An 88,187-nucleotide genomic window follows, 5' to 3' on the forward strand; every position below is an offset into this window, starting at 1 on the left:
ATGCAGGTGATTGGTGCTTTGATGCGGAAGTTGGTGCATTTGGCTTTTGGTATTTTAAAGTCCCAAAAGCCCTTCGATCCTAATTATTTACTTGCTACCCCTTGACAGCTCAAGACAGTATCTACAGCTTGTTGACGGTCAGATCTATCTAACTTAAGGGCAAGTTAACATCAATTCTGCATCCTGCTTCGGGTGATGTTTCTAGGTGAAACTCTCCGTTGAGAGAAGCAATTCGCTCTCGCATCCCTTGCAATCCAAACCCGCCAGCACGACTTTCCAACTGGAACCCCCGCCCGTTATCCTCAATACTTAAAAGCACTCGATCGCATTTTGTTTGCAATTTCAGGCGCACCTCCGTAGCTTCGGCGTATTTGCAAATATTGGTCAATGCTTCTTGCACGACCCGATACAGCGTTTTGGCAACTTGAGGCGGTAACACAACTTCCACAGCAATGCTGCTGGTAACAGTGACACCCGTACTCTGGCGAAAGTCTTCGATCAGGGAGACAATCCCCTGTTCCAAGGGTTCTTCTGCCTCTGCGTCAGCCCTCAGCGCATTTACCGATTGTCGAACTTCTTTCATCGCCACCTTACCGAGTCGCTGGGCTTGTTCTAAAAACGGTTGTGCATCTTTGGGATCGTGCTGCCAAAGTTTCACGGCGGTTTGCAGTTGAATGTTGAGCGAAGTCAAGGCGTGACCCAGCGAATCGTGAATCTCTCTAGCAATCCGATTGCGTTCCTGAACCGCTGCTAAATCTTCTATTTGCAGGGCATATTCCCGTAGCTGCGCGTGGGCTTGCGATAGTTGTTCCTGGGTTCTGCGTTCTGCTAGTAAGGTACTGACCAACTGCGACACGAAAAATAGCCCCAATCCAAACATCAACAATTCTGCCGTTTGGTGCATCCAAATTTGCTGTTGCTCGACATTAGGCAACATCAGGGGTGTTACCCTCTGAAGATACTGAACTTGATGAAACATATACATTACCAGCGACAGACCTGCCACTATCCAGCGACCGGGAGATTCAAATAAAAAACAACTGCGAATCAACACGATCAAATACAGCGTCGGTAGGATATGGAGATATCCCAAGGTAGTTCCGTAGAAAATCAGACTCATTTCGATCGCCGTATAGAGATAGCGAAACGAAGTTTTGCCCGAGGGTAAGATCCATCCCATCAAGCCTAGGGATACCAGGATTAGAATGTGCTGTACGGGAATGCTTTGACGCTGCCACGCTTCGATCGCGGCCATCATCCCACAACTGCCTAACATGAGCCATTCGGTGTACAGCAGAAAGCGAAATGGTTGAGGTTGGGTTTTTAGTAGAGGTGCGATCGCATTCATGGCAGGGGCCTCCTGTATTTGTGTCTCTCGGTATTCCCAAAAAATACTGCAAGTCAGACTGAATGTCGATAAAACTCGGCAATTTTCTAACTTTCGCTGATGCTACCCCTGGGAACTATGACTAAAGTTATAGCCGATCGGGATAGGTATCGCGAACATCGCTCTTGGCAGTAATGGGCGATCGAGACTTTTGGCAGATGAGCGGGCGATCGAGAGTATCCATTTCGTTGATGTCAAAAGGCTCTCAGATCGAGACGTTTTTCAGATGTGTTTAACCGAGTTGATTTCCTAAGATTGTGACATAGCAAACCAAAGCAAACAGTTTTGATTTGCCTCAATACTTCACTTAATATCTAGGAGCAACGAACATGGCTTTAATTAATGGAACCCCCGGCAACGACAATTTGAACGGTACTGCTGCGAGCGATACCCTGCGGGGCTTGGACGGAAACGATAATCTATTTGGCGGTTTTTTTGGGGACGATCTTCTGGATGGTGGAAACGGAAATGATACAGCGACCTATCTGGGATTTAGTAATAATATTAATGCTTCTTTAGAGACGAACAAAGCAACTTTTTTTGGAGGTAGCGGGACTTTCATCGGTATTGAAAACTTAATTGGCGGTAACAATCAAGATGTCTTAACTGGCAACGCTTTTAACAATCAGATCGATGGTAGCTTTGGCAATGACGACATCTCCGGTCGGGCAGGGGACGATCGCCTAATTGGTGGAGACGGATTCGATACTTTAAGGGGAGAATCAGGAAACGATAACCTGCGAGGTGGCAACGATACTGATCTGCTAGAAGGTGGCGATGGGTTCGATTTCCTAGCTGGCGACAAGGGTAACGATACGATGATCGGTGGTAACGGCGATGATAACTTTCAATGGGTGGATGGTGACGGCAGCGATTTGATTCAAGGCGACAGCGGAAGCGATAACTTGTTATTCAACGGTTCGATCGCGCAAGGGGATAACATTGAACTCGCCCAATCGGGATCGAACGTTGTATTGCGACGCACCAATCTCGTCCCCGTAACCTTAACAACCACAGGCATAGAAAGTTTTAATGCAATTAACGGTGGCGGTGGCGATGACGTTTTGAGTGTCAGCAATCTAGGCGTGGCAAGCGGCGTCCAATTTATCCAATTCACGGGGGGAGAAGGCAACGATCGCCTGAATACGAATAATGTATCGGCAAACATCGATGCTAGTGGTGGTAACGGCAATGATTTTCTCTTCAGCAGTAACGGGAACGACACGCTATTGGGCAATGGAGGAAGTGACGTTCTTTCCGGGGGTAATGGGAACGATCGAATTCAAGGTGCCGCAATAGGAGGAGGCCAAGGTGAAATTGATGTGCTAATTGGCGGTGCAGGAGTAGATACTTTTGTGCTGGGACAGCTCGGGCAAACCAGTTATGATGATGGTAACGGCGTGTTAGACAAATTTGAGGACTTGTTCAATGGCAACGCTGGCATTGATGGCCTGAGCGATTTTGCCCGCATCATTGACTTCAAAGTTGGTGAGGATCTCATTCAACTGGGTGGATCGCGCAGTAGCTATGAGCTCAGATCCGTCCCCAATTCCCTGCAAGGAGGGAGTGCAGCTCAAGATATGGGAATTTTCAAGAAAACTGGATTTGCACAGCCCCTTGAGTTGATTGCGATCGTTCAGGATGCACCTTCTGGTCTGAATATCAACGATACAACGCAATTCAGAGTCAGCTAGTTTTCAGGTGCGCGCCTTTCAGCTTAACTTGTTTTCCTGCTGTCAGCTTAAGGCGCTTTCTCACATTCCGGCAGGGGTTTAAACCCCTGCCTCATATAGCAGTCCTAAATCATTTGCATGATTTTGTAGGGGGTTCTTAAAGATCCAGGTTAGCCCGATAGATAGGGGGTAGGCACGGGGCACTACCCCTACAAATCTGCATGAATCATTTAGGATTGCTATAGCTTAAGTCGGTTGAAACCGACTGCAATTATTAGACAACACCGCAAAAATATTTTTGCGGTGTTGTTTGCATAAATTCTTGTTCGCTGTCCCCCGTTCCCTGTTCCCTATTCCCGACTTTGGCAAGAAGTCTAATTATTTTTGCAATTCAAGTCTATTAGACTTATTGCCGAAATCAATCCTTACAAATAGATAATTTATGAATTTTTGACATACTCCCCTGCCTGAAGGCGAGGGGATTCTAAGCTCAAACAGCAATTGCAGGCATAGCCTGTCTAACATCGCCTAACTTAACGGTTGATGCCCCAACCGCACAAATATTTATTGCAGCGTTCTCGTCTCTATCATTTACATTCTGACAGGACGGACAACGCCATTGTCTTGTGTTCAAATCTAACTCTTTCAGAACGTGTCTACAGTGCGAACAAGTCTTGCTAGATGGATACCAACGGTCGATAAAAACTACTTGTTTTCCTTTCTTTTTGGCAACCCATTCGATAATTTGGAGGAAATTACCAAACGCAAGGTCTGAGATTTTACGCCCCCAAAGCCGTTGCATTCCCTTTAGATTCAGAGTCTCAAAGCACAACACGTCAAACTTATCAGTCAGTTCCTGAGCCAATTTCCAGAACCAATCAGAGCGACGATTCACTACGTCCTCGTGTTTGCGAACTAAATGGAGTCTTGCTCTTTCTCGATTGGCTGAACCTTTCCGCTTTTTGGAATGCTGACGATTTGCTTTCTTGATAGCGCCGAGGGACTGTTTGAGAAATTGCGGTGATTCAATCTTGGAACCATCTGAGCAAGTGAGGAACGTCTTTAAGCCGAAATCAAAACCAGCGATTCTACTCGTCTCGATTTTGATTTTAGACTCTTCAACGCTGTCAACGACTACAACCATGAACAATTCTCCTAACGGAGTACGTTTAATGGTTAACGTCTTGACTTTCCCCTCTATCTCTCTGGAGTTCCAATACTGATAAACGCGATTCCCAATTTTAATTCGATTGCCACCTAAAAATTTATAGCCAGCTTGCTTGAGGGTGAATGATTTGTATTTACGGACTTTCTTGAATCCAGGGGGTCTAACACCTTTCTTGTGATACTTAAAAAACAGTTGGTAGGCTTTCTCAATGCGTTGACAGATATCCTGCACAGCCTGAGAACCCACTTGTTGCCAGAAAGGTTTACGCGATCTTTGTTTGGCAATATGACTTTGAAGTTTGCTGCAATTCAAGTGCTTGCCCCACATCCGGTAGTACCGCTTGTGGAGTGCGATGCAATGGTTGTAGATCACCCCGGCAGCATTGATGCTTCGCTTGAGATGTCTGTTCCGCTTGCTTTGATATAGCTTGAACTTCAATGTTTTCATGTTAACCATGATATCATAACGGATAGCAATTGGGTAGCCAAATGATCAAACAAAGATTAAGTATTCGGGTTGCGGTGAGTCGGCTAGAGAAGTTACGGAGAATCGCCAAACAAAAAGAAAAAACAATGACCCAGCTTGTCGAGGATTGGATTGATGCACTTAGAGAAGAAAAGCCGTCCTAAAAAGACGGGGCTTTAAACCCAGTTCTTTGGTAAGGTGCAGATTGTGCACCCTACAAAGTGGCTACTAACTAGCAAGATTTACTTTTGTGACTTCACCTGCGACAACCTTAACTGTTTGTTGAATTTGACTTCCATCAACTTTCAACTGATAAGAACCGGGTGAAAGCTCGATCGCCCCAAACCATCCTTTACCATCCGCCCGCAGTTGCCGCACCTTGCCACCAGCATTAACTGCCTGCAATGTCAAGCCCGCACCGTCGCAGCTTCCTTGGCATCGCTGCAAATTTCCGGCGATCGCACCCAAAGTCGGCCGCGACTTCCAAGGCATATCAGGAATCCCCGCCGGAGTGGCCCACACAGGCTGAGTTTGAACAGTTTTACCCGTTGCACCATCAACGTATTGACTAGGCTGCGACAGCGCATTATAAAACCAATCATTACTCTGCGACAGGAATTTCCAAGGCTGACGGGGCAAATCACCACTACCGCCCGATCGCAATTCAACGTTACTGTAAATATTGGTGCTAGCGTAGGAATAAAGCACCGTACCAGCAACGCGATTTCCTTTCGCAGAAGGCGCTTCGGCGCGGCGAATCTGCCCTAGAGTGTCTTCGATGTAGTTGAGATAGTTGCCGGGGCCGATCGCAATTTGGCGGTTATACTGATGGTCTTTAGCGTACTCGATCCAGTGATCGTAACCGAGTTTCTGCTGTGGCTTGTACTCGCGCTGGTACGTCATCGGCATCGCCATATCGATAATTCCTTCTTCCAGCCAAGCCCGCCAATCCTGCAAAACTTCTCTGTAGGGTTGCGTTTTATACCAAGCTTCGTCGTTTTTCGGGCCGTCACCCCAGGCGATCGTCGCCGCCGTAATTTTAACGCGCGGTTTAATCGCCATCGCTTCTACATAAAGCTTCCGCACTAAATTTGTCACCTGATCGCGCCGCCACTGCATCCACAGAGGATCGGTGGCTGCCGGTTTGCCCGATCGACCGTTTTGTTGGTTGAAACGGGCGATCGAAGTAGGATTGTAGCCCCAATTCGGCCCGCCGTAGCGCACGTAATCCAACTGTACGCCGTCCACATCGTAGCGCTTCAACAAGTCCAAATAGACCGAAACAGTATAATCTAGGGCGTCTGGATTGCCTGGATCGAGAAAACCTTTGGCTTCGCCACTCGAAATCAGCATCGCCCAATTGTCCTTTCCTGAGGCATTGGGCCCATGTTCTTGCCAAACATGATTGGCGGGAAGTTTGCCACCGGAAACTACTGGTAGCGTCACCATCCAAGCGTGTACTTCTATACCTGCGGCGTGGGCTTTGTCAATCAAATCCTGGAGGGGATCGAAACCTGCTGGAACATTCGGATCGGTGGTGCGGGGTTCGATCGCACTGGTGTAAAAAGCATCACCGCGGCGGCGGACTTGGGCGACGATCGCGTTGGCATTAGCTTTCTGTGCGTCTGCAATCAACTTGGTTACTTCTTGAGGCGTTTTGAAACCGGGGTTGAATGCGTCCACCCAGAAGGCGCGAAATTCCGAGGTTTGGGTTTGTGGGGGTGGATTTGCGATCGCCCGATTCGGCAACCATTGTGATAACCAGCCTGGAGTTAGGAGGAAACTGATTGTTAAGCCGATCGCGAACAGGCTTGACAAAAAGAGTGTTTTAGTTTTTCGCATGAGGAATGTGTGAGGGAGCGTTTAACTGTCGTTTACGGACTTTTGGTTTGAGCGTCCGCTTGACATTTTCGCACAATGGTATATTATTCGGGCAAATAAGTAAAATCGGTATTGCAAAATACGCGCGATAGAATAAAAGGCGATCGCACCTGTTACTCTCTTCTCCGTAGAAGATTATCTACTTCTTCCTGATTCTTCGTCTTTCTTCCTTCGTGTCCTTCGCATCTTCGCGGTTCAATAACACTCCAATTTTGGCTAAAATTAACTAAAAGTGCGATCGGCAACATTACCTAATTTTCTGGATACTTTCTTGAACTGTGAAGGATACGGAGAATTTCTACGCTTTCTTCTTTTACTCGATAGATGATGAGATAAGATGTATTGGAAATAACAAGTTCTCTAGTAGCTTCTACGCGACCAACTCTGCCCATAAAAGGAAACTCTGCGAGTTGACTTACAGCACTCTGAATCCTTAAAATTAATTGCCTTGCTGCCTCTGGATCGTCTTTGACAATATATGCGTGAGCTTGTTCTAGATTTCGCAAAGCTTGTCGCAGCCACTTAATTTTCATTTGTCAACTTGGCAAAAATTGCTTGGACTTCATCATCGCTGGCAAAATCTCCAGCTTCGGCCTCGGCAACGCCTTTGTTAATTTCATCAAGCAGCCATTGATAGATTTCAAGATAAGAAGCGATCGCTTCATTCAAAACATAGGTTAAATCGCGATCCGTGACATTGGCGATCGCCCTCAGCGCCTCTTTTTTATCGCTGTCAAGTAGAAATGTAAAATTTTCTTGACTCATGGCTCTCCTTTGCTGTTAGTGGAAAAGAGTAAACTGCTACCATGATAGCATATTGTTTCTACTAATTTTAGCAAAAATAAACTGAACAGGCGAAACTTTGCTACAATAAGTAAAAAAGAACCAGCTAGCGCATTGATATGACTGCGATCGAACAGCCACTAATTAAAACAATTTATGATTTATTTGACCTGGTGCGTACCAGGCCAAAAATGTATTTAGGCAATAATGGCATAACCCTGACTGCACTGATGGCGCTTGTGACTGGCTATAAATTTGCTTGTTTTTATAATGGAGTTGAACTTGACGAAGGAACACCTCCGTATTCGCACTTTGTTCACTGGATAACGTATCGACTTTTTGGCAAGCCAAGCAGCCTGCCTTGGGAGTTCATGGAAGACCAGCTCGGTCAATCTGTCGCTTTTTCAACTTTCTTAGAGATGCTTGACGAATTCCGCAGCCTCCAGCCGTGTCTTCTTGCCAGCATACAACCAAGTAGCAAACATCAACTAACTGGTAAAGTCTTAATTCATCAAGGAAATCCCGAAGATAGTTTGCACAGATATGTGCCGTCAACGATCGCAATCATTGGTTATCCAAATGTCTCAGTTTGCTTTATTAGTTATGAATATTCCAGCGATCCACCTTATGAAATAATGTATGATTCATTAAAAGAAGCGCTGAAATTTATCAAGAGAGATATAAATATTCAAATAAGTGAATGGAACTTTACTGAAATGGGTAACGATCGCCTTGCAACATAATTAATGCTGGTAGTTTTTAGTGAGGTTACTAAATAATAGTTAAAGTATCAGTTGGTTAATACAGGTTTGATTGTTGTGAATCCTTACCATACATAACGTGCGGTGAATAATCCCAAAAACTTCTTAATATCAAAGATTGTGACTGAGTTTGCTTCTTGCTTTACTCCTGCTGGCAAGCTGATTTATGTCGGAGATACAGATGAAAAGTTTGCTCATTTCAACGAAGCATCGCTCGCGGTACTAGGCGTTACAATTGATGCTCACGGTAAGATCCCAGATGTAATTATTCACTTCACTGAAAAGAATTGGTTGGTGTTGATTGAAGCAGTTACTTCACACGGGCCGATTAATCCAAAACGCAAAACTGAGCTTGAGAATCTTTTTATAAGTTCGACAGTACCTTTGGTGATGGTGACAGCTTTCCTCAGCCGCAAAGCAATGGCGGAATATTTATCTGATATTTCCTGGGAAACTGATGTCTGGGTAGCAGAAGAGCCTACTCACCTGATTCATTTTAACGGACAACATCTGTTGCAGGATTATTCAAAAGAAGAAAATATTTGTGAGCCAGAATGATGCTAAAATACGCTGTTTGTATGGCTGCGGCTGGCATCAGCACAATATATACTGTAATGCCAGCGGTTGAATTGACCGGAAATTGTCGATCGCACTCAGTAAACCAAATCAGTAGTTAGGCAAAATATGTCTGCAATGGAAAAAAAACCGATCGATGGATTGTGGGTATCAGTATTGTACTTCGCCCAGGGTCTCCCGTACACCGTCGTTAATATAATGTCGGTGATTTTTTTAAAAGGGATGGGAACCAGCAACGAACTAATCGGATTGACAAGTCTGTTATCTTTTCCTTGGGTATTAAAAGGTTTGTGGGGCCCGGTTGTTGATTTGTATTCAACTAAACGCAAATGGATTTTAACAACGGAAATTATTTGTGCTTTTCTGTTTGCTTTCCTAGCTTTTGGTGTGTTGACGCCTTTGGCTGTTATTATATCGCTGGTTGTCTTTACAGCGATCGCCTTTGTTTCAGCTACTCACGACATCGCCATTGACGGATTTTATTTAAACACTCTCAATAAAGACAAACAAGCACTATTTGTCGGTGTTCGCAACACGGCTTATAGAGGTGCCGTGATTGTCGGTAGCGGTGTCTTGGTTTTCTTGGCAGGTAAACTAGCAGAACAGCATTTAATCCCGGTAAATACAGGCGATACTAAAACATATCAAGAGATTCCGCTGTCACTTTTCGGTTCGTCTTATAACGTGTCTCCGGTTAACTACGGATGGGCGACAGCCTTTGGCATTTGCGCGCTGATTTTTGTGCTGATTTATCTGTTTCAGCGGTGGTATCTTCCCTATCCGAGAAATTATGCTGCGGAAACAGGCGCACCCCAACAAACAACCAGCTTTGTCGAGGCATTTAGAACCTATTTCCAGCAAGATAAAATTGGTTGGATTGTGGCTTATGTCTTGATTTTTCGATTGGGAGATGCCCTGACTTTTAAAATGGCTCCTCCATTTTTAATGGATAAAGTTGAGAAGGGAGGATTAGCGGTTTCTACGTCGGACATGGGCTTGTTATCCGGTACTTTAGGAGTAATGTTTCTGTTGGTCGGAGGGTTGCTCGGCGGCTATTTGATTGCGAAACAAGGACTTAAAAAATGGATGTGGCCGACGGCGATTATGCAGAATTCAACTAACGTGTTGTATTGGATGTTGGCAATCCATCAACCGGGGATTGAATGGGCCTATGCTGTAAATTCGATCGAGCAATTTACTTACGGGCTTGGTGTGGCTGCCTATACAGTGTTCTTAATGCGGACTGTCCGCCCTGAATACGAAGCATCTCACTATGCAATTACCACGGCTTTTATGGCGGCAGGAGTGTTGATTCCTGGTGTTTTTAGTGGCTACTTACAGACTGCATTGGGCTATCAAAATTATTTCTTGTTTAGTTCACTCGCTGTGATTCCCGGTATGCTGACGATTTTCTTTTTGCCGCTAGAAGATGAGAAAAAATTAGCATCTATGCCCCGGCCCGGACTGGACGATCCAGATTAATTAAATTGTATCTGTAATTAGGTACGTAGTTGCGCTTCAGCGCTCTTGGTGAATATAAGCCAAGAGCGCTAAAATATAGGACACACAAATGTTGCGGCCCTACCCCAGATAGCAATCCTAAAATAAGGTACGTAGTTGCGCTTCAGCGCTGTTGGTGAATATAAGCTAAGAGTGCTAAAATATAGGACACAAAAATGTTGTATTCCTACCCCATATAGCAATCCAAAAATTAGGTACGTAGTTGGGCAAAGTGCGCTCTTCATAATATAAGCGTATAGCGCCCAAGCGCAACTACATACCTTTAGGATTGCTATAGCCACCAACTAAATCGAAATAAAATCCCTGGCTGTTAGCGGACTGCTTAGTATGCCGAAGAAACTGGCAAGAACTTCTCCACTGCTGGCAATTTCGATGGTTGTTGAAATATCGGCTTGAGTAATTCTCAGTTGGTTGAAGCTCAAACCTCTGGTCAAACCAATTGAATCTTGACCCTGTTGAAAGTCTAGAAGTGTATCTGTACCCGCGCCTGCTCCTAACACAAATACGTCGCGTCCGGCGCCACTAATTAACAGATCCGCACCTACTCCGCCAACGAGGGTATCGTCCCCGTCTCCCCCGCTCAAATTGTCATCTCCTTTGCCCCCGAATAGTTGGTCATTGCCGAGGCCACCGCTGATAATATCGTTACCTTTATTGCCGGTGAGAGTATCGTTTCCCCCATTACCAGTTATAATATCGTCCCCAGCCAAACCTGAGGCTGTATTGTTGGCATCGTCGCCTACTAAATTATTATTTTGGGAGAGGTCGAGAGCAGTTCTCATTGCAAGAGTGTTTCCGATAAAAGAGGTTCCCGGACTGGTTCTCAATTGCTCTAAACTGCTGCGAGAAGCTAGGGCTTTTGCTAATGGTGGCAGTGCAAAGTTTAAGCCTGCTAAGAGTTCTAAATAATCTGAATCTGTGAAAGTAAAATCCGGGCGGTTTAACTGGTCTACAGATATCTCTGTCTTTGTCAAACCGGGAGGAGGAGAGCTTAATAAACCACTTTGGGTGTGCTTGTCTAAGACAAGTAGGGGGTTAATAATCGGGTTGGTAAATGTTTCAAGAACTACTTTTCCGGGGAGAAAAGCGTCTCCTCCCAAACTAACAAAATCGCCACTAACTATATAGTGAGTTACATTTTTGCCTGCACCTGCTTTCTGCTTAAATGTATTGACTATACTTTGAGCAATTCCGGGAGAATTAAAGGTAACAATATCTCCGATCGCAGATGTGAATTCTGTGGCGGCTAGTTGCGTTATGGCGCCGCCCAAGCTGTGCCCGAGAAGGTCTGGTGCCAAGCGGCGGGGGTTTTTTGTTGTGTCTTGACCGATTTGTGTCAGCCAAGTTCCTAAGGCTTGTTTGTTGGCTTCAAATTGGTTGAAGCCGATGCTTCGCTTGTCTGCGTTGGCAAGATCGTCTATGAGGGAGTCGGTGCCGCGAAATACTAGAACTGGCGGTTTGTCTGGGGTGGTGGAGATTAAGCCGATCGCGTGAAATCCAGTTAGGGGATCGTCAAAAGTGCGATCGATTCGGTAGCCGGCAGCCGTCAAACCAGCTTGAACTACAGTTTGTAACTGGGGGTTATTGTCTATGTAAACAAGCTGCTTGGCTATAGTTTCGTAAGCGGCGGGGGAGGATGGCATATTTTTGTTATTTCCTGTGGTTTGATTGGGATTGGCTTTTTAAGCTAATCAACTCATTTTACAATAAATTAGGTTGATAAACAATATTTATTTCTCCTATTGCGCGTTTCTAAATCACCCATTGGTCGGTTTGTGGCAGCGGATTTCGCAATAGCAAAAAACACACCAAAAAAGATTTCGGCGCAAGAACTTGCAGTTGTTGCGCTACCCAAACTACTATTTTTTATCGGGTGCATCTCATTTTTGAAGAGGGCGAAGCATGACCGCATATAAGTTATTAGTTATAATCTCCGATTGACTGCGGTCATGCTTCGCCCCTACACACATATTTGCCTTGCGCCAGATGCACCATTTTTATCCATTAAATCTGCACGAAATCCGGTCGCGTGAGGTCGTTAGCGGACAGGCCTCTGACGGTAGCAATAATTTCCCCAGTAATCGGGATAGTAATTACAGCTCCGTCAGCACTTGGGGTAACAATAATTTGAGGGTAAGTTAGACCCCGTGATAGGCCAATTAAATCTTCACCCTTTTTAAAATCGACAATCACATCTGCTCCGCCACCGGATTCTAATACAAAGCGATCGCGCCCTGCGCCGCCAATTAAAAAATCGTTGCCAAATTCGCCGGAAATGAGGTCGTTTCCGTCGCCACCATCCAAAAAATCGTTGTTTCTGCCACCGTACAAGAAGTCGTCGCCACTGTCGCCACTGAGGCTGTCATTATCTCGATTGCCTCTGAGAGTGTCGTTACCGGCGTTGCCGATAATTGTATCCTCTCCAGGGCCACCGCTAGCAGTATTGTTGCGAGCGTCGCCTAATAAATAATTTGCTTGCAGGGGAGCTAAACCGAATTGCATTTGTCTGATTAAGTCCACAAACGAAAATTCTGAGGCTGTTCTCAAACTCTCTGCACCGGCTCGGTTTCTGATTGCCACTGACACATTTGCTAGGGGAAAATTTAGTGCAGCAATAAACTCGTTAAAATCTGAGTCGTTGTTACTATAAGTAAATTCGGGACTGTTTAAGTTTTCAAGGGAAAATTGCCTCTGGAAAAAATCTGCGGGTGGAGCAGTTAACAAATTTTCTCTGCGATGTTTGGCTAAAACACTTAAGGGATTAATACTAGGATCTGTGAAAGTTTGGAGAAATACTTTTCCCTGGATAAATGCTTCGCCAAACAAACTGACAATATCTCCGCTGACAATGTAGTGACTGACATTTTTGTTGCCTGCCCTACTGAGATTTCTCCGAAAATTGTTGGCGATACTCGCTGAGACTCCGGGAGAGTTGAAAGTCAAGATATCGCCGCTCAGAGATGTGTATTCGCTGGCTACAATTTGAGCGATCGCTCCGCCCCAACTGTGGCCGACGACATCGGGCAATAATTTGCTGGGGTTTTTGGCAGTATCTTGACCGATTTCTGCGAGCCAGTTTTTGATACTATCTTTGTTTTTTTCAAATTCGGGTAAGCCTATGTCGCGGGAGGCAGAAAACATAGCGTCGCCGTCGATGAAGTCGGTACCTCGAAATACGAGGACTGGCGGTTTGGTGGGGTCAGAGGAACCGAAGCCGATCGCGTAAAATCCGGTTTCTTTGTCGTCCAATATGCGATCGATATAGTAGCCGTTAGTGTCCAGGAAGCGCGAAACTTGATTTTGCGCGTTCGGCTTTTGATTCAAAAAAACAATTGACTTAGCCAGAGCTTCATAAACAGCAGGCGAGGCACTCATAATATTTTATTTGGTGTTTGTTGGTATTTGCGATCGCTCTGGTTTTGAGCTAATTTTCCACTATCAGCCATTATAACTGACAAGATTTGTATGGTACACTTGATAATATCTACTCAAAAATCATTTTTTGCGGTTATGACTATCATTCGTCAATACATTGCTCCATTGATCGCAATATTAGTATTTTTCGTGGCTCTGGTAGCAGTCAGCGCTCGCATCTTTTTGCCGGCTGACATGGCTGCCCCAGCACCGATTGAGGAACCGATCCCGCAAAAGCAAGCGGTATCCGTGAATCCTATTTTCTTGGGGCTCAATTATTCCTCTCTCCCTGTCGAAATTCGCTGATGTCTGCTCAGTTGATACCGGGCTACGGGCTGCGATCGGGTTCTGGACTCGATCGCGCAAAACTGCTAAAGTTCCTGCACCATACTTACCGAGAGCTTTACCCCGATCGCGAATTGGGACATTTGGCTCAAACTGTCGAGCAGTATTTTTCTAAACAGACGCCGCTTTGGTGGGTAGAGTGCCTGAAAAACAGCCCGTTCGAGGGAGAAAGTTTTTCCGGGATCCCCTCGCAGTCGGCAAATCCCACATCAGTTGTCGGATGTTTGTGGTTGGGAAATGCGATCGACCAAACCACTGGAGAACGCCACGGTCACATTTTTCTGCTCTACATAGCACCGGAGCACCGCCGTCAGGGACTCGGTGCAGCTTTAGTTATTCAGGCAGAAAATTGGGCGCGTTCAAGAGGCGATCGGCAAATTGGTTTGCAAGTTTTTCTGAGCAATCAGCCTGCGATGAATCTCTATCAAAAATTAGGTTATGAGAGTCATTCTGTATGGATGATCAAAGATCTTTGAAAAACCAGAGGTATTTGTTTGCAGTCAGAACTAGAGTTCGGATTCATCTAAATGATGAGGACTCTTCCTCCAGCAGGGCGAACAATAGGAGGACTTGAGAGTTGAATCGGAATGCTTTTATTGCCGGAAATGCTAATTTATATTTACCGCTGAATCAGTTGCGCCCGTAGCATCCTCTCTGCGGTAAAGTTTTTTTATGAACAATAACGACTACACCAACGCCCTCGATCTTGATACGGAACTGGAAAGCCCTTTGGATCATTTTGATGAATCCGAACCCCCGCTACCAGATCCAGAGGAAATGCTGCCTTTGCTGGAATCGCCGGAACCTCAGCACCGGATGATGGCGGCGCGGGCTTTTTGCGAACTCCAGGACGATCGCGCGATTTCGCATTTAATTAATTTGTTAAGAGACGGTTGTCCCTTGGTGCGGGTGAGTGCGGCCTATGCTTTGGGGCGAAATCCAAGTCCCGATGCTGTGGAACCGCTGATCGAGCAACTCAACCGCGATTGGAACGGTTACGTTCGCAAAGGGGTAGTTTGGGCCTTGGGAAATTGCAGAGATCACCGCGCTTTATCGCCCTTAATTGATGCTCTGAGAACTGATATTTCGGCGGTACGTTTGTGGGCGGCGAGTTCTCTGGGTCAAATGGCAAAAGTTGGTTACTATGTGGTGATTGCCGGGATTCCACCGTTGATTCAAGCATTGCGAAGAGACTCTGTATCTGCCGTTCGCAGTAATTCCGCTTGGGCGATCGGGCAACTGGCGCGCGAGTTGCCGAATAATGTAGTGTACGCTGGGGCGATCGACGCTTTAATTGAATCTTTAGAAGAAGATGAAGACATGGGCGTGCGCGACGATGCTAAATCTTCGCTGTTGCGAGTCGGAGACCCGCGCGGTTTGCAGATTATTGAAGACTTAGAAATGGAAGGAATATTATAATGAATATTCCACAATTAAACACCATTTACCAATTACAATTTACCCGTTACCAATTATGAACTTCATCAATCCCAAAACAGATTTTGGCTTCAAAAAAATCTTTGCATCGCCCCAGCACAAAGAAGTTTTGATTAGCTTCCTGAATGCCATGCTCTACAACGCAGAGCCGACAATTCAAGACTTAGAAATCATCGACCCCTACGCCGCACCAGCAATTACTGGTTTAAAAGACACTTACCTGGATGTCAAAGCAAAAATTACAGGAAACACAACTGTAATTATCGAAATGCAGGTAATTAATGTAGAAGCTTTTACCAAGCGCGTCATCTATAATGCAGCCAAAACCTACGCAACTCAACTTAAACCAAGAGAAGGCTACTCAAAATTAAATCCCTTAATTGCCTTAACAATTACCGATTTTGTTTTGTTTGAAAACACCGACAAATTTCTCACCCATTTTGTCTTTAAAGAAGTCGAAGAAAACATCGAATATTACAGAGAAATAGAGTTATTTTTTCTGGAGCTACCTAAATTCAATAAAAGATTAGAAGAAGTTGAAGGCTTGATTCAAAGTTGGACTTATTTTATCAAAAATGCTCCCGAACTTGAGGAAATACCGGAAAAATTTGCATCAGTACCCGAAATGCAAACAGCTTTTAATATCGCCAACAGGTCAAGTTTAAACCTTGAGGAATTACAAGCATTAGAAAAACGGGAAATGTTTTTTGAAGACCAACGCGGTGCTGTTATCAAAGGGATGCAAGAAGGTCGCCAAGAAGGTAAGATTGAAGGGCAAATAGAATTAATTATGCGTCTACTCGCGCGACGTACTGGTGAGATTTCGCCGGAAATTCAAACTCGCATCCAGAAGCTATCGGCTGAAAAATTAGAGAGTTTAGGAGAAATATTGTTAGATTTTACCAGTCAACAAGATTTGATTGCTTGGCTGGAATCAGTGTCAGCATAAGTTTGGTTCTGCCACAGGATTTACCAATTACAATTTACCCGTTACCAATTATGAACTTCATCAATCCCAAAACAGATTTTGGCTTCAAAAAAATCTTTGCATCGCCCCAGCACAAAGAAGTTTTGATTAGCTTCCTGAATGCCATGCTCTACAACGCAGAGCCGACAATTCAAGACTTAGAAATCATCGACCCCTACGCCGCACCAGCAATTACTGGTTTAAAAGACACTTACCTGGATGTCAAAGCAAAAATTACAGGAAACACAACTGTAATTATCGAAATGCAGGTAATTAATGTAGAAGCTTTTACCAAGCGCGTCATCTATAATGCAGCCAAAACCTACGCAACTCAACTTAAACCAAGAGAAGGCTACTCAAAATTAAATCCCTTAATTGCCTTAACAATTACCGATTTTGTTTTGTTTGAAAACACCGACAAATTTCTCACCCATTTTGTCTTTAAAGAAGTCGAAGAAAACATCGAATATTACAGAGAAATAGAGTTATTTTTTCTGGAGCTACCTAAATTCAATAAAAGATTAGAAGAAGTTGAAGGCTTGATTCAAAGTTGGACTTATTTTATCAAAAATGCTCCCGAACTTGAGGAAATACCGGAAAAATTTGCATCAGTACCCGAAATGCAAACAGCTTTTAATATCGCCAACAGGTCAAGTTTAAACCTTGAGGAATTACAAGCATTAGAAAAACGGGAAATGTTTTTTGAAGACCAACGCGGTGCTGTTATCAAAGGGATGCAAGAAGGTCGCCAAGAAGGTAAGATTGAAGGGCAAATAGAATTAATTATGCGTCTACTCGCGCGACGTACTGGTGAGATTTCGCCGGAAATTCAAACTCGCATCCAGAAGCTATCGGCTGAAAAATTAGAGAGTTTAGGAGAAATATTGTTAGATTTTACCAGTCAACAAGATTTGATTGCTTGGCTGGAATCAGTGTCAGCATAAGTTTGGTTCTGCCACAGGATTTACCAATTACAATTTACCCGTTACCAATTATGAACTTCATCAATCCCAAAACAGATTTTGGCTTCAAAAAAATCTTTGCATCGCCCCAGCACAAAGAAGTTTTGATTAGCTTCCTGAATGCCATGCTCTACAACGCAGAGCCGACAATTCAAGACTTAGAAATCATCGACCCCTACGCCGCACCAGCAATTACTGGTTTAAAAGACACTTACCTGGATGTCAAAGCAAAAATTACAGGAAACACAACTGTAATTATCGAAATGCAGGTAATTAATGTAGAAGCTTTTACCAAGCGCGTCATCTATAATGCAGCCAAAACCTACGCAACTCAACTTAAACCAAGAGAAGGCTACTCAAAATTAAATCCCTTAATTGCCTTAACAATTACCGATTTTGTTTTGTTTGAAAACACCGACAAATTTCTCACCCATTTTGTCTTTAAAGAAGTCGAAGAAAACATCGAATATTACAGAGAAATAGAGTTATTTTTTCTGGAGCTACCTAAATTCAATAAAAGATTAGAAGAAGTTGAAGGCTTGATTCAAAGTTGGACTTATTTTATCAAAAATGCTCCCGAACTTGAGGAAATACCGGAAAAATTTGCATCAGTACCCGAAATGCAAACAGCTTTTAATATCGCCAACAGGTCAAGTTTAAACCTTGAGGAATTACAAGCATTAGAAAAACGGGAAATGTTTTTTGAAGACCAACGCGGTGCTGTTATCAAAGGGATGCAAGAAGGTCGCCAAGAAGGCCGCCAAGAAGGCCGTCAAGAAGGTCTAATTGAGGGAGAAATAGCATTAATTATGCGTCAAATCGCGCGGCGTACTGGTGAAATACCAGCAACAATCCAAACTCGCATCCAGCAGTTATCTTCCCAACAATTAGATGATTTAGGAGAAATTTTGCTAGATTTTACCAGTCAACAGGATTTGATAACTTGGTTGGAATCGATGTCAGCATAAAAGTATGACCCACCCTACAAGTCTAGAGCAGGGTGGGGCTCCATCTATAATCTACAAGTTTGTTGAATATCTGGTAGCGATGCACCCTACCAATTATCACCACATAGCTAATCTAACAAGTCTGGTTCTCGGCGCACAATCATGTCATAAAGTGGTTGAAAGCTAAACCATCCCATGCGGTGAGAGCCTACTTGCTGCTGTGTCAAACGAGCACATTCTGGCTTGATGAGAATGGGTTTTCCGGCTGCTTCGGCCATTAACTGCGCCTGACAAGAACGTTCCATTGCAATAAACCACCAAGCTGCTTCATCTACTGTTTCACCTACTGTTAACAGTCCGTGATTTTGTAAAATAATTGCTTTTTTATCTCCTAAAGTTTTGGCGATGCGTTTAGCTTCTTCGATTTCCAAAACAACTCCGGTGTAATCGTCAAATAAAGCGTGATCCTCATAAAAAGAACAAGCATCTTGCGTTAGCGGGTCGAGTAACTGGCCCAAACTCGACCAACTTTTGCCGTAGGGAGAATGGGCGTGGGCTGCTGCGATAACGTCGGGCCGGGCTGCGTGAACTTGCGAATGAATGGCAAATGCTGCTTCGTTTACGGATTTATTTCCTTCAACAACTTCGCCTTTGTGGTTGACTAAAATTAGGTCGCTGACTCCAATTAAACTAAAGTGCATTCCAAAGGAATTGACCCAGAAATGATCGAGGTGTTCGGGGTCGCGGACGGTGATGTGTCCGGCAATTCCTTCGCTAAATCCGAAACGACCAAATAATCTGAGTGCGGCGGCTAAACGCTGTTTGCGGTGGCGGCGTTCTTCTTCAATTGAGTTGAATGTCGGCGGTTGAAAAGTGACTTTTGGAACTTTTACTGCAATCATATGTTTGGGAATTGGGAATTGGGCATTGGGCATTGGGCATTGGGCATTGGTTGTTATTTGTTATTTGAGCCGCGTTTCCTCAGACTTTTGACTGACATCGGTTACATCCGCCGAGCGAATCCGTTGCCGAACTTGTTCGCTCAGGCGCAAACCTGCTATATTTTTGCAGTCGAAAGTGGCGTTATTGCCGGGGCGCCGTTCGATTAATTCGATAATTTGTCCGGCGGGGTTTTGCAGAAACCACTGGGTTAATGAGCCAGCATCTAAAGGACGATCGGATAGCGGTTTAAAGTTTTTATTTTGCCATATTGTAGCAGCATTCTGTACGTTTTCAACTCGGAGCGCGACGTGGTGAACTGCTTTTAATCCCCTTGTTTGCTGGAAGCGATGCGTTTGGTCGCCTGCTGCGTGGGGCGCATCTAACACTACTAAGCCACCGGCTGGCATTAATAATGTCATTAAATGCAGCCATAAATCGGAGGGAATGTTAATGTTGTCCGAACAAAAGTTGATTGGGAATAAGTCGGGGCCTTCAACTGTTTTGGCGCCGAAGGGGCGAAAAGATTCGGCGTAGTTTTCGAGTTGAGTGCGACTGGGAAATGTGATGACAAAGTGGTCGATCGCAACTTGTTCGTCGTACAGGTGTGTTTCAAACGTCCAGGTTGTTAAAAATTCGGGAGTGATAAATTTGGGGTTGAATTCCAGTAAGCCGTTGTTTTCGAGGAAAGGTGAGTCAAGGTGGCGATCGAACTTTAGGGTTTGTAGATTCAAGTTTTTCATGTCTCTCACCCGATGTTAAGTACGCAAAACTGCGAATTTTGTCTGCATTCTGAAGTTGACTCACAGTTGGTGCGCCTTAATTCAAAAATAACACAAAATTTAATACTGGCAAGCCGATCGCAAGTCCGAAACCTCGATCGACCAATCTCAAAGCCTAAAATAGTATCATTTGCCGATCGCCATTCCGGCCAACCACGCCGTAGTCCACGCACTTTGGAAGTTGAAACCGCCCGTCACGCCGTCGATATCCAAGATTTCGCCAGCAAAGAAAAGTCCGGGACAGCGGCGACTTTCCATTGTCTTGAAATCCACTTCCTTGAGGTTGACACCGCCGCAGGTGACGAATTCTTCCTTAAATGCGCCTTTTCCTGCGATTTGATATTCGCCTTGGACGAGTTCGAGGAGGAGTTTATCGATCGCCTTATTGGATAAGTCAGCCCAGCGTTTTTGTTCGTCAATGCCGATCGAACTTGTCAAACGTTCCCAGAGGCGGCGCGGCATCGGAAAGGGACAGCTAGAGACGATTAATCGGTGCGACAACTGCGATTTTACCCCTAGCAGTTGTTGTCGCAAAACCTCCGCATTGTACTGGGGAAGCCAATTAATCAGCACAGATGTTCGATAATGGCGATCGTGCAAAAATCTCGCACCCCAAGCCGAAAGTTTGAGTACAGCAGGCCCGCTGACACCCCAGTGAGTGATTAACAAAGGCCCGCTTTGTTCTAATTTTGCTCCCGGCAATTTCACCTTAGCATTCGGAACCGAAACCCCGGCTAAATCTTTGATTCTGCCATCAGCAATATTAAAAGTAAATAGAGAAGGGACTGGCACTTCTACAGTATTACCTAACTCTTTTGCCCATTTGAAACCCGACGGATTGCTGCCTGTAGCTAGCAAAATGCGATCGCACTTCAACTCTTCCCCCGATTTCAACTCTATTTCAAACCCAGTTTCATCCGTAGGGGCGGTGCCCCCGTGCCCGCCCGAACCGTTTTCGCCCTCTGCTGCGGTATTCCCGGTTAATTTCTTTACTGAAACGACTGCATCGCCCGTGCGAATTCTCACGCCTGCATCCTCAGCAGCGCGGATCAAACAGTTAACAATTGTCTCCGAATCGTCTGTAATCGGAAACATTCGCCCGTCTGCTTCTGTTTTCAATTTAACGCCGTGACTGGCGAACCAATCAACAGTATCGCGGGGTTGAAATCTAGTAAAAGCACCGCGCAGAGCTTTTCCACCTCTGGGGTAATTCTGCACTAAAACACCGGGGTCAAAACAAGCATGAGTAACATTGCAGCGTCCGCCGCCTGAAATGCGAACTTTTGCTAGAAGTTGGCGGCCTGCTTCTAATAAAGTGACGCGGGCTTGCGGGTAGGTTTTGGCACAGGTAATTGCACTAAAAAAACCCGCTGCACCCCCGCCTATGATTGTAATTTTTAGCATTCGATCGGACAAATTTTTTCTCGCTTATTCTTCTGGTTCAAAATCGGATTTTGCAGCCCCGCAAGTGGGACAAACCCAATCGTCGGGGATATCTTCAAAGGCTGTACCGGGCGGTATGTCTCCGTCGGGGTCGCCTACTTCTGGATCGTAGACGTAATTGCAAACTGTACAAACGTATTTTTGCATTTGCTTTCTCAATTTTAGATTGTCAGCCTGTTGATTGTACTTGACAGGGCAAGTTTGTGCAATACCAGAAAAATTAAGTTTTTCACAAGTTACTATTCACAATTATAAAATAGACCTCTTGCAAAATAATTTTATGCTATGGCAATCCTAAATCAGTTGCATAATTTTTGTAGGGCAATCCTCTCGTGAAGATCCCGATCGATCGGAGGGCAGGTGCGGGGCACGGCCCTTAGATATCTGCATGAATCATTGAGGAATGGTATATAATGAAAGGCTTTACTTGATTGAATTAAAACTCCTAACTTAGGCTTTTAAAGTCTGGTAAGTTAAGTAAATAGCTAACTGGCATCACGATATAGCCTTTCTCAAAAAGATGAGGTATAACTGATAGCTCGATAACCGCTTAGACGTATAGGGCCTTCTTCCCAACAACGTCCGCGAATCTTTCTGAGAATTGCTATATTTATCTCAGGTAAATTATAATCTCTAACATAATTGGTGTCATGTCAATACAATAATATCTAAACGCTAAGCTTGAGAAAAAGTAAATTTGACTTTTGTTATACTTGAACTGCGCCAAAAGAAAGGCGCAGTTACATAAACTCTACCCGATCGCATTTAACAAGGTCAATCAATGCCACTAGCACCTTTATTTCCTGTCGTTCATCCCATTCTCAAAACAGCTTTTCCCAGATGTCTGTGGACGGGAGATATCAACAGCCGAGAAATTGCCCTAACATTTGATGACGGGCCGCACCGGCTGCACACACCTCAATTGCTAAAAGTTTTAGATAAATACGACATCAAAGCAAGTTTTTTCTGGCTGGGTTTTTGCGTGGACAGGCATCCAGAAACGGCTAAAGAAGTGTACGATCGCGGACACTGGATCGGCCTCCACGGCTACCAGCACGTATCGTTTGCCAAACTCAAAACTCACGAACTCAAACACAGTTTAGCAGACACGCAAAAAGCAATTAGCAAAGCTTGCGATTTAGACCCAAAATTAATCCGCGACGTGCGGCCGCCAAACGGCATTTTTACGCCGCGAACATTAGAGTTATTGCAACAGTGGGAATATCGCCCGGTAATGTGGAGTGTTGTCCCGGAAGATTGGGTGCGGCCGGGGGTGATGAAAGTTACGAGTCGCGTCGTTCAGCAAACAGAAAATGGTTCAATAATTGTACTGCACGACGGTTATTGCGGCGGCGAAGATGTGGCGACTTCTGCTGATAAAATTATTCCATTGCTGTTGTATAAAGGTTACAATTTTGTAACAATCGATCGCCTTTGGCAACAAATTTCTGCCTGATGGCGTCAGTACGATCGCTCCTGGGAACCAAAAAACCGGGTTTTTAAACCGAGATTCAGGGTTTTTAGCCCGCGATTGCGCGATCGCAAAACCCGGTTTTGACGCACCCCTCTGCAAGTCCTAATTCTCATAAATTCATGAAAAAAATACTGTTTGTAGCATCTTTGGGTTTGGCGGTGTGCGGATGGGCGATCGAGCTTTCTCCTGCTTCCAGCCAAACAGAAACTAGAATTGTCGTACAGCAGCCAGCCGGTGACGTATCCGTGCCTGCTGTCAACTCAAAACCCTTTCAAACCGAACTGCTAAGCCCGGGAGTAGAACCCCGACAGCAACTGCGTTTAAAACCAAATTTAGGTATCAAAAGAACGACTACCATGACTGTGAAAACAGAGATGGGAGTATCCGTGGGAGAGAAGTCTATCAATCCGACTAAAGTTCCGACTATGGTCTTAACTATAGAGACACAAGCCACTAAAATTGATGGCAATGGAGATATTCATTACGAGTTTTCCTACGCTAACGCAGATATTGGTGGCGATACTTCAGGTTTGCCAACTGCCGCCGTGGATAGTATGCGATCCGCAGTCAAGAAGTTAGTTGGACTGAAAGGTAATTTCATCATGGATAGTCGGGGTTCTAATAAAGGAGGTAGCTTTACTTTACCGAAAGATGCTGATAATAGCGTCAAACAAATAGTTGAAAATATGTCTAAATCCTTACAGCAGCTTGCCTCGCCGCTACCGGCAGAAGCAGTTGGCAAAGGTGCAAAATGGCGTATTTCTTTTCCATCTAATACTGGTGGCATGAATGTAAATCAAACTGCTATCTATGAATTGATGGACTTGCAAGATGGAGTTGCCACTCTCAAAACTAGCGTAGAACAACAAGCAAATCCCCAAAATTTGACTTTACCCCAATTACCTGCTGGCTCTACTATGGCGGTAAAATCTTTTATGTCTCAGGGTCAAGGAGAAGTTATAATGCGACTGGATCAATTAATGCCTGTTCGTTCCGTCGTTTCTATCAATTCTAATGCTGAAATGACTTTTAAAATTGCAGGTAATCCAGAAGAATCAACCATGAAAACAAAATTGTCGATCGAGATGAATTTGGATTCTAAATAAACAGTTGACAGTTGACAGTTGACAGTTGACAGTTGACAGTTGACAGTTGACAATTGCCCACCTAACACCTAACACCTAACACCTGATATTATGTAAAGCTTCCGAAAGCTTCGATCGCCAATTTGCCACTAGAGGAGTCTGTTCTATGGTTCGATCGCACAAACGTCAAGCTGTCATCGCTTTAGTAGTAGCCCTGGGCACAATCATCGTAAATTTAGTGTTTCCCGGCTTAAATGTAGCGCCAGCATTGGCAGAAGCCAAGTTTAAAGATGTCAAAGACCATTGGGCTCAAGCCTGCATAGAAGAATTAGCCGAGAAAAAAATCATCAGCGGCTATTACGAAGACGGCACTTTTCGCCCGAACCGCCCAGTCAGCCGGGCTGAATTTGCTGCGATGCTGCGGAGGGCTTTTCCTGATGCCAAAACCGTCCGGAATCCGATCGACTTTGCAGATATTCCCACGAATTACTGGGGTTATAAAGCAATTCGAGAAGTTTATCAAACAGGTTTTATGTCCGGTTCCAGCGGCAGTATTTTTAACGCGACTTTGAACATTCCCCGCTGGCAGGTTTTGGTAGCCTTAAGCAGCGGCTTGAAATATACGCCTGCTGGTTCAGCGCCTGAGATTTTGAATGCGACTTTTGAAGATGCGCGAGACATTCCCGAATTGGCGAGAAATGCGATCGCCGCCGCCGCCGAAAAACAACTTGTGGTCAATTATCCCGCCGTCAAACAGCTAGAACCGACACGCAATGCTACTCGCGCCGAAGTAGCAACTTTTCTGTGTCAGGCGATCGCCAAACCCGGCAAAACAGCCTTAGTTCCATCGCAATACATCGCCCAAGTTCCGCCGAATATCGGCCCGCCGAGAACCACGGAAATCTCGGAGTCTGGGAAAATTAGGGCAGAAGTGTCTTTTGTGAAAGAAGCAGAAAATGCTAAAAATATCCGCATCAAAATCATCCGTAACGGTCAAAATTTATTAGAAGAACCAGTGCTGATTCCCACTCGTTCTCTAGCAGACAATCCCGACAAAAAAGCCAGCGATGAAGTATCCGAAGGGCGTTTGTTATCCGTGCGAATCCGTGATTTGGACGGCGACAAGGAACCGGAAGTGCTGGCAGATTTAGTCTCACTTAACAGCGGCGTCCGTTGCTGCAATTATTCGTTTATTTACCGCTACGACTCAGCCGCGAAGAAATACACTCACATCAAGCATTTTTGGGGCAATGTGAGTTACGAAATTGTCGATTTTGGCAAAAATGATCTCCCGGAGTTCAAGAGTCTGGACGGGCGATTTGCCGAGGCTTTTACCAATTATGCGGACTCTCGCTTACCGCTGCAAATTTGGCATTATCGATCGGGTAAAATGGAAGATGTTACGAAGCAGTATCCCGTGGAAGTATACACCAATGGTGCTGAGCTGTGGCTGGAATCTCGGAAGCGCTTAAGCGAAGATGCAGAGGTAAAAGGCGTGTTGGCGGCCTTCATGGCGAGCAAGTATGTGGCGGGTCAGGAGGCGGAAGGCTGGCGGTTATTGGAGGGAGTTTATCAAGGGCGCGATCGCACTCAATTCTTTGGGAAGTTGCGCGAGTTTTTGGTGAACACTGGTTATGCGAGTAAGTAGGTTTGGATTTTTTTAACCGCAGATGAACGCGGACAAGCGCGGATAAGATGTAGGGTGCGCTAGGCGCACCTTAACTGGTTAATTATCTCAATCATGGATGCAAATGACACTCTCATGGTGGCTAATTTTTAGGTACGTAGTTGCGCTTCAGCGCTCTTATATATATAATACAAGAGCGCTGAAGCGCAACTACGTACCTTATATTTAATATGACAGTTGCATCTAGGACTTTATTTATTTTGCTTACCATTCAAAGTCTCTCTGCACATATTCTGCTAATTCTTGATTGTGCTGCTGAAAATATTCGCGCAGTCGCTGACAGACAACATCATTCGCCGGCTGATAATTACCACCGTTATATTGTTTGTAGTCGCGGAGTTGATAATCTGGTAAATCTAAAAAATTAAAGACTTGGCTGAGTGTCGCAGCCGGATTCGCATAAAATTCTTCACTCTGCAAAATCAAAAACTGCTCTTTGGGAAAAAGATTCATCCACTGTTTGAGGCTGCAAGCATAAAGACTCTTATAAATATAATGACAATCTTTCCAATAACTTTTATCTGCTAAACTTGTTTCGCTAGCGCCAGCAAGTAATTGCAATTCGGAATCGATCGCCTTTTCAAACGTTCTGCATTCCGTGCCGCGCCTCACCAGCATTTGATAGTGCGACAAAGCGCGATCGACTGGATTTCGCAAAATCACAATCAGCTTAACTTTTGGCAAACATCCGTGCAATCTTGACGCAGCTAGCGGGTGAGTCAGATAAGTCGGAGTTGCTTCTCCTGTCAAAAAATGATGCGCGTCTATTGGTGGCGGAAAATGTGCTTGATACCAAGCTAATCCTTTGTTGAAATGTTCCGAGAAGAAACAGATTTCTTTATTGGCAGCGGGTAAAATCTGAGGGTGCGAAGTGATATATTTGTAGAGAGAAGTTGTGCCGCACCTCGGAGAACCGATGATGATGAAATCGGGTTCGCGCGATCGCCTTAAATTCCATTCAACTTGGGACAGTTCCGGGCGAGATGCTACAGTTTGCAAGCGGACTGCGGTTTGAAAAAGTGCGATCGACTCCTGGATTTTTCCCTGCTTGCTCAGCGCCACAGCCAAATTAATGTAGGCTAAGGAAAAATTTGGTAAAATCTCGATAACTTCGCGGTAAAGAGCCACCAAACCGTCAATCAGAGGAGAATCTTTGGGGAGGGGCGCGTACATTAACGGGAAGTAAGCGGCGGTAAAGTTTGGTTGCAGGAGAATAGCTTTTTGGTGACAGGCGACTGCTGCGGCAATTTGGCCGTTTTGTTGCAGGGCTTTTCCTAAATCGTGGTAAGCTGAGGGCGAATTGGGATTTTGGACGATCGCATTTTCGTAAAGCGCGATCGACTGTTGCAATTTTTCGCGATCGTCGTTTAAGCTGTTCTGCATTTAAATTGTATTTTAAGAAACAATCAAATTATTGTGGGGCGATGCTCCGACGCTGCCCAAAATAGGCAATTTATCCCATTATTTTGCGTGTCTTTAGAAAAGATATTTGAAAGTATTATCCTCTCGCCCGGGCTTCGCTAATATCAAATCCCGTAGCATCGGAATTATTCATCTCTCTCTTCTCTCTCTGCGCCCTCTGCGTTCTCTGCGGTTAAATCATTCCGATACAATTGGAAACGATATAATACCAATTTAATGTGAAGTTGCATATATCCCGATCCCCCTAAATCCCCCTTAAGAAGGGGGACTTTGATCGGAATCTTGTCCCCCCCTTATTAAGGGGGGTTAGGGGGGATCGGATTTCGGAATTCTACGGGGCCTCATAAAAAATTGGTATAACCGCAAAACTCATACAGGAATCCTGTAATAACCGCGCATCATCACCTTAACATCCAAATGCTTCATATCTGCCGTAGAAGCATCGTGAATCATATTTTCAGTCGGTGCAATATAAGCCTCACCCGGTGCAATTCTCAGCTTCACCACCGGATATTCTGGGTAGCGCTGAATAAACTGATAAGTTAACTGTCGCGTCCAAGGTTTCCCAAGATCAGCATCAGAACATCCCAGCATTTGAAAAATGTCCATCTCCGTCAAATTCACAAACAAAAAATAACGGCTATCCCGCCCTAAATTCACACAAATCCGATTAGTAGCCTCCTGCTTTTTATCCAGGGGCAGATTGTCCCAACTATCAGTATGCAAACCGTTGCGACAACCGCGTTTGTTATCAATTGTCGCCGTACTCAATCCCGGCTGTCGGCCTCCCATACCGCTGATAACTGGTGGCGAATCCGACAGACAAAAAGGCTTAAAATAGTCAATTAGTCGATCGAGTATCTGTCCGCATTTTTCCTGAGACTTAAACTCAGCCACCTGTAGGGGAGTGGTTAGCGAAGCGATAGCAGTATCAGCCAACAAAGCCAAAACATCCGCAGGTAAACGCACAATTCCCACACCCGCATAGTGGGGTGGCGGTTCGTCTGTCCAAAGCAGGGCCGACTCTGCGGGCGTCGGTTCCCTCCAAGGTTCTCTGGGCATAAAAGCACCTTCACAATACTGAAGGCGATCGGGCGAAGTGTCAACAGCTAGCTGCGTACCCGAACTCAGCCACACTCGGGGAATTGTGCACTCTTTTGTAGTTTCTAACTCCCGATTTTGACAGCGATAAATTACTATACTTTGACGGAGATTGCACATTATTTAATATTGCTCAATCGCACTTATTAAAAACCCGTTCGTAGTAAGGACTTTAGTCCTATCTTCCCAGTTTCCCGTTCGTAGTAAGGACTTTAGTCCTATCTTCCCAGTTTCCCGTTCGTAGTAAGGACTTTAGTCCTATCTTCCCAGTTTCCCGTTCGTAGTAAGGACTTTAGTCCTATCTTCCCAGTTTCCCGTTCGTAGTAAGGACTTTAGTCCTATCTTCCAAGTTTCCCGTTCGTAGTAAGGACTTTAGTCCTATCTTCCAAGTTTCCCGTTCGTAGTAAGGACTTTAGTCCTATCTTCCAAGTTTCCCGTTCGTAGTAAGGACTTTAGTCCTATCTTCCAAGTTTCCCGTTCGTAGTAAGGACTTTAGTCCTATCTTCTAAGTTTGTAAAGCAAGGACTGAAGTCCTGACTACGAACTTTTGAGGACTGAAGTCCTGACTACGAACTTTTGAGGACTGAAGTCCTGACTACGAACTTTTGAGGACTAAAGTCCTGACTACGAACTTTTGAAGACTGAAGTCCTGACTACGAACTTTTGAGGACTAAAGTCCTGACTACGAACTTTTGAGGACTAAAGTCCTGACTACGAACTTTTGAGGACTAAAGTCCTGACTGCGAACTTGGAAGGACCAAAGTCCTTACTACAAACTTTTTATACTTTGACAATCTTGCTTAGTGAGTGCAATGCGTGCAGTGAGTGCAGTGAGAACACATCGCCCCAACCTCAAACCCTTCAGCATTCTGGAACTGCCACAGAGTTTGTGTTAAAGTTGTGCGATCGACATTCTGGCGAGGAACGGAAGAAAGAGTCAAGACACGGGCTTCGTCGTCTGTGCTTTCCACCAAAATTTCGCCCTCAGCAACCTTAATAGCATCTCGGTGCAAGATGCTGATCCCGAACATTCCAGTCATTCCCAATTCTGACAGTTTACCCGCAATTTCATGGAGAAATTCCGAGTTATTGACAACTGCTGCTGAGCGTTCAACTGCTGCCGACACAGCTTCAGTAACGCGGACAAATTCTAAGGGAAACCAAACCAATTCGCCAGATGCTTGATTTTGTTCCACCTTCCACATATAAGGAATAGCATCGCCGTAGTCTGCGGTTGGCTTGACATAAGCATTGTTGCCATCAAACTCTTCAACCAACCTCTCGTTATCCGAGAGGTCAAAGTGTTTGTGAAGCAAGCAGATACCAACCTGTTTTTGCAAGCCATGACTGCGGATGATAGCACCGAGTTCGGTCATGTTGTCTTGGGCTTGTTCCAGCAGGTCTCTTGCCGTGAAAAAATGATCTAAACTATCGAAAACATCTGGCTTGTAAGATGTCAGCATACAGGTTTAGGTTCCTTCTAAATATTCACTAAGTAGACGATATTTAACTTTTGCTCAAATGTCAACTAATTGCTCGCTATTCGCAGATTAATCTTTCTTATGCGTGAATATACCGGGATTTTATGAAAAATACCAAAACCTGTTGCTGTTGTAGGCTCTAAGCTAAAATAAATATAAAATATCAGACCTAAAATCCCTTAAAATGGTATATTCACCTGCTCCTTGGCACCTGCAAGGTTATGCTGTTCAGACTTTGCAATTGGTAGATGTAGCACGAGTGCGCCCCTTGGTTCCCCCTGAGTTAGAAATTGTCTGTTTATTGCCAGGAAAAACGCTAGGTGGCATTTATATATCCTCCTACGGGCTGGGTTCCGTGATGGAGTACAATGAGTTAATTGTAGTTAGCGCGATCGCCAGTTATGCAGGAAAATGGGGCGCTTGGATTTCGCACATCTACGTAGACAACCCTAACTCAGTAGCTGGCGGGCGCGAAATTTGGGGACTTCCTAAAGAATTAGCTCAATTTAATTGGGAAGGCAGCGATTCGGTAAAAGCATCACCGCTAGGCTACCGCGTCACAGTTAGCCAAGGAAATCTGCAACTGTGCAGTCTCAATTACAGCCAACAAAGTTTTGTATTTACCCTACCTTTTAGCGGAAATGTTTTTAGCGCCGATCGCACAAATTTGCTAATGTTTAAAGGAGATTTTCAGTCTCGCACCGGCTTGATTAAAGGCGAAATAGAAATACCTGAAAATAGTCATTTTGCCAGTTTGAAGTTAGGTCAGCCATTGCTCGCAGTTGGCTGCGAAGAGATGCGTTTAATTGCAAGTGCGCCCGAAGTTGTGGGAAACATAGCTGCTGAATTCAGTTATTAGCTGGAATCGGTAGGTGGGCAATATAAATATATAGCGGCTATCAGAAAGATTCGCGGACGTTGTTGGGCTTGGGCCCTCTGGGTTTATGTGGCTGTAGAAGCTTTCAGTAATAACTCATCTTTTTTAGAAAGGCTATATCTCAATACAGTTTACTTAAGAAAAATCTGACTTGCCCAAAATGGCTATATTGCCAGAAAATCGTCAGATGAAATTCATCAAAAGCATTAAGTAAACCGTATTGAAATACAATCCACTCCATCAAGAGAAGAGTTTTGAACCGTATTGGGGCGCTTTTGGCGCAGAGGGAAGAGTATTGCGAGGGTTTTGGAAAAAAACCTTTTATCCCTCCCCTCTCTGTGTTCTCTGTGTTCTCTGCGGTAAAATATTCTTAATATCTACTTCACCTCTTTATAATCCAAAAATCGTCAGATGAAATTCATCAAAAGCGTTAAGTAAACCGTATTGGGCTATATCTTTAAAAAAGTCCTTTAATCAAATCTTGGAACTGGCAGGAAAGCCCATTCCTAGCTATTTTTTTCCAAGGTCTAATGCCACGTTACTTTACTCAAATTAAAGGGAGCATCTCTGTTTTCCAAAAAACATTTTTTTATTACAGTGCTGTCGCGATCTTGGGACAGCTCGCACTATAAATGCCAAACTGAGATGCTCCCGCTCTTGTCTATCTCAAAGAGCGCTAAAGCGCAACAACGTACCTAATACAAAACTGAGATGCACTCAAATTAAATGCCAGCGCCCGGAGCCGCTTCGGCACCCATTTCTAAAACTGTACCGCGCAGAAAATCAATTTGCTTTTGAAAGTCCATGCCTTGAATCTTTCCTAATAAAGCTTTTCCAGCTTCGGGAAGTTGATAGTCAGGAGGGACGGGAATAATAGTTTCTTCATCCATTCCCACCTTCTACAGTAAGGTTCGTAGTGAGGACTTCAGTCTTTCTTGATTTTTGTGGACTAAAGTACTCACTACCAACTTTCTACAGTAAGGTTCGTAGTGAGGACTTCAGTCCTTCTTAATTTTTGCGGACTAAAGTCCTCACTACGAACCTTTTTTTACCGTTGGAACCGAGATGATAGGATTCCCAAGAAAATAGGCTGACAAACAGCCAGCCTAGAATCAGGAGAAGCTTAATTGAAACTTGTGGAAATTCTAGCTAAACAAACCCGAAATACCGCCGACTGCTATTGCTCCAGCCAAAGCCGAAACCACCACAGAAGTTAGAGCCGTACCGAACAACCACCAAGCAGCAGTTGCGGCGGCTTCCCGCGCATCTTCTGCATGCTGCTTGGTCTTGTTTTTGATCTCTTTAATCCGTTTTTTGGCTTCACCTTGCAGGCGTTCGGCGCGCAATATAACGCTGTCCCGGGCTCCTTCCATTTGGTCAACAATTCGGTGAGCGTCTGTCTCGGAAATATCAGAACGAGAACTCAGCAGCGCTACTAAAGTACCGCGATCGAATTCACCCAAACGCTGTTTAATCGCGTCAAATCCGGCCTGCGGATCGTCAAATACTTTGCGGAAGTCCCGCTTGATTCCTTCGTAATTGAGCTCTGGCCGATCGAGCGAATTGAGGTAATCCCGGATTTTTGAGAAAATACCGTCAATTGTTGACTGGAACTTGTCTTGTACCATTTGAATTTGTTCGACAAACTCGTTGCGTACAGATTCAATACGATCGGCAATTTGGTTAGCTTCCTCTTCCGAAATGTCTTCCCGCTGGGACAGGAATGCTACCAGCGTACCGCGATCGAAGTGCTTCAGCCGATCGCCCAAACTTTGCATCCCCGCTCCCGGTTCGTTAAACAGCAACTGCAAATCGCGCTTGATACCATCAGGATTGAGTTCTTCCTTGTCCGTATTCCGCAGGTAATTTTCCAAACTTCCTTGGAAATCCTTGACAGTTTTTTGAGCGCGAGATGCCAAGCGGCGGGGCGATTTCACGATGCTGCGAATTGAATCTTGCACGCGATCGATCGTCCGATTTATCTGTTCTTCGCTCAAATCTTCTCGCTGCGAAAGCAACTTGACCAAGGTTTCGCGATCGACCTGAGAAAGTCTTTCCCGCAGCGCCAAGGCACCTTCTTTCGGATTTTCAAACAATTTGGTCAAATCCCGATTGATGCCTTCAGGATCGAGTTCTTCCAGGTTCGTATTCCGCAGGTACTCGCCAATTTTGGCCGTAACTTCCTCGTACTGCTGCTTAGCTTTGTCTGCAACAATTTGCGGTGCGTGGATAATGTTGTCGCGCACGGATTCGATTTTGTCGATCGCCCCATTTACCTGTTCCTCGCTGAGATCTTGGCGCTGCGACAGCAATTGCACCAGAGTATCGCGATCGAATTGAGACAAGCGTTCTCTCAGCGCTTTCAAGCCAGCTTGCGGGTCGCTTAACAGCGTTTGAAACTCGCGCTCGATCGCTTCAGGATTGAGTTCTTCCTTATTAGTATTGCGGAGATACTCTTCTACCTTTTGGCGCACTTCTTGCGCTTTCGATTTCGCTTGCTCTTGCAATTCTTGAGCTTTGGAAATTACGCGATCGCGCGAACTTTCCAGACGCCCGATTAACTGATCCGCTTCCTCAGGGCTGAAATCTTCCCGCTGGCCGAGTAACTGCACCAAGGTATCGCGATCGAAGTGTGACAGGCGATCGCGCAAAGCCTCAAAACCAGCATCGCGATCTTCCAACAGCGCTTGGAAGTCCTTCTCGATACCTTCAGGATTCAATTCTTCCTTACCAGTCGATCGCAAATAATTCTCAATCCGGCTGTGCAAATCCTGAGACTGTTCCTCACCAGCAGCACCTTGCACAATTTCCAGAACTTCTTGGCGCACGCTTTCAAGCTGTTCAGAAATTTCCGCAGCCTGTTCCTGACTGAAGCCCTCGCGGCGGCCCAGAATGCCTGCAAAATACTCAGGATTTAACATCTCTAACTGGCGCAAAACAGCTCCCGGAGAAGCTTCGGCATCGTAAATAACATCCCTAAATTCCTGCTTGATAGTTTCTCGGTTGAGATGCCAAGGTTGAGCATTCAGCAAGTAATTTTCCACATCAGCCTTAGCCGTATTGAAAGGCAGCGCAGGCACTTTGTCGCCCACCTTAGAAGCCAAAAATTTAGCTTGTTCCTTGCCTTTTTCAGTCAATTGCTGTAACTGACCAGAGATTTTTTCCACATCCAAATCCGACAAATCCGTCCGCGACAAAACAGTGCCGACAAGAGCTTCTACACCCATCTGCATCGCGCGCTTCATGCCGCTGCTGGATTCCGATTTGTTTTCCCGAGTTTCCAGAATTTGAGATAGCTTGGCATTCAGTTCATCAGACTTCAGCAAATCTGGAGCCGCAAATTTCAGAAAATCAATCAATTCTAAATTCGGGTCTTTCTTATCTTGCTGCTTGCCGAAAGTTTGCTTCCAAACACCTTCGAGTTGGTCGGCCACTTGATTGACTTCATCCTTAGAAAAATCGCTGCGGCTGCTAATTAAATCCACAAAAGTCTGGCGGTTAATATTCTTCAGAACATCGCTTCCCGCCAGAGATTTGATATCAGTATCGCCCAGCAACTTTTCAAATTGACCGCGAATTTCCTTAACATCCAGCTTCGGTAACTGCAAAGAACCGACATAATCTTGGATGGTTTCGCGAATGCTATCAGGGTCTACAGCCGAGCCCAACTCGCGGCGGACAGCAGCCACAGACGCCTCTACAGTGTTGACCATTTGGTCGCTAGCCATCTTGCCGCCGATCGCGGAACCAGCAGTACCCATGACACCTTGAATGCCGGAAAAAGCAGTTTTAATCAAGGAACCAATCATCGAACCGACGGCGCTAGAACCGAGCCATACCAGCGTTAAAAAGTACGCCGACCAAATGACCACACCAATAATTGCCGCTCCGTCTACCGAGGCAATTGAAGTTAGTTTGACCGCCAGAAAACAAGCTAAAAATAAAGCTAGGTTAACTGTAACTAAAATCCAACCGCCGACCAAGCCTTCGATCTTGCGAACTTTAGTACCCAAAGTTTCGGACTCATCATCGTCATCGTCGGGTAAAGCCTCGTCCCAGTTGGAGATTTTAGCAGCGATCGAGAAATTTGTTAACAGGAATTGGAAGCCAAAAGCCATGATGACTCCGGCGATTAATGCCACAAAAAACTGAGGACTCAGAAACATCAGCCCTCCGAGATCGGGGTGGTCAAACGGGACATCTATTTCTACTGGCATTTGAGCAATATTGAATTTGGGACTGTACAGCGACATTAATAACTCGCTTTCAAACATAAATTACCTCCTAAAGTTTGATGCCGAATTAGGCATATTGAAATCTGCCCCTAACTTTTAACTAGGGGATTTGGGACTTTTTAGATGGTGGTTTGTTTTGTCAGGCTTTATCTTACAGAAGCCTTGATTCGTGCAATCTGGATGAGTAGTAAATCAGTTATCTAGCTATGTCATCCTTACTGCTGATTATGGCCTTTGAAGCTGAAGAATAAATCCCTCTAAAGTCAGAAATGGGTTTTTTTGTGAGTAATACCAGCAGAGTTCGCCCAAAAAAGGCAAGTTTGAAGTGGGGGCGATGGCTACAAATTATCAATAGCAGTCAAGTACGATAGAGTGCAGGCTACATATAGTAGAGTGCGCTATTGAGTTAGGATTCCGTTTGATTTTCCGGGAGAAAACGAGCTAGTAATTTCGGGCGATCGAGCTGCATACTCAGTCGCGCGCTCTCGATGGGTTCTAGTTGAATCAAAGGCTCAATTATTTGGGCTAATTCTTCATCAATTTCGCCAAATCTTACTTGTAATATACTCTCAAGAATCTCGCGTTTACTTTGCTGAATACCTTGCTGAATACCTTGCTGAATAACTTGCTGAATAACTTGCTGAATACCTTGCTCGATACCTTGCTGAATACCTTGCTCGATACCTCGCTGAGTTGCTTCTTCAAGCCGTTGTAAATACAGCGGTGACAGTTCCATAATTAACTCCGGATTTTCTAGACAATAAATAATAAAGTGATATTTAGCGCACCCTACAGATTGTAAAGTGCGCTGCTGAGTCAGGATTCCGGTTGATTTTTTTCTTCAAAATGAGCTAGCAATTCAGAGCGATCGAGCTGCCTAATTAGTCGCGTGCGATCGAGGGGTTCTAGCTGAATCAAAGGCTCGATTATTTGGGCTAATGCTTCATCAATTTCGCCAAATTTAACTTGTAGCATACTCTCAACTATCAGGCGTTGACTGCGCTGGATACCTTGCTGAATACCTTGCTGGATACCGCGCTGCATACCTTGCTGCATACCGCGCTGAGTTGCATCTTCCAATCGTTGCAAGTAGAGGGGTGACAGTTCCATAATTAACTCCCGATCTTCTCGATCCGTGTCTTGGCGAACTTCTAAAATCGTTCGCAAGTTGTACAACAATTCTAACGCGTTCAACCGAAACAAATTATCAGACGGTAATTCTCTCAATTCGGCAACCGCTTGCTTCTGCACGTTTCCCTTCCCCAAAACTCTCAGCCACAGCGTTTCGGGAGTGCGGGGGAGTTGGTGAATAACAATGATTGCTGCTTTCAGAGACACATTCAAAAAATAAACTCCACTTACCCAATTTTCAGGTTCAGAAGTCGCCCCAAATCCAGCTAACATCGCATCGGAAACAGTCGGCGACAGTATCCAGAGTTGGGGCAAATCAGCCTCTGCAATCCGGGTATTATCTCTAGTGGCGACTCGTTCATATTCAGCATGGACATCAAAGAGTTTACCCAGACAACTGCGAATTTCTCCGGTTTGCACAGGACTGCGGAATGGTTCAATTACAGCGGGTTTTGCTGCAATTTGACCCAGAATGCCGAGGGCTGTTGGTTCTACATCTGGTTCCGCTTTCGGGGCCAATAAAACGTCAATCTGCCTCACTTCTCCAGCAATGTCATGGCTGGTTGCGACATTACCGAGAGGGGTTAATAGTTCTTTGAGATATTGTTTTGCGAATTGATCGTGAATGAATCTGGTCATGAGAATCGTCAGCTATAAACAGTTTAAAAATTTCACTATCAAGGGTGCATCTCACTTTTGAAGAGGGCGAAGCATGACCGGATATAAGTTATTAGTTATAATCCCATATTGATTGCGGTCATGCTTCGCCCCTACAAACATATTTGCCTTGCGCCAGATGCACCCACTCTCAACTGTCAACTGTCTACTGTCAACTGTCAACTGTCAACTGTTTGCAACATTTACCCTCACAATTGCGCCTGCTGCGAATACAGCCGTACTCCTCAAAACGTTCGCTGTGTTTGCGAACAGTAGGATAGGCTACCAGATGTAAAGGAATTCCGATTAGTTTGTAAACCAATCGACCAGCAGCATGAAGAATATCCCAAGTTTCGCTTAAGTTAGGTTCTCGCACAAATTCTCCAATTTCATCTTGTAATGCAATCCACTGAGATTGCAGAGTAGGATGGTGACAATTATCAAATGCTGTCATACCTTTTTGATAACTTTTCCAAAGTTTATTCATAGATTTCATCAAATCAGGCTGAGTTCTGATAATATCAGAAGTTAATCTGAGATGACAATTATCCGGTATTTTAAGGAAATCAGCCAATGCGACTCTCTCAAATGCTTTTCGTCACCCTGCGGGAAGACCCCGCAGAAGCAGAAATCCCCAGCCACAAACTATTACTCCGTGCTGGATACATCCGACGCATCGGTAGCGGTATTTACGCTTATCTCCCTTTGATGTGGCGAGTTCTCAAAAAAGTATCCCAAATTGTGCGCGAAGAAATGGACGCTACCGGCGCTCAAGAATGTCTCCTCCCGCAACTGCAACCTGCCGATTTGTGGCGGGAATCCGGCCGCTGGGATACCTACACTCAAGCTGAAGGTATCATGTTTGCTCTGACTGACAGGCAGCAGCGAGAAGTTGGACTTGGCCCAACTCACGAAGAGGTAATTACTACAATTGCTAAGGATATGATTCGTTCTTATCGGCAATTACCCGTACATCTCTATCAAATTCAAACTAAGTTTCGTGATGAAATTCGCCCGCGTTTTGGGTTGATGCGCGGTCGCGAATTTATTATGAAAGATGGCTATTCTTTTCACACGAGCGAAGAAAGTTTGAAGAAAACTTATCAGGATATGGCTCAAGCTTATAGCAATATGCTGCGCCGATCTGGCTTGGAATTTCGAGCGGTAGATGCTGATTCTGGTGCGATTGGTGGCTCTGGTTCTCAAGAGTTTATGGTGCTGGCAGAAGCGGGAGAGGATGAAGTTCTCTATACTGAAGATGGTCAGTATGCTGCTAATGTGGAGAAGGCTGTGTCGATGCCTGCTGATGCCCAAGCTTCGCCTTTTGCAAGTTACGAAAAGCGGGAAACGCCGGGAACTGAAACAATTGCTAAACTTTGCAAGTTTTTGAAGTGTTCTCCGACGCAAGTTGTCAAAAATGTGCTTTATCAGGCTGTTTATGATAATGGTATGACTGTCTTGGTGTTGGTAAGCATTCGCGGCGACCAAGATGTGAATCAGGTAAAGTTGCTGAATGAATTGACAAAGTTGGCGGGAAATTATCAAGCTAAAACAATCCTATTTTTGACGGTTCCTGATGCGGAAGCTCAAAGAAAATGGGCGGCTAAATCTTTGCCTCTGGGTTATATCGCTCCGGATATTGCTGATGATTATATCGCTGGGAACCCCCCCCAACCCCCCCTTGGTAAGGGGGGGCAACAAGACTCAAATCCCCCCCTTGGTAAGGGGGGGCAACAAGACTCAAATCCCCCCCTTGGTAAGGGGGGGCAAGGGGGGGTATCTCCTAAGTTTTTGCGTTTGGTCGATCGCACTGCTGTCGATTTAACAAACTTTGTCACTGGTTCTAACGAGTCAGGATACCACGTGGTCGGCGCCAATTGGGGTAAAGAATTTACGCTACCAGCAATGGTTGTGGGCGTTAGAAGTGCCAAAAAGGGCGATCGGGCGGTGCACAATCCCGAACAAACTTTGCAAACCGCCAGAGGCATCGAAGTCGGCCACATCTTCCAATTAGGCACCAAATACTCGCAAGCCATGGGGGCCACCTACACCAGCGAACAAGGCGAAGAAATGCCGTTTATCATGGGCTGCTACGGCGTCGGCGTGTCGCGGCTGGCTCAATCTGCGGTAGAACAATCCTACGACAAAGACGGAATAATCTGGCCAGTGGCGATCGCGCCGTATCACGCCATCATTAGCATCCCCAATATTTCCGACGCCCAACAAGTAGAAGTCGCCGAAAAACTCTACAATGAACTCAACCAATCCGGAATTGAAACCTTACTAGATGACCGCGACGAACGAGCAGGAGTTAAATTCAAAGATGCAGATTTAATCGGCATTCCCTATCGCATTGTTCCGGGTCGTTCGGTGAAATTAGGGAAAGTTGAAGTTGTGGAAAGAGCAACTCACAAAGCCCATGAAATTCTGATTGAGGAAGTCAATTCTACTTTAAAACAGTGGATTGATGCTGCCATCAAATAAGTTTTTGTAACGGTAATACCAATTTAATGGGTCGTTGCATATATCTCGATCCCCTAAATTCCCCTGGTGGGAGGGGGGACTTTGACCGGAATCTTGTCCCCCCCTTAATTAAGGGGGGTTAGGGGGGATCGGATTCGGGAGTAGCCTCACAAAAAATTGGTATAAGGTGCTTGCTGCACCTACATTGAGGCTAGCAAGGTGCTTGTGGCGCACCCTACATAAACTTATATAAAACTTAAAACTCGACATGAATCTGAACCTAAATCAGTTTCTTCGATTCCCTCAATCCCGAATAGGGCGCTACTTAACCCAAGTAACTCTCGTGGCGATCGCTTACGCCGTGGGGGCGAGGCTAGCATTTGCAATTCAAGGTGTCAATCCCTTTGCTTCCTCGGTGTGGCCGCCCGCAGGAATTGCACAAGCCGGACTTTTATTGTTTGGCCCAAAAGCCTGGCCTGCGATTGTTTTGGGTATATTTTTCCTCAATTTAGTTAACCCAAGCGAACAGATATTTGCAATTTGGGTGGGAGGCAACGTAGGAGCAGTTTTGCAAGCTGTTTTTGCAGCCACTGTGCTGCGCTGGCTGGGGTTTCGTCCGTCTCTAGAACGTTTGAAAGATGTAGTTAATTTAATTTTATTGGGCGGTTTAGTTTCTACTCAGATTAGTTGCACTATTGGCGCGTTTTCCATATATTTAGCTGGTCAAGTAGATTGGGCAGAATACTGGTCGCTCCGGTGGAATTGGTGGCTGGGAGATGCAATGGGAGTTTTAATTTTAACTCCTTTGATTTTAATATTTTTGCGTCCTAAGGCAACCGCCGATCGCTTAAAAAGACAAACCGAACTCCCTAAAAATTATTTAATTTGGCGGGGAGTATGGTTAATATTATTAATTGGGGTAAGCTGGCTTGTCTTTGAGTCAAAAAATGAAGCTTCTATTTCTCGCTATCCCCTGGAATATTTGCCGTTTCCTTTGATAATTTGGGCGTCGCTCCAATTCGGTCAGCGGGCCGCTGTCTTAGGATCGTTTATTGTGTCAAGTATCGCAATTTTTGGCAGTTCTCACGGAGCTGGGCCATTTATAGCTAAAGCCGAAAATATCAGTCAGGCTATCTTATTTTTACAAGCTTTTATGGCGGTAGTTACGATTACTTCGTTGTTATTAGCCGCGACGGTAGCCGAACGCGCGGAGGCAGAAAAATCTCTGCGAGTAAGCGAAATTAAATATCGAGAATTGGTGGAAAATGCTAACAGTATTATTGTCAAACTAGCTCCCGACGGCACGATTACTTTTTTTAATGAGTTTGCAGAAATATTCTTTGGCTACAATCAGGAAGAAATCCTGGGGAAAAGTGCTGTGGGAACAATCATTCCCATGAGCGACATCGAAGGGAATAACTTAGAGTTGGTTTACAATCAGATTTTACAAAATCCCGATCGCTTTACTAGCTATGAAAATGAAAATATCCGGCGCAGTGGCGATCGCGTTTGGGTGTCTTGGGCAAATAAGCCGCTGGTTGATGCAGCAGGAGAACTTTTGGGCATTCTCTGCATCGGGACAGATATCACCGATCGCCGAAAAGCTGAAATAGAGCTCCAAAAACTGAACGAAAAGCTGGAAATCCGAGTTGCAGAACGGACAAATGCCCTGAAACAAAGCGAACTTCAGCTACAGAAACAGAAATCGGCATTAATTGATTTAGCCAAAAATAAAGCGCTGAATCAAGGCGACTTAACCAAAGCGCTTCAAGAAATCACTGAAACTGCTAGCCGTACTCTGGAAGTTGCGCGATCGAGTATCTGGTTGTACGATCGCCCTAAATCGAAGATGGAGTGCCTGGATTTGTTCGATCGCGCTCTCAACCAGCACTCAGACGGTTTAGAATTATCAGCAGCAGACTATCCTGTCTATTTTCAAGCACTCCGAGAAGAGCGCGCAATTGCTGCCTTTGACGCGCAAAAAGATTTTAGAACTCGAGAATTTGTAGAATCTTACCTAATTCCGTTCGGCATCACTTCCATGCTAGATACGCCGATTCAAATAGGCCCAGAAACAGCAGGAGTTCTCTGTTTGGAACACGTAGGAATGCCCCGTTATTGGACTATCGAAGAACAAAGTTTCGCTGTTTCTCTAACAGATTCTGTAACTTTTGCAATGGAAGCGCGAGAACGCCAGCGCGCTGAAGCAGCACTGCGGCAAGCTGAGGCAAAATACCGCAGCATATTTGAAAATGCGATCGTTGGCATCTTTCAAACTACTCCAGATGGAGAATATCTTAGCGTCAACCCAGCTTTAATTCGCATTTATGGTTACAGTTCCTGTGAGGAAATGCTGGAAAAGTTAACTGATATCAACCGCCAGCTATATGTAGACCCAGAACGCCGCGCCGAAATCATCGAATTAATGCGAAAAAACGGCAAAGTATCGGATTTTGAATCTCAGGTTTACCGTCAAGGCGGCAGTATAATTTGGATTGCCGAAAATGCTTATACTGTCTCTGATAGACATGGCAATTTACTTTATTACGAAGGTACTGTTCAAGATATCACAACTCGCAAAGAAGCTGAGGCAGCTTTGCGTTTAGAACAAGAAAAATCTGATCGTCTCCTGCTGAACATTTTACCGAAACCGATCGCCGAAAGACTCAAACAAGACCAAAGCATCATCGCCGATACTTTTGCAGAAGTTACAGTATTGTTTGCAGATATAGTCGGTTTTACGCAAATTAGCTCCCAAATTTCTCCGCCGGAATTAGTTTCCTTGCTTAACGACATTTTTTCGACATTCGATCGCCTAGCCCAAAAGCACGGATTGGAAAAAATTAAAACCATTGGTGACGCTTATATGGTAGTAGGAGGGCTGCCGATGCCCCGCAGCGATCACGCAGAGGCGATCGCCCAAATGGCCCTGGATATGCAGCAGGCGATTATTGACTTCAGCAATACCAACAATCAAGATTTCAGCATCAGAATCGGCATCAACAGCGGCCCGGTTGTCGCCGGAGTCATCGGCATCAAAAAATTTATCTACGATTTGTGGGGAGACACAGTTAACACCGCTTCCCGTATGGAATCTCACGGCTTACCCGGTCAAATTCAAGTTACATCTGCAACTTACGAGCGATTGCAGGACAAGTATTTATTAGAAAGTCGCGGCACCATTGAAGTCAAAGGCAAAGGCGAGATGAACACTTATTTTATCACAGGAATCAAGTTATAAAATAAGGAAGATGAAACAGGCAAAAAGGAAGAATCAATAGTAGTTGTAGGGTGTGTCGCTAGTGAAAAAAAACTCAATTTGAATCAACTTTTTGAGTAGCAACGCACCTGTGCTTAGCTCGTACAAACAAAGCCAACAATTCTATTTAAATAATTAAAAATCTTCTAATAGTTTTGACGGTTGGTATAGTTAGTTGAAAATATAAAAGTCACTATGAACCAAAACAAAAATCAATTTATGCGATTTATTCAATCTATAAATTGGCAATATTTAGGAAAAATAGCTGTCATTGCCTTTGCTTACGCTTTAGGAGCTAAAATAGCATCTTCAATCCCCGGCGTGAATAAATTAGCTACCTGCGTCTGGCCGCCCGCAGGAATTGCCCAAGCAGCAGTTTTATTATTTGGTCGGCGCCTTTGGCCGGGAATAGCTTTAGGCGTATTTTTTTACGAGACTCTCAACCTCAAAATATCCTTAATAAATGCAACAATTAGTGCTTTTTGCGGTTGTTTGCAAGCTTTATGTGCATTTACTTTGCTGCAACAGTTCAAGTTTCGCCCCTCACTGGCTCGACTAATTGATGTAGTCAATTTAATCTTTTGCGGTGCTGTAGTTGCCACTCAAATCAACTGCACTCTCGGCACGCTGCGGCTGTGTTTGACTGGTCTTATTGACTGGAGAGAATATTGGGAAATTCGGTGGAATTGGTATCTTGGAGACACATTAGGAGTTTTGATTTTTACTCCGATGCTGCTAATTTTTTACCAAAAAATAGCGACACGCAATCAACAAATAATTAAGATTAAAACACTTGTAAATATAATTTTGTGCGCCATATGTTGGCTACTATTAATAATAGTAAGTTGGCTAGTATATACATCAAAAACTAATAGCAATCTATCCGGCTATCCCCTAGAATACTTGCCATTTCCGTTGGTGATTTGGGCAACCATTCAATTCGGTCAGCGCGGGGCTGTTTTAGCATATTTTATTGTATCCAGTATTGCCATTTGGGGAGGTTCTCAGGGAGGTGGCCCGTTTATTGCCAAAGCCATAAATATTAATCAAGCAATCTTATTTTTGCAGGCTTTCATGAGCGTAATTGTAATTACTTCGCTGCTGTTAGCTGCCACAGTAGCAGAACGCGCATCAGCAGAGGATTTGCTGCGGCAAAGCGAAGTTAAGTATCGGGAATTGGTCGAAAATGCTAACAGCATTATTTTAAAACTAGATACAGAAGGTAATATTACTTTTTTTAACGAGTTTGCACAGAATTTTTTTGGTTACAGAGAACAAGAAATACTGGGAAAACACGCAGTTGGCACAATTATACCCCAGACAGATACAGCGGGAAACGACCTGGCGGTGTTATTGAGCAATATTTTAAATAACCCGGAACAGTATACAACAAATGAAAATGAAAGTATGCGGCGCAGTGGATCTCGCGTTTGCGTATCCTGGGCAAATAAACCGCTGTTTGATGCGGCCGGAAAGTTCGTGGGGCTGCTGGCAATCGGTACGGATATCACAGACCGCAGGCGGGCTGAAATTGCGCTTTGCAAGCTGAATGAAGAGTTAGAATCTAGAGTTGAAGAACGAACTAATGCTCTCAATGAAACTTTAAATGCACTGCGAGTTCAACAGGCACAGTCAGAACGGTTGTTGTTGAATATTTTGCCGGAAGAAATAGCAAATCGGTTGAAGCGGGGAGATAGCACGATCGCAGATACTTTTGCTGATGTTACTGTATTATTTGCCGACATCGTAGGTTTTACTCAATTGAGTGCGCGAGTTTCTCCAACAGAATTAGTTGCGTTGCTGAATGATATTTTTTCGACTTTTGACAACTTAGCAGAAAGGCACGGTTTGGAAAAAATTAAGACGATTGGCGATGCTTACATGGTAGTGGGAGGGCTGCCAATTACTCGCCCCGATCACGCAGAGGCGATCGCAGAAATGGCCCTGGATATGCAGCAGGCAATTATTGAATTCAGCAATACCCACAATCAAGATTTTAGTATCAGAATCGGGATCAATACCGGCCCGGTTGTCGCTGGAGTCATCGGTATTAAAAAATTTATTTACGATTTGTGGGGAGACACAGTTAACACCGCTTCCCGCATGGAGTCTCACGGTTCGCCTGGGTGCATTCAGGTCACATCTACAACTTATCATAAATTGCGAGAAAAGTATTTTTTTGAAAATCGCGGTGAGATCGAAGTTAAAGGTAAAGGGATGATGACTACTTATTTACTGCAATGCAGAAAATTGGTTTAATCAAGGTTTGATCGTTCGGACTTCAGTCCTTTCTTTTCAAGTTTGTAGTGAGGAGTTCAGTCAGGTTTTATCGTTCGGACTTCAGTCCTTTATTTTCACATTTGTAGTGAGGAGTTCAGTGCTTTATTTTGCAATTCAGGAAGAAGGACTCGCATTCCTCACTACGAACGGGTTTGATCGTTCGGACTTCAGTCCTTTCTTTTCTGACTTAGGAAGAAGGACTCGCATTCCTCACTACGAACGTTTGTTTGTAAAAGTAAAGGCGATCGCACTTTTAATATACGCGATCGCCCTATTCTCAACTAACAAGGTTATTTAAAGCTTGTAAAGATTAATTCCAGCTTCCTTAGCCATAATTTCTAAACCCTTGTGCTCCAAGGTTTTAATCGCCTTCGTAGAAAGGTGTAACTTGACCCAACGCTTCTCCTGCGGCCACCAAATCCGCTTCCACTGCAAATTTGCGCCTTGTAACTTGTGAGTGCGGTGGTGCGAGTGAGAAACCGCAAAACCGTTGTTCGCCTTCTTGCCCGTTAGCTGACATTTCCGTGACATATTGCCCTCCAGACTACTTTTTTTGATGCAGCCTTTTATTATAGAGCAACTGCGGACTACCCCCCTAGCCCCCCTTGTTAAGGGGGGGACAAGAAAACCTCCAATCGCTCTCTCAGCAAGGGAAATCAACTTTTGCTTCCGCAGTTGGCTTGCGCTTGGGCTAAGGTATGTTGTTGGGCTTTAGCCCTCTTTCCTAATCTTATAAAGAGGGCTGAAGCCCAACAACGTACCTAGTTTGTTTGACGACTATAAAACCACTCCTCCCTTAGCAAGGGAGGGGGGTTCTTACATTGCACGTTCAGTCAATTTTGTCAAGACATGGTTCGATCGCTCGACAAACTCCTGCATCCCTTCAGCATCGAAACCCTTCTGGGCCATCAAAGCCAAGTCATAAACGTGGTGACAAATCATGCTGGCCAACTGCGCCGAGGGAGACTCGCCGCCGCCTTGAATAATCGCACCCTGACTCAAATTAGCCAGATTTTGAATCAGCGGGTGAGACGTATTCACCAGCAAAACGTGTTCATCGGGGAATTGCGCTGCTTGCTGCTGCAAAAGCGCCGTCATATCGCGCATCCGGCGCAAAGCTTCTGGTAACAGGACGATCGCAGGTGGCGCCGCCTCAGCAGAGTCAGACTTCAAAGCTTCAGTGCGGATGTTCACTTTCGGCTTGTTGAGAGCATTTTGGAACAGTTCTTTAACTTGTTCGCTGCGAGTTTTATTAGTCGCCGGATCGACAATTTCGGCTTCTTTTTCTTTGTCAATTAGCGTGTCGTCGATGTCGGAATCCACCCGCGAGAATTTAACATCTGAGTATTCGCGTTCCAAGAAACTGATAAAGTGCGTGTCAATGAAAGAATCCATAAACAGCACTTCTAAACCTTGGCTTTTGTGCAGGGCGACATAAGTTGCTTGCGACGCAGGTTCAGTGCAGTAAAAGACGCGGTTTTCGTGAGTTTTTTGATTGCGTTCCAAATACTCTTTCAGAGTCGTGTAAGGTTGCGTCGAAGTAGTACCGTCCGATTTTGGAGTGACATCTTGCCACAAATCTCCGTCCTCAGTTTGCACCTGCACTTCTGGCGTTGCAATTTCTGGCTTTTCTGCTGTTGGTTCGTAGGTGCTGCGGTAGATTAAGATATCTTCGACTTGTTTTTTAAATTTGTCATCGTTGAGTGAACCAAACTTGACAAAAGTGCCGATATCTTGCCAGCAGCGGATGTATTCATCGCGGTCATCTCGGTAAAGTTCTTTTAGGCGATCGCCCACTTTCTTCGCAATATAATCAGCGATTCTTCTGACTGTGCGATTGCTTTGCAAAGAACTGCGAGAAACGTTCAGCGGAATATCGGTACTGTCAATGACTCCCCGCAGCGGCATCAAGAATTTTGGAATGATTTCTTCGCAGTGATCGCTGACAAAAACTTGGTTGCAAAATAGCTTGATATTACCTTGGGTAACATCGACATCCGGTCGCAATTTGGGAAAGAAAAGAATGCCGTTGACAATGAAAGGATAATCTGTATTCAGGTGTACCCAAAGTAGCGGCTCGTCTTGAAACGGATAAAGATAGCGGTACAGTTCTAAGTAATCTTCTTTCTGCAAATTGCTGGCTGCTTCCCGCCAAATTGCCTTATGCTTGTTGAGTTCCTCTCCCTCAAATTTGATCGGAACTGGCATGAAATCGCAGTAAGTTTTGATGAGCTGCTTAATGCGAGTGGCTTCTACATATTCTAGTTCTTCGTCTTGCAGAGTGAGAGTAATCGTAGTGCCGCGTTCGGTGCGGGCGGATTCTGATAGTTCAAAAGCGGGTGAACCATCGCAATACCAATGTACTGCTTGCGCGCCTTCTTGGTAAGAAAGGGTGTCTATGTCTACTTTCTGAGCGACCATGAAAGAAGAGTAGAAACCGAGTCCAAAGTGGCCGATAATTGCGTCGTCGCCACTGCCTTGATATTTTTGAATAAATTCTTCGGCGCTGGAGAAGGCGACTTGATTGATGTATTTTTTTACTTCGTCGGCTGTCATCCCGATGCCGTTGTCGGTAATTGAGAGTGTTTTGTTTTCTTTGTCGATCGCAATATTGATTTGTGGTTCGCCAATGTCGCCGCTGTATTCGCCGGAACGGGAAACCATTTTGAGTTTGGCTATGGCATCGACGGCGTTGGAAATTAGTTCCCGCAAGAAGACTTCATGGTCGGTGTATAGCGATTTCTTGATAATCGGGAAAATATTCTCGGTATGGATTGAGATTGTTCCCTGTTCTAAAACTGTCATAATTCTTGGGTGATAATTGTGAGAAATTAACTGTCAACTAAGAGGGCGGGCACGGGGGCACCGCCCCTACAACTGTCAACTGACTATTTAATGATTTTGGGCGATCGCGCTACCTTTTGCCAAAGGGATTACCACAAAAAGATATTCGGTTTCCCCCACATCATAGCTCACAGGGGCAACCGCAGCAGGAATGTAGCGCCTGCGCCCAATTCACTGCGCGCGGTGAGGCTACCGCGGTGCGCGCGGGCTATGGTTTGTGCTATCGCCAATCCGAGTCCCGAACCGCCTGTATGGCGCGATCGAGATTTGTTGACTCGGTAAAAGCGATCGAATATCCGCCCTAAATCTGCCGCCGCTATCCCAATCCCGGTATCTTGCACCTGAATTATCGCCTCGATGTGGCTGCAATCTAAGATTACTGTGACTTTTCCGCCAGCCGGAGTGTATTGAATGGCGTTGACAATTAAGTTAGCAACGAGACGGTAAAGTCGATCGGCATCTCCGACAACATTCAATGGCTGCTGTACGCGGATTTCCGATGTTAGCGCTACCTCGGAGGATCTCGCCAAAGCTGCCAATTCCTCGACCAAATCGCCCACCAAGTCGTTTAAACAACAAAGCTGAGGGATCTCGGATTTTGGTTGAGAGTCCATCCGCGCCAACAGCAACAAATCAGTCACTAAGTCAGTCAATCGTCGGTTTTGGCGATCGACAGTCTGCAAAATTTCCCGTGCTTCTTTCTCATCCAATTGTGGCATCAACAGCGCCGATTCTACTGTGGCTTGAGATGCCGCTAAAGGCGTTCGCAATTCGTGGGCAGCATCCGCCGTAAACTGTTGGATTTGTCGGTAAGAAGCATAAATCGGTTTCATTGCCAATCCTGCCAGCCACCAACTAGAAAAAGCCACCAAAATTAACGCTGTCGGCAATCCTAACTTTAAAATTAATTTAACTGTACTGAGATAACTGTTGAAGTCTTGCAAGCTCCGTCCTACTTGAAAGTATCCCCAATCTTCCAGGGTGTTTGTGTGCAGGGATACAGAAATTTGATGATAAATATTCCCTTTGCTGTCAGCGATTGTTTGCCAGTGTTGCGAGTTAAATCTCGGCGGCAATGTTTCGGGATAAGCGCCTGCTGTAGCAATCAATTTCCCAGAAGAGTCAAATAAACGAATATAGTAATAGCTTTGGTTGATGGCGCTTAAAATATGGCGATCGGCTAACTGTTCTCTAGCGCCGTTAACTCCAATTACGCGGAGGTTTGGCAAAAGTTCATTGACGATTGGTTCCAGGCGTCCGGGCTGCTGTAGCTTGATTTCGAGGCTATCGTGGAGTGTCCCCGCTACCGATTCTAATTCGCGATCGATCGCGATCCAGTGCGCGTGGGCGATCGCCTTATATACACCAAATCCCAGCAAGCTTAAAATCAAACCCATGACTGCGGCATAGGAAATCGCTAATTGCGATCGAGTGCGGTTAAATAGTTTATTTTGATTCACGTTTCATCATTTGCTGGTAATTGGTAATTGGTAATTGGTAATTGATTGGGGATGATATTTTTTATTTACCGCAGAGGACGCAGAGGACGCAGAGAAGGAGAAAAGAGAGAATTAGTAGAAGGGAGGACAATAAATATTATTTTCTTAGTCCGCGGAGGCGGACATCGTTTGTGTAGGCGCGGTTTCAACCGCCGTCTTATCTTTAATTTCTCATTCGGTATCCGACGCCGTGGACAGTTTCAATTAAGTTCGCACAGCCAACTACTTCGAGTTTGCGCCGCAGCAAGCGCACTTGAGCCGCTACCACATTGCTAAAAGTATCTGCGCTGGCTTCCCATATCTGATTCCGAATTTGGTCAGTGGTGACAATTTGGTTCGGATGTTTCATGAAATATTCTAACAATTGAAATTCTTTGTTAGTCAGCGAAATTGTCTGGTTTCTGCCGTTTTGATGGAGATGAAAAGCTGTGCGATTCCCGCAATCTAAGGCGAGATTTCCGATTTGTAGCTGTTGGGGCTGTATTTGGGGCGATCGCCTTTGCAGAGCCCGCAACCTTGCTAACAGTTCCGCCATCCCGAAGGGCTTGACTAAATAATCGTCAGCCCCCGCATCCAATCCCGCCACTTTATCTTCCATCCTGTCTTTGGCTGTCAGCATCAAAACTGGCAAAAAACTATGTTTGGCGCGCAATCTTCGCAGCAATTCTATTCCCGACAATCCCGGAAGCAACCAGTCAAAGATGGCTACGGTGTATTCCGTCCACTGACTGTCTAGATATTCCCAAGCTTCATTCCCATCCTGGGCCCAGTCAACTATGTATTTTTCTTGCTTCAAAGTGCGATCGATCGCCTTTCCTAAATCTGGTTCATCTTCAACTAGCAATATTCTCATAATTTTGCAACCGCTGATATTGGCAGATTAACGCTAATGGTGCAACCGCTATCATAATTTGGTAATTGGTGATTTACAGAAACCCAACTAAGATAATCCTTGCGATACAAAACCCGCCCAATAATAAGGACTGTTAAAGGGCAAATCCTCCTTAGCGCATCCTTCTAACCGCCGTTGCTGCGCTTCTATTTTCCGCGCCGCTTCAAGTAACTTTTGAGACTCATTTTCATTCACCACGCCCCGATGTTTTTCCATTATCGCTGCGTGCAATTCTTCCAGATGCTTCTCTAACGCGCTTTGATATCGCGCCGCAAACTCTTTCCCCGTTAAATTACGCAAGTTTTGCTGTGCTTTTTGCAACGCCAAACTGCGGGACAAACCAGCTTCGCGCCCCTGGTAGTAGAACAGAGATAGCATCGCACTTGCCAAATCTTCTACTGACCATAGCGTACTGACGACACTCCTGGCACCGGCACAGAGAAACCCCACAGAAAGCGTCAGTATTTCATCGGTAACATCGGTAACAGAGAAATGAGTTTCGCAGTTGCAGGTGAAGGCATCCGACAAATCCGGCATTCGCCAACCGGGGGACAGCAATTGTCCCAGTTTCAAGTTACCATCCGCCAGTTGCAGTGCCGATTCTAGGGGTTCGTTGAGGTTCGAGGCGGCGTGGTGGCTGGTGTGGAGGATTTGCACTTGCCGCAACAGGTGTTTTACGCTGTCGATCGTGGCATCCTTGCCTTGCAGCCGCCGCGTGGAGGGAATTTGGTAGGTTTTTGCCAGGGTTTCGCACTCATAACGGGTAAACGGCAAGTCTTCGGTGGCATCTTCCACGATACCCATTATCAGTTGTGCGTGCAGTGGCGGGCGATCGTGGCAATAGCTGAGAATTTGGCAACTGGGGACAACTCGGAGGCGGAATTTGTCGCCGAGATATTGGGTTGGGGGGGAAGTTGGTTGGGTTTTGGGTTGAGGTTTTGGAATTGAGATGCCGCGTGTGGAGTCGCAATTCGTGGAAAGAACCCCCCCTAACCCCCCCTTGGTAAGGGGGGGGACTGGAGGGATTTTGATTGCTTCTGCATTGGGCAAAAGGGATTCGCAAGCATCGCTTGCCTCTTGCCCCGAAAGATCCCCCCCTAACCCCCCCTTAGTAAGGGGGGGGACTGGAGGGATTTTGATTGCTTCTGCATTGGGCAAAAGGGACTCGCAAGCATCGCTTGCCTCTTGCCCCCCCCTTTTTAAGGGGGGCTGGGGGGGATCGCTGGCCTCTGCACAGGGCAAAAGGGACTCGCAAGCATCGCTTGCCTCTTGCCCCCCCCTTTTTAAGGGGGGCTGGGGGGGATCGCTGGCCTCTGCACAGGGCAAAAGGGACTCGCAAGCATCGCTTGCCTCTTGCCCCCCCCTTTTTAAGGGGGGCTGGGGGGGATCGCTGGCCTCTGCACAGGGCAAAAGGGACTCGCAAGCATCGCTTGCCTCTTGCCCCCCCCTTTTTAAGGGGGGCTGGGGGGGATCGCTGGCCTCTGCACAGGGCAAAAGGGACTCGCAAGCATCGCTTGCCTCTTGCCCCCCCCTTTTTAAGGGGGGCTGGGGGGGATCGCCCACAGGCAATGCCGCAAACGGAATTTGATGCAACATCAAATGCGGCACGATAATCAATTCTTCAATCCCATTCAGATACTTAGCAATCAATTCATTCACTTGCAACCGCCCAGAAAGTTCTGCCAAAACACTCCCCATTTTGTCTTTCCATTCCCAGTTTCCTGTATTTCTGAATTCCACATAGGGAATCAACCAGTTTTTCCACAACCAACTTTGCAACACTTCCAATCCTTGTCCTTCGCAGGTGAAGAGTTGGGGCGATCGATCTTTCAACAAGATAAAAATATGGGTGTCATTTTCAGTCGTATAAAAACTCAACAGGGCAGTCTTATTATTATCAATTAACCGCTGAATCTGGGATAAATTTAACGGATCGACTTGGAGTTGTCCCGCCAAAACCGGATCGCGGCGGCGGAGTTCTTGCCAGGTTTGCTGTTTTTCGGTTTCTAATTGTTCGATGGCTTCCTCGTCTGCTTGCAAACTTTCTGGCGTGGCGATGCGCCTCGTGCCTGCTAGTTGTGTTTCTGCGGTTTGATAGGCAAGGGTAAGCAGGTTAATTTGCTGTTGCAGATCGTCGTATTTCTGCCAAGCTTGTTTGAGTTCGAGGTCAATTTCTCCCTGTTCAAAATAGCGGTTACTCGCCATGATATCGCCCAGAGTTTTAGAACGAGAACGTTCGGAATATTCAAGGGCTTTATCTAGTTGACCGTTGTTGATACAGGCTTGCACCATTCTGTAATAAACTCCGATCGCTTCTTTGAGGATTTCGTGGCGGCGTTTGTCGGTAGTTGCCCAGTTGCGGCTTCGTTCAACGGATGCAATGGCTTTTTCGTAACTTTCGATGGCAAGTTGCCAATTTTCGATATCAAAGGCTAGGTTGCCTAAATTGCTACTTGTTCTGAGGCAATCAATGGGAAATGCTTCTGGAGTATAGATTTGCAAAGCAAGAGTGTAAGAGGCGATCGCTAATTCAATATTTTCAGCTTTATCTCCTTTGATTCTGTCACTATACGCAGCCCCAAGATTATTTTGCGTCATTGCCCAATCTTGGGGGAAGGCTTCTGGGGTTCTAACTTGCAAAGCGTGGGTGTAAGCTGCGATCGCTAACTCAATATTGTCAGCTTTATCTCCTTTGATTCTGTCATTGTAGGCAAGCCCAAGATTATTTTGCGTCATTGCCCAATTTTGGGGAAAAGCTTCTGGAGTGTAGATTTGCAAAGCTTGGGTGTAGGCTGCGATCGCAAACTCAATATTGTCAGCTTTATCCCCTTTGATTCTCTTACAATAAGCATTTCCAAGATTATTTTGCGTCATTGCCCAATATTGGGGGAAAGCTTGTGGGGTGAGAACTTGTAAGGCAAGGGTGTAAGCTGCGATCGCAAACTCAATATTGTCAGCTTTATCCCCTTTGATTCTGTGCAAGTACGCATTCCCAAGATTATTTTGCGTCCCTGCCCAATCTTGGGGGAAGGCTTGTGGGGTATAAACTTGCAAGGCTTTGGTGTATGCTTCGATCGCTAACTCAATATTGTCAGCTTTATCCCCTTTGATTCTGTGCAAGTACGCAGCCCCAAGATTATTTTGCGTCGTTGCCCAATGTTGTGGAAAGGCTTGTGGGGTATAAACTTGCAAGGCGTTGGTGTATGCTTCGATCGCTAACTCAATATTGTCAGCTTTATCCCCTTTTATTCTCTTACAATAAGCATTCCCAAGATTATTTTGCGTTTGCGCCAAATCGTAAGGTAAAGCTTGTGTGGTTCTAACTTGCAAAGCTTTGGTGAAAGCTGCGATCGCTAACTCAATATTGTCAGCTTTATCCCCTTTTATTCTGTCCGAGTACGCAGCCCCAAGATTATTTTGCGTCATTGCCCAATCTTGAGGGAAGGCTTGTGGGGTGTAAACTTGCAAAGCTTTGGTGCAAGCTGCGATCGCTAATTCAATATTGTCAGCTTTATCCCCTTTGATTTTATTACTATACGCAGCCCCAAGATTATTTTGCGTCGTTGCCCAATGTTGTGGAAAGGCTTGTGGGGTGTAAACTTGCAAAGCTTGGGTGTAAGCTGCGATCGCTAACTCAATATTGTCAGCTTTATCCCCTTTTATTCTGTCCCAATACGCAGTCCCAAGATTATTTTGTGTCATTGCCCAACCTTGGGGGAAAGCTTGTGGGGTGTAAACTTGCAAAGCTTTGGTGTAAGCTGCGATCGCTAACTCAATATTGTCAGCTTTATCCCCTTTGATTCTGTTATTGTATGCACTCCCAAGATTATTTTGCGTCGTTGCCCAATGTTGTGGAAAGGCTTGTGGGGTGTAAACTTGCAAAGCTTTGGTGTAAGCTGCGATCGCTAACTCAATATTGTCAGCTTTATCCCCTTTTATTTTGTCCCAGTACGCAGTCCCAAGATTATTTTGTGTCATTGCCCAACCTTGGGGGAAAGCTTGTGGGGTGTAAACTTGCAAAGCTTTGGTGTAAGCTGCGATCGCTAACTCAATATTGTCAGCTTTATCCCCTTTGATTCTGTTATTGTATGCACTCCCAAGATTATTTTGCGTCGTTGCCCACTTTTCGGTATTTTCATCGCAGTTTTGCAAGACAACTGCATGGCCAGCAATGGCAATTTCCTGATTATCGGCGATGTTTCCCAGGGGGAATTCTTGAATACGAAGGCTGATATTTTCAATTAAGACGACAATCAATTCTGCATTTTCTGGGTCTTGGGAAATCAAGCCAGTCGCTACTTCCTGCAAGATTTGGGGAAAATGCATATCCAGTTTATTGAGATGCCGTTGCAATAACCGATCGACTGCTTGGGGATTCTCGTCTATTTCCCCTTCTACTTTTAACAACTCTACCAAGAAGATGAAATATTCTGCTCGCGTCGCTAAACTTGATAAAATCTCCAGCACTTTTGGTAATTGACTGGCAAAATTTAACAACCAATTAATTAATCGCATTTTGCTCTCCCTTCTCTAACAAATCAGCCTCTACCAATACCATCGATTTCAACAACCCGCGATCGACTAAATCTGAATTCGCCTCTAATAATTCCACTTCTTGTCCGTTGGGACACTTGAGGAGAGAGTAAATTAGCTGGAGATAAGCTTGTATGCGTTGTTCGTCCACGTTAGATTTCCTTTGATAATTATAATATCTACAAAAATTTTCGAGACATTCCTGATGAAACATTGATTCCCTGGCGGATTTCGTATCTAACCAACCACCTCAAAATCCTGATAAAAAACCTGCCAATTCTCCTTACCTTCCAAATAACTCCACAACTGAGAAAGCCGCGTCTCATCCCAAGTCGGTGCGTGGTTATCATCCCGCAAATCCAACCAATCAAAATCTAAATCTTCATCCAACACAATCCCGACAAATTCCTCTTTACCCGGAGTATCAAAATTAATCCATCCGTTACTCTCTTGCAAACTCGATCCATCTTGAGGTATCCACATCGGCTTACCATCAAGCTGACACTTCGGTGCAAAAGCGATCGAAGGCGTCAAAACATATTTGGTTGTCCATCCTTGATTCAGCAGCAGTAAATTCCGACTAGAATGCTGCAATTCAATTCGCATAGAATAAGCAGCCTTAACTTGAAGCTGTCGTTTCTGACGCGGCGGCGGGATGACAATTCCAAGATGGTTTTCTGGAGGCAGAAAATCAATCCACTCACAATGCTTGTCGGCTTTCTCCACCAAACTTTGCCAAATCCACTTCATCCGCAACCAGCCATAAACTATTTTCCAAGGAGATTCTTTCGGTTTACCTCTCCCCGGTGTCAGCTTGGCAATATCAACGCCATCTGCTGCCATTTGTGGTGCAAATTTATCCTTGATTTTCTTAATCACATCGCCCAAAATTGGATTAATCGAATTTTCCGAGAAACCGCCGTTGAGTTGTTTTTTAATTAATCCAGCGATATCGGTATTTTCGAGTTGGTGATTGTCGGGATGAAACCGCAGCCGAAAGCATAATTTTTGCACATCAGATGCAGTTTCAGTAAAAATATCCGCAGCGATATCTTCAAGAAAAACTATAAATGACTTTTCCGCGTTCATAAAATACCTCCGAGTGGGTTCAATAATTTTTTACCAAAACCGGATTGCTGAAAGAAACCCGGTTTATCAGCCAAGATTTTGTTGTTATTTAAAGCATAGCATTCGTTTTTTAGATTGACGTGGATAAACCGCAGTTGTTATTTAATGCTATTTAAGGTTATTTGCCGTTTAATTATCAATATTTAGATTTATAACCAAATTCGAGTTTTTTACCCCTCTATTAATCAGTCGGCGCAGGCCGACTTTGTTCGTGTAGTAGCGGTTTCAACCGCCGAGTCATCTGGATTATTTGCAGGTATTTAATCAATAAAAATATCCCATTTTCAGCTATTTTTATGCCTGTTAAAACAGTAAATATAAACAAATTAGAAGGCAAAGAAATGCTAAATACTACCCCGCGCGCCAAATTCTTAATCATAATTGCTAAAATTATCCTGCAAGTCGGTCAAATTTGTATCGATCCTTACCTGGGCTGTGCCTTCAGTATTGCGTTAATCCTTGTAGAATCGCTGATGGAGAAACAAGCAACAGCAGATGCAGGCAGCGAGAATACTGAAGAAATCCAGTAATACCAAATCCGGGTTAGATACTCTTGTTATGACATCTTGCACCAATGTCAATATGAGGGTTATTTGGGAGTTGTTCGTGGGGTGGAGGCGGGTTTATTTAACCTGTTTGCTACGTTTTTAACCATTGGCGAACCCGCCCATACAGAATTATTGAAAGGCGTAAAAGCTATTCGTTGAAATCGCTTTGGGGTGAAAATCGAATGTACTCTCACATTGCGATTTTTACCCCAACAGCTCAAACAAAGTGTCCTTTGCAAACTGAGAAAATAAAGGGCTTTCCAAACCTGAATTTGGTGGTATAATGCCTATTTTTACTCTGCTTTTTACTGAGTGAAAGTAAAACGACCGTCCACTTTTTCTCCCTTAATATCCGCATTCACCTTCACAGGATACTGACCTGGATCTTTGCCGGGAAATACAACAGCATAATGTTTGCCTTCAGGATCGTATTTGAGAGCTAGGGTTTGTTGCTTTCCACTCGGCAACTGCACTTGTGCTGACACTTTTGCATCAGGAACTGGTTCCTTTTTATCGCCTTTTTGCAGGTACAAATCTAAGTGAGTTCCAGTAGCTTCTTTGACAGGCACAAACTCTAAATGGTAAGCTCCAGCATTGACAACTTGACCGCCTTTAGCTCCTTTTGCAGCAGCAGCAGGATCGGCGGCGGGAGCGGAAGACGCAGGTTGTGAAGCAGCAGGAGGGGGTGTGGGAGTGATTTTTGTATCGTTTGCTTCGTCGCCTTTACCGCAAGCTCCCAAAAATAGCAATCCGACACTGCCGAGAATAATTAAACTTGATTTGATCGTTTTCATGTGCTTGACTCTTTGCGGACAATTATTCGTAAATTATGGCATTTTAAAACAGGGCGTCAAGGAAAATTATCAAAAATTATTCAGCAACAGCCATAATCGTTGCTAAAAAGTAGTTAAATGAGTTCTTTTATCTTCAGCAACAGGCTGAGGTTCTTGAGGGCGTAAGAATTTCCCAAATTGAGCATACAAGGCTGGCAAAACTAACAGAGTTAACGCCGTAGAAGTAAACAATCCTCCTAAAACTACGATCGACAAAGGTTGTAATATTTCTTTTCCCGGCCCGCCTTCTAAGACTAACGGCGCTAAACCTAAAGCTGAAGTTGAAGCAGTCATCAAAATAGCGTTAAGCCGTTCCATAGACCCTTTAATAATAGCTTCTTGAAAAGCCATTCCTTCAGCAAATTTAGTATTGTAGTTGTCTACTAACAACAAGCCGTTGCGGGTAGCTACGCCGAATAATGTGACAAAGCCAACCAGGGAAGCTACGGAAATTATACCGCCAGTCAAAGCTACAGCAATTACTCCTCCCACTAATCCGATCGGCAAATTGATCATAATCATCGCAGTTGAAGCGATCGACTTAACTGACAAGTACATCAAGACGGTAATGACCAAAAAGGCGATCGCGCTAAACACCATAATATTCTGCGAAGCCCTTTGTTCCGCCTCAAATTGACCGCCGTACTGGATAAAATAACCAAACGGTAACTGCACCTCCCGTTTGACTTTAGCTTGAATTTCATTCACGAGCGATCGCAAATCCCTACCTTTCGCATTAGCCGCCGCCACAATCAACCGAGAAACATTCTCGCGGTTAATCGTATTTGGGCCCGTACCGTATGTCACAGTCGCCACTTGCGCCAGGGGAATTTTATTACCGCTGGGGGTATCAACCAACAAATTTTGAATAGTTTCGAGGTTGTTTCTGGCTGACGGCTGCAACCACACAACCAAATCAAAAGTTTGCTGTGCTTCCAAAACTTGAGAAACAATTTTGCCATTTAAAGCTATTTCGATGATTTCCGAAAGTTCTCCAATTTTCAAACCATATCTACCCGCAGCTTGACGGTTAAACTTAATTTGAATTTGCTGCACCGGCACCTGGGGTTCGAGTTGTAAATCCACAATTCCCTTAACTGTTTTCATTTGCGCTTCAACTTGAGCACCGAGGCTGCGAAGTTGATTCAAATCCGGGCCAAATATTTTTACAGCAATCTGACTTCTGACACCAGACAAAACCTCATCCATCCGGTGAGAAATAAAGCCTCCGATATTTGGTGCAACTCCCGGCAATTTCGCAAATTCCTGCCGCAAAAATTCCAAAGTTTTTGACCTATTTTTCATCCCTTCCTCGCTCAAACCGATGTCAATGTGAGCCAAATTTACTCCCGCAGCATCGGCATCACCCGGAGCTCTGCCCGATCGCACTTGCACGTATTCAAACCGGGTATCATTTTTAAGTGCATCTTCCATCGCAAAAGCCGCACTATCCGTCGCCTCCAAAGACACGCCCGGATAAAGCAGAATCGTATTCACCAAAGTTTGCTCCTGAAACTCCGGCAAAAACACCCGTCCAAAGGAAGGCAAAATAACTAATGCAGCCACCATGCTAGCAGCAGCAAAAGCTAAAACAATTCCCGAATAGCGCATTGACAGCCGGATACAATAATGATAAATATGCTTGCAAAATCTCGGCAACCAAGGTTCCTGGGAAGTCATGCGTTTATTTGGCAATAAAATAGCACAAAGCGCCGGAGAAACAAACAGCGATTCCAGACTAGAAATCACCACAACCACCAAATAAGTAATTCCCATCGGCGTAAAAATTCGACCTTCTACACCTGGCAAAGTAAAAATTGGCGAAAACACAACGATGCCAATGATAGTGGCTCCAATTAACGAATCGCGCACCTCTTGACTGCCGTCAAAAATCACATCCATCACCGGGCGTGGATGCCCAGAAGCCTTATTTTCTCGTAAATTGCGGTAGGTATTTTCAGCATAAACAATCGCATCGTCGATCGCAGTGCCGATCGCCACCGACAACCCCCCCAAAGTCATCGTATTCAATCCCAGCCCCAGCCAATACATCGCCAGCAGCCCGAACAGCCAAGTTAGGAAGAAATCGAGCAAAACTACCGTCAGAGTGCGCCAATTCATCAAAAACGGGATTAGAATCACGGTGACAATAATGCTACCTTCAATTAAAGCCGATCGCACATTCTCCACCGAAGAATTGATATACTCTTCCTGCCGGAAAGTCACAGTCACCTTAATATCCTTAGGTAAAGCTTGCTGTACCTCAGCCATTGCCGCCTCAACCGCCTTCGTTACCGTCGGAGTATCAGCAACCGGCTGTCGGTTTACCATCACAATCACAGCTTTCTTGCCGTTAAAACTGCCGTTTCCCCGCTTGATTGCTGCACCAATTTTGACATCCGCAACATCACCAATTCTGACGGGTATTCCTTCGCGAGAGGCGATCGCAGATTGCTGCAAATCTGCCACAGACTCAATCCGCCCTACACCCCGAATTAACGTTTCTTTGTCTGGCGTAATTAAATAGCCTCCCGGTGCGTTAACATTGGCAGCTTTCGTCGCTTCTGCAACTTGCTGCAAGGAGATATTAAAAGCTTTTAATTTAGCAGGTTCTACTAATACTTGATACTGCCTTTGTTCGCCACCGTAAGCCACCACTTGAGCAACACCAGTCACTGCTAAAAGGCGATTTGTGACTTGCCAATCAATCAAACGGCGGACTTCCATCAAAGGAGTAGTTTCTGATGTAAAAGCATAGGTAATTACCAAACCAACCGGAGAAGTAGTCGGAGAAATTTGTGGTGTTTCTACTCCAGCCGGGAGTTTGCTTTGAGCTTGTTGCAACCTTTCCGTTATTAATTGGCGGGCTTGGTATATGTTAGTTCCCCAATCAAAGATTACCTTAATCGCAGAAAGACCGACAGCCGAAGACGATCGCACTGCTGTTACTCCCGGAGTTCCATTAATCGCACTTTCGATCGGGAGTGTTACTAAAGACTCGATTTCTTCCGGTGCGAGGCCCGGTGCTTCCGTCTGAATTTCGACTTGCGGCGGCGCAAAAGGTGGGAAGACATCAAGGGACATTTTGGGGATAATATATAATGTCCAAAGACTAATAATAATGGTGGCGAGAACGACTAGCCAACGGCGGTTGATTACCCATCTCAGAATAGTGCTGAACATTTAATAATTTGGTAATTGGGCATTGGGCATTGGGCATTGGGCATTGGGCATTGGGCATAGGGCATTGGGCATAGGGCATTGGGCATAGGGCATTGGGCAAACAGGGCATTGGGCATTGGGCAAACAGGGCATTGGGCATAGGAAAAATGCTATCCGTGTATCCGTGACTTCTGTGTCGTGCTGTTGGTAATTAACTTTATTTTAAGCTCTTAATTTCTGACTCTTGATTGTTAACGTGATGGTTGTCATTCTGTAACGGCAATTCATCTGTTAGCACCAGTTCAGAGGTTGAAAAGCTATTGTTGGCGGCATGATGTTGAGCTGCTGCTAAGGTTGGGAATTTGCGATCGCGCCGATGGCCCCAGAAAGCGCCGGCTGTGAAAGTCAAGGATGCGATCGCAATTCCTCCCCCAATTCCCGCCCACCATAAAGACACAGGCAAATTATTAAAGTTAACCTCTGTTACCTTAGGACTTACCTCTTTCTTTTCCTCACTGGTTGATGGCTTGCTACCGCCTCGCAGAGATTGGGCGTAAAGTTGAGGCGCGCGCTGGGTTACAATCAAATCTCCATCGAATAAACCGCTCTTAATTTCTACTAAATCCCCGGCAGTTTGACCGACTTCAATGTCAACAGCTTGATACGCATCACCATTCTGGACGTAAACGGTTTTTTTACCGCTAACATCTACTACTGCTGTACTCGGAATTGCTAAAACATTAGTAACATTTTTGCTGGTTAAAATTTCCAACTCCGCAAACAGTCCCGGCTTTAACTCGCCGTTACTATTATCTAATTCTGCTTTGACTGGTACAACCCGCGTTTCTCCTTGCACGGATGAGCCAATTAAGGTGATTTTTCCCTTGAAAATACGATCGCCCAAATTAGCAACTTTCACCCTGACTTCCTGGCCCTGTTTTACCTGATTCAGGTCTTTTTCGTAAATGTTGGCGGTAGCAAAAACCCGGCTGTCATTTAAGACACTCATCAACGGTTTTTCAGCGCTTACAGACTCTCCTTGGGTGATGGCGCGATCGGCGATCGTACCAGAAATCGGAGCAATTACGGTGACAAGTCCCTGCTCGTTCGCAACAGTCCCTAATTGTTGCAGCCGCGCTTGATAAGCCGCACCGGCTAAGCGAATGCGTGACTGAGCGACTTGCACGGCAGTTTTGGCGCGTTTGACCTGATTCTCGGCTTCCAACACTTCCCGGCGGCTCTGAGCCTTGGTTAGTTGAGCTTTTGCATCTGCCACCTTGCCTTGAGAATCGCGCAATTCCCGCACGGGGAGGTCTACTTCAGCTTGTTTAATTTCGGTTTCGGCTTTGATAACTTCGGGACGGCTTTTTGCCTTCGCAACATTGGCTTTGGCTTCGGCGAAGTGGGATTGCGACTCTAGCATTGTACGCCGCGCGATCGCCCCTGATGCAACTAACTCGCGATCGCGATCGAACTTTTCTTTAGCCACAGTCAATTCAGTTTCCGCCCGCGCTATCTCTGCTTGCGCTATCTCCATCTGACGTTGATAATTTTCCTTAGCAACTTTGACAACAGAGCGCTGATTGACTAATTCTTGCTCTCGTTGGTACTGTTGAGTTGTTGCTGCTACTTGAGTTTGGGCTTGTATTATTTCTGCTTCAGAGATTTGAATTTGGCGATCGTAATTTTCTCGTGCTAGTTTCAAATCGCCTTGTGCTTGCTGCAAATCTGCCTCAGCTTCCGCTCGTTTCGAGAGAGATTCAACGCGCAACTGTCCTAATTCTGAACTCGACAAAACCGCAATCGGTTGACCTTTTGATACTTTGTCTCCAGGCTTAACTAACAACTCTACCACTTTGCCAGCCACCGAAGCCGTCACTTCTACCTTTTGGTTGGGCAAAATTTCAATTTCTCCTGTAGTTTTGATACCGATATCTAATCGCTGGCTGGTGGCCGGGGAGACTTTAATTCCCAACCGTTTTGCTGTTTTGGCATCGACAGAAATAGCAGCAGGAGTTTGATTTGTTTCGCCGCTTTGGTGAAATTCATTGCCGTGTCCCGCGTGGGCAAAAACGGTAGTGGGATAACTCAGTAAAATTAGGCTAATAAAAGTTACCGAACAACTGGTAATAATTGCCTGAGATTGAGAATATTTGTGAAATATCATCGTTGGCATTTTCCAGGAAATGAGGTTGAGTGCCACAGGCTTAGCGGTAGGTATTTTGCCAAAAGAAGTAAGTCAACCGAATTAACCGGAGCTACTTATTAGCATTTTTCAAGAAACGACTGCTAAGCAATGACCAAGAGCTAAAATTTATCTCCTCAACCTAGTCTTTCACTGCCAAATGAAATTAGGATGAAATTTCGACTCAGCAGCCAAAATGCCCTCCGGCTTCTAAAATACGAAGATAAGTTTTGCCTAATCCCAAGGAATTGCGATGTAGATTTTTTGCTTGTTGTGCAACTTTTTTCGCTTCAATTTCCTTTGTTAAAATGCTCATGAGTTCGTCCTTGGCTGCGTTTGATTTATAAGTTGTGTTTGATTCCAAGCTGTTCAACATCATTGAATGAATACCCTGTATATGGCTTTTTAGTGACTCTTATACTTTAGATCTAGTGCTTTTAAATTGTCTACAGTATTTTCACGTAAAAATCAAATGATGTGAATTCAGACAACTGCTGACATCTGTCTTCCAACTAAATTACTGTTATGGGAAGGTTGTTGCCAGTCTTGTATTGGCTAGATTTCTGGCTTTTGTGAAGCAAGCATTTCTTAGACAATTGACACACTGTGATTCCTATCACTTGTTTTGTGGCTTTATGTCACATATTGCTTTGTAGAACTCATACCATTTAGATAAAAAATTGCTACACAATCAATCATGTTGTGTTTGTTGATAAAACCATTGCGATCGGGTGCGGATCCAGGGCTATTTCATTCTTTGTAGGGGCAATCCCACGCCAGGTTGCCCCAATTCCTGAAATGCTTGCAAATCATCGATAAGGAGGGTAGGCACGGGGGCACTACCCCTACAAAACCCTGGTTTCCCTGAGAATGAAATAGCCCTGGGTGCGGATCTGTTGAATTGTCGATATGTACCTAGGGCGCCGGTTCAGTAAAAGAAATTGACACTAGCGACATAGTATGTATGTTGATGTAGACCTTAACCGGGCGTTGCATGAGGGCAAAAAAATGGTTGGCGATCGCGATTTATTGTCGCCCTCATGCAACGCCCCCTAGGTGATACATATTTCGTTCTTTTTGTCAAGACATTCTACTGTACCCACGCTCTAGGGATTGTTGGTGGCGACACACCCTACTACCAATTACCAATTACCAATTACCAATTACCAATTACCAAACATATAGCCTTTATTAAAAAGATGAGCTACAACTGACAGCTTACATAACCCTTAAATTCTTAGGGCTAAAGCCCAACAACGTACCTCATCTTTTAGACGAAGGCTATAATTTTTTTATTTCCGGCTGTTTCGACTTTTTAAAAGCACCTTCAGCCATCACTAAAATTTGTTCGTGCTGGGGAACGATCGCACTATTTGAAGATACAAGGGGCGGGTTAAGCAAGCCAACTTCCAGACAACAGATAATTCCCGTACAAAACCCGCCCTCTTAAATTAGCCTCCCCAAACTTTCTTCAAAACCTCTTGAGGAGAAATGTCAGCCATTTTACCAGTAGGAGATTTAATTCCCAAAAAGCGATCGCTCTTTGGAAGCAATTTTGCAGGTTCAGTCGGGCCGAACAAAGCTATTGTATAAGTTTGAACCGCCACAGCTAAGTGCATCGGCGCACTGTCAGTACACATCATCAAATTAGCAGCAGCAATGGTGGCCGCCAACTTGCCGACATCATCCGGCGAGATAACTTTTACACTCGGACAAAGTTCGACTAACTTTTTCACGAAGGCTCCATCTTCGGGGCCTTTCACCACCACAACGGGTAAATTTGGCTGCCGCTGCTGGCAGTCTTTGATGATTTGCTGCCAGTTGTCTATAGGGTAAATTTTGTCAATACCTTTAGACAAAGCTAGCTGACTCGAACCGCCGTGAATTAGAATGTAACCGCTTTCTTTGATTCCCAACCGCTGCTGTTCGGCTTCCGCCCACTGAATATCTTGTTTTGGTACACTAATTGCGATCGGCCCACAAGGATTGTTAATGTTGAATCCTTGGAGCAAATCGTGGTACATTGAAGCCGCGTACTGGTCTGTTTTCAGAGGTACCGAATCGGTAAGAAATCGAGCGCCGTTGGTTCCAGAATACCCAACTCTCTGGGGAATGCCTGTCAGCCACAGCAGAAGTCCTACAGTCCAACGTTGGCCGAGGGAAACAACTGCTTCGTATTCGCGATCGCGAATTACGCCCAGCAAATTTCCCAAATCAGCCATCGCATTGCGATCTTTGAAATTGTACGTCAAGACTTCTTTGACAGACTTGCAGACTCGGTAAGCGCCCTTCGCCCTCGGTTCCACGATCACATCAATCTGAGCCTCTGGATAAGACTGTTTGAGGTCATCAAGGGTAGGGAAAAATAAAATTTGGTCGCCAATCCCGCCTGGGACAAGTGCTAGTATTCGCATCATAAACGCTCGGGCTATTATCTATCGAGGTAGCTCTCAGCGATCGGCTTTCAGCTATCAGCTTATAGTATTTTAAGACATTAAAAGCTACTGGCTGACAGCAAAACAACTGACTGAAAATTACAGGACGCTCTTAATATATACCTTGTTGGGTGAAGAAGGGTTAGTGAATGCACTTATTAATTCCTGCGGCGGGTTCGGGGCGACGGATGGGCAGTCAGCGGAACAAACTGCTGCTGACTTTGCTGGAAAAACCTTTGCTGAGTTGGACTTTGGCCGCCGCTGAAGCTTCGCAGCAGATTAGCTGGATTGGCATTATAGGCCAGCCTGAAGATTTTCCTGATTTTAAGGCAATTCTGGGCGATTTAGCTTTGGTGAAGCCCGTGGAACTGATTCAAGGAGGGGCTACCAGGCAAGAGTCAGTTTACAACGGTTTGCAGGCTTTGCCCCCAAATGCCGATCGCGTGTTGATTCACGACGGTGCCCGGTGTTTAGCAACTCCTGAATTGTTCGATCGATCTTCAGCAGCTCTCTTAAGCTGTCCGGGCTTGATTGTCGCCGTCCCGGTCAAGGATACGATTAAGGTGGTGGACGAGTCTAGAATCGTGCGAGACACACCGGACAGAAGCCATTTGTGGGCTGCCCAGACTCCCCAAGGATTTGAAGTGAAATTGTTAAAGCAGTGTCACCAACAAGGGCGGGAGAAAGGTTGGGAAGTTACAGACGATGCAGCTTTGTTTGAAAAATGCGGTTTACCAGTGCAAATTGTGGAGGGCGAAGAGACAAATTTAAAAGTTACAACGCCCGTTGATTTGAGTGTCGCTGAATTCATTTTGCGCCAGAGATACGGGAAATAGTTGACAGTTGATAGTTGACAGTTGACAGTTGATAGGTAGGGGCGGTGGATGGTGCGGGCCCGCCCTCTTAGTTGATAATTGACGATTGACCTGGGACAGCACTTGACATCGAAAAAGAGGATTGGAGCAATCAATAGTCTTCTTTTAATCTGTGCCTAAAAGAGTTCAGGATTTCAACCAATTCTTTCTAGTAATTTATCAACGATATAGCGCTTATCAAAAAGATGAGGTATTACTGAAAGCTTCTACAACCACATAAACTAAGAGGGCTAAAGCCCAACAACGTACCTAATTAATAGTGGAGGACGAAAACAATGCAATATCAGGGTAAATGGCGCATCACCGAAATGGACGAGTGGGATAGTGACTACCTGGACATGGAAGTTGAAGCGTATATCGAGATTGATTCCAAAGGTTCAGGAGAATTTCAATTTGGTTTAGTATTCGGTCAAATTGACGGCGAAGTCGTGAAAAATCGAGGCGATGAGCGATTAGAGTTTACTTGGGAAGGGAATGATGAATCTGATACTACATTTGGTAGTGGTTGGCTGAAATTAAATGACAAAGACTCGATAGAAGGTCGAATCAAAATTCACCTAGGTGACAGTTCTGGTCTTGTTGCTGAACGCATGGAGTAGTGAATATACGATCGCACTCAGTACGAAATTACATCTATTACTGAGGGTAGTTCGATCAAATATTATCGCTTGGTGCGTCGCTCTTCTATTTCGTTTTTTTTAGGGATGGTTGATAGCGACGCACCCTACAAATGTTAGTCAGGGTGGTTCGATCGTATCAAATCCAATAGTATTGGAATTATTAATCTCTCTATTCTCTTTCTCTGTGTCCTCTGCGCTCTCTGCGGTTAAATTATTTCGATTCAACCGAAAACGAACTCAAATATTATCGCTTGGTGCGTCGCTCTTCTATTTTGAATCTTTTTCAGGGATGGTTGATAGCGACGCACCCTACAAATATTTTTACTATCAACTATCAACTGTTGAACACCCTTGGGTTCATAACTACTCAGGAAGGATTGAGTGGAAAATCAGTATCATGTTCAATCTCTGTCGCACTTTTGACTAAATCCAAAAACGCAAACACCGCCGGAATCAACAGCGCATCCCTCAAAACAGCCACCCCAATTACCCTTTCAAAAGCCGCTGGTAAACCGCAAATTTTCACCTCAGCAGGAATCGGTTCCGCCGCCAAACGTGGCATAATTGCAGCACCCAAACCGCGCATCACCATACCGACAATAGTTGAATCTTCGCTGAGTTCGTAAGCAATATTTAAGGGAAACCCCGAAGTTGCTAAATATTTGCGTAGGGGTATAGAACAAGCTGTTTCCGGCGGCTGCAAAATCAGCGGATGATTTGCTAATTCTTCCCAGGTAATCTTTCCACTTGATAATTTAGCAGTTGGTGGCAACAACACAACGTATTTATCCCGCAAAATTTCCCTTGTTTCAAATTCATCTGAGATGGGAAGAGAGACAAAGCCGATGTCTGCTTTGCCCGATCGCAAAGCTTCCTCCACAGCCTGGGTATAATACACTTCGGCAATGCTGACAGCAATCTTGGGAAAGCGATCGCGAAATTGAGCAATAATACCCGGTAGAATGTGAGTTGCGACGCTGCGAAACGTCACTATCCGCACCTGGCCTCCCTGCAAACCTTTTTCTAAATCGGCTTCTTTGACCATCATTTCTAACGATCGCACAATTTGACGCCCGTGAAGCACCACTCTTTCCCCCACCGGTGTCAGTTGAGCACCGTGTCGCCCCCGATGGAACAATTGCACACCCAATTCTGTTTCTAAAGAGGCGATGGCGTGGCTGACTGCGGATTGTGAAAGTTCCATTTGTAAAGCCGCTTCACTAAAGTTTCCACAGTCTGCTACTGCTATCAAAGCCTGAATCTGCGAGAGTTTCATCCGCCGCGTTTTGATTTCATTCATAGCGTTTCCTCGAAGGAAGAGTTGACAGTTGACAGTTGACAGTTGACAGTTGACAGTTTATATAGCGGTTATCAGAAATATGAGGTACGTTGTTGGGCTTTAGCCCTCTGTTATATAAGCTTTCAGTCATACCTCATATTTTTGACAAAGGCTATAGCTGACAGTTGACAGACGGAAGACGGAAGACGGAAGACAGAAAATGAAAAAGTAGAAATGAAAAAGTAGAAACGAAAAAAAGCAATCGCAAGTGTTCGAGTAATTAACAACGTCCTAACTGTCGGGTGCGGTTGGTATATTTATCTATCGATTTTATTCATACAACCTATGCAAGTAATGATTTGATTGTTGTTTCGCCCAGAGCTAGGGTGGATTTATGAAGTAAAGATCTAGTTTTACACGAGTTGCAGAGCTATCAAAAGTGCTGTAATTGCGAGTGAGTTAGCAAGTTATTGCTTCCTTTTAGCTGCATTTTTTGATTCGGCAATTTTTGTTTAATTAAAAAGTTGAAGGTGTTTGTTATGTCTACTTACGAAAAACGGCGGTATCCCGAAAACACAAGCGTTATTTCGATTAACGAGCCAGCTAAATATGCCAAAAAGCCAAAAAGGCGATCGATCTTTTGGGCTATCAATCAACTTTGGCAAGGTTTGCTCGCCGCCGCTGCTGGCGAAAACGAGGTCAGAATTTGGCAAACGTGCGATCGCAATGGTAACACTTGCTGGCACGGTTGCGATCGCGCGACTGGTCGCTCTAAGAGCGCGGCGACGGATGACGAAATACGCGCTTGGATCGATCGGCGTTATTGCCAATAGTAGATTATTGCTTGTGTGGGGGAGTTTCGATCGATTGTTTGCGAGCAGCCAAGATTTTGATAAACCAGCCCGCCAGAAAATTCGGGGAAATTGTTGATTTTGGATAATTAATTCCAAAGGAGATGCTATGCTTCAAAGATATTCCCAATGTGCAGCGCCAGATCGCATAATCCTCATGAAAAACGAGGTGTATAGGTTGCCTCAAAATCATCGAGAAGTTCAAGTCTTGTCAGGAATTGCTTGGATTACAGTTGACAAACACGACATCATCTTGCACGGCCCAGAAAAAATATCGCTTCCACCGAGCAAAAACTTTGCTGTCATCTCCCCTCTCAGGAATATGCCGCTGATTCTAGCAGTCTGGTAAGACATAAGCCAAGCCAAGCCAAGCCATTTTCGATTTTGGATTGAAGAACAGGAATTGACTGCTTGTGCATGAGTTTGCAACTTGCTTAAAGTTGCATTCTTTGTTGAAACTGGTATCAGAGGCTAGCGACTGAGAAAAAAACTTGGCAGAAACACCCCAAAGAGGTCTATCTTATTTATAAATGGGCTTTTGGAGGACTCGATCGGTGTATTGCCACTCTTACCGCTTCAGCTATCTCGCAGCTATAAGTATTGTGGTATCGCCCGCACTCAGCTTGCTGGAAATTTCAGACGCTCGGGCATTTGCCCCTATTATAAATGCCAGGCCAGCTCGATCGGGCGATTCCCTACGGGATAGCTTCGCCCCGCGTGCCCAAGCAACAGATCCCAAAACGGAAGCAGACAAACTCTTTGAAACAGGAGTCAAACAGCACCGCGAGGGTTTGTTTCGAGAAGCAATCCAGACTTTTGAGCAAGTTTTGGCAATTCGCAAGCAACTAGGCGACAAACCGGGAATCGGAGAAACCCTCAACAATATCGGGGAAGTTTACACCGAAATGGGTTCGCAGTCCAAAGCTTTGGAAGTTTTGCGACAAGCTTTAGCCATTCACCGAGAAATCGGCGAAGGGCCCCGCATTGCCCACACTCTCAATCTCATCGGTTTCGTCAACCGACTTGCGGACAATTTTGACGCAGCGATGAAACTGCACCAAGAAGCTTTGGAACTTGCCAAAACTGCCAACGACCAAATTCAAATAGCAGAATCTTTTCACAACATCGCGGCAGTGTACGCAGAGCAGGTAAATTACGCAAAGGCGATCGAATTTTACCAGCAAGCGCGGACGATTCGCACCACAGAGGGCGATCGGCGCGATTTAGGCCGTACCCTCAATAACATGGGCGGCGTCTATTACAACATCGGCGACTTTAACAGAGCGATGGAATTTTACCATCAAGCCTTAGCAATTCGCCGGGAAATCGGAGACAGGGCTGGCGTCGCCCGCCTCCTCAACAACATGGCACTTACCTGTCGCAAACAAGGCAAAGATACTCAAGCGTTGATCTATTTTCAGCAAGCAATACCAATGTTTGAAGCTATCGGTGACAAGACAAGTATGGGACGCTTGTTTAACAATATGGGCGCGATTTATGAAAGTCTCCGTCAATATCCTAAAGCTCTCAACTCCTACGAGCGAGCTTTGAAAATTGCCCGCGAGGGCGGCGATAAAGCTGGAGAAACTACGGCGATGGAAGGCATTAAAAGATTGTCGTCCGGGCAGTCTTTGCCACAATAATCGCAGGATTTAATTATCATATTTCTTGGTACGTAGTTGCGCTTAAGCGCTCTTTCTTGGATTATTAAACAGCGCTTGCATCGCAACAACATACCTTTCTTGGTACGTAGTTGCGCTTAAGCGCTCTTTCTTGGATTATTCAAGAGCGCTTGCATCGCAACAACATACCTTTCTTGGTACGTAGTTGCGCTTAAGCGCTCTTTGTTGGATTATTAAACAGCGCTTGCATCGCAACAACATACCTTTTCAATCCTTAAGAATCTCCCGGTAACAAACCGGGAGACTTGCAAATTATAACCTAACCAACTAGCCCGATCGCCCTTTTAGTCAAAGCATCAGCCGTCAACCCATTAAACGCCATCAACTCACCAGCGCTAGCAGTCGTTTCCCCCCGCTTCCAAGCGAAAGTATCGCGCGGGCAATTGCTGCGAAGCATCACCGGCTCCAACATCCCAGAAGCACCGCCTGTCACGCCAATCAAGGCATCTCCACCAAACATTTCGGCAAATTTCTCATCGCTCAAAAAGCCACCGTCAGCTTCCGAACAAGTATTCCAAGCAACATCGCTGGAACGGTACAAACGGCGGGGATTCACAACAGAAACAATCCGCACTCCCAAGCCTTCTTTTTCCAATGATGCCGCCGCTTCAAACACCGGCGTTAAAGTCATATCGCCAACAACAGCAAACACAACTTGCTTATTTCCAGTTGTTTCGTGCAACACAATTCCACCATCTTCTAAACCTTGGCGAGTCTGTGCAAAAGTAGTACGAATTGGCAGCGGCGACTTGCTCGCAGTAATCACAACTCCCTTATTTCTGGCACTCAAAGCCCAATCGTAACAAGCTTGAATGCTGTTAGCATCCGGCGGAAACAAAGGAAACACATTTCCGTTACGCATCATCGCCGCAAAATAAGCCTCAATTTCCGGGCGTTGGTGCGTCCAACCGTTGCGGCCTTGCTCTAAAGCACCCGCTGTAAATAAGGTGACAGTTGCCGGAGTTGCACGGCGCAATTCTGCCATTGCTTGCGTTACTGTTTGCCAAATTGGTAAACCGTTGATGGCAAAAGATTCGTAGGAACACCACAAACTCCGCGCTCCGAATAGCGATAAACCTACTGCCAAACCGGCGCAAGCATCTTCGCTCAAAGGCTCGTAAACTTGACCGTTGGGCGATTGATTGTACAAATCATCCGTCGTCGGGTGAATGATTTTGAGAGCTTGGTTGATGTTGGCAATTGCTGATGCTTCGTTGCCGTCTGCGTTGGTGACAAGAAAAGTGCGATCGCGCTCGCCGACAGTTCCCACCAAACGTCCCATTGCAGTTGTCGAAATCTTCGCTTCTCCACCAACCGCAAATTCTTCTAAAGGCAATTCTCCCAAATCTGCTAGCGGCAATGTAAACTCAGTAACAACGGTTTTCGCAGCAGGCCCGCCACCAGCACGTTCGCAATTTGTCCGCACCAACTGCCACGCCTCAGCAGTCAAAGCCCGCTGTTTTAAGGCGCTGACAATGTGCGGAGCATCCAGCGTATCTTTCGGATAAAGGTTGTGAGATTTTGCACCCAATGCGTGTACGCCTGCACCTTTTAACTGTTTGATAATAAACACAGTTAATTTGCCGCCGAGAGCAGATTTGGCTGCTTTGTCAACTCCTTGTAAAACAGCTTTGGTAAATGCCATCCGCTGTTCGAGGGAAAAAGCCGTGCTGTCAACATAAGCTTCCGGTTGATTTTTGTCGTCAAATTCCTTAGCGTCAACTAAGATGACTTCTTTAAAACCGTTTCCTTGCCAATAAGCAACCATTTCAGCATTGGTTTTAGTCGAAACCATACTGTGATGTTCTTGGGAATATCCGTTCCAAACTAACACTGGCAAAAAGTTAGTAGCTTTCGGATAAGCTGTGTGGAAATGCGCCATGCTGCTCATCGGATAGGGTTCGCCCATCCCACCGTCGCCCATGGTGAAAGGAAACAGTTTGTCGGGGTGCAAAAGTGCGCCCGCCATTGCGAAATGCTGTCCTTGTCCGAGGGGGCCTGCTGGTGCTAAAAGGCCGGGAATGAAGCCGGAAAGATGTCCTAATAAACCGTCTTTTTCGCGGAATTTATCGCGCGCTTCCTGCACTTTGACAATTCCCATGTCTTCTAAAGATCGATCGAGAAACATGGCACTGTAAAATCCTGGCGCGTGGTGCCCGACTTCGGTAACAATGTTTTTGTGTCCGAGCATCACCAACGCAGCGTAGGCCTCAGCTTGGCTGGCAAAACCCCCCGGATGTCCCGATGCCTTGCTGGCTGTGATTTGCAGCGTCAGGTAGCGCAGGGCGTCTGCTCCGAGCATCGTTTGAAATACGGCGACGGGATCGGCTGGATCGGCGATCGAATTGCTTCCTTGGGCGATCGCAGGTGTTTTCCCGTAAGTCTCAAAACCCGGCACATTCTCCGAAAAATACTGGATTCCTTCGCAAAAACTGGGAATTGCTGACGTTGCCTTCGGCGTAGTTGCAGTCATGCTTATTTATACCTAAAAAATTTGACTTGAATTAAGTAACAGTAATTTTATAGCTTTTGTGTTGCAAAATATCATCACTTCTGCTATGTCGAATCATAAATCTGTCAAATATCTCAAATTTTTATACGAATCCCCAAAACGGTGATAACTTTGTTGATTCCTGAAATTATTAATTTTATTTGCTCTTCCTTCTTTTTACCTTGAGCGAGGCCGAAAGGCCCTCTGCTTTTTTCCCCTGAGCGTAACCTTTTATATCATTTGCGATCGATTGACCCCAATAAGTAAGGTTCGTAGTGCGGACTTCAGTCCGCTTTCTGCTGCGGACTGAAGTCCGCACTACAAACTGTAAGGTTCGTAGTGCGGACTTCAGTCCGCTTTCTGCTGCGGACTGAAGTCCGCACTACAAACTGTAAGGTTCGTAGTGCGGACTTCAGTCCGCTTTCTGCTGCGGACTGAAGTCCGCACTACAAACTGTAAGGTTCGTAGTGCGGACTTCAGTCCGCTTTCTGCTGCGGACTGAAGTCCGCACTACAAACTGTTTCTTTAGGGATCGGCAATATCTACGTCTAGTCGTTCCCCAAGATTAATATAAATCGGAGCGCCACTTTCAAAAAGAGACGGTCTAGCCTTTTGATTCGCCAGCCAAACAAAGAAAGTGCTAAGTGCAGGAGCCGGATCTTGATCTCGGCGCAACGTGTAGATCAAACCTTCGCACGGCCCGTTAATCCGGCTGCTCGTGCAAATCGCTTTTTGATTGTTTACCATACCGACAGTGACATAATTAAGCTGTTTGTTGCGGTTATAATTATCTAGGCGTTGAGTCACTTGTTGACAGCGAGTCAGAGGATCGTAGCCAGCACTAGAAAAGAAATTAGAATTCCAGCGAATCCAAGGCTCTCTAAACCCTTGGGGATTTTGATATACAGTCACTGGTTCTCCCGTTGAGGTATCGCACACAAATCCCCCCCGCTGGAGATTCGGTTGAGTTTGGGGAGAGCTGCGGTCGATCGCAATATTGCTGAGAATATCAAACCCGTTAGGTAAGATTTGCGATCGCAACGCCGTAAAAGCATCGATCGGGATGGCGGCATTCAACCCGGTTTTAATCTCCTCAATCTGACCGTTCCACTGGCTCTTCACCGTACCGACAGTATCTCCCTGGCCGTGAATTCCTACAACTCTGCCATCAGCATCAAATACAGGCCCCCCGCTCATGCCACGTCTTGTGACAGCTTGATAGCGCAGTCCGTACCCCGACGATGCGCGACCGACGCGAGAAGAGATAATACCAGCAGTAAATTCGAGTTTTCTTTCAGATCCAGAGGCGATGGGGAGCGGATAGCCAGCAACGTAAATAGTTGAACCGACAACAGCACGTTCCGATTCGCCGATGGGCGCTACTGGATACCGATCGCGACTCTGAAACTGGATCAAAGCTAAGTCTATATCGCGATCGTTTTTCGGCAGTCGCTGTATTCTGATTGCTGTATAGCTTTTTTCCGAATGAGTGCGAATGCTGTATTCTTGGGCGAGACTTGCCACTACGTGATTCGCCGTCAGAACAGTGTAAATATTCCCCTGTTTAGCAATAATTACTCCAGAGCCACCAGCCGCAAAACCCAGCGTGTTGTTCACTTCTACAGTTGTGAACATCGCTAGCTCCGCAACTTCTTGGGCTGTTTTAGCACAAGCAGCATATTGTGGGCCGACAATTGCCGCCGCCGCTACTGCACCGGTCAACATGACCGTTAGGGCATCAAACCGCAAACCCCACGAATTCATCGCTAACTCTCCACATGAGACGAGACGAACTGCAAATATGTACTGATAGGAATTCCCCAACTAGATTTAACCATCTTTTCCAATAATTCCGGCGTCGGTTCACTTCCATCTTCAAAAGCATAGACGCCAAAACCGGGATCTCGATACTTACCTCGACCGTTAATCCCAACCAAGAAACCTTTGGCATTAAAAATCGGGCCACCGCTCATGCCAATTTTAACCTCATTTGTATAGCCCAAGCTATAGCCTTCAGGTAAAGATTTTGGCAGCAGCAGTTCTACGAACCCCTGGGCTACGGCCAACGCCCCAGTCTCCGCAGGGAATCCGGCCGCCAGCAGCGGCTCTCCCACCGCTGGCGGCTGCGCCCCAATCGGCGCTAATTTATATTCGATCGCGCTGCTAAATTTAACGATCGCCAGATCGGTATCGCCCAGTCGCTGCGGAACTCCCAACAGTTGGTGGATCTGGCCGTCGCTCGTGATAATTGTACGATCGCCCTTGTCGAAAGCCACAACGTGCCAGCTCGTCAACACAGTATAGGTTTGTCCCTGGCGTTGGACGATCGCCCCAGAACCCGAGGATTTCGAGGTTTTGATGCGTATCGTCGCCTGCCGCGCCAAATTTTCCACTTCACCCCCGGGAATTGGCAATGAGATTGGCAATTTTCCACTCTTTACCGCAGTTCCGAGGGCCGAGAAAAAGGGGGCAGTTGCGCCCTATCGCCCATATTTTCCCCTAGTTTTTCCCCTAGCTTTTCTCTCACATCAATGTAAGGAATTTGGCTGCTTTCCTCCGTAGAGGGCATCCCCACCTGTCCTTGACGCCAAGCTAACAAATTATACAAAGAGCCGATCGGGTCTTGGCCGGGCCGCAGGGTATAAATCAAATTTTGGCACACACCATTGACTTGATTCGCCGTGCAGATGACATTTTGGCCGTTCATCTGACCAACGGTAATGTACCTCAGCATTCGGTTGCGGCGATAGCTTTCGAGGCGTTGGCTGACCAATTGACACCGAGTTGCCGGATCGTAGCCCGAACCGGAAAAATAATCAGAAGTCCACTCAATCCAAGGCTCTACTGCACCTTGAGGGTTTTGGTACAGCGTCACCGGCGCACCTGTCGAGGTGCTGCACCAAAATCCGCTTTCCCCCACTGTCGGCCGGGCATAACTTGGCGCAGAAGCCGCTGTCAGAGCGCACAGGGCGATCGCTGCTGTCGCCAAAACTTTTGTTAATTGCTGTTCGATCATGTTTTCGCTCGATTTTTAGTAGATTTGTTACAAAAAGCACCTTATTCTGCGATAATAATCTTGATACGCAAGTTAATTAGAGATCCGGATCACACCAAATTTCAGCTCGAACTACTGCACATCAGAAACTCGGAATCATGGCCGACTCTCACAGGTGCAGCTCTAGGGAAACCAGTTTTTTTGTACTTCAGTTTGCTGAAATCTTCTGTATGTTGTTCGCTACTTGCACAGTCCTTATCGCGGTGCTTTCGGCACGGTTGTTGAACCATGCCACAATACGTGGCAAGAGTCTAAATTCTGTCGTCATTACTACTAGCAAACTCAAGCTTTCGCCAACCAGAAAGAGGCTGTTACCTCAGACCTTGGAATAGCTAAATTTGCATGGGGTACATCACACCACTGACAAGGTATTTGATCTAACTTGTGATTTAAATCGCGAGGTCGATCTGCGGAGATACGGAGACGGCAGGGTTGCACCAATGAGGGGAGACACCCCTCTTGTGTAATCTAACACTAAAATAAAGGTATTAGCAAGCAATATTTCGGACATTTTTGATTGCCGACCGTAGAATAAGGGTTTCATGGCGATCCTCTGCGAGGGCTACGCTAACGAGGCACACGATATGCTTTCGGGTAAATCAAGGATTTCAGACTGTGCTCTAAAAACTGTCCGGACTATTAAACAAGAACTCTGAACTTGTTTTTATCTTCGTACTGCGGAAATACTTCTAAGTGAGTGTAATCAGGGATTAAGTGCTTGCTACCACCAAAATTCTGCCCGACCTACACAGACGTTTAGTTGAGTATTAAAAAGTTATGAACCTTATCTGCAAACACTTCGGGTATTTAGCGACTGGATTAATTTTGATCGGGGGTAGCAGTTGTTCTAGCTACGATGCAGCAGCTAAATCAGCCGAAAACCAGAGCCAACCCTCAGCAAGCAGCCATCAGTTCCCACACCTACAGCTAACGGGCAATAAACTTGATAGTCGATCGACTGCACCGGAGCCCTCTAACTCTGTTAGCTCGGTTTTACCGAGTACCAAAGTACCAGAAACCACAGCTACAGTTACGGTTTATGAGGTAGACAATCTTTGTCAAAGTCTGAAGCCAGCAACAGTTACAGGCCCAGAGAACCAGTTAATGTCATCGGCCGTTAATGAAGTACTAAAGCAAGAGATTTTCGCTAGTCTGGGTTTAGTTGGTTATCGGCTTAAAATCGATCGCGACCTCGGCATCGCTACCGTAGATTTACGGGCCTCGGGGAATTCGCGCCAGAAATTGCAAAATCTGTCAAGCTGTCAGATGTTAGGTTTGTTCGGGGGCGTGCGCCAAACCTTAACCAGTTATGCTCCTTGGCAAATTAAAACAGTCCGCTTTACAGAGCTCGGACAGGACATTGTGAGTACCGTCCGAGAATAATAGTCTTAAAATTATGGAGAGCGTAGAACCAGTTTCTAGGTAATTCCTATGGATGTTGCCCACGTCTTGTAACACCAACGTAATTTTTATGACCCTACCTGACGGCCCCGAAAACCCCCCCTTCTTGCAGCTAATTCAATGGATTGGCGATCCGCTGACATACATGGACGGCAACGCCAAAAAGTACGGGGAGATTTTCACGACTCGATGGGGCAACCTTGAACCCTTCGTGATGATCCACAACCCGCAAGCGATCCAGGAAATGCTCAACAGCAAGGCGCTTGATGCTCCAGGCGATATCAACGGTATTCTCAAACCAGTCCTGGGGGAACAATCGATGATTGTAATCTCCGGAGAAAAGCACAAACGGCAACGTCAATTATTGATGCCACCCTTTCACGGGGAACGGATGCGAAACTACGGCCAGCAAATTTGCGATATTACCCAAGATGTTGCTAGCAAGTGGAAGGTCGATCGACCTTTTGTCGCCCGCACAGCCATGCAGGAAATCACCATGCGGGTAATTTTGCAAGTAGTCTTCGGACTGAATGAAGGGCCGCGGTTGCAGCAACTTTCCCCGCTGCTGGCTTCAATTATCGATATGACCGGCTCTCCGGTGCGATCGAGTATCCTATTTCTGCCCTGGTTGCAGCAAGATTGGGGCCCTTGGAGTCCTTGGGGACGCATGAAACAGCAGCGCCAAAAAATTCACGCTCTGATGGACGGCGAAATAGAAGAGCGCAAACAGCAACCAAATGCCGATCGCACCGACATTCTCAGCTTAATGATGGCCGCCCGCGACGAAAACGGCGAACCAATGACGAAGGTCGAATTGCGCGACGAATTAATGACGCTGTTGTTTGCTGGCCACGAAACCACAGCAACAGCCCTAGCTTGGGCCTTTTACTGGATTCACAGTTTGCCCTCGGTACGCCAGAAACTGCTGCAAGAATTGGACAGTTTGGGCGAAAACCCCGACCCAATGGAGATTTCCCGCTTGCCTTACCTGAGTGCAGTTTGTCAAGAGACACTGCGAATTTACCCAGTGGGAATGCTGACATTTCCGCGAGTAGTGCGGGAACCCATGGAACTAATGGGCCATCAACTCGAACCGGGTACGGTGGTTTTCGGCTCAATTTATTTAACCCACCGCCGGGAAGATTTGTATCCAGAACCGCTGCAATTTAAGCCTGAACGGTTTTTGGACAGGCAATTCTCGCCTTACGAATATTTGCCCTTTGGGGGCGGTAGTCGCCGTTGTATCGGCTTAGCCTTGGCGCAGTTGGAAATTAAACTGGCGATCGCAACCATTTTGCGCGATTTCGACTTAACCTTGGCCGAGAAAAAGCCCGTACAAGCCAAACGCCGAGGGGTGACTTTAGGGCCGGCGGGCGGTGTGCGGATGGCCTTGCTGGGGCGGCGGATGTGGCAGCAGATGCCTGAACCTGTTGCTACTGGGGTTTGAACTCGCAGCACCCAAGCCGGGGCGCAGCCATCGCACTTTTGCTCTTTGAATGCAAACAATTTAGGCCGATCAGGCGATCGACCCGCCCATTTTTGGTAGCACAGGCTACACAAAAATAGCTAGAATCCTTAACCTGTAACCATCACCCGCCCTCAAATTTCAAAATTCCCGTCTAAAATAGTAGAAGCCTTGCAAACATACCCAAAAAGTAAAAGTGGGTGATTGCAATAGTCCTCTTGATATTTATAAGACTTGCCTGCCATACTTTAAAAACATATGCATACCCTGTTATTCAGCAAAGGTCGGAAGCGTGTTGGCAATGCCAGCAATCTTCCGGCCTCTTTATTTTTTGTGGTACCCAAAACCTTCGGCTAGAGATACCGAAGGCAAGTCAAAAGTATAAATTCTCGTTATCTTCTCATCTCCCATTTCCTCAATTAGAGTGGTTTTGCCTCCAATTGAAAAAGCATCCGGCAGCAAGTTTAAGGAATTACTGTGGGTGATTGCAATAGTCCTCTTGATATTTATAAGGCTTGCCTGCCATACTTTAGAAACATATGCATACCCTGTTATTCAGCAAAGGTCGGAAGCGTGTTGGCAATGCCAACAATCTTTCGGCCTCTTTATTTTTTGGGGTACCGAAGACCTTTGGCTAGAGATACCGAAGGCAAGGCAAAAGTATAAATTCTCCCCCTCTCCTCAATTAGAGTGATTTTGCCTCCAATTGAAAAAGCATCCGGCAGCAAGTTTAAGGAATTACTAAGGAATGATTAATAACTTGTTAAACAATCTCCTTGTGCACCCTATCTCAATCTTCTGTTTTGAGAAATTCCGATACCGAGACAGACTTGGGGAGGCTCTCGATATCTTGAATTTCGCTTTCATGGGCAAAAAACTCGACTTCTTTGTCATCAATCTGGATCTGATAGCTAGCGGTAGCAGTCACAATCCGCCGCTTTTTTTTATCTTCTATTAAAACCCAACACACCACAGGCCTTACCCATCTCTCAACGTGCTGGCTTTGCTTCGTACTTCCAAAGGCATACCAGCCTTTAGCTTCAATAATTTGAAGCACTTTAAAATCGTTATTTGGCATAAATATCTCGATCGCGTTAACTTGACTATTATTCTGAGATCGAAGGGCACGCTTCCTAAGCAGAGCAAAGCTTTGGAAATTATAAGCTGGACTGGACAACCAGATTTTTCGTCGGGAATCAGCTAGTTAGGAGAGCATAGTCTGCTTTGTTACTCGCTAAAGTTAGTTCGATATTTTGCTACTCTCCCACAATTACGGGGAAGTATGGATATCGCATCCTTAAAAATTAGTCTTGTCGTCAGCTCAACACCAGCCAACTCCATCTTCGCTAGCTACATTTAAGTGAATGCCAACTGCTTCTAACGCCTGGTTGGTGAGACCGCTCGGCATACAAGGCTGTTCGGATTTTATGCTGCAATCAACTCTCATTTTTACCAAATAGGATAAAACTTAACTAAAGATTGCCGCTTTCAATTCTAAGCCTGGGTGCGCGTAATTCTCAATTAATTGTATGGTGTAGTTGATTATTGCCAAACTGTCGATCGCACAAAACAGCCGTGTCTAACTCTTCAATTACCATCACCGTTAAACTATTCGCCGCCTTCAGTGAAGCCTACGGCGTTTCGGAACTTACACTAGAACTTCCTCCCGAAACCCCAGTATCTGAAGTGCTCGAAAGCTCGATCGCCCAATACCCTCAATTAGAACAGTGGCGCGATCTTACTCGCTTCGGCGTCAACCTAGAATTCGTCTCCCCCGACACCATCCTCCAAGACGGCGACGAAGTTGTACTCATCCCCCCCGTCAGCGGTGGGTAATAAGATTTTGGATTTCCTCAAGGTACGTTGTTGCGCTTGGGCGCTCTTTCATAGATATAAAGAAAGAGCGCTAAAGCGCAACTACGTACCTTTTCTTTAAATTATGAGAGTTGCGTCCATGACTTACCCAGCAAAAAAAACTTTGTAAAGTTTTGAAATTAGTTTTGCAGCCCAGTCGTTCTTGAGTTCGGTTAATTGAGATAATTTTCCTCTGGGCCAGCATTCCCCAGCAGAGCTTGAAACCCTTTGTGAGAATGAGATTGAGGACTATCAATCAACCTCCAATTTGGGAAAAAAAACTGCCAAAAATCAATCCCGACTAAAAACATCGGGTATGGTTGACGGGGTAGATCGAGCGTGCTAATCTTTCCTAAGACTTAAGAAAACATCGCAAAACTAGAGAGTTGAGCTATGACCCAGGCGACCAGAACCCAATCCACAGCAGCAACCTTCACAGCCCTCAAATGTAAAGAATGCGGCGAAGAGTACGAACTCCAAGCCAAGCACGTCTGCGATTGCTGTTTTGGCCCGCTAGAAGTCAAGTACGACTACGAAGCTATCCGCCGCCGCGTCACCCGCCAAACCATCCAAGCAGGCCCCAACTCAATCTGGCGCTACCGCGAATTTTTACCAGTCGCTACAGAAAACGTCATTGATGTCGGTACCGGCATGACTCCTCTGGTCAAGTCCCACCGCTTAGCGCGCCGCCTCGGTCTCAAAAATCTTTACATCAAAAACGATGCGGTGAATATGCCCACTCTGAGCTTTAAAGACAGAGTGGTGTCAGTTGCCCTCAGCCGAGCGAGAGAATTGGGTTTCACCACAGTATCCTGTGCCAGCACCGGTAACTTAGCTAACTCCACCGCTGCGATCGCAGCCCACGCCGGACTAGATTGCGTAGTCTTCATCCCCTCCGACTTGGAAGCAGGCAAAGTCCTGGGCACCCTGATTTACAATCCGACTGTGATGGCAGTTCACGGCAACTACGACCAAGTAAACCGTCTCTGTTGCGAAGTAGCCAATACACACGGCTGGGGATTTGTCAACATCAACTTGCGTCCCTATTATTCCGAAGGCTCGAAAACCCTCGGCTACGAAGTTATCGAACAACTAGGTTGGAAATTGCCCGATCACGTAGTTGCTCCCCTCGCTTCCGGTTCTTTGTTCACCAAAATTTATAAAGGCTTCAACGAATTCACCGAAGTCGGCTTGGTTGAAGGCAAGAAAGTCCGGTTCAGCGGCGCTCAAGCTGACGGCTGTTCCCCGATCGCCCAAGCATACCGCGAAGGTCGCGATTTCGTAACACCAGTCAAACCGAATACAATTGCTAAATCGATCGCGATCGGCAATCCAGCAGACGGAATGTACGCCCTCGACATCGCCCGCAAAACAGGCGGCAACATCGAATCCGTCAGCGACACCGAAATCATCGAAGGCATGAAACTGCTAGCAGAAACCGAAGGCATCTTCACCGAAACCGCAGGTGGCACCACGATCGCCGTCTTGAAGAAACTGGTAGAAGCAGGTAAGATCGACCCCGACGAAACCACTGTCGCCTACATCACCGGCAACGGCTTGAAAACCCAAGAAGCAGTTCAAGGTTACATCGGCGAACCCATCACCCTCGAACCAAAACTCGAAGCCTTCGAGCGCGCCCTCGAACGCGCGCGCACACTCGAACGCTTAGAATGGCAGCAAGCTTCTGTTTAATAGTTATTGGTTGTTGGTTACTGGTTATTGGTTATTGGTTATTGGTTATTGGTTATTATCGCCAACAAATAACTAACAACAAATAACTAACAACTAACAACTAACAACAAATAACTAACAACTAACAACTAACAACTAATCATGACTGTCAAAGTTTTAATTCCCACTCCCCTGCAAAAATTCACCAACAATCAAGCCACAATAGAATGCGGTGGTGCAAACATTTCCGAACTGATTGAAGCGCTAGAAACAAATTGTCCCGGCATCAAAAAAAGCCTGTGCGACGAACAAGGAGCACCTCGCAGATTTTTGAATTTCTACGTCAACAGCGAAGACATCCGGTTTTTGGAAGGTACGGAAACTGCTCTTAAAGATGGTGATGAAGTGAGTATTGTCCCAGCCGTTGCTGGTGGTTGATTTTTAACCGCAGATTGGGCAGATAAACGCTTGGGAACGCAGATATTTTTTAAATCTATCTGCGTTTGTTTTTGGTTAAAATCAATTTTTATTGATAAAATTTAACACTAAAAAAGCCGATTTTATGAATAGGTTATTTTCGATCGTCGATCGGCAAAGTCAATACAAACTCTGTTCCTGTTCCCAGTTGAGAATTTACCTCGATCGCACCTTGATGCTTTTCGACAATAATCTGACGGGCGATCGCCAATCCCAATCCCGTTCCTTTTCCGACAGCTTTTGTAGTAAATAAATGGTCAAAAATCCGAGTTTTTACTTCTTCAGGCATACCAGGGCCGTTATCGGCGATCGCAATTTTTACTCCCTCGTTTTCTACCCTTGTCTGAATGGTAATTTGATTCGGATTAGCTTGAATTTCGGCAAAACTCCGTCCTAAATTAGATTCATCAAGCGCATCGATCGCATTTGCCAAAATATTCATAAACACCTGATTTAACTGTCCGGGAAAACAGGTGATTTCTGGAATATTACCGTAATCTGTAACGACTTCAATAGCGGGACGATTGTGGTTAGCTTTGAGACGGTGGCGCAGAATCAGCACGGTGCTATCGATGCCGTCGTGCAGGTTGAATTTTTGCTTAGTATCGCTATCGGCACGGGAGAAAGTACGGAGACTTTTGCTGATGGATGTAATGCGATCGCCTCCATCTTTCATCGCCCGAATTAACTTCGGCAAATCTTCTCGAACATAGTCTAGATCGATCGCTTCCAATTCGTCTTCAATGTCCGCACCGGGTTGAGGGAATTTTTCGCCATAGAGATCGATGACACCTAACAAGTCATTGATGTAATCTTGGGCTGCACCGACATTGCCGACAATACAACCAATTGGATTATTAATTTCGTGAGCAACTCCAGCTACTAAGTTCCCCAACGCTGACATTTTTTCGCTTTGAACCATTTGGAGCTGAGCTTGTTGAAGTTCTTCTAAAGTTTGCTGAACTTGGCGATAGAGACGAGCATTTTCTAAAGCAATTGCGGCTTGACTTGCTAAGAAATTGAGGAGGATGAGGCGATCGCTCGTAAAGACACCCCTCGTATATCTATTTTCTAAATATAAAATCCCGGTCAAATTCCCCCGATCTATAATCGGCAAACACAGGACGCTTTTAGGCTGATATTGTTCTAGATAAGGATCGATCGCGATCGGAAGATCGGTTTTGAGGTTGTCTAGAGCGATCGGTTCTAATGTATTTTTGACGTAGTAAATCAGTTGAATGGGAAGCGCCCGATTGTCTTCTAGAGGTACAGTTTGCAGTGTCGTTTGTTGTAAATCGGAAATTGCCCGCACAAACCATTGCTGATTCTGACACAGCATCAATGCACATTTATCTGCACCAGAATTTTCCAGCATGGTTTGAGTTAGAGTTTGGATTAAATCGTCGAGTTGAATCGTGCTAGATAGGGATTGAGAAACTTTCAGGAGTGCAGCAAAATCTAGAGTGTTATTGAGACTGGTACTGGAAGAACTTTTGCTGTGAGAGGAGTGAATGGAGTAAGTGGAAGTGGAAATGCTGGCTAGGCTTTCTAAAACCGTCAGAGGTTTGGTGGCTTGTTGCAGGATAGGTTGAAGGAGTTGGGGATAGCGTTGTTCGAGATCGTTGGTTTTGGCTTGAGCACCCCATTTAGCGTAGCAGTAGTAAGCCTCTTGCATATAAGCTGCGGCGACTTTTTCCTTACCCCAATTGAGGTAGAATTTAGCAGCCAGTTCGTTGGCGAGGGCTTGTTCGTAGCCATAGTCTTGAGCTTGAGAGCTAGCAATAGATTGTTCGTAAAAATCGATCGCTTCAGAGATTTCCCCTTTAATTCTGGCTGTTTCTGCTTGGAGCAGTAGATTTTTGTGAAGAATATTTTGTGGACAATACTCACCCCAATGTTTCAACTTCTCTTCTAAAATAACAAACGCTTGCCAATAATCCTTTGCTTCAGTTTTTTTACTCGCATTTTCAAACAGACTTAAAAGCATTAAGGCAACATAAAACACGCTAGATGGAAGTTTGGCGTGACTGGGAATTGTCTCTTCAATAATGCTTAGTTTAGGAATTAGATCTGCATATTCAGATTGTCGATCGAATAAGTAAGCATGGCGAATTTTAACAGAATAGAACCAAGCTAGATGATAAGCAACATTTCTGTACTTCTGTAAATATTCCGATTCACTAAAACTATCGTCATCAAAGGTAAACGGCGTGTTGGTAAGACCCAAAAGCTGGCGAATGGGTTGTCGGACTCCCACAATTAAAGCATCCAGATTTTCTAAGCTTTTAATTTGACCGAGAAAATCAACATGGATCTGGACAATTGCATAGAGATCGTTTAAGTTTTTACCATAGGTGAGGCGATCGGAGCCGCTTTGCATCATCATAAAACTAACAGTCAGCCAATTCCCAGCATCCATGCCATATTTAAAGGCATTGTCATAGTAAGGATCGGCTTCTCGCAGGGGACGACTCCAGCTATGGACATCAGCAGCAAACAGGAAATTGGTCATTCCTCGAACATCAGCATTGTCAAATTGTTGGCAAAGTTGTACAGCCATAGCACCAAATTGGTAAGCCTGTGCTGCATTTTTGAGTAAAGTATTAGCAATTAAGCCATAACCGACATAGCCGAAGGGAGACATATCGCTATTGCCATATTCCAAGGACAAGGTAGTCATTTTGGCGAGTGCCAGTAATGCTAATGTGGGTTGACCATCTAGCCATGCTGCATAAAAAAGAATTTGCAAGATACGCAACATTTCTGCGATTTTTTCATCCGTCATTGTACTCAATTCAAGAATCGATTCTATTGTTTTGTATTCCAGAAATCGAGTCACGATCGCAATTTGTGCATCGAGGCTAGTCTGGATGCTCTCTTGATTGTTTGGCACTATCCAGTCCAACAGTTGCAGGCTTTGGCGTTGAATCTCTATTGCTTCAGCATTGCGTCCCTGAAGCTGATATTGAGTCATCTGGACTCGATAAATTACGGCTTTGTCCACTGGGGTTTGAGCTTGGGCGAGAGCGATCGCGTAGAGGGCTTCTGCTCGCTCGAAATTACCGCAGAGATACGCTGCTTCTGAGCCTTCTCGGTACAAACCATAGATCGATACATAGTCGCTTTGCCAAGCTTCGGTTGGTAATATTTCAATACCAATTTCACAATAGTTTTGAGCAGCTTGATAGGCGGCTGATAGTTTTGCTTTTTGTCCAGCCTGTAGGTTTAATTGCGCTAATTGTTGCCTTTCTTCTAACTTAGAGATCGTAGCTCTACCTAAATTCAATTGATTGACAATATTGAAGATACGATCTGCCTGTTCTCGTTGAGATAATTTCTGCTTTAACAAATGACCGATTCGCCAGTGCTTTAATTGCTTGCGATCTTCAGGGATTAGAGAATAAGCTGCCTGCTGAACGCGATCGTGCAAGAATTTATAAGAAACGACAATCTCATCACAGCGATCGATCTCATCAGAATCATTCGACTGAAAAAACTTGTAAGTGTCGTTAATCGGAACGATCGACCCTTCTTGCAATGCTTTCCATAAATCAGTCGCTGTATGGCTTTGAGATTTTTCCGAAACGATCGCCAACGTATTCAAATCAAAAGAGTTGCCAATACAAGCCGCTAATTTCAATACTTCCTGCGTCTGAACTGGCAGTTTCTGCAACTGCAATGCCATGAACTCCACGACATCATCCGTTAATGATAATTGTCGGACTGAAGTCAGGTCGCATTGCCAGTGACCCAAATTTGGCTCAAACTCAATCCAACCGTCCTCATACAGTGCTTTGAGAAACTGGGCGGTAAAAAAGGGATTTCCTTGGGTTTTCTGATATACCAATTGCGTCAGATGTTTCGCTAATTGTGGGGGACAACTAAGGGTATCTGCCACTAAATTATTGACGGTTGCTTCTGAAAGAGATCCCAGCGTAATCGTATTAATAATTGAGTTGCTCTTCTGAATTTCATCCAGCGTCAACATCAATGGATGTGCTGGAAACACTTCGCGATCTCGATAAGCACCCAGCAGGAGTAAATATCCGGCATTGGCTTCACTCATCAACAATTTCAACAAGTTTAGCGATGCCAAATCTGCCCATTGTAAATCGTCGAGAAATATCACTAACGGATGATCTTTCGTGGTGAAAATTTGGATGAATTTCTGAAAGAGTAAATTGAAGCGATTTTGGGCGGCACTCCCAGACAGTTCTGGAACGGGAGGCTGCTGCCCGATAATCCGTTCGAGTTCGGGAATGACTTCGATAAGGACTCGGGCATTCTCTCCTAATGCTTGGAGAATTTTTGCCTTCCAACTCGCCAATTGAGTATCGCTTTCGCCGAGTAATTGTCCCATGAAATCCCGAAAGGCTTGGACAAATGCCGAGAAGGGAATATTGCGATTGAATTGGTCGAATTTGCCTTTGATGAAATAGCCGTTTTGCCTGGTAATCGGCTTGTAGACTTCGCTGACAACTGCTGTTTTACCGATGCCAGACAATCCCGCTACTAGCATCATTTCGACCCCCCCTAGCCCTCCCGAAGTTCGGGGGGGAGTGGCGGCGCGATTCTCCTTCGGAGACGCTACGCGAACGAAGGCATCTAGTAATATTTGAACTTCGGCTTCTCTGCCGTAAAGTTTTTCGGGAATCATGAAGCGATCGCACAAATCTCTTTGTCCGATTTCAAATGTTTCTATTTTGCCCGTTTCTTGGAATTGGTTCAGGCAAATCTCTAAGTCATATTTTAAACCCAATGCACTCTGATAGCGGTCTTCGGCATTCTTCGCCATCAGTTTCATCACGATATCTGCTACAACTGAAGGCATTTCTTCGCTGTTACCTAATGCAGGCGGCATTTTCGCGATGTGGCAATGTACCAATTCCATGGCATCAGATGGCTCGAAGGGCAATTTGCCGGTTAATAATTCAAATAGCGTCACTCCCAAAGCATAGAAATCGCTGCGGTAGTCAATTCCCCTGTTCATCCGTCCGGTTTGTTCTGGAGCTAAATACGCTAAAGTACCTTCAAGGACGTTGGGATTTTTAATTTCTTGGGTTTCTTTTGATAAGAGCGAAGCAATAGAAAAGTCGATTAATTTAACTTGTTGTGTCTTTGGATGGATGAGAATGTTGGCAGGTTTGATGTCTTTATGAATAACCCGATTTTGGTGTAATTCGTGGAGGATTTGGGCGACTTGCACTGCGATTTCTAATACTTGTACGATCGCCAGCCGACGATCGCGAGTATAGTCTCGCAGCGAAACGCTGCCGCAGTCTTCCATTATCAAGGCATAAGTGTTGCCTGAGGATTCTAAGCTGTAGGGGCGAATAATGCCGCTCAGATTCAGATTTTTGGCGATCGCGTACTGATTCCGAAATTGTAACAATTCGCTGAAAGTCGGGTAGGGGTTAGCCAGGAATTTGATCGCCACGGGCTGGTTGTCAGATGCTCGGACTCCTCGATAGACTAGGGTTCTCGTCCCTGTGTAAATAGCCGGCCCGATTTTATAGCCCGACAACACTACAGTCATATTTATCACACCTCGATCGCACAAATTCTGATTATATAATAGCGGTCGGGGAATGAAAGTGTGTTTGACGGCGCTCGTTTTTAAGTATTAATACTTATTTTTTAAACTGCGATCGGGAGTAAAATCGTGAAAGTTGTACCTTCACCGAGAAACGAGACGGAAGCCTCTGGCTTTTAGACATGAGGAGGAAGTCGGTAGCGGTTTCAACCGCCTTCAATATTTTTTTTGTATTGGTTGTTTTACAGTCATATTTCAATCTTAAATCAAG

The 88,187-nt window shown here is 45.3% G+C and carries 68 protein-coding genes; 29 read left to right on the forward strand and 39 right to left on the reverse strand.

What is annotated here, in order from left to right:
- Window positions 1-148: 148 nt before the first annotated feature.
- Entirely contained in the window at window positions 149-1,348 is a 1,200-nt protein-coding gene (locus QZW82_RS18505; protein WP_293150850.1) for a sensor histidine kinase, read from the reverse strand.
- Window positions 1,349-1,716: 368 nt separating this feature from the next.
- Between QZW82_RS18505 and QZW82_RS18510 the strand changes: the two genes are divergently transcribed.
- Entirely contained in the window at window positions 1,717-3,081 is a 1,365-nt protein-coding gene (locus QZW82_RS18510) for a calcium-binding protein (protein WP_293150853.1), read from the forward strand.
- A 469-nt stretch (window positions 3,082-3,550) separates the two neighbouring features.
- Here the strand turns inward: QZW82_RS18510 and QZW82_RS18515 are convergent, their stop codons facing one another.
- The 4 genes from QZW82_RS18515 to QZW82_RS18530 all read right to left on the reverse strand — a co-directional run bounded on the left by QZW82_RS18515 (window position 3,551) and on the right by QZW82_RS18530 (window position 7,339).
- A complete protein-coding gene (locus QZW82_RS18515; RefSeq protein ID WP_293150856.1) occupies window positions 3,551-4,675 on the reverse strand; it encodes a transposase in 1,125 nt (374 codons plus the stop codon).
- 246 nt (window positions 4,676-4,921) lie between these two features.
- Complete coding sequence (locus tag QZW82_RS18520) at window positions 4,922-6,511, reverse strand: family 10 glycosylhydrolase (protein ID WP_293150859.1); 1,590 nt, start codon at window positions 6,509-6,511, stop codon at window positions 4,922-4,924.
- A gap of 314 nt (window positions 6,512-6,825) precedes the next feature.
- A complete protein-coding gene (locus tag QZW82_RS18525; protein WP_293150862.1) occupies window positions 6,826-7,107 on the reverse strand; it encodes a type II toxin-antitoxin system RelE/ParE family toxin in 282 nt (93 codons plus the stop codon).
- Complete coding sequence (locus tag QZW82_RS18530) at window positions 7,097-7,339, reverse strand: CopG family transcriptional regulator (protein WP_293150865.1); 243 nt, start codon at window positions 7,337-7,339, stop codon at window positions 7,097-7,099. The genes QZW82_RS18525 and QZW82_RS18530 overlap by 11 nt, the downstream gene beginning before the upstream one ends.
- 137 nt (window positions 7,340-7,476) lie before the next feature.
- Here QZW82_RS18530 and QZW82_RS18535 point away from each other — a divergent pair, with 137 nt between their 5' ends.
- The 3 genes from QZW82_RS18535 to QZW82_RS18545 all read left to right on the forward strand — a co-directional run bounded on the left by QZW82_RS18535 (window position 7,477) and on the right by QZW82_RS18545 (window position 10,176).
- Entirely contained in the window at window positions 7,477-8,100 is a 624-nt protein-coding gene (locus tag QZW82_RS18535; RefSeq protein WP_293150867.1) for a hypothetical protein, read from the forward strand.
- Window positions 8,101-8,202: 102 nt separating this feature from the next.
- A complete protein-coding gene (locus tag QZW82_RS18540; protein WP_293150870.1) occupies window positions 8,203-8,676 on the forward strand; it encodes a BsuBI/PstI family type II restriction endonuclease in 474 nt (157 codons plus the stop codon).
- A 126-nt stretch (window positions 8,677-8,802) separates the two neighbouring features.
- The gene (locus tag QZW82_RS18545; RefSeq protein WP_293150873.1) at window positions 8,803-10,176 is read left to right on the forward strand and encodes an MFS transporter; all 1,374 of its coding nucleotides are present in this window, start codon (window positions 8,803-8,805) and stop codon (window positions 10,174-10,176) included.
- A 323-nt stretch (window positions 10,177-10,499) separates the two neighbouring features.
- Here QZW82_RS18545 and QZW82_RS18550 read toward each other — a convergent pair whose 3' ends face one another.
- Both QZW82_RS18550 and QZW82_RS18555 read right to left on the reverse strand, forming a co-directional pair.
- Window positions 10,500-11,858, reverse strand: coding sequence for an Mbeg1-like protein (locus tag QZW82_RS18550; RefSeq protein ID WP_293150876.1), 1,359 nt, complete (start codon window positions 11,856-11,858; stop codon window positions 10,500-10,502).
- A 361-nt stretch (window positions 11,859-12,219) separates the two neighbouring features.
- Window positions 12,220-13,590: a calcium-binding protein gene (locus tag QZW82_RS18555; RefSeq protein WP_293150879.1), complete on the reverse strand. Its 1,371-nt coding sequence runs from the start codon at window positions 13,588-13,590 to the stop codon at window positions 12,220-12,222.
- A 135-nt stretch (window positions 13,591-13,725) separates the two neighbouring features.
- On the opposite strand from QZW82_RS18555, the gene QZW82_RS18560 reads away from it, so the two are divergent.
- The 6 genes from QZW82_RS18560 (at window position 13,726) to QZW82_RS18585 (ending at window position 18,308) form a co-directional block, all read left to right on the forward strand.
- Window positions 13,726-13,935, forward strand: coding sequence for a hypothetical protein (locus QZW82_RS18560; protein WP_293150882.1), 210 nt, complete (start codon window positions 13,726-13,728; stop codon window positions 13,933-13,935).
- Complete coding sequence (locus tag QZW82_RS18565; RefSeq protein ID WP_293150885.1) at window positions 13,935-14,450, forward strand: GNAT family N-acetyltransferase; 516 nt, start codon at window positions 13,935-13,937, stop codon at window positions 14,448-14,450. The genes QZW82_RS18560 and QZW82_RS18565 overlap by 1 nt, the downstream gene beginning before the upstream one ends.
- A gap of 196 nt (window positions 14,451-14,646) precedes the next feature.
- Window positions 14,647-15,393 (forward strand): HEAT repeat domain-containing protein, encoded by a 747-nt coding sequence (locus QZW82_RS18570; RefSeq protein ID WP_293150888.1) that lies wholly within the window; start codon window positions 14,647-14,649, stop codon window positions 15,391-15,393.
- Window positions 15,394-15,448: 55 nt separating this feature from the next.
- Window positions 15,449-16,360, forward strand: coding sequence for an Rpn family recombination-promoting nuclease/putative transposase (locus QZW82_RS18575; RefSeq protein WP_293150891.1), 912 nt, complete (start codon window positions 15,449-15,451; stop codon window positions 16,358-16,360).
- A complete protein-coding gene (locus tag QZW82_RS18580; protein ID WP_366665044.1) occupies window positions 16,336-17,322 on the forward strand; it encodes an Rpn family recombination-promoting nuclease/putative transposase in 987 nt (328 codons plus the stop codon). Before QZW82_RS18575 ends, QZW82_RS18580 begins: the two co-directional genes overlap by 25 nt.
- Window positions 17,298-18,308 carry an Rpn family recombination-promoting nuclease/putative transposase gene (locus QZW82_RS18585; protein ID WP_366665045.1) on the forward strand — a complete coding sequence of 337 codons (1,011 nt, stop codon included), beginning with the start codon at window positions 17,298-17,300 and terminating at the stop codon, window positions 18,306-18,308. The genes QZW82_RS18580 and QZW82_RS18585 overlap by 25 nt, the downstream gene beginning before the upstream one ends.
- Window positions 18,309-18,415: 107 nt before the next feature.
- Here QZW82_RS18585 and QZW82_RS18590 read toward each other — a convergent pair whose 3' ends face one another.
- From QZW82_RS18590 to rd, 4 genes are all read right to left on the reverse strand, one after another.
- Window positions 18,416-19,189, reverse strand: coding sequence for a class II aldolase/adducin family protein (locus QZW82_RS18590; protein WP_293151039.1), 774 nt, complete (start codon window positions 19,187-19,189; stop codon window positions 18,416-18,418).
- A 60-nt stretch (window positions 19,190-19,249) separates the two neighbouring features.
- Window positions 19,250-19,969 (reverse strand): hypothetical protein, encoded by a 720-nt coding sequence (locus QZW82_RS18595; protein WP_293150894.1) that lies wholly within the window; start codon window positions 19,967-19,969, stop codon window positions 19,250-19,252.
- Between the two features lie 165 nt (window positions 19,970-20,134).
- Window positions 20,135-21,412 carry an NAD(P)/FAD-dependent oxidoreductase gene (locus tag QZW82_RS18600; protein WP_293150897.1) on the reverse strand — a complete coding sequence of 426 codons (1,278 nt, stop codon included), beginning with the start codon at window positions 21,410-21,412 and terminating at the stop codon, window positions 20,135-20,137.
- Window positions 21,413-21,436: 24 nt separating this feature from the next.
- The gene (gene rd, locus QZW82_RS18605; RefSeq protein ID WP_293150900.1) at window positions 21,437-21,598 is read right to left on the reverse strand and encodes a rubredoxin; all 162 of its coding nucleotides are present in this window, start codon (window positions 21,596-21,598) and stop codon (window positions 21,437-21,439) included.
- A 634-nt stretch (window positions 21,599-22,232) separates the two neighbouring features.
- On the opposite strand from rd, the gene QZW82_RS18610 reads away from it, so the two are divergent.
- The 3 genes from QZW82_RS18610 to QZW82_RS18620 all read left to right on the forward strand — a co-directional run bounded on the left by QZW82_RS18610 (window position 22,233) and on the right by QZW82_RS18620 (window position 25,658).
- A complete protein-coding gene (locus tag QZW82_RS18610; RefSeq protein ID WP_293150903.1) occupies window positions 22,233-22,907 on the forward strand; it encodes a polysaccharide deacetylase family protein in 675 nt (224 codons plus the stop codon).
- 137 nt (window positions 22,908-23,044) lie between these two features.
- Window positions 23,045-24,031: a hypothetical protein gene (locus QZW82_RS18615; protein WP_293150906.1), complete on the forward strand. Its 987-nt coding sequence runs from the start codon at window positions 23,045-23,047 to the stop codon at window positions 24,029-24,031.
- A gap of 145 nt (window positions 24,032-24,176) precedes the next feature.
- Window positions 24,177-25,658, forward strand: coding sequence for an S-layer homology domain-containing protein (locus QZW82_RS18620; RefSeq protein WP_293150909.1), 1,482 nt, complete (start codon window positions 24,177-24,179; stop codon window positions 25,656-25,658).
- Window positions 25,659-25,901: 243 nt separating this feature from the next.
- Here the strand turns inward: QZW82_RS18620 and QZW82_RS18625 are convergent, their stop codons facing one another.
- The 3 genes from QZW82_RS18625 to QZW82_RS18635 all read right to left on the reverse strand — a co-directional run bounded on the left by QZW82_RS18625 (window position 25,902) and on the right by QZW82_RS18635 (window position 29,683).
- On the reverse strand, window positions 25,902-27,080 hold the full coding sequence (locus tag QZW82_RS18625) for a sulfotransferase (protein ID WP_293150911.1): 1,179 nt from the start codon (window positions 27,078-27,080) through the stop codon (window positions 25,902-25,904).
- Between the two features lie 408 nt (window positions 27,081-27,488).
- Entirely contained in the window at window positions 27,489-28,340 is an 852-nt protein-coding gene (locus QZW82_RS18630) for a hypothetical protein (protein ID WP_293150915.1), read from the reverse strand.
- A 680-nt stretch (window positions 28,341-29,020) separates the two neighbouring features.
- A complete protein-coding gene (locus QZW82_RS18635) occupies window positions 29,021-29,683 on the reverse strand; it encodes a glycerol-3-phosphate ABC transporter substrate-binding protein (RefSeq protein WP_293150918.1) in 663 nt (220 codons plus the stop codon).
- Window positions 29,684-29,885: 202 nt separating this feature from the next.
- Between QZW82_RS18635 and QZW82_RS18640 the strand changes: the two genes are divergently transcribed.
- Window positions 29,886-30,560: an acetoacetate decarboxylase family protein gene (locus tag QZW82_RS18640; protein WP_293150921.1), complete on the forward strand. Its 675-nt coding sequence runs from the start codon at window positions 29,886-29,888 to the stop codon at window positions 30,558-30,560.
- Between the two features lie 740 nt (window positions 30,561-31,300).
- On the opposite strand, the gene QZW82_RS18645 is transcribed toward QZW82_RS18640, so the two are convergent.
- From QZW82_RS18645 to QZW82_RS18665, 5 genes are all read right to left on the reverse strand, one after another.
- Complete coding sequence (locus QZW82_RS18645) at window positions 31,301-31,468, reverse strand: orange carotenoid protein N-terminal domain-containing protein (protein WP_293150924.1); 168 nt, start codon at window positions 31,466-31,468, stop codon at window positions 31,301-31,303.
- Window positions 31,469-31,723: 255 nt separating this feature from the next.
- Window positions 31,724-34,852, reverse strand: a complete 3,129-nt coding sequence (locus tag QZW82_RS18650) for an MFS transporter (RefSeq protein ID WP_293150927.1) — start codon at window positions 34,850-34,852, stop codon at window positions 31,724-31,726.
- Window positions 34,853-35,219: 367 nt separating this feature from the next.
- Complete coding sequence (locus tag QZW82_RS18655) at window positions 35,220-35,549, reverse strand: hypothetical protein (protein ID WP_366665046.1); 330 nt, start codon at window positions 35,547-35,549, stop codon at window positions 35,220-35,222.
- Between the two features lie 80 nt (window positions 35,550-35,629).
- Complete coding sequence (locus tag QZW82_RS18660) at window positions 35,630-36,583, reverse strand: hypothetical protein (RefSeq protein ID WP_293150930.1); 954 nt, start codon at window positions 36,581-36,583, stop codon at window positions 35,630-35,632.
- A gap of 190 nt (window positions 36,584-36,773) precedes the next feature.
- On the reverse strand, window positions 36,774-37,055 hold the full coding sequence (locus QZW82_RS18665) for a hypothetical protein (protein WP_293150933.1): 282 nt from the start codon (window positions 37,053-37,055) through the stop codon (window positions 36,774-36,776).
- Window positions 37,056-37,174: 119 nt separating this feature from the next.
- Between QZW82_RS18665 and proS the strand changes: the two genes are divergently transcribed.
- From proS to QZW82_RS18685, 4 genes are all read left to right on the forward strand, one after another.
- Window positions 37,175-39,085, forward strand: a complete 1,911-nt coding sequence (proS, locus tag QZW82_RS18670; protein WP_293150936.1) for a proline--tRNA ligase — start codon at window positions 37,175-37,177, stop codon at window positions 39,083-39,085.
- Window positions 39,086-39,332: 247 nt separating this feature from the next.
- Window positions 39,333-42,305, forward strand: coding sequence for an adenylate/guanylate cyclase domain-containing protein (locus tag QZW82_RS18675; RefSeq protein WP_293150939.1), 2,973 nt, complete (start codon window positions 39,333-39,335; stop codon window positions 42,303-42,305).
- A 213-nt stretch (window positions 42,306-42,518) separates the two neighbouring features.
- Window positions 42,519-44,582, forward strand: a complete 2,064-nt coding sequence (locus QZW82_RS18680; protein ID WP_293150942.1) for an adenylate/guanylate cyclase domain-containing protein — start codon at window positions 42,519-42,521, stop codon at window positions 44,580-44,582.
- 118 nt (window positions 44,583-44,700) lie between these two features.
- Window positions 44,701-44,901: a hypothetical protein gene (locus tag QZW82_RS18685; RefSeq protein ID WP_293150945.1), complete on the forward strand. Its 201-nt coding sequence runs from the start codon at window positions 44,701-44,703 to the stop codon at window positions 44,899-44,901.
- On the opposite strand, the gene rpmB is transcribed toward QZW82_RS18685, so the two are convergent.
- The 7 genes from rpmB to QZW82_RS18720 all read right to left on the reverse strand — a co-directional run bounded on the left by rpmB (window position 44,898) and on the right by QZW82_RS18720 (window position 55,460).
- Window positions 44,898-45,134 carry a 50S ribosomal protein L28 gene (rpmB, locus tag QZW82_RS18690; RefSeq protein WP_293150949.1) on the reverse strand — a complete coding sequence of 79 codons (237 nt, stop codon included), beginning with the start codon at window positions 45,132-45,134 and terminating at the stop codon, window positions 44,898-44,900. The genes QZW82_RS18685 and rpmB overlap by 4 nt on opposite strands.
- 285 nt (window positions 45,135-45,419) lie before the next feature.
- Complete coding sequence (htpG, locus tag QZW82_RS18695) at window positions 45,420-47,408, reverse strand: molecular chaperone HtpG (protein ID WP_293150952.1); 1,989 nt, start codon at window positions 47,406-47,408, stop codon at window positions 45,420-45,422.
- Window positions 47,409-47,575: 167 nt separating this feature from the next.
- Window positions 47,576-48,907, reverse strand: coding sequence for a two-component system sensor histidine kinase RppB (rppB, locus tag QZW82_RS18700; protein WP_293150955.1), 1,332 nt, complete (start codon window positions 48,905-48,907; stop codon window positions 47,576-47,578).
- Between the two features lie 202 nt (window positions 48,908-49,109).
- Window positions 49,110-49,799, reverse strand: coding sequence for a two-component system response regulator RppA (gene rppA, locus QZW82_RS18705; protein WP_293150958.1), 690 nt, complete (start codon window positions 49,797-49,799; stop codon window positions 49,110-49,112).
- Between the two features lie 87 nt (window positions 49,800-49,886).
- Window positions 49,887-54,353 (reverse strand): CHAT domain-containing protein, encoded by a 4,467-nt coding sequence (locus tag QZW82_RS18710; protein ID WP_293150961.1) that lies wholly within the window; start codon window positions 54,351-54,353, stop codon window positions 49,887-49,889.
- Window positions 54,340-54,522: a hypothetical protein gene (locus QZW82_RS18715; RefSeq protein WP_293150964.1), complete on the reverse strand. Its 183-nt coding sequence runs from the start codon at window positions 54,520-54,522 to the stop codon at window positions 54,340-54,342. Before QZW82_RS18715 ends, QZW82_RS18710 begins: the two co-directional genes overlap by 14 nt.
- A gap of 86 nt (window positions 54,523-54,608) precedes the next feature.
- A complete protein-coding gene (locus QZW82_RS18720; protein WP_293150967.1) occupies window positions 54,609-55,460 on the reverse strand; it encodes a DUF4384 domain-containing protein in 852 nt (283 codons plus the stop codon).
- Window positions 55,461-55,795: 335 nt separating this feature from the next.
- Between QZW82_RS18720 and QZW82_RS18725 the strand changes: the two genes are divergently transcribed.
- Window positions 55,796-56,029 carry a hypothetical protein gene (locus tag QZW82_RS18725; protein ID WP_293150970.1) on the forward strand — a complete coding sequence of 78 codons (234 nt, stop codon included), beginning with the start codon at window positions 55,796-55,798 and terminating at the stop codon, window positions 56,027-56,029.
- Window positions 56,030-56,352: 323 nt separating this feature from the next.
- Here the strand turns inward: QZW82_RS18725 and QZW82_RS18730 are convergent, their stop codons facing one another.
- From QZW82_RS18730 to QZW82_RS18750, 5 genes are all read right to left on the reverse strand, one after another.
- The gene (locus QZW82_RS18730; RefSeq protein WP_293150973.1) at window positions 56,353-56,841 is read right to left on the reverse strand and encodes a hypothetical protein; all 489 of its coding nucleotides are present in this window, start codon (window positions 56,839-56,841) and stop codon (window positions 56,353-56,355) included.
- Between the two features lie 102 nt (window positions 56,842-56,943).
- Window positions 56,944-60,063 carry an efflux RND transporter permease subunit gene (locus QZW82_RS18735; protein WP_293150976.1) on the reverse strand — a complete coding sequence of 1,040 codons (3,120 nt, stop codon included), beginning with the start codon at window positions 60,061-60,063 and terminating at the stop codon, window positions 56,944-56,946.
- A 196-nt stretch (window positions 60,064-60,259) separates the two neighbouring features.
- Window positions 60,260-62,209: an efflux RND transporter periplasmic adaptor subunit gene (locus QZW82_RS18740; protein ID WP_293151041.1), complete on the reverse strand. Its 1,950-nt coding sequence runs from the start codon at window positions 62,207-62,209 to the stop codon at window positions 60,260-60,262.
- A gap of 202 nt (window positions 62,210-62,411) precedes the next feature.
- Window positions 62,412-62,543, reverse strand: a complete 132-nt coding sequence (locus tag QZW82_RS18745; RefSeq protein ID WP_293150979.1) for a hypothetical protein — start codon at window positions 62,541-62,543, stop codon at window positions 62,412-62,414.
- A 1,135-nt stretch (window positions 62,544-63,678) separates the two neighbouring features.
- A complete protein-coding gene (locus tag QZW82_RS18750) occupies window positions 63,679-64,641 on the reverse strand; it encodes a glycosyltransferase family 9 protein (RefSeq protein ID WP_293151043.1) in 963 nt (320 codons plus the stop codon).
- 170 nt (window positions 64,642-64,811) lie between these two features.
- Between QZW82_RS18750 and ispD the strand changes: the two genes are divergently transcribed.
- Together ispD and QZW82_RS18760 are read left to right on the forward strand one after the other, a co-directional pair.
- Window positions 64,812-65,498 carry a 2-C-methyl-D-erythritol 4-phosphate cytidylyltransferase gene (gene ispD, locus QZW82_RS18755; protein ID WP_293150982.1) on the forward strand — a complete coding sequence of 229 codons (687 nt, stop codon included), beginning with the start codon at window positions 64,812-64,814 and terminating at the stop codon, window positions 65,496-65,498.
- A gap of 314 nt (window positions 65,499-65,812) precedes the next feature.
- The gene (locus QZW82_RS18760; protein ID WP_293150985.1) at window positions 65,813-66,136 is read left to right on the forward strand and encodes a hypothetical protein; all 324 of its coding nucleotides are present in this window, start codon (window positions 65,813-65,815) and stop codon (window positions 66,134-66,136) included.
- Between the two features lie 388 nt (window positions 66,137-66,524).
- On the opposite strand, the gene QZW82_RS18765 is transcribed toward QZW82_RS18760, so the two are convergent.
- Together QZW82_RS18765 and QZW82_RS18770 are read right to left on the reverse strand one after the other, a co-directional pair.
- Complete coding sequence (locus QZW82_RS18765) at window positions 66,525-67,457, reverse strand: LysR family transcriptional regulator (RefSeq protein WP_293150988.1); 933 nt, start codon at window positions 67,455-67,457, stop codon at window positions 66,525-66,527.
- Window positions 67,450-67,587: a hypothetical protein gene (locus QZW82_RS18770; RefSeq protein ID WP_293150991.1), complete on the reverse strand. Its 138-nt coding sequence runs from the start codon at window positions 67,585-67,587 to the stop codon at window positions 67,450-67,452. The genes QZW82_RS18765 and QZW82_RS18770 overlap by 8 nt, the downstream gene beginning before the upstream one ends.
- A gap of 388 nt (window positions 67,588-67,975) precedes the next feature.
- Between QZW82_RS18770 and QZW82_RS18775 the strand changes: the two genes are divergently transcribed.
- The 3 genes from QZW82_RS18775 to QZW82_RS18785 all read left to right on the forward strand — a co-directional run bounded on the left by QZW82_RS18775 (window position 67,976) and on the right by QZW82_RS18785 (window position 69,930).
- Window positions 67,976-68,269, forward strand: a complete 294-nt coding sequence (locus tag QZW82_RS18775) for a hypothetical protein (protein ID WP_293150994.1) — start codon at window positions 67,976-67,978, stop codon at window positions 68,267-68,269.
- Window positions 68,270-68,444: 175 nt separating this feature from the next.
- Window positions 68,445-68,636 (forward strand): hypothetical protein, encoded by a 192-nt coding sequence (locus QZW82_RS18780; RefSeq protein WP_293150997.1) that lies wholly within the window; start codon window positions 68,445-68,447, stop codon window positions 68,634-68,636.
- 205 nt (window positions 68,637-68,841) lie between these two features.
- A complete protein-coding gene (locus tag QZW82_RS18785; protein WP_293151000.1) occupies window positions 68,842-69,930 on the forward strand; it encodes a tetratricopeptide repeat protein in 1,089 nt (362 codons plus the stop codon).
- A gap of 298 nt (window positions 69,931-70,228) precedes the next feature.
- Here QZW82_RS18785 and QZW82_RS18790 read toward each other — a convergent pair whose 3' ends face one another.
- From QZW82_RS18790 to QZW82_RS18805, 4 genes are all read right to left on the reverse strand, one after another.
- Entirely contained in the window at window positions 70,229-72,442 is a 2,214-nt protein-coding gene (locus QZW82_RS18790) for a phosphoketolase (protein ID WP_293151003.1), read from the reverse strand.
- 543 nt (window positions 72,443-72,985) lie between these two features.
- Window positions 72,986-74,224 (reverse strand): COP23 domain-containing protein, encoded by a 1,239-nt coding sequence (locus tag QZW82_RS18795; RefSeq protein ID WP_293151006.1) that lies wholly within the window; start codon window positions 74,222-74,224, stop codon window positions 72,986-72,988.
- A 2-nt stretch (window positions 74,225-74,226) separates the two neighbouring features.
- Entirely contained in the window at window positions 74,227-74,886 is a 660-nt protein-coding gene (locus QZW82_RS18800) for a serine protease (protein WP_293151009.1), read from the reverse strand.
- A gap of 11 nt (window positions 74,887-74,897) precedes the next feature.
- Window positions 74,898-75,476: a COP23 domain-containing protein gene (locus tag QZW82_RS18805; protein ID WP_293151012.1), complete on the reverse strand. Its 579-nt coding sequence runs from the start codon at window positions 75,474-75,476 to the stop codon at window positions 74,898-74,900.
- Window positions 75,477-76,292: 816 nt separating this feature from the next.
- Between QZW82_RS18805 and QZW82_RS18810 the strand changes: the two genes are divergently transcribed.
- The gene (locus QZW82_RS18810; protein ID WP_293151015.1) at window positions 76,293-76,898 is read left to right on the forward strand and encodes a hypothetical protein; all 606 of its coding nucleotides are present in this window, start codon (window positions 76,293-76,295) and stop codon (window positions 76,896-76,898) included.
- A gap of 88 nt (window positions 76,899-76,986) precedes the next feature.
- On the forward strand, window positions 76,987-78,363 hold the full coding sequence (locus QZW82_RS18815) for a cytochrome P450 (protein WP_293151018.1): 1,377 nt from the start codon (window positions 76,987-76,989) through the stop codon (window positions 78,361-78,363).
- Between the two features lie 808 nt (window positions 78,364-79,171).
- On the opposite strand, the gene QZW82_RS18820 is transcribed toward QZW82_RS18815, so the two are convergent.
- Entirely contained in the window at window positions 79,172-79,459 is a 288-nt protein-coding gene (locus tag QZW82_RS18820; RefSeq protein ID WP_293151021.1) for a hypothetical protein, read from the reverse strand.
- A 497-nt stretch (window positions 79,460-79,956) separates the two neighbouring features.
- Here QZW82_RS18820 and QZW82_RS18825 point away from each other — a divergent pair, with 497 nt between their 5' ends.
- The 3 genes from QZW82_RS18825 to QZW82_RS18835 all read left to right on the forward strand — a co-directional run bounded on the left by QZW82_RS18825 (window position 79,957) and on the right by QZW82_RS18835 (window position 82,344).
- Complete coding sequence (locus tag QZW82_RS18825) at window positions 79,957-80,217, forward strand: MoaD/ThiS family protein (protein WP_293151024.1); 261 nt, start codon at window positions 79,957-79,959, stop codon at window positions 80,215-80,217.
- Window positions 80,218-80,628: 411 nt separating this feature from the next.
- The gene (gene thrC / locus QZW82_RS18830; RefSeq protein ID WP_293151027.1) at window positions 80,629-81,927 is read left to right on the forward strand and encodes a threonine synthase; all 1,299 of its coding nucleotides are present in this window, start codon (window positions 80,629-80,631) and stop codon (window positions 81,925-81,927) included.
- A 141-nt stretch (window positions 81,928-82,068) separates the two neighbouring features.
- The gene (locus QZW82_RS18835) at window positions 82,069-82,344 is read left to right on the forward strand and encodes a MoaD/ThiS family protein (RefSeq protein ID WP_293151030.1); all 276 of its coding nucleotides are present in this window, start codon (window positions 82,069-82,071) and stop codon (window positions 82,342-82,344) included.
- Between the two features lie 133 nt (window positions 82,345-82,477).
- On the opposite strand, the gene QZW82_RS18840 is transcribed toward QZW82_RS18835, so the two are convergent.
- On the reverse strand, window positions 82,478-87,919 hold the full coding sequence (locus QZW82_RS18840; RefSeq protein WP_293151033.1) for an ATP-binding sensor histidine kinase: 5,442 nt from the start codon (window positions 87,917-87,919) through the stop codon (window positions 82,478-82,480).
- Window positions 87,920-88,187: the final 268 nt, after the last annotated feature.

This window comes from Microcoleus sp. bin48.metabat.b7b8b9.023 (assembly GCF_013299185.1).
In the GTDB taxonomy this organism is placed as follows: domain Bacteria; phylum Cyanobacteriota; class Cyanobacteriia; order Cyanobacteriales; family Microcoleaceae; genus Microcoleus.

Coding starts and splice junctions, on each gene's coding strand:
- QZW82_RS18655 (WP_366665046.1), bottom strand. CDS start 35,549: ATGGAACTGTCACCGCTGTATTTACAACGGCTTGAAGAAGCAACTCAG.
- QZW82_RS18750 (WP_293151043.1), bottom strand. CDS start 64,641: ATGCGAATACTAGCACTTGTCCCAGGCGGGATTGGCGACCAAATTTTA.
- QZW82_RS18770 (WP_293150991.1), bottom strand. CDS start 67,587: ATGACTGAAAGCTTATATAACAGAGGGCTAAAGCCCAACAACGTACCT.
- QZW82_RS18745 (WP_293150979.1), bottom strand. CDS start 62,543: ATGAGCATTTTAACAAAGGAAATTGAAGCGAAAAAAGTTGCACAACAA.
- QZW82_RS18610 (WP_293150903.1), top strand. CDS start 22,233: ATGCCACTAGCACCTTTATTTCCTGTCGTTCATCCCATTCTCAAAACA.
- QZW82_RS18555 (WP_293150879.1), bottom strand. CDS start 13,590: ATGAGTGCCTCGCCTGCTGTTTATGAAGCTCTGGCTAAGTCAATTGTT.
- QZW82_RS18625 (WP_293150911.1), bottom strand. CDS start 27,080: ATGCAGAACAGCTTAAACGACGATCGCGAAAAATTGCAACAGTCGATC.
- QZW82_RS18530 (WP_293150865.1), bottom strand. CDS start 7,339: ATGAGTCAAGAAAATTTTACATTTCTACTTGACAGCGATAAAAAAGAG.
- QZW82_RS18515 (WP_293150856.1), bottom strand. CDS start 4,675: ATGAAAACATTGAAGTTCAAGCTATATCAAAGCAAGCGGAACAGACAT.
- QZW82_RS18805 (WP_293151012.1), bottom strand. CDS start 75,476: ATGATCGAACAGCAATTAACAAAAGTTTTGGCGACAGCAGCGATCGCC.
- QZW82_RS18810 (WP_293151015.1), top strand. CDS start 76,293: ATGAACCTTATCTGCAAACACTTCGGGTATTTAGCGACTGGATTAATT.
- QZW82_RS18620 (WP_293150909.1), top strand. CDS start 24,177: ATGGTTCGATCGCACAAACGTCAAGCTGTCATCGCTTTAGTAGTAGCC.
- rd (WP_293150900.1), bottom strand. CDS start 21,598: ATGCAAAAATACGTTTGTACAGTTTGCAATTACGTCTACGATCCAGAA.
- QZW82_RS18650 (WP_293150927.1), bottom strand. CDS start 34,852: ATGTTTGAAAGCGAGTTATTAATGTCGCTGTACAGTCCCAAATTCAAT.
- QZW82_RS18725 (WP_293150970.1), top strand. CDS start 55,796: ATGCCTGTTAAAACAGTAAATATAAACAAATTAGAAGGCAAAGAAATG.
- rppA (WP_293150958.1), bottom strand. CDS start 49,799: ATGAGAATATTGCTAGTTGAAGATGAACCAGATTTAGGAAAGGCGATC.
- QZW82_RS18525 (WP_293150862.1), bottom strand. CDS start 7,107: ATGAAAATTAAGTGGCTGCGACAAGCTTTGCGAAATCTAGAACAAGCT.
- QZW82_RS18740 (WP_293151041.1), bottom strand. CDS start 62,209: ATGATATTTCACAAATATTCTCAATCTCAGGCAATTATTACCAGTTGT.
- QZW82_RS18565 (WP_293150885.1), top strand. CDS start 13,935: ATGTCTGCTCAGTTGATACCGGGCTACGGGCTGCGATCGGGTTCTGGA.
- QZW82_RS18675 (WP_293150939.1), top strand. CDS start 39,333: ATGAATCTGAACCTAAATCAGTTTCTTCGATTCCCTCAATCCCGAATA.
- QZW82_RS18760 (WP_293150985.1), top strand. CDS start 65,813: ATGCAATATCAGGGTAAATGGCGCATCACCGAAATGGACGAGTGGGAT.
- QZW82_RS18680 (WP_293150942.1), top strand. CDS start 42,519: ATGAACCAAAACAAAAATCAATTTATGCGATTTATTCAATCTATAAAT.
- QZW82_RS18615 (WP_293150906.1), top strand. CDS start 23,045: ATGAAAAAAATACTGTTTGTAGCATCTTTGGGTTTGGCGGTGTGCGGA.
- QZW82_RS18730 (WP_293150973.1), bottom strand. CDS start 56,841: ATGAAAACGATCAAATCAAGTTTAATTATTCTCGGCAGTGTCGGATTG.
- QZW82_RS18545 (WP_293150873.1), top strand. CDS start 8,803: ATGTCTGCAATGGAAAAAAAACCGATCGATGGATTGTGGGTATCAGTA.
- htpG (WP_293150952.1), bottom strand. CDS start 47,408: ATGACAGTTTTAGAACAGGGAACAATCTCAATCCATACCGAGAATATT.
- QZW82_RS18665 (WP_293150933.1), bottom strand. CDS start 37,055: ATGACAGCATTTGATAATTGTCACCATCCTACTCTGCAATCTCAGTGG.
- QZW82_RS18765 (WP_293150988.1), bottom strand. CDS start 67,457: ATGAATGAAATCAAAACGCGGCGGATGAAACTCTCGCAGATTCAGGCT.
- QZW82_RS18560 (WP_293150882.1), top strand. CDS start 13,726: ATGACTATCATTCGTCAATACATTGCTCCATTGATCGCAATATTAGTA.
- QZW82_RS18780 (WP_293150997.1), top strand. CDS start 68,445: ATGAAAAACGAGGTGTATAGGTTGCCTCAAAATCATCGAGAAGTTCAA.
- QZW82_RS18510 (WP_293150853.1), top strand. CDS start 1,717: ATGGCTTTAATTAATGGAACCCCCGGCAACGACAATTTGAACGGTACT.
- QZW82_RS18840 (WP_293151033.1), bottom strand. CDS start 87,919: ATGACTGTAGTGTTGTCGGGCTATAAAATCGGGCCGGCTATTTACACA.
- QZW82_RS18505 (WP_293150850.1), bottom strand. CDS start 1,348: ATGAATGCGATCGCACCTCTACTAAAAACCCAACCTCAACCATTTCGC.
- QZW82_RS18660 (WP_293150930.1), bottom strand. CDS start 36,583: ATGACCAGATTCATTCACGATCAATTCGCAAAACAATATCTCAAAGAA.
- rpmB (WP_293150949.1), bottom strand. CDS start 45,134: ATGTCACGGAAATGTCAGCTAACGGGCAAGAAGGCGAACAACGGTTTT.
- QZW82_RS18630 (WP_293150915.1), bottom strand. CDS start 28,340: ATGTGCAATCTCCGTCAAAGTATAGTAATTTATCGCTGTCAAAATCGG.
- QZW82_RS18835 (WP_293151030.1), top strand. CDS start 82,069: ATGACTGTCAAAGTTTTAATTCCCACTCCCCTGCAAAAATTCACCAAC.
- QZW82_RS18795 (WP_293151006.1), bottom strand. CDS start 74,224: ATGAATTCGTGGGGTTTGCGGTTTGATGCCCTAACGGTCATGTTGACC.
- QZW82_RS18635 (WP_293150918.1), bottom strand. CDS start 29,683: ATGCTGACATCTTACAAGCCAGATGTTTTCGATAGTTTAGATCATTTT.
- ispD (WP_293150982.1), top strand. CDS start 64,812: ATGCACTTATTAATTCCTGCGGCGGGTTCGGGGCGACGGATGGGCAGT.
- QZW82_RS18595 (WP_293150894.1), bottom strand. CDS start 19,969: ATGAAAAACTTGAATCTACAAACCCTAAAGTTCGATCGCCACCTTGAC.
- QZW82_RS18570 (WP_293150888.1), top strand. CDS start 14,647: ATGAACAATAACGACTACACCAACGCCCTCGATCTTGATACGGAACTG.
- QZW82_RS18575 (WP_293150891.1), top strand. CDS start 15,449: ATGAACTTCATCAATCCCAAAACAGATTTTGGCTTCAAAAAAATCTTT.
- QZW82_RS18735 (WP_293150976.1), bottom strand. CDS start 60,063: ATGTTCAGCACTATTCTGAGATGGGTAATCAACCGCCGTTGGCTAGTC.
- QZW82_RS18790 (WP_293151003.1), bottom strand. CDS start 72,442: ATGACTGCAACTACGCCGAAGGCAACGTCAGCAATTCCCAGTTTTTGC.
- QZW82_RS18775 (WP_293150994.1), top strand. CDS start 67,976: ATGTCTACTTACGAAAAACGGCGGTATCCCGAAAACACAAGCGTTATT.
- QZW82_RS18815 (WP_293151018.1), top strand. CDS start 76,987: ATGACCCTACCTGACGGCCCCGAAAACCCCCCCTTCTTGCAGCTAATT.
- QZW82_RS18550 (WP_293150876.1), bottom strand. CDS start 11,858: ATGCCATCCTCCCCCGCCGCTTACGAAACTATAGCCAAGCAGCTTGTT.
- QZW82_RS18645 (WP_293150924.1), bottom strand. CDS start 31,468: ATGGATGAAGAAACTATTATTCCCGTCCCTCCTGACTATCAACTTCCC.
- QZW82_RS18590 (WP_293151039.1), bottom strand. CDS start 19,189: ATGATTGCAGTAAAAGTTCCAAAAGTCACTTTTCAACCGCCGACATTC.
- QZW82_RS18720 (WP_293150967.1), bottom strand. CDS start 55,460: ATGAACGCGGAAAAGTCATTTATAGTTTTTCTTGAAGATATCGCTGCG.
- thrC (WP_293151027.1), top strand. CDS start 80,629: ATGACCCAGGCGACCAGAACCCAATCCACAGCAGCAACCTTCACAGCC.
- QZW82_RS18710 (WP_293150961.1), bottom strand. CDS start 54,353: ATGCGATTAATTAATTGGTTGTTAAATTTTGCCAGTCAATTACCAAAA.
- QZW82_RS18600 (WP_293150897.1), bottom strand. CDS start 21,412: ATGCTAAAAATTACAATCATAGGCGGGGGTGCAGCGGGTTTTTTTAGT.
- QZW82_RS18535 (WP_293150867.1), top strand. CDS start 7,477: ATGACTGCGATCGAACAGCCACTAATTAAAACAATTTATGATTTATTT.
- QZW82_RS18640 (WP_293150921.1), top strand. CDS start 29,886: ATGGTATATTCACCTGCTCCTTGGCACCTGCAAGGTTATGCTGTTCAG.
- proS (WP_293150936.1), top strand. CDS start 37,175: ATGCGACTCTCTCAAATGCTTTTCGTCACCCTGCGGGAAGACCCCGCA.
- QZW82_RS18820 (WP_293151021.1), bottom strand. CDS start 79,459: ATGCCAAATAACGATTTTAAAGTGCTTCAAATTATTGAAGCTAAAGGC.